103 protein-coding genes, 1 other RNA gene and 1 pseudogene (2 of these 105 running past the window's edge) are annotated in these 115343 nt (G+C 43.4%); 71 read left to right on the top strand and 34 right to left on the bottom strand.

Translation table 11 applies throughout. From position 1 onward, the window contains the following. The 28 genes from DRB05_RS16415 to DRB05_RS16280 form a co-directional block, all read left to right on the top strand. Positions 1-67 carry the 3' end of a sigma-54 dependent transcriptional regulator gene (locus DRB05_RS16415; protein WP_128727881.1) on the top strand. The gene continues 1313 nt to the left of window position 1, outside the view, so 67 of the gene's 1380 nt are visible here — the last part of the coding sequence; its start codon lies beyond the left edge, outside the window; it ends in the stop codon at positions 65-67. A 257-nt stretch (positions 68-324) separates the two neighbouring features. Then, on the top strand, positions 325-657 hold the full coding sequence (gene fliE, locus DRB05_RS16410; protein ID WP_128727880.1) for a flagellar hook-basal body complex protein FliE: 333 nt from the start codon (positions 325-327) through the stop codon (positions 655-657). A 20-nt stretch (positions 658-677) separates the two neighbouring features. After that, positions 678-2396, top strand: a complete 1719-nt coding sequence (gene fliF, locus DRB05_RS16405) for a flagellar basal-body MS-ring/collar protein FliF (protein ID WP_128727879.1) — start codon at positions 678-680, stop codon at positions 2394-2396. Beyond that, a complete protein-coding gene (gene fliG / locus DRB05_RS16400; protein WP_128727878.1) occupies positions 2389-3429 on the top strand; it encodes a flagellar motor switch protein FliG in 1041 nt (346 codons plus the stop codon). Before fliF ends, fliG begins: the two co-directional genes overlap by 8 nt. Positions 3430-3432: 3 nt before the next feature. Then, positions 3433-4248: a flagellar assembly protein FliH gene (gene fliH, locus DRB05_RS16395; RefSeq protein ID WP_128727877.1), complete on the top strand. Its 816-nt coding sequence runs from the start codon at positions 3433-3435 to the stop codon at positions 4246-4248. A 67-nt stretch (positions 4249-4315) separates the two neighbouring features. Continuing rightward, positions 4316-5647 carry a flagellar protein export ATPase FliI gene (gene fliI / locus DRB05_RS16390; protein ID WP_128727876.1) on the top strand — a complete coding sequence of 444 codons (1332 nt, stop codon included), beginning with the start codon at positions 4316-4318 and terminating at the stop codon, positions 5645-5647. Beyond that, positions 5647-6093, top strand: coding sequence for a flagellar export protein FliJ (gene fliJ, locus DRB05_RS16385; RefSeq protein ID WP_010369144.1), 447 nt, complete (start codon positions 5647-5649; stop codon positions 6091-6093). Before fliI ends, fliJ begins: the two co-directional genes overlap by 1 nt. Positions 6094-6235: 142 nt before the next feature. Further along, a complete protein-coding gene (locus tag DRB05_RS16380; RefSeq protein WP_128727875.1) occupies positions 6236-8320 on the top strand; it encodes a flagellar hook-length control protein FliK in 2085 nt (694 codons plus the stop codon). 43 nt (positions 8321-8363) lie between these two features. Continuing rightward, positions 8364-8888: a flagellar basal body-associated protein FliL gene (gene fliL / locus DRB05_RS16375; protein WP_128727874.1), complete on the top strand. Its 525-nt coding sequence runs from the start codon at positions 8364-8366 to the stop codon at positions 8886-8888. A 10-nt stretch (positions 8889-8898) separates the two neighbouring features. Next, on the top strand, positions 8899-9993 hold the full coding sequence (fliM, locus tag DRB05_RS16370) for a flagellar motor switch protein FliM (protein WP_128727873.1): 1095 nt from the start codon (positions 8899-8901) through the stop codon (positions 9991-9993). 72 nt (positions 9994-10065) lie between these two features. Further along, a complete protein-coding gene (gene fliN / locus DRB05_RS16365) occupies positions 10066-10464 on the top strand; it encodes a flagellar motor switch protein FliN (RefSeq protein WP_128727872.1) in 399 nt (132 codons plus the stop codon). Further along, positions 10464-10922: a flagellar biosynthetic protein FliO gene (fliO, locus tag DRB05_RS16360; RefSeq protein ID WP_128727871.1), complete on the top strand. Its 459-nt coding sequence runs from the start codon at positions 10464-10466 to the stop codon at positions 10920-10922. Before fliN ends, fliO begins: the two co-directional genes overlap by 1 nt. Then, positions 10915-11652 (top strand): flagellar type III secretion system pore protein FliP, encoded by a 738-nt coding sequence (gene fliP, locus DRB05_RS16355; RefSeq protein ID WP_128727870.1) that lies wholly within the window; start codon positions 10915-10917, stop codon positions 11650-11652. The genes fliO and fliP overlap by 8 nt, the downstream gene beginning before the upstream one ends. Before the next feature lies 1 nt (position 11653). Then, positions 11654-11923 (top strand): flagellar biosynthesis protein FliQ, encoded by a 270-nt coding sequence (fliQ, locus tag DRB05_RS16350; RefSeq protein ID WP_128727869.1) that lies wholly within the window; start codon positions 11654-11656, stop codon positions 11921-11923. A gap of 2 nt (positions 11924-11925) precedes the next feature. Continuing rightward, complete coding sequence (gene fliR, locus DRB05_RS16345; RefSeq protein ID WP_128727868.1) at positions 11926-12705, top strand: flagellar biosynthetic protein FliR; 780 nt, start codon at positions 11926-11928, stop codon at positions 12703-12705. 9 nt (positions 12706-12714) lie between these two features. Then, on the top strand, positions 12715-13845 hold the full coding sequence (gene flhB, locus DRB05_RS16340; RefSeq protein WP_128727867.1) for a flagellar biosynthesis protein FlhB: 1131 nt from the start codon (positions 12715-12717) through the stop codon (positions 13843-13845). A gap of 83 nt (positions 13846-13928) precedes the next feature. Further along, the gene (flhA, locus tag DRB05_RS16335) at positions 13929-16031 is read left to right on the top strand and encodes a flagellar biosynthesis protein FlhA (RefSeq protein WP_128727866.1); all 2103 of its coding nucleotides are present in this window, start codon (positions 13929-13931) and stop codon (positions 16029-16031) included. A gap of 19 nt (positions 16032-16050) precedes the next feature. Next, on the top strand, positions 16051-17526 hold the full coding sequence (flhF, locus tag DRB05_RS16330; RefSeq protein ID WP_128727865.1) for a flagellar biosynthesis protein FlhF: 1476 nt from the start codon (positions 16051-16053) through the stop codon (positions 17524-17526). Next, the gene (locus DRB05_RS16325) at positions 17519-18379 is read left to right on the top strand and encodes a MinD/ParA family protein (protein ID WP_088531010.1); all 861 of its coding nucleotides are present in this window, start codon (positions 17519-17521) and stop codon (positions 18377-18379) included. The genes flhF and DRB05_RS16325 overlap by 8 nt, the downstream gene beginning before the upstream one ends. Positions 18380-18381: 2 nt before the next feature. After that, positions 18382-19116, top strand: a complete 735-nt coding sequence (locus DRB05_RS16320) for an RNA polymerase sigma factor FliA (protein WP_128727864.1) — start codon at positions 18382-18384, stop codon at positions 19114-19116. A gap of 42 nt (positions 19117-19158) precedes the next feature. Then, positions 19159-19542, top strand: a complete 384-nt coding sequence (gene cheY, locus DRB05_RS16315; RefSeq protein ID WP_010369104.1) for a chemotaxis response regulator CheY — start codon at positions 19159-19161, stop codon at positions 19540-19542. A 19-nt stretch (positions 19543-19561) separates the two neighbouring features. Further along, entirely contained in the window at positions 19562-20338 is a 777-nt protein-coding gene (locus tag DRB05_RS16310; RefSeq protein ID WP_128727863.1) for a protein phosphatase CheZ, read from the top strand. A 13-nt stretch (positions 20339-20351) separates the two neighbouring features. Continuing rightward, positions 20352-22577, top strand: coding sequence for a chemotaxis protein CheA (locus DRB05_RS16305; protein ID WP_128727862.1), 2226 nt, complete (start codon positions 20352-20354; stop codon positions 22575-22577). A gap of 75 nt (positions 22578-22652) precedes the next feature. Continuing rightward, on the top strand, positions 22653-23798 hold the full coding sequence (locus DRB05_RS16300) for a chemotaxis response regulator protein-glutamate methylesterase (protein WP_128727861.1): 1146 nt from the start codon (positions 22653-22655) through the stop codon (positions 23796-23798). 127 nt (positions 23799-23925) lie between these two features. Then, on the top strand, positions 23926-24696 hold the full coding sequence (locus DRB05_RS16295) for a ParA family protein (protein WP_010369100.1): 771 nt from the start codon (positions 23926-23928) through the stop codon (positions 24694-24696). Positions 24697-24704: 8 nt separating this feature from the next. Next, positions 24705-25466 (top strand): chemotaxis protein CheW, encoded by a 762-nt coding sequence (locus DRB05_RS16290; RefSeq protein ID WP_128727860.1) that lies wholly within the window; start codon positions 24705-24707, stop codon positions 25464-25466. A 24-nt stretch (positions 25467-25490) separates the two neighbouring features. Next, positions 25491-25988 (top strand): chemotaxis protein CheW, encoded by a 498-nt coding sequence (locus tag DRB05_RS16285; protein WP_102056492.1) that lies wholly within the window; start codon positions 25491-25493, stop codon positions 25986-25988. After that, complete coding sequence (locus tag DRB05_RS16280) at positions 25989-26420, top strand: DUF2802 domain-containing protein (RefSeq protein WP_128727859.1); 432 nt, start codon at positions 25989-25991, stop codon at positions 26418-26420. A gap of 33 nt (positions 26421-26453) precedes the next feature. Here DRB05_RS16280 and DRB05_RS16275 read toward each other — a convergent pair whose 3' ends face one another. Together DRB05_RS16275 and DRB05_RS16270 are read right to left on the bottom strand one after the other, a co-directional pair. After that, positions 26454-26750, bottom strand: coding sequence for an EscU/YscU/HrcU family type III secretion system export apparatus switch protein (locus DRB05_RS16275; protein ID WP_010369096.1), 297 nt, complete (start codon positions 26748-26750; stop codon positions 26454-26456). A gap of 5 nt (positions 26751-26755) precedes the next feature. Then, a complete protein-coding gene (locus DRB05_RS16270; RefSeq protein ID WP_128727858.1) occupies positions 26756-29209 on the bottom strand; it encodes a flagellar hook-length control protein FliK in 2454 nt (817 codons plus the stop codon). Between the two features lie 103 nt (positions 29210-29312). On the opposite strand from DRB05_RS16270, the gene ccmA reads away from it, so the two are divergent. From ccmA to DRB05_RS16220, 10 genes are read left to right on the top strand one after another with little or no spacing between them, the layout of a single operon-like run. Continuing rightward, the gene (ccmA, locus tag DRB05_RS16265) at positions 29313-29936 is read left to right on the top strand and encodes a cytochrome c biogenesis heme-transporting ATPase CcmA (RefSeq protein ID WP_081489968.1); all 624 of its coding nucleotides are present in this window, start codon (positions 29313-29315) and stop codon (positions 29934-29936) included. After that, positions 29936-30622 (top strand): heme exporter protein CcmB, encoded by a 687-nt coding sequence (gene ccmB, locus DRB05_RS16260; protein WP_010606377.1) that lies wholly within the window; start codon positions 29936-29938, stop codon positions 30620-30622. The genes ccmA and ccmB overlap by 1 nt, the downstream gene beginning before the upstream one ends. 1 nt (position 30623) lies before the next feature. Then, on the top strand, positions 30624-31361 hold the full coding sequence (locus DRB05_RS16255) for a heme ABC transporter permease (RefSeq protein WP_010369087.1): 738 nt from the start codon (positions 30624-30626) through the stop codon (positions 31359-31361). 2 nt (positions 31362-31363) lie between these two features. Further along, positions 31364-31567, top strand: coding sequence for a heme exporter protein CcmD (ccmD, locus tag DRB05_RS16250; protein ID WP_099030292.1), 204 nt, complete (start codon positions 31364-31366; stop codon positions 31565-31567). Continuing rightward, a complete protein-coding gene (gene ccmE / locus DRB05_RS16245; protein WP_128727857.1) occupies positions 31564-32043 on the top strand; it encodes a cytochrome c maturation protein CcmE in 480 nt (159 codons plus the stop codon). The genes ccmD and ccmE overlap by 4 nt, the downstream gene beginning before the upstream one ends. A gap of 1 nt (position 32044) precedes the next feature. Next, complete coding sequence (locus DRB05_RS16240; protein ID WP_128727856.1) at positions 32045-34003, top strand: heme lyase CcmF/NrfE family subunit; 1959 nt, start codon at positions 32045-32047, stop codon at positions 34001-34003. A 1-nt stretch (position 34004) separates the two neighbouring features. Beyond that, positions 34005-34577: a redoxin family protein gene (locus DRB05_RS16235; RefSeq protein WP_128727855.1), complete on the top strand. Its 573-nt coding sequence runs from the start codon at positions 34005-34007 to the stop codon at positions 34575-34577. Beyond that, on the top strand, positions 34574-35038 hold the full coding sequence (locus tag DRB05_RS16230) for a cytochrome c-type biogenesis protein (protein WP_128727854.1): 465 nt from the start codon (positions 34574-34576) through the stop codon (positions 35036-35038). Before DRB05_RS16235 ends, DRB05_RS16230 begins: the two co-directional genes overlap by 4 nt. After that, positions 35035-36318: a c-type cytochrome biogenesis protein CcmI gene (gene ccmI, locus DRB05_RS16225; RefSeq protein ID WP_128727853.1), complete on the top strand. Its 1284-nt coding sequence runs from the start codon at positions 35035-35037 to the stop codon at positions 36316-36318. The genes DRB05_RS16230 and ccmI overlap by 4 nt, the downstream gene beginning before the upstream one ends. Continuing rightward, positions 36319-37050, top strand: a complete 732-nt coding sequence (locus DRB05_RS16220) for a VacJ family lipoprotein (protein ID WP_010369071.1) — start codon at positions 36319-36321, stop codon at positions 37048-37050. Between the two features lie 46 nt (positions 37051-37096). On the opposite strand, the gene DRB05_RS16215 is transcribed toward DRB05_RS16220, so the two are convergent. Beyond that, positions 37097-39115, bottom strand: a complete 2019-nt coding sequence (locus tag DRB05_RS16215) for a TonB-dependent copper receptor (RefSeq protein ID WP_128727852.1) — start codon at positions 39113-39115, stop codon at positions 37097-37099. An 89-nt stretch (positions 39116-39204) separates the two neighbouring features. After that, complete coding sequence (locus DRB05_RS16210) at positions 39205-40425, bottom strand: HDOD domain-containing protein (protein ID WP_128727851.1); 1221 nt, start codon at positions 40423-40425, stop codon at positions 39205-39207. Positions 40426-40743: 318 nt separating this feature from the next. Here DRB05_RS16210 and putP point away from each other — a divergent pair, with 318 nt between their 5' ends. Continuing rightward, positions 40744-42225, top strand: coding sequence for a sodium/proline symporter PutP (putP, locus tag DRB05_RS16205; RefSeq protein ID WP_128727850.1), 1482 nt, complete (start codon positions 40744-40746; stop codon positions 42223-42225). A gap of 79 nt (positions 42226-42304) precedes the next feature. Here the strand turns inward: putP and bcp are convergent, their stop codons facing one another. After that, positions 42305-42778 carry a thioredoxin-dependent thiol peroxidase gene (gene bcp / locus DRB05_RS16200; protein WP_128727849.1) on the bottom strand — a complete coding sequence of 158 codons (474 nt, stop codon included), beginning with the start codon at positions 42776-42778 and terminating at the stop codon, positions 42305-42307. 9 nt (positions 42779-42787) lie between these two features. After that, positions 42788-43321 carry an ACT domain-containing protein gene (locus tag DRB05_RS16195; RefSeq protein ID WP_128727848.1) on the bottom strand — a complete coding sequence of 178 codons (534 nt, stop codon included), beginning with the start codon at positions 43319-43321 and terminating at the stop codon, positions 42788-42790. Positions 43322-43653: 332 nt separating this feature from the next. On the opposite strand from DRB05_RS16195, the gene bamC reads away from it, so the two are divergent. Continuing rightward, entirely contained in the window at positions 43654-44712 is a 1059-nt protein-coding gene (bamC, locus tag DRB05_RS16190; RefSeq protein ID WP_128727847.1) for an outer membrane protein assembly factor BamC, read from the top strand. Between the two features lie 65 nt (positions 44713-44777). Next, positions 44778-46148, top strand: coding sequence for a YjiH family protein (locus tag DRB05_RS16185; RefSeq protein WP_128727846.1), 1371 nt, complete (start codon positions 44778-44780; stop codon positions 46146-46148). 85 nt (positions 46149-46233) lie between these two features. On the opposite strand, the gene DRB05_RS16180 is transcribed toward DRB05_RS16185, so the two are convergent. From DRB05_RS16180 to pabB, 4 genes are all read right to left on the bottom strand, one after another. Further along, on the bottom strand, positions 46234-46464 hold the full coding sequence (locus DRB05_RS16180) for a hypothetical protein (RefSeq protein WP_128727845.1): 231 nt from the start codon (positions 46462-46464) through the stop codon (positions 46234-46236). 141 nt (positions 46465-46605) lie between these two features. Then, positions 46606-47982 (bottom strand): L-serine ammonia-lyase, encoded by a 1377-nt coding sequence (locus tag DRB05_RS16175; RefSeq protein ID WP_128727844.1) that lies wholly within the window; start codon positions 47980-47982, stop codon positions 46606-46608. A gap of 169 nt (positions 47983-48151) precedes the next feature. Further along, positions 48152-48712, bottom strand: a complete 561-nt coding sequence (locus DRB05_RS16170; RefSeq protein WP_128727843.1) for a CoA pyrophosphatase — start codon at positions 48710-48712, stop codon at positions 48152-48154. Then, positions 48702-50051: an aminodeoxychorismate synthase component I gene (gene pabB, locus DRB05_RS16165; RefSeq protein WP_128727842.1), complete on the bottom strand. Its 1350-nt coding sequence runs from the start codon at positions 50049-50051 to the stop codon at positions 48702-48704. Before pabB ends, DRB05_RS16170 begins: the two co-directional genes overlap by 11 nt. A gap of 165 nt (positions 50052-50216) precedes the next feature. Here pabB and DRB05_RS16160 point away from each other — a divergent pair, with 165 nt between their 5' ends. The 10 genes from DRB05_RS16160 to DRB05_RS16115 all read left to right on the top strand — a co-directional run bounded on the left by DRB05_RS16160 (position 50217) and on the right by DRB05_RS16115 (position 60335). Beyond that, a complete protein-coding gene (locus DRB05_RS16160) occupies positions 50217-51743 on the top strand; it encodes a fumarate hydratase (protein WP_128727841.1) in 1527 nt (508 codons plus the stop codon). A 427-nt stretch (positions 51744-52170) separates the two neighbouring features. Further along, on the top strand, positions 52171-53211 hold the full coding sequence (locus tag DRB05_RS16155) for a Glu/Leu/Phe/Val dehydrogenase (protein ID WP_128727840.1): 1041 nt from the start codon (positions 52171-52173) through the stop codon (positions 53209-53211). Between the two features lie 49 nt (positions 53212-53260). Then, positions 53261-53905, top strand: a complete 645-nt coding sequence (locus DRB05_RS16150; protein WP_128727839.1) for a CatA-like O-acetyltransferase — start codon at positions 53261-53263, stop codon at positions 53903-53905. A 404-nt stretch (positions 53906-54309) separates the two neighbouring features. Beyond that, complete coding sequence (locus DRB05_RS16145; RefSeq protein ID WP_128727838.1) at positions 54310-55080, top strand: DUF3450 domain-containing protein; 771 nt, start codon at positions 54310-54312, stop codon at positions 55078-55080. Positions 55081-55086: 6 nt separating this feature from the next. Continuing rightward, entirely contained in the window at positions 55087-56448 is a 1362-nt protein-coding gene (locus DRB05_RS16140) for a MotA/TolQ/ExbB proton channel family protein (protein ID WP_128728052.1), read from the top strand. Beyond that, positions 56448-56972: a MotA/TolQ/ExbB proton channel family protein gene (locus DRB05_RS16135; RefSeq protein ID WP_017218012.1), complete on the top strand. Its 525-nt coding sequence runs from the start codon at positions 56448-56450 to the stop codon at positions 56970-56972. The genes DRB05_RS16140 and DRB05_RS16135 overlap by 1 nt, the downstream gene beginning before the upstream one ends. Before the next feature lie 14 nt (positions 56973-56986). Beyond that, the gene (locus DRB05_RS16130; protein WP_099642010.1) at positions 56987-57391 is read left to right on the top strand and encodes a biopolymer transporter ExbD; all 405 of its coding nucleotides are present in this window, start codon (positions 56987-56989) and stop codon (positions 57389-57391) included. After that, entirely contained in the window at positions 57391-58008 is a 618-nt protein-coding gene (locus DRB05_RS16125) for an energy transducer TonB (protein WP_128727837.1), read from the top strand. Before DRB05_RS16130 ends, DRB05_RS16125 begins: the two co-directional genes overlap by 1 nt. Before the next feature lie 11 nt (positions 58009-58019). Then, positions 58020-59279, top strand: coding sequence for a hypothetical protein (locus DRB05_RS16120; protein ID WP_128727836.1), 1260 nt, complete (start codon positions 58020-58022; stop codon positions 59277-59279). 51 nt (positions 59280-59330) lie between these two features. After that, positions 59331-60335: a hypothetical protein gene (locus DRB05_RS16115; protein ID WP_240036261.1), complete on the top strand. Its 1005-nt coding sequence runs from the start codon at positions 59331-59333 to the stop codon at positions 60333-60335. Here DRB05_RS16115 and DRB05_RS16110 read toward each other — a convergent pair. Together DRB05_RS16110 and DRB05_RS16105 are read right to left on the bottom strand one after the other, a co-directional pair. Beyond that, positions 60298-60672 carry a TraR/DksA C4-type zinc finger protein gene (locus DRB05_RS16110; RefSeq protein WP_128727835.1) on the bottom strand — a complete coding sequence of 125 codons (375 nt, stop codon included), beginning with the start codon at positions 60670-60672 and terminating at the stop codon, positions 60298-60300. The genes DRB05_RS16115 and DRB05_RS16110 overlap by 38 nt on opposite strands. Before the next feature lie 37 nt (positions 60673-60709). After that, positions 60710-61696, bottom strand: coding sequence for a tRNA-dihydrouridine synthase (locus DRB05_RS16105; RefSeq protein WP_128727834.1), 987 nt, complete (start codon positions 61694-61696; stop codon positions 60710-60712). 259 nt (positions 61697-61955) lie between these two features. Between DRB05_RS16105 and DRB05_RS16100 the strand changes: the two genes are divergently transcribed. The 7 genes and pseudogenes from DRB05_RS16100 to DRB05_RS16070 form a co-directional block, all read left to right on the top strand. Next, complete coding sequence (locus DRB05_RS16100) at positions 61956-62393, top strand: hypothetical protein (RefSeq protein WP_128727833.1); 438 nt, start codon at positions 61956-61958, stop codon at positions 62391-62393. Positions 62394-62550: 157 nt separating this feature from the next. Further along, entirely contained in the window at positions 62551-63387 is an 837-nt protein-coding gene (locus DRB05_RS16095) for a DUF692 domain-containing protein (RefSeq protein ID WP_128727832.1), read from the top strand. Positions 63388-63389: 2 nt separating this feature from the next. After that, a complete protein-coding gene (locus tag DRB05_RS16090; protein ID WP_128727831.1) occupies positions 63390-64139 on the top strand; it encodes a putative DNA-binding domain-containing protein in 750 nt (249 codons plus the stop codon). Positions 64140-64569: 430 nt separating this feature from the next. Further along, the gene (apt, locus tag DRB05_RS16085) at positions 64570-65115 is read left to right on the top strand and encodes an adenine phosphoribosyltransferase (RefSeq protein ID WP_010368992.1); all 546 of its coding nucleotides are present in this window, start codon (positions 64570-64572) and stop codon (positions 65113-65115) included. Positions 65116-65117: 2 nt separating this feature from the next. Next, the gene (gene dnaX, locus DRB05_RS16080; RefSeq protein ID WP_128727830.1) at positions 65118-67442 is read left to right on the top strand and encodes a DNA polymerase III subunit gamma/tau; all 2325 of its coding nucleotides are present in this window, start codon (positions 65118-65120) and stop codon (positions 67440-67442) included. Between the two features lie 63 nt (positions 67443-67505). Continuing rightward, the gene (locus tag DRB05_RS16075) at positions 67506-67832 is read left to right on the top strand and encodes a YbaB/EbfC family nucleoid-associated protein (RefSeq protein ID WP_010368987.1); all 327 of its coding nucleotides are present in this window, start codon (positions 67506-67508) and stop codon (positions 67830-67832) included. Between the two features lie 249 nt (positions 67833-68081). Beyond that, positions 68082-68273: pseudogene (locus DRB05_RS16070) on the top strand (DUF4870 domain-containing protein); the annotation flags it as partial. Positions 68274-68465: 192 nt separating this feature from the next. On the opposite strand, the gene DRB05_RS16065 reads toward DRB05_RS16070, so the two are convergent. From DRB05_RS16065 to DRB05_RS16050, 4 genes are all read right to left on the bottom strand, one after another. Further along, positions 68466-69971 carry a SpoVR family protein gene (locus tag DRB05_RS16065; RefSeq protein WP_128727829.1) on the bottom strand — a complete coding sequence of 502 codons (1506 nt, stop codon included), beginning with the start codon at positions 69969-69971 and terminating at the stop codon, positions 68466-68468. A gap of 18 nt (positions 69972-69989) precedes the next feature. Further along, positions 69990-71273: a YeaH/YhbH family protein gene (locus DRB05_RS16060; RefSeq protein ID WP_128727828.1), complete on the bottom strand. Its 1284-nt coding sequence runs from the start codon at positions 71271-71273 to the stop codon at positions 69990-69992. 25 nt (positions 71274-71298) lie between these two features. Beyond that, entirely contained in the window at positions 71299-73221 is a 1923-nt protein-coding gene (locus tag DRB05_RS16055; RefSeq protein ID WP_128727827.1) for a PrkA family serine protein kinase, read from the bottom strand. A gap of 185 nt (positions 73222-73406) precedes the next feature. Next, positions 73407-73988: a Fe-Mn family superoxide dismutase gene (locus DRB05_RS16050; protein WP_010375405.1), complete on the bottom strand. Its 582-nt coding sequence runs from the start codon at positions 73986-73988 to the stop codon at positions 73407-73409. Between the two features lie 386 nt (positions 73989-74374). Here DRB05_RS16050 and DRB05_RS16045 point away from each other — a divergent pair, with 386 nt between their 5' ends. From DRB05_RS16045 to DRB05_RS16030, 4 genes are all read left to right on the top strand, one after another. Beyond that, entirely contained in the window at positions 74375-74719 is a 345-nt protein-coding gene (locus DRB05_RS16045) for a Grx4 family monothiol glutaredoxin (protein ID WP_010375406.1), read from the top strand. Between the two features lie 610 nt (positions 74720-75329). Next, on the top strand, positions 75330-79787 hold the full coding sequence (gltB, locus tag DRB05_RS16040; protein ID WP_128727826.1) for a glutamate synthase large subunit: 4458 nt from the start codon (positions 75330-75332) through the stop codon (positions 79785-79787). 9 nt (positions 79788-79796) lie between these two features. Beyond that, positions 79797-81212 (top strand): FAD-dependent oxidoreductase, encoded by a 1416-nt coding sequence (locus tag DRB05_RS16035; protein WP_128727825.1) that lies wholly within the window; start codon positions 79797-79799, stop codon positions 81210-81212. A 350-nt stretch (positions 81213-81562) separates the two neighbouring features. Continuing rightward, complete coding sequence (locus tag DRB05_RS16030; RefSeq protein ID WP_128727824.1) at positions 81563-81958, top strand: DUF1801 domain-containing protein; 396 nt, start codon at positions 81563-81565, stop codon at positions 81956-81958. A gap of 28 nt (positions 81959-81986) precedes the next feature. Here DRB05_RS16030 and recN read toward each other — a convergent pair whose 3' ends face one another. The 3 genes from recN to nadK form a co-directional block, all read right to left on the bottom strand. Next, positions 81987-83663 (bottom strand): DNA repair protein RecN, encoded by a 1677-nt coding sequence (gene recN / locus DRB05_RS16025; RefSeq protein ID WP_128727823.1) that lies wholly within the window; start codon positions 83661-83663, stop codon positions 81987-81989. Positions 83664-83758: 95 nt separating this feature from the next. After that, a complete protein-coding gene (locus DRB05_RS16020) occupies positions 83759-84340 on the bottom strand; it encodes a hypothetical protein (protein WP_128727822.1) in 582 nt (193 codons plus the stop codon). A gap of 62 nt (positions 84341-84402) precedes the next feature. After that, on the bottom strand, positions 84403-85287 hold the full coding sequence (nadK, locus tag DRB05_RS16015; protein ID WP_017217984.1) for an NAD(+) kinase: 885 nt from the start codon (positions 85285-85287) through the stop codon (positions 84403-84405). Positions 85288-85377: 90 nt separating this feature from the next. Between nadK and DRB05_RS16010 the strand changes: the two genes are divergently transcribed. Beyond that, a complete protein-coding gene (locus tag DRB05_RS16010) occupies positions 85378-86310 on the top strand; it encodes an HrcA family transcriptional regulator (protein ID WP_171040295.1) in 933 nt (310 codons plus the stop codon). A gap of 68 nt (positions 86311-86378) precedes the next feature. Beyond that, a complete protein-coding gene (gene grpE, locus DRB05_RS16005) occupies positions 86379-86996 on the top strand; it encodes a nucleotide exchange factor GrpE (RefSeq protein WP_128727820.1) in 618 nt (205 codons plus the stop codon). Between the two features lie 71 nt (positions 86997-87067). Here grpE and DRB05_RS16000 read toward each other — a convergent pair whose 3' ends face one another. The 6 genes from DRB05_RS16000 to DRB05_RS15975 form a co-directional block, all read right to left on the bottom strand. After that, the gene (locus DRB05_RS16000; protein WP_128727819.1) at positions 87068-88108 is read right to left on the bottom strand and encodes a tetratricopeptide repeat protein; all 1041 of its coding nucleotides are present in this window, start codon (positions 88106-88108) and stop codon (positions 87068-87070) included. A 97-nt stretch (positions 88109-88205) separates the two neighbouring features. Beyond that, positions 88206-88979 carry a transporter substrate-binding domain-containing protein gene (locus tag DRB05_RS15995; RefSeq protein ID WP_128727818.1) on the bottom strand — a complete coding sequence of 258 codons (774 nt, stop codon included), beginning with the start codon at positions 88977-88979 and terminating at the stop codon, positions 88206-88208. Between the two features lie 124 nt (positions 88980-89103). Next, the gene (locus tag DRB05_RS15990) at positions 89104-91812 is read right to left on the bottom strand and encodes a CHASE domain-containing protein (RefSeq protein ID WP_128727817.1); all 2709 of its coding nucleotides are present in this window, start codon (positions 91810-91812) and stop codon (positions 89104-89106) included. Positions 91813-92303: 491 nt separating this feature from the next. Continuing rightward, positions 92304-92660, bottom strand: a transfer-messenger RNA (tmRNA) gene (gene ssrA, locus DRB05_RS15985). A 211-nt stretch (positions 92661-92871) separates the two neighbouring features. Beyond that, positions 92872-93339 carry a hypothetical protein gene (locus DRB05_RS15980; RefSeq protein ID WP_128727816.1) on the bottom strand — a complete coding sequence of 156 codons (468 nt, stop codon included), beginning with the start codon at positions 93337-93339 and terminating at the stop codon, positions 92872-92874. Positions 93340-93662: 323 nt separating this feature from the next. Next, positions 93663-94814 carry a DUF1887 family CARF protein gene (locus tag DRB05_RS15975; protein WP_128727815.1) on the bottom strand — a complete coding sequence of 384 codons (1152 nt, stop codon included), beginning with the start codon at positions 94812-94814 and terminating at the stop codon, positions 93663-93665. A 331-nt stretch (positions 94815-95145) separates the two neighbouring features. Here DRB05_RS15975 and DRB05_RS15970 point away from each other — a divergent pair, with 331 nt between their 5' ends. Then, positions 95146-96798: a FapA family protein gene (locus DRB05_RS15970; protein WP_128727814.1), complete on the top strand. Its 1653-nt coding sequence runs from the start codon at positions 95146-95148 to the stop codon at positions 96796-96798. Between the two features lie 45 nt (positions 96799-96843). Here DRB05_RS15970 and rnt read toward each other — a convergent pair whose 3' ends face one another. Next, a complete protein-coding gene (rnt, locus tag DRB05_RS15965) occupies positions 96844-97512 on the bottom strand; it encodes a ribonuclease T (protein ID WP_128727813.1) in 669 nt (222 codons plus the stop codon). Positions 97513-97676: 164 nt separating this feature from the next. Here rnt and DRB05_RS15960 point away from each other — a divergent pair, with 164 nt between their 5' ends. Next, on the top strand, positions 97677-98582 hold the full coding sequence (locus DRB05_RS15960) for an OmpA family protein (protein WP_128727812.1): 906 nt from the start codon (positions 97677-97679) through the stop codon (positions 98580-98582). A 98-nt stretch (positions 98583-98680) separates the two neighbouring features. On the opposite strand, the gene DRB05_RS15955 is transcribed toward DRB05_RS15960, so the two are convergent. Then, positions 98681-99154, bottom strand: coding sequence for a protease (locus tag DRB05_RS15955; RefSeq protein ID WP_128727811.1), 474 nt, complete (start codon positions 99152-99154; stop codon positions 98681-98683). Positions 99155-99257: 103 nt separating this feature from the next. On the opposite strand from DRB05_RS15955, the gene DRB05_RS15950 reads away from it, so the two are divergent. Then, entirely contained in the window at positions 99258-99575 is a 318-nt protein-coding gene (locus DRB05_RS15950) for a DUF962 domain-containing protein (RefSeq protein ID WP_128727810.1), read from the top strand. A gap of 23 nt (positions 99576-99598) precedes the next feature. Then, positions 99599-100705, top strand: a complete 1107-nt coding sequence (locus DRB05_RS15945) for an amidohydrolase family protein (RefSeq protein ID WP_128727809.1) — start codon at positions 99599-99601, stop codon at positions 100703-100705. Here DRB05_RS15945 and DRB05_RS15940 read toward each other — a convergent pair. Together DRB05_RS15940 and DRB05_RS15935 are read right to left on the bottom strand one after the other, a co-directional pair. Beyond that, positions 100689-104894, bottom strand: a complete 4206-nt coding sequence (locus DRB05_RS15940; RefSeq protein ID WP_128727808.1) for a DEAD/DEAH box helicase — start codon at positions 104892-104894, stop codon at positions 100689-100691. The genes DRB05_RS15945 and DRB05_RS15940 overlap by 17 nt on opposite strands. Before the next feature lie 205 nt (positions 104895-105099). Next, positions 105100-106356 (bottom strand): aromatic amino acid transport family protein, encoded by a 1257-nt coding sequence (locus tag DRB05_RS15935; protein WP_128727807.1) that lies wholly within the window; start codon positions 106354-106356, stop codon positions 105100-105102. A 278-nt stretch (positions 106357-106634) separates the two neighbouring features. On the opposite strand from DRB05_RS15935, the gene DRB05_RS15930 reads away from it, so the two are divergent. Next, positions 106635-107396, top strand: a complete 762-nt coding sequence (locus tag DRB05_RS15930; protein WP_128727806.1) for a peptidylprolyl isomerase — start codon at positions 106635-106637, stop codon at positions 107394-107396. Positions 107397-107509: 113 nt separating this feature from the next. On the opposite strand, the gene DRB05_RS15925 is transcribed toward DRB05_RS15930, so the two are convergent. The 3 genes from DRB05_RS15925 to DRB05_RS15915 form a co-directional block, all read right to left on the bottom strand. Next, complete coding sequence (locus tag DRB05_RS15925; protein WP_128727805.1) at positions 107510-107740, bottom strand: hypothetical protein; 231 nt, start codon at positions 107738-107740, stop codon at positions 107510-107512. Between the two features lie 218 nt (positions 107741-107958). Next, complete coding sequence (locus DRB05_RS15920) at positions 107959-109743, bottom strand: hypothetical protein (protein WP_128727804.1); 1785 nt, start codon at positions 109741-109743, stop codon at positions 107959-107961. A 197-nt stretch (positions 109744-109940) separates the two neighbouring features. After that, positions 109941-111536 (bottom strand): ABC-F family ATPase, encoded by a 1596-nt coding sequence (locus DRB05_RS15915; protein WP_095727709.1) that lies wholly within the window; start codon positions 111534-111536, stop codon positions 109941-109943. A gap of 247 nt (positions 111537-111783) precedes the next feature. Between DRB05_RS15915 and DRB05_RS15910 the strand changes: the two genes are divergently transcribed. Further along, a complete protein-coding gene (locus tag DRB05_RS15910) occupies positions 111784-113850 on the top strand; it encodes a DUF2235 domain-containing protein (protein WP_128727803.1) in 2067 nt (688 codons plus the stop codon). Continuing rightward, positions 113847-114374, top strand: a complete 528-nt coding sequence (locus tag DRB05_RS15905) for a hypothetical protein (RefSeq protein WP_128727802.1) — start codon at positions 113847-113849, stop codon at positions 114372-114374. The genes DRB05_RS15910 and DRB05_RS15905 overlap by 4 nt, the downstream gene beginning before the upstream one ends. Positions 114375-114473: 99 nt before the next feature. Here the strand turns inward: DRB05_RS15905 and DRB05_RS15900 are convergent, their stop codons facing one another. Both DRB05_RS15900 and DRB05_RS15895 read right to left on the bottom strand, forming a co-directional pair. Continuing rightward, entirely contained in the window at positions 114474-115088 is a 615-nt protein-coding gene (locus DRB05_RS15900; RefSeq protein ID WP_205125738.1) for a lysophospholipid acyltransferase family protein, read from the bottom strand. 39 nt (positions 115089-115127) lie between these two features. Next, a protein-coding gene (locus tag DRB05_RS15895; RefSeq protein ID WP_128727800.1) for a phosphatidate cytidylyltransferase crosses the window boundary here: on the bottom strand, positions 115128-115343 show its final stretch. The gene runs 717 nt beyond the window's last position; only the last 216 of its 933 coding nucleotides appear in the window; the start codon falls outside the window, past its right edge; it ends in the stop codon at positions 115128-115130.

Genomic DNA, 115343 nt, shown 5'->3' with positions numbered 1-115343 from the left:
GAGCCCTCGCACACTTCGCTATAAGCTGGCGAAAATGCGAGATTTAGGGATTGCGCTACCCGCTTAACCTAAATTACCTGAGCTTAAAAGGAATGAGTTAACTCATTCCTTATCCAAACCTCAAGTTAAATTTTATCTGTTAATTCAAGTTTAATAAGGTGCCTATAAAGATCAGCAGATCTTAGGCTCCTAATTTTCACTTCTATGTACTGCCAATTTTTCGACATGCAAAAAACAATGTAACATACTGAAAAATAAAGGTTTTAAGTTGGCACGTTTTCTGCTTTATTAATGGTAACTAAGAGTTATTTTGAGTAAAGCATCATGAAAGTACAATCATCAGCGCTATTTCAAGAAATGCAGGCTATGGCTGCAGAAGCGACGAGAAACACACAGCCATCAGTGCAGCCAGTAAAGACGGCAGCATCTTCGTCGGCTCAGTTTGGCGATTTACTCTCAGACGCACTTAATACAGTTCATGGCTTACAACAAGAAGCAAAACAAAAAGTCACCGCAGTTGAAATGGGTGACAGAAGCATTTCTCTTGCAGAAGCCATGATAGCGAAACAAAAATCGTCGGTCGCTTTTGAGGCTACAGTGCAAGTTCGTAATAAACTTGTTGAGGCCTATAAAGAAATCATGAGCATGCCAGTTTAATTGAGTGACTGTGGAGAGTAATCGTGGCTACTAATCAATCAACAGATCTTACGCTTTCCGACGCAGCGCTGAATAATGACAGCGGTTCGGATGAGCAACAAGAGCAAAAATCAGGCTACTTCAGTGCGCTAAGCGGTGTTGATATGTTGCGCCAGGTTACTCTGGTTATTGCCCTTGCTATTTGTTTAGCAATCGCAATCTTTATTATCATTTGGGCGCGCCAACCAGATATGCGCCCACTTGGTAAATACCCAACAGAAGAACTCGTCGAAACGTTAGACTTTTTAGATCAACAGAAAATTGAATACCAACTCGATGGTAATACCATTTTAGTTGCTGAGTCGGACTATCAGGACATCAAACTACGGATGGCGCGTGACGGTTTTACCCAATCTCCGAGTTCTGGCACTGATATTCTGATGCAGGATATGGGTTTTGGTGTTAGCCAACGTCTTGAAAGAGAGCGCTTAAAGCATAGTCGTGAGCAACAACTTGCGAGAACAATTGAAGAGTTACAAGACGTAAACCGTGCAAAAGTGTTACTCGCAATCCCAAAAGAAAACGTCTTTGCACGTCGTGAGAAAAAGCCCTCGGCAACCGTAGTTATTACCCTTAAACGTGGTAAAACGCTTGGCGGCGAAGAGGTCGATTCAATCGTAGACATTGTGGCATCAGCGGTACAGGGCTTAGAGCCTTCACGCGTGACAGTGACTGATCAAAACGGTCGTCTACTCAACTCAGGTTCTCAAGACTCTTTGGCTGCGCGCTCGAGAAAAGAGTATGAAATTGAACGTAAACGTGAACAAGAGTATCTAGAGAAAATTGATAGCATACTGATCCCAACAGTGGGCCTTGGTAACTTTACCGCGCAGGTTGACTTAACGATGGACTTCAGCGCAGTTGAAGAAACACAAAAACGTTATAACCCTGATTTACCTGCGGTTCGCAGCGAAACAACGTATGAAGAAAATAATATTGGTGGCTTAGCTGTGGGCATCCCTGGAGCGTTGACTAATCAACCTCCTGTAAACTCAAATATCCCAGAGATTGCTGGGCAAGGCAGCAATGGTCAAAGTGCAACACCAAGCAGTAATCAAAAAGAAGCAACCCGTAACTATGAATTAGATACTACTATCAGCCATAAGCGGCAGCAAACAGGTGTTATTCGCCGGATCAGCGTGAGTGTAGCCGTTGACTATCTCGCCAAGCCTGATGCTGAAGGTAACATGGCAATGGCTCCGCGTACGCAAGAAGAGTTAAACAACATTCGTCGTTTGCTACAAGGTGGTGTGGGCTTTGATATGCAGCGAGGTGATGCATTAGAAGTGGTAACGGTACCATTTGTGCGTGAAGATCTCACTGAAATACAAGAGATACCACTTTGGGAGCAGGACTGGTTCCAAAAGACCATCCGTCTTGTTGCAGGTACCTTAGTGATCATTGTGCTAATCTTAGCGGTAGTAAGACCTATGCTTAAACGTCTAATTTACCCAGATGACACGCTTGAAGATTTTGATGAAGATGCGTTGACCAGTGGTGTAGATTTAGGCGACAGTACACTAGATATGCTAAATAACGATTTCGATGAGTCTGCGGTTGGCTTCTCTTCTGACGGTAGATTACAATTGCCAGACTTACATGGCGACGAGGACTTACTTAAAGCAGTACGTGCCTTAGTTGCTAACGAACCAGAACTCTCATCACAAGTTGTGAAAGCGTGGTTGACAGAAGATGACTGATCAAGAACAAAAACAATTGCCCGCAGCCTTTGACGTTGACAAGCTAGACGGCGTCGACAAGGCTGCCATCTTACTGCTCAGTTTAACTGAAGAAGATGCGGCTCAGATTTTAAAACACCTAGAGCCTAAGCAAGTGCAAAAGGTTGGTATGGCGATGGCCTCCATGGACGACCTATCCCAGGCTAAAATTGCAGCTGTACACAATTTGTTTATTGAACAGATTCAAAGCTTTAGTACGATTGGTTTCCAATCTGAAGACTTTATTAAGAAAGCACTAACCGCAGCGCTTGGTGAAGACAAAGCAGCGAGCCTTATTGATCAAATCGTTATGGGTTCTGGTGCAAAAGGCTTGGACTCGTTGAAATGGATGGATTCAAAGCAAGTTGCCAATATTATTCGTAACGAGCACCCACAGATCCAAACGATTGTATTGTCTTATCTTGAGCCAGAGCAATCCGCCGAGATTTTGTCACAATTTCCTGAGAAAGTGCGCTTAGACTTAACAATGCGTATTGCAAACTTAGAAGAAGTACAACCGGCGGCACTACAAGAACTAAACGAGATAATGGAGAAACAGTTTGCAGGTCAAGCTGGCGCACAAGCTGCGAAAATGGGTGGCTTAAAAGCTGCAGCGGATATCATGAACTACTTAGACACCAATGTCGAAGGGCAGTTGATGGACTCAATTCGAGAGCACGATGAAGAAATGTCGCAGCAAATTCAAGATCTCATGTTCGTGTTTGAGAACTTAATGGATGTTGAAGATCGAGGCATTCAGGCAATTCTGCGTGAAGTGCAACAAGACGTACTAATGAAAGCAATAAAAGGCGCTGACGAATCCTTAAAAGATAAGATCATGAAAAATATGTCCAAGCGGGCAGCTGAGATGATGCAAGACGACCTTGAGGCTATGCCACCTGTGCGGATAAGTGAAGTGGAAGCTGCACAAAAAGAAATTCTGGCAACGGCTAGACGCTTGGCTGATTCGGGTGAAATTATGCTTGGCGGCGGCGGTGGTGAGGAGTTCCTATAAGCCATGGTCGATAAAAAGTTGTATAAAGGCCGCCCGGTGAGCACTGAAGCTTTAGATGAGTTACTAGAAAATTGGCCCATTCCGGATGTTACCGATAAGCCCGAGAAATACCGTGGCCGTTCTACAGCCTTCGGCACGCCGTTGGAAGAGTTATATACTAAGAGAGAGGTAAGCGCTGAACCAGAGCCACAAGAGCCTGAGTTTCCAACGCTTACGCTTGAAGAGTTAGAGCAGATCCGTCAAGACGCCTATGACGAAGGGATCAAACAAGGCCATGAGCAGGGCTACATTGAAGGCTTTGATAAGGGCGTCTCTGAAGGTAAGGAAGCAGGTTATAAAGAAGGCCTTGAAATAGGAAAAGAAAAGGGCCTTGAAGAAGCCCAACCCCTTATTGAAGAGAGGATGAAAGCTCTATCGAGTATTTTAGATGGCATGCAAACACCGCTTAAAAAAGTAGATGATGAGTGTGAGAAGCAGCTTATTTTACTCGTCAATTTATTGGCAGAGCAGGTTATTTTTAAAGAGCTCAAGACAACGCCCGAACTTATTTTAAACGCGTTGAAAAAAGCGATGGATGCGTTGCCTGTCAAAGAGCAAACAGTACGCATCCATCTTCACCCCGAAGATTTAGCCTTAGTGCAAGCCATGTACGGCGAAGAACATATACAATCTCAGCATTGGCAGTTACTTCCGGAACCTACCTTAGACAGAGGTGGGTGTGAGGTGAAAACGCCGCAGTCATCTATTGATATGACGCTTAAAAACCGCATTAGTGAAGTATTGGAATCATTTTTGCAAGACAGTGGTATAAACCATTAATACTGCACTGCTATCCAGATAAGCTATCAAACTAGGATAGCGATGCCTTCCTAAGGTAATTGCGAAAATGTCGACATCTGCAGCTATGAGTGAGCGCATCAATAAGTATCATAAATTTATCAAACCATACGGGGTTGCGGTCGCAGGCAGCCTCACCCGTGTGGTTGGCCTCACTCTTGAAGCTAGGGGTCTTAGTGCACCCGTCGGTAGCCAATGTAAAATCGAGACGTTGGGCGGCTTTATTGATGCAGAAGTCATCGGTTTCAACCAAGAAACGCTTTACCTCATGCCAAATGATCATATCACTGGTGTTCTTCCTGGAGCGCGCGTGATCCCAAAAGTAAAAGATGCAGGATTACCTGTTGGGATGGGTTTACTTGGCCGTGTAGTTGATGGACTTGGTAGACCACTAGATGGTCTTGGTGCCATTGATGCTGAGAAACACCTAAAATTTGCCGCAGCGCAAATCAACCCACTTGCAAGACGTCCAATCGACTCACCAATGGATGTAGGTGTGCGTGCGATAAATTCGATCGTAACAGTGGGTCAAGGTCAACGGATGGGTCTATTTGCAGGGAGTGGTGTGGGTAAATCGGTACTGCTTGGCATGATGACACGAGGCAGTGAAGCGGATGTTATCGTCGTTGGCTTGGTCGGTGAACGTGGTCGTGAGGTGAAAGAATTTATCGACGAGATTTTGGGCGTCGAGGGCAGACGTCGCTCCGTTGTGGTTGCTGCTCCTGCCGATGCCTCACCGTTGATGCGCTTAAAAGGCTGTGAAAGTGCAGTGACCATTGCGGAGTATTTTCGAGACCAAGGATTAAATGTACTGTTGTTACTGGATTCAGTGACGCGTTATGCCATGGCGCAGCGTGAGATTGCGCTTGCGGTAGGCGAGCCGCCAGCTACAAAAGGGTATCCGCCTTCCGTGTTTGCAAAGCTCCCAGCTCTGGTTGAGCGTGCAGGTAATGGCGGTGAAGGGCAAGGCTCAATTACCGCATTCTTTACGGTGCTGAGTGAAGGTGATGATATGCAAGACCCCATTGCAGATGCCGCTCGGGCTATTTTGGATGGTCATATTGTATTATCACGAGAGCTTGCTGATAGTGGTCATTATCCAGCGATAGATATTGAAAAGTCCATCAGTCGAGTCATGCCTCAAGTGGTATCAGAGGCACACATGCAGCAAGCCAGAGTGCTCAAGCAAGTCTATTCAATGTACCAGCAGAATAAAGACATGATCACCTTAGGTGCTTATCAACGTGGCAGTGACCAGATGTTAGATCAGGCGATAAATATGATGCCTGCAGTGAATAACTTCCTTCAGCAAGGCATGAAAGACGTGATCAATTACGACGAGTGTTTACAAGGCCTCGCTAAGCTACTAGGACAAGCATAATGGCAAATAACAAACTGACTTTATTGCTTAAGCTAGAAAAAGACAAAGAAGATAACCTTCGAGCGAATTTTGTTCAAGCGCAGCAGCACTTAGCAACAAACCAACAACGGCTATCTGGGCTAAACGATTTCCGTCTTGAATACAGCATGCAGCTTCATAGTAAAGCACAAGTAGGTTTGTCTAGTGGTGGTTTCAATCAATACCATAACTTTATTAATAAGATTGAGCAGGCCATTGATCAGCAAGCAAAAACGGTCAACACAGCCAAGCAGGTGGTTGAACAACGCCGCAAGCTATGGCTAGCACAGCAGGCTAAAACGAAGGCAATTGAAAAGCTTATCGAGAAGCAAGCCCTCGCAAAGCAAACTCGCCTTGCCAAAGCAGAACAAAAGATGCTCGATGAGTTTGCAACGAATCAGTTTGTACGAAGAGAGCGTGCTTGGTAAGTTGGCTCGAAATATGCTTCTTAATGATTAGCGTTTTATTATTTAAGTAGTCCACTCGTAAAAGTCACTAATATTCATAGTGTTGGTTTTTAACGGTGTATTGCAACGGCAGGACATTGCCACTTTATGAGGTAGCTCTAAGATGAATCTAATGCTTGCATCCATGCTGCAACGAGGCAGTAACGAGGTTGATATTAAAGAAAAATCCCAAGAGACGGACGCCGAGGGTTCTGAAGGCGGCTCTGGGTTTAGTGCTTTAATGGTTGAGTTAGCCGAGCAAGAGAGTGTAAGCAAGCAGGTAAAAGAGTCTGTAGATCCTGTAACCTCAGATCTGGATGCGCCAATAGATAGCGAGGTAGCATCAGATGATGCTCCGCAGTCAGATAGTAAAGCACAAGCCTCTTCTTCTAAGCAGCAAGGCGAAGTACCCACTTCTACTGTAAGCTACACTGAAAAAGGTCAGGTAGTTGTGGACAAACCGCTTCCTGACTCACCAGACAATGATTTATATGCTCAGATCAACGCTGCAAAACAGCAAAGCACTTCATTAAGCCAAAACCCAACAGCAATTGCGCAATCAGTCAAAGAGGCATTGGGCAAAGCTTCTTCGGCTGATGAAGAGGTTGAAGCGAGCGATAATGCATCATCTCAAGAGCAGCTACAAGACGAAGCAAGTCCACTCACTCGAGGGGAAAAAGGTCAAGCTGAAAACGCCAGCACTAAAACAAGTACTTTGCTACAACAAACTGCTGCTTTGGATAGTAAAGACGCAGACGGTGAGATTGCCAAACCTTCCTTAAGGGAGAACAGCGCAGAAGCCGAAGAGCAAACGTTACAGCCTAAGCTGCAAAAGGATACTAGTACTCAAGCTATGGTTAGCAATTCAAACGAAAGACGGGAGCCAGATACTGATAAGTCAGTAGGATCTCAAGTTGAAGGTGAATCTAAAACAGTGCAATATAAAACGCCTATAACCGCGGAGAAGTTGGAGTCTGCTCAACCTGTTTCTTCATCTGAAACTAAGCAATCAGAGCAAAAGCAAATCATCTCTGAGGCTAGTGCACAAACTACGAAAGACAACAATTCAGTAGGTACAAAAAGCACTACTGATGTGCAAACCATTGTAGAAAAGTTGACCACGCAGCAACAGCAAGAATTAAAAGCTGTGATGGCTGGTAAGCTTGATATTTATGATGCATCGCCAGCTGTACAAAAAGCCGTAACTCAGTTAATTGGTAAGGGTATTGATCTCGCAAATGTACAGCCGTTTAAAGCATTTGTGTCATCCTCTGTCGTAACACAAACCCCAACAAACATGCCGCAAGAAGCTGCTACAGATGTTAAAAATACTACCCAAGCGTCTTTTAATGTAAATGCCACGCAAGAAAAGTCTAACAATAGTGAGCAGCAGGCTGTGGTAGTTAAAGAGGGTGAGCGTGCTGAAAAAAATATAGCAGTAAATAAATTGGCTAGCGATGAAAAGTTAGCAGCAGAAAAGCAAAATTCAGAAAAACAGGGCTCGGAAAAACAAATAAGTGAAAAGTTAATTGATAAAGAGAATAGTAAGCTGATGCAAGCGGAAGCAAGCATCGCGAAAGAGGCTGGTAAAAATGAGCGTCAACCGGCCAATGTTGCAACATCGACACCTACTCCTGTTAAGCCTGAAGTCGGCAATACAAGTGCACCGCAAGACACGAACTCACTAAACCAAACGCTAAAAGAAGTTCAGCAAATTCAGCAATCTCAGCCTGCAAACCAAAGTACAGCGCAGACAAAACAAACAACAGATGCTAATCTTCAACAGGCAATTAATATTGCGCGTCAAGATGCTGCAAAAGAATTGCATCAACGAGTTGGAATGATGCTAAACCTTAACAATAAAGAAGCTGAAATTCGACTAGATCCACCTGAACTTGGCGCAATGCAAATTCGGATAAAATCCGATGCAGAGCAGGCCCAGGTGAATATTGTGGTGCAAAATCAGCAAGCTAAAGAATTGTTAGAGCAATCTATGCCGAGGTTAAGAGAAATGTTGGCTGAGCAGGGAATTGAACTTGGCGATAGCCATATATCGCACCAGCAAGGTGGAAATACTGACTCCGAGTCACAAACTGCTGGTGGCAATGCGAGTGGGCAGCAAACTTTAAGTGATGAACAGGGGGTTTCTGATACCCCACAACCATCGCAAAAGAGAAATACCGATTCTGCAATAGATTACTATGCCTAACACCTGCTATTATTGTAGTTAATAAAGATCATAAGGGCTTGCTATGGCTGAAGAAACCGACTTAGAAATAGAAGAAACGGGTGGCTCTAAGAAAAAGCTAATCATTATTATTGCCGCTGCGGTGTTGGTATTAGGTGGTGTTGCGGGGTTTTTCTTGTTTTCGGGCTCAGATGCGCCGGAAGAAACCCTAGCAGAAGAAACGACTGCAAGTGAAGTGAAAGCTGAGCAAGGTAGTGCTGCTGAGATGGGGAGTGCACTGTATGTTGCTATGCCTCGCCCCTTTGTTTTCAATGTACCTGGCGCAAGTCGTGATAGAATTGTGCAGATTAAAGTACAGCTGCTGGTCCGTGGCGACGTGAATGAAGAAGTAGCAAAGAAGCACATTCCCTTAATTGAAGGTACGCTACTTGGTGTGTTTTCAACGACTACTGCTGACGAGTTAAGCACGAGTGCTGGTAAAGAAACATTGCGACTAACAGCACTCGATAAAGTCCAAGCGGCAATGGAAGAGGTTGAAGGTAGTAAAGTAATCGAGCGTGTGTTGTTTACTGGCTTTGTAATGCAATAAGGTAGTATTTGTGAGCGATTTATTATCCCAAGACGAAATTGATGCGCTACTCCATGGTGTAGATGAAGTCGAAGAAGACGAAATCGGCGATGGTGATGACGGTGACGGTGCTGGTGCCTTACAATACGATTTTTCGTCTCAAGATAGGATTGTGCGTGGGCGGATGCCGACGCTTGAAATCGTTAATGAACGATTTGCTCGGCATATGCGGATAAGCCTTTTCAATATGATGCGCCGCACTGCTGAGGTATCCATCAACGGCGTACAGATGCTTAAGTTTGGCGAGTATATTCATACTTTGTTTGTTCCTACCAGTTTGAATATGGTGCGCTTTAGACCTTTAAAAGGTACTGGTCTTATAACCATGGAAGCCCGGTTGGTTTTTATCCTCGTAGACAACTTTTTTGGTGGAGATGGTCGCTATCACGCTAAGATTGAGGGGCGGGAGTTTACGCCAACGGAACGCCGTATCGTACAGATGTTACTGAAAATCATCTTTGAAGATTACAAAGAAGCTTGGGCGCCGGTGATGGATGTATCTTTTGAATACCTCGACTCCGAGGTTAACCCCGCTATGGCTAATATTGTATCGCCAACAGAAGTGGTGGTGATTAGCTCTTTTCATATTGAGCTAGATGGTGGCGGAGGTGATTTCCATATTTCGTTACCTTATTCGATGTTGGAACCTATCCGAGAGCTACTTGATGCTGGTGTGCAATCAGATACGGAAGATACAGATCTGCGTTGGAGTAAGGCGCTTCGCGATGAAATTATGGATGTGGAAGTCGAGATTTCTTCTCAACTATTAGAGGTGGACCTATCGCTTGAGCAAATAATGAAGCTTCAAGCAGGTGATGTTATTCCAGTGGAAATGCCTGAGCATGTCACCGTTTTCGTAGAAGAATTACCAACCTTTAGAGCTAAAATGGGCCGTTCTCGCGATAATGTAGCTTTACAGATCAGTGAAAAAATTAAACGTCCAGAATCAGTGAAATCTGAGCTGCATGTGTTTACCAAAGGTGGTAAAAAGCTCGATTCGGATGCTGAGCTGGCAGAATTAGAAGAAGATCTACACCTTTCCGAAGGTGTGGATTTAGATTGGTAGTCGCGAGGTTGAAAAAGCCATATCGCGAAACTAATTATGGAAAACAAATTAACTTAATCAGGTAGTAATCCAATGAGCGATGATCAAGATACTATGGACGAATGGGCAGCAGCACTAGCTGAAGCCGAGGGTGCCGAAGGTGACAGTGAGCCAGCAGTTGCAGAGTTAGATGAACTCAAAGATTCAGCGCCTGCATTATCGTCAGATGAAAAACGTAAACTAGATACAATTTTAGACATCCCGGTGACTATTTCTATGGAAGTAGGCCGTTCTAAAATTAATATTCGTAACTTATTGCAGCTAAATCAAGGCTCTGTTGTTGAGCTTGACCGTGTAGCCGGTGAACCGTTAGATGTGCTGGTTAATGGCACACTGATAGCGCACGGTGAAGTGGTAGTAGTAAACGATAAGTTTGGTATTCGCTTAACAGACGTTATTAGTCAGGTTGAGCGTATTAAAAAGCTACGTTAATGCGTTGGGGTTGGCATATAGCTGTGTACGGTATTGCTGTTCATGCAAGCACTGCCACTGCAACAATTTCAGAGGCAGTTTCAAAACCTTCTGTGGGGGCTGGTAGCTCGGGGTTGAGTGCCGAGTTACTGTCCATGGGATTGTCTTTGATGTTGGTTATCCTACTCATTTTGGGTTTAGCGTTCGTTTTAAAGCGCTTAAACCCTAACATAGTAAACCAAAAAGACTTTAAAGTTATCCGTAGTATATCGCTCGGTACGAAAGAACGTTTACTGGTAATAGAGTTGGATGATAAACAGCATTTACTCGGCGTAACACCTAATAATATCAACTACCTATATCAGTTAGAAACACCACTAGATGATGTTGGCAGAACGCCATTTGCAAATGAGTTACAAAAGTTTTTAGCGGGCAAAGGGAAAGTTGCCAATAACCATAATAAGAAAAATCATGATTAGATTACTGATACTCTGTTTATTACTGTTTTCTGGGGTAGCTTCTGCGGAAGGGATAGAAGCAATAAACGTAACAACAAACCCTGATGGTTCTCAAGAGTACTCAGTAACACTCCAAGTGCTCGCCATTATGACAGCGCTGAGTTTCATTCCTGCAGCTGTTATCATGATGACTTCGTTTACACGCATTATTGTTGTGTTGGCAATTTTAAGGCAAGCAATTGGCCTTCAGCAGTCTCCGTCAAATCAGATCTTACTCGGCCTAACGCTATTTCTAACATTATTTATTATGGCGCCTATCTTTTCACAAATAAATGATCAGGCGGTACAGCCGTATATAAAGGAAGAGATCACTTCAATACAGGCACTTGAGCGCGCTAAAGAACCTATGAAAGCTTTCATGCTGTCACAAACTCGGATTAAGGATCTTGAAACCTTTGCCAAAATAGCAGGATATGACAAGCTTGATAGCCCTGAAGACACGCCATTTATCGTGATTATACCGGCATTCGTTACATCGGAGCTGCAAACTGCTTTTATTATTGGCTTTATGTTCTTTATTCCATTTTTGATAGTTGACTTAGTTGTCGCCAGTGTCTTGATGGCAATGGGTATGATGATGTTATCCCCAATGATAGTGTCCTTACCGTTTAAGATCATGCTCTTTGTGCTTGTCGATGGCTGGAGTCTTGTAATGGGAACGCTCGCAAGAAGCTTTGGACTGGGGGTGTGATGTGGAACCAGAAGTCTTTGTCGATATCTTAAGCGATGCGTTGTTCTTAGTTATTAAATTGGTGTCTGCGATAGTTGTCCCAGGGCTTTTAATTGGCTTAGTTGTTGCTGTGTTTCAAGCTGCGACGTCAATTAACGAACAAACATTAAGCTTTTTACCTCGCCTAATTATCACTATTTTTGCGTTGATCGTTGGTGGCCATTGGCTTACTCAGGAGCTCATGGACTATTTTACCTCCTTGATAATGCGTATTCCTGAAATTGCAGGCTAACCATGGAGTTCACCTTTGCGGTAATCATGCAATGGCTGAGTGATTTCTTACTGCCATTGGTGAGAATAAGTTCAATGATCATGGTAATGGCTGGTCTTGGGGCTCAGAGCGTCCCTGCTAGAATTAAGTTTGCGCTTGCTGTTGTTGTGACCTTTGCCGTAGTGCCTGTTTTGCCCAAATCAGAGTTTACTGATTTGTTCTCCTTTTCGATGATTTTAGTTGTTATTCAGGAGCTTATTACAGGGGTTGCTATTGGCTTTGGTTCATTGCTACTGCTGAATACTTTTATTATTGCCGGGCAAATACTTGCGATGCAAACAGGTCTTGGCTTTGCCTCGGTTGTAGATCCTGCAAACGGATTAAGTGTACCTGCTGTTGGTCAATTTTATTTGATTTTGGCGACATTACTGTTTTTTGTTTATAACGGTCATCTAATGATGATACAAATGGTGGTGTATAGTTTTGAGAGCTTTCCCATCGCCGGTAACTGGTGGGCGGTGGACAACTTCTGGCGAATAGTTAATTGGGGGGGGTGGATGTTCTCTACGGCTCTTGCCCTTGCATTGGCTCCGCTAACTGCAATGTTGATTATCAATATTTCATTTGGGATCATGACTCGAGCCGCGCCTCAGATGAACATTTTCTCTGTTGGGTTTGCATTTACCTTAGTTGCAGGGCTTACCATTATTTGGGCGACGCTAGGAAATTTCTTAGCACAGTTTGAGTTTCAATGGCTTAAAATGATAGAGCTGATGTGCGACCTAATTGGGTGCACGGTATAGGAGTCTGAGATGGCAGAAGATTCCGGTCAAGAGCGCACCGAAGAACCGACCTCGAAGAAAATAGATGACGCTCGGAAAAAAGGTCAAGTAGCCCGTTCAAAGGAACTAGGAACGACCTTTGTTCTACTATTTTCCGCCATCGCCTTATTGATGTATGGCCCAGGAATAGGTAAGGGGTTATATAATGTCATGGGGCGAATGCTTACACTGAACCGCAACGAAACCTACGACACAACAAAAATGTTCGCAGTATGGGCAGAGATTGCTTCAGAATTAATATTTCCGATGGCGATGTTTGTTTTAATAATTGCAATAGCAGGTGTCGTTGGAAACACTTTACTTGGAGGCTTTAACTTTTCTTGGCAAGCGGCTGCCCCAAAAGCGAGTAAAATGTCGCCAATGAAAGGGATTAAACGAATGTTGGGCCCACAAGCTGCGATTGAACTATTAAAGTCAATTCTCAAATTTGTGTTAGTTGCAGGCTTTGCCATTTTGCTTATCAATATGTATTTTGAAGAAATATTGCATTTGAGTATCGAGCAAATCCCATCAAGTATAGAGCATGCGCTAGAAATTATCGCTTGGATGTTCTTAGCGCTTAGTTGCACCATGATTATTATTTCAGCGATTGATGCCCCTTATCAAAGTTATAATCACCATAAGCAGCTCAAAATGACGCTGCAAGAAGTCAAAGATGAATATAAAAACTCAGAAGGTGATCCGCAAATAAAAGCACGGATCCGTCGTACGCAAAGAGAAATGTCACAGCGGCGTATGATGCAAGATGTGCCAGATGCAGATGTTGTCGTTACTAACCCTACTCATTATTCCGTTGCCTTAAAATACGATACCGAACGAGCGGGGGCGCCTATTGTTATTGCTAAGGGTGTTGATGAGCTCGCGATGCAGATTCGAAAAATAGCGAAAGGTAGAGATGTGCCCATTGTTGAGTCGCCAGTGTTAACTCGTTCGCTTTATCACACGACCGAGGTGGGAGATCAAATTCCTGAGAAGTTATTCACAGCGGTCGCTCAGGTGCTTGCTTACGTATTTCAGCTCAATCGTTTCAAAAAGGGTAAGGGAAAAAGGCCTACGGCACTTAGCAGTAATTTACCTATCCCTGATGATTTAAAACATTAAAGGTCGCTTCTATAGAATCAGTAATTTATTGGAATACATATTGCAGTAGTTGCTGTGTGTCAATTTTTTGCTTGTGTTAAGTTATGGAATTTAAAGCGGTTTTACAACAACTCAATCGAGATAAAAAAGAATATGCTAAGGGTGTTGGTACTCCTTTGTTGGTACTTGCAGCACTCGGTATGGTTATTTTGCCATTGCCGCCTTTTTTGCTCGATATTCTATTTTCCTTCAACATTGCACTAGCGCTTGTGGTGCTATTGGTGACCGTTTATACGTTAAAGCCACTTGAATTTGGCATGTTTCCAGCGGTGCTACTGATCGCCACAATCATGCGATTGGCACTCAATGTCGCAAGTACCCGAGTCGTGTTACTTGAAGGTCATAATGGTGGCGATGCTGCCGGTAAAGTGATTGAGGCCTTTGGTAGTGTCGTGATTGGTGGTAACTATGCTGTTGGTTTAGTTGTATTCCTGATCCTTATAATTATTAACTTTGTTGTAATTACCAAAGGTGCGGGCCGTATTTCTGAGGTATCCGCACGTTTTACCCTTGATGCTATGCCTGGTAAACAAATGGCTATCGACGCGGACTTAAATGCTGGATTTATCTCTGCGGATGACGCTAGAGCTCGTCGTGAAGAAGTGACTAGAGAAGCCGATTTTTACGGTTCAATGGATGGTGCAAGCAAATTCGTTAAGGGTGATGCTATTGCAGGTATCGTGATCCTTGCCATCAATATAATAGGTGGCCTGTTCGTTGGGATGATCCAGCATGATTTAAGCTTTGGTCACGCGATGGAAGTATATACCATGTTGACTATCGGTGATGGTCTGGTCGCGCAAATTCCTTCTCTCTTACTTTCAATAGGTACTGCAATTGTCGTAACGCGTCAAAATGAATCGCACAACATGGGTGATCAGTTTAAGAACCAACTGGGTAATGAAAAGTCGCTGGCTATTGCTTCAGGTATTTTGATCACTATGGGACTCGTGCCGGGCATGCCACATGTTGCCTTTTTAGGCTTGGGTGTTTTACTTGGTTATATTGCCTATTACACGAATCAACAAAAGAAAAAAGCTGAGATTGAAAAAGCGGAGCAAGCTGCGAAAGGACCTTCCGCAAAAGGTGGTCAACAGCAGGAACAAAAAGAACTTGGTTGGGACGATGTACAACCAGTTGATGTGATAGGATTAGAGGTCGGTTATCGCCTCATTCCTCTGGTTGACCAAGCTCAAGGCGGTGAGCTTCTCAGTCGCATTAAAGGGGTGCGTAAAAAGCTTTCTCAGGAACTTGGCTTTTTGGTACCACCTGTGCATATTCGCGATAATTTAGAGCTGGATCCGAATGCCTACAACATTACTTTAATGGGAGTTGGCTCGGGGACTGGCGAACTAAAGCATGGAGACGAACTTGCAATTAATCCAGGTCAAGTGTTTGGACCGATTAAAGGCATTGAGACGAAAGATCCTGCATTTGGCTTAGATGCGGTTTGGATCAAGCCAGACCAAAAGGATGAAGCGCATTCACTTGGCTACACAGTAGTAGACGCTGCAACTGTGGTGGCAACACATATTAGCCAATTATTAACGAATAACGCGTCACTACTTCTTGGGCATGAAGAAGTACAAAATTTATTAGACATGCTAGCGAAAAGTCACCCACGATTGGTTGAAGGCTTAGTGCCAGATATTTTACCGCTTACTACCGTAGTAAAAGTATTACAAAACCTCCTTAACGAAGGCGTTGCGATTCGAGATATGCGTTCGATTGTGCAAACCTTAGTTGAGTATGGCCCACGTAGCCAAGACCCAGATGTACTAACTGCTGCAGTGAGAATTTCACTGCGTCGATTAATAGTCCAAGATGCAGTTGGGAGCGAAGAAGAAATCCCTGTCATAACATTGGCGCCTGAGTTGGAACAGATGTTGCATCAGTCACTTCAGAACGCAGGTGATGAGGGGGCAGGTATTGAACCTGGCTTGGCTGAGAGGCTTCAAGAATCATTAAGAGAAGCACATCACAACCAAGAAATGCTAGGGGAGCCGTCCATCTTATTAACCTCAGGTATGTTGAGAAGTGTGCTGTCTCGATTTGTTAAGCATACAATTCCAGGGCTTCGAGTGATGTCATATCAAGAAGTACCAGAAGAAAGACAAATCAAGATAGTGAGCTCGGTTGGACAATAGAGGATAAAGGGGCTGTAACATGAAAATTAAACGTTTCTTCGCAAAAGATATGCGTACGGCTTTAAATGAAGTGAAAGAAGAGCTTGGTGCTGATGCTGTCATCATGTCAAATAAAAAGTTAGCGGATGGTGTTGAAATCGTCGCAGCAATTGATAATGACCGTGCCGCTGCACCGGTTAAGCAAGCGCCAGCAACCCGTACAGCAACTCCTAGTGAAGCTCAGACTCGCTTTGTCCGTCCTGAGCCTCGCCAAGCTCAGCCTGTAAAACAAGCACAAGTAGCTGATAGCTTAGAAGCATTGCTTGAGCGCCAAGCACCACGCCCCCGTTCACCAGAACTTGCTTCTATGTTCTCACAGTCGGGTATTGATACTGAGCAAATGTTAAGCAGTCAACGCAAGGCACAGACTGAAGCTCCGGCATACCAAGCGAAGCCACAGCAATCTCGCCGCCAATCTTTTGACTTCGAGGATGATGCTTTTGAGCAACCACAGCAGTGGGGAGAGTCTGATGAATTGGACAATGGTTTTGGTGATGATTTACCCGAGCTAAATGCCAAGCCTGACGAAATGAGTGCAATGCGTGAAGAGATGAACGCAATTCGTCAATTACTTGAGCATCAAGTATCAGGACTAATGAAGCAAGAAATGGCTCGTCGTGATCCAACCCGCGCCTGTCTTGTAGACCGTCTTGAAGGAATGGGCATAGACAAAGATGTTGCTGAACAAATGGCATGCTTTATCCCTGATGATGTTTCTCGTAAAGAAGCTTGGAATGCCTTGTTAAACATGGTGATAAACCAAATGCACACCACTAACAATGATATTCTCCGCCAAGGTGGCGTATTCGCTATGGTGGGTCCAACTGGTGTTGGTAAAACCACAACGGTCGCAAAATTAGCGGCGCTAGGCGCACAAAAATACGGTGCAGATAAAGTGGCGTTGATAACTACTGATACCTATAGAATTGGTGCTTACGAGCAATTAGCGACCTATGGTAGAATCATTGGTTGTCCAGTTAAACAAGTTAAAGATGCAAATGAACTTGCAGAAGTGCTTTATCATTTACGAAATAAACGTCTAGTATTAATAGATACGGCGGGAATGAGTCAAAGAGATTTGCGCTTAACTGAACAGTTAAATACACTTATGCGTAGCGCAAGAGTGGATATTCGTAGTTACTTAGTGCTGAGTGCAACAGCACAAATGAATGTGTTACAAGAAACCGTACGGCACTTCAAAAAAGTAAATTTAAGCGGTTGTATTTTCACAAAACTTGATGAAAGTCTAAGTTTAGGTGAGATAATTAGCATAGCGATTCAAAATCGCTTGCCAATAGGGTATCTTACCAACGGTCAGCGAGTGCCAGAAGACATTCGCGTAGCAAATGCTCAAAAGCTAGTAAAAAAGGCTGAGCAATTGTATTTAAAAAGAATAAAAGCACAGCACTCTCGACGTGTACCAGTAGCGTCAGAGTCAGTAGGAATGTATGATTAACACAGTTTTAGATCAAGCAAGTGGCCTGCGTAGAATGAGTCAAAATAGCAACCAGGGTGTAAAAGTAATAGCCGTGACCGGTGGTAAAGGTGGGGTGGGTAAAACCAATGTCTCACTCAATACTGCTATCGCTATGGGTCAACAAGGACAAAGAGTCCTAGTTCTGGATGCGGACTTGGGCTTGGCAAACTGTGATGTAATGTTAGGTCTTCGAGTAGAAAAAAATCTGTCGCACGTGTTGTCGGGAGAGTGTGAACTGGATGAAATTCTTGTAGAGGGGCCCGCAGGTATCAAAATTGTACCGGCGACCTCTGGCTCTCAAAATATGGTAGAGTTGACTCCAGCAGAACACGCCGGGCTTATTCGCGCTTTTAGCGAACTTAACACTCAATTTGATGTATTAATTGTTGATACCGCAGCAGGTATCTCTGATATGGTCCTGAGTTTTTCTCGGGCTGCACAGGATGTGATGGTCGTCGTGTGTGATGAACCAACCTCTATTACCGATGCTTATGCATTGATCAAAGTGTTAAGCAGAGAGCATGGTGTCTATCGTTTTAAAATTGTTGCCAATATGGTCCGCAGCATGCGTGAAGGGCAAGAATTATTTGCTAAACTTTCAAAAGTTACAGATCGTTTTCTAGATGTAGCACTGGAGTTAGTGGCCACCGTACCGTTTGACGAAAACATGCGTAAATCCTCTCGTAGACAAAGAGCTATCGTAGATTTATTTCCGAGCTCCCCAGCCGCGATTGCGATTAAGGGGCTTGCCGCTAAAGCAGTTAAATGGCCAATTCCTCATCAACCTTCCGGTCATCTAGAATTTTTCATTGAACAACTTGTAAACGGGTGATTATGGCTTCTCCGGTCAACAGAGCTGCGGGATATCAAACTTCAGAGCATCTTCACAAGGTGGTCGAACGGCATGCTCCACTGGTGAAAAAAGTGGCGTGTCACCTGATAGCTCGACTTCCGGCAAGTGTGCAACTCGACGATCTCATCCAATCGGGGATGATTGGGTTGATTGAAGCATCTAAAAATTTCGATGCTACTAAAGGAGCTAGTTTTGAGACCTTTGCGGGGATCCGTATTCGAGGCGCGATGTTGGATGAAATTCGCCGTGGCGATTGGGCTCCGCGTTCCGTACATAAAAATAGCCGAATGGTGGCTGAAGCTATCTCCGAGCTAGAATCTCTCCTTGGTCGAGAACCAAAAGACACTGAAATCGCTGAAAAACTTGATATATCTCTAGATGAGTACCATCATATTTTACATGATGTAAATGCAAGCAAAGTCATCGGGATTGAGGATCTTGGGGTTGATGAAGATGTGATAACCCCTGCAAACAGCGATTTTGCGCTAGACAAACCGTTTAATAACGTTAAAAATGAGCGTTTTAACGAGTCTTTAGTAAATGCGATCAAAGCGTTACCCGAAAGAGACGCTTTAGTTTTGTCACTTTACTATAACGACGAAATGAATTTAAAAGAGATTGGCGCCATTCTTGATGTTAGTGAATCTCGAGTAAGTCAAATTCACGGTCAGGCAATGATAAAGCTTAAAGCTAAAATCAATGACTGGATAAATTAGAGTACATAAAATAGTTGGGTTCGAACCTCACTGGAGGAAGTTTTGGATAAGAACATGAAAATTCTCGTGGTTGATGATTTCTCTACTATGAGAAGAATAATCAAAAACCTATTAAGAGATTTAGGCTTTACCAATGTTCAAGAAGCTGATGATGGTAGTACAGCACTTCCGATGCTACAAAATCAGGAGTTTGACTTTGTAGTAACTGATTGGAATATGCCGGGCATGCAAGGTATTGATCTGCTTCGTGCAATACGAGCGGATGAAAAACTTAAGCACATTCCAGTGTTGATGGTTACCGCAGAAGCGAAAAAGGAACAAATAGTTGCAGCAGCGCAAGCTGGAGTTAACGGATATATTGTCAAACCGTTTACAGCTGGCACGCTTAAAACTAAGCTTGAAAAAGTATTTGAGCGACTAGGCTAACAGCAAGGGGATATGGCCTATGTCTGTAAATGCTGCGCCTCAAATTACACTTGAACAAGCAAAACAACTTGTCGAGCTTTTAGAGCAGGGTGAACAAGAAAAAGCTGACCAGCTGATTTTAGAAGCTGCTAACAAAGAGCAATCGGAGCTATTTGCAGAAGTTGGAAAGCTAACTCGTCAGTTGCACGAATCTTTAAAGAACTTTGAACTAGATACTCGGCTTGCAGATCTCACAACAGAGGCTATTCCTGATGCAAAGCAGCGCCTTAATTATGTTATGGAAATGACGGAAAGCGCTGCAAACAAAACGATGGACGCAGTCGAAGAAAGCTTACCTCTTGCGCAGAATCTTGCGGATGAGTTAGCGCAAATAAAGCCCACTTGGGATAGGTTGATGAGTAGGGATATTCAACTCGGTGAGTTTAAATCTCTGTGTCATGATCTCGACAGCTTTATGCAGACTTCAAAGACACGGACAGACGAATTACAAGGTTTAATGACCAACGTTCTGATGGCACAAGACTATCAGGATTTGACAGGACAGGTTATCCGTCGTGTTATTGAGCTTGTGAGGGAAGTAGAAGATAGTCTCATTCACCTTCTAACTGTGTTTGGCACTTCAGATGAAGCACCTGCCGTTGCAGAAAAAACGAATGAAAATGAAATAAAAACAACTGAGACTATCAGTAATGAATTGTCTGGACCTGAAGGTCCAATTATTGACGCTGAATCGCGAGATGACGTGGTTTCTGGTCAAGACGAAGTCGATGACTTGCTATCTAGTTTAGGCTTCTAGTTGGAGAGTGTGTATGAGCTTTGAAGTCGATGAAGATATCTTGCAGGACTTTCTAGTTGAAGCAGGTGAAATATTAGAACTGTTATCTGAACAGCTTGTTGAACTAGAAAATAATCCTGAAGATAAAGAACTTCTTAACGCGATTTTCCGTGGCTTCCATACCGTAAAAGGTGGGGCTGGTTTTCTCGGTATGACTGAACTGGTTGATGCCTGTCACGGTGCGGAGAACGTGTTTGATGTATTACGACAAGGACAGCGAAAAGTAACTTCGGAATTGATGGATGTTATTTTGCAATCTTTGGATACTATCAACGAAATGTTCGCTTGTATTCAAAACCGGGAGGAGCCAGAAGCTGCTGATCCTGTGTTGCTTGAAACACTCCACAAACTTAGCCAGCCCGCTTCTGAAGACGAAGTCAATGAGGTGATTGACGAACCTGTTTCTGAGCCAGAACCTTTGGTGCCGGATTTAAATGCAGATGATATTTTATTCGATGCAGATGTTGGCTCAGATACTGATAGTAGTTCAGGCATTGATGAGATAACGGAAGAAGAGTTTGAAAATCTGCTAGATGAATTACATGGCGCTGGTAATGGTCCCGCTGTAGTTCCAGCGACTAAAACTGAAACTGTGTCAACCTCGGATGATGGTGACATCACTGATGATGAATTCGATAACCTTTTAGATGAACTCCATGGTGTTGGTAAATTTGGTAGTGCACCAAATACAGAAGACCCGGTGACTTCGCAAGCCAGTGAATCTGAAGCTAAGCAAACTTCAACCGACGGGGGGAATGCGCCTGCTGGTGATGAAGAAATCACTGATGATGAATTTGAAGCTTTGCTTGACGAGCTGCACGGTAAAGGGAGTGCACCTAAAGCAGTGGATGAGTCGCCCGCAAAAGCGTCAGAGAGTAAACCTGTTCAACCTGAGCCAGTTAAAGCTGCGCCAGCGCCGAAACCAGCCCCGAAGCCTGCGCCTAAAGCGGAAATTAAGCCTGCAGCTCCTACACCACAAAAAGAGCCTGACGCTGCAAAAGCCTCAGCACCTGCAGCTGCAAAGAAACCTGCTGCGCAAGCTGAGACTACAGTTCGAGTTGATACTAAACGTCTTGATGAAATCATGAATATGGTTGGTGAATTGGTGTTGGTTCGTAATCGATTGGTTAGCTTAGCCAATAACACCAATAGCGAAACCATGGGGAAAGCCATTTCAAACTTAGATGTAGTGACCGCAGACTTACAGGGCGCCGTGATGAAAACGCGGATGCAGCCAATCAAAAAGGTTTTTGGCCGTTTCCCTCGAGTTGTACGAGATCTTGCACGAAGCTTGAAAAAAGAGATCAACTTAGTTTTACAAGGTGAAGAGACAGATTTAGATAAGAATCTTGTTGAAGCGCTTGCAGATCCATTAGTTCACTTGGTTAGAAACTCAGTGGATCATGGTATTGAAATGCCTGATGTACGTGAAGCTTCGGGCAAAGCAAGAATGGGAACCGTTACCTTATCTGCATCACAAGAAGGAGATCATATACTTCTTACCATTCGTGATGATGGTGCCGGTATGGATCCTGAAAAGCTCAAGAAAATAGCTATCAATAAGGGAGTTATTGATTCTGACCAAGCGAGCAGATTGTCTGATACTGAAGCCTATAATCTGATCTTTGCACCAGGTTTTTCAACGAAAGAACAAATTTCAGACATTTCAGGCCGTGGTGTCGGGATGGACGTTGTTAAAACGAAGATCACGCAATTGAATGGCTCGGTAAATATCCAATCAGAACTGGGTGTTGGTACCGTATTAGAGATAAAAGTACCGCTTACATTGGCTATCTTGCCTACCTTGATGGTGGTAGTGGGTGAGCAAACATTTGCGTTACCACTTGCTGGTGTGAACGAGATATTCCATTTAGATTTGACTAAAACGAATGTGGTTGATGGTCAACTGACTATCATCGTGAGAGAAAAAGCGATCCCGCTGTTTTATCTTGAGCATTGGTTAGTGAAAGGTGCCAACAGGAGCATGAGAAAGGCGGAAGGCCATGTCGTCATTGCGCAAATTGGTACCAAGCAAGTCGGTTTTGTGGTCGATTCTCTGATAGGTCAAGAGGAAGTTGTAATAAAACCATTAGATGCATTGTTACAAGGTACACCAGGTATGGCCGGTGCTACTATCACATCCGATGGTGGCATTGCGCTAATCCTTGATGTTCCCAACTTATTAAAACACTACGCCTAATTTTATTAGGCGTAGTTCGAATTCTAGAGCAGCATTTGCTGTTCTGCTGTAGAGCAAAATAAAAGAGCGTTGCCAATGGCAGTTAAAGTGTTAGTCGTAGACGACTCAAGTTTTTTTCGTCGTCGAGTCAGTGAAATTTTAGAAAAAGACAATGAAATCAAGGTTATAGATTTCGCTGTTAATGGCAAGGAAGCGGTTGAAAAAGCCGCTTCATTGCGTCCAGACGTAATTACTATGGACGTAGAAATGCCTGTGCTTGATGGGATCAGTGCGGTGAAGCAGATCATGCAGGCTACACCGACCCCAATCTTAATGTTTTCTTCGCTTACTCGTGAGGGCGCGAGTGCTACGTTAGATGCACTGGATGCTGGCGCCGTTGATTTCTTACCGAAAAAGTTTGAAGACATCGCTCGTAATAGCGAAGAGGCAATTAAATCATTACAAAATAAAGTTAAGGAAATAGGCCGTCGCCGTGTTAGCCGCTTTACTCGCCCTAGTATCACGACTCCACCTAAGCGAGTCGAACCTAGAGCAACTCGCACTGACACAGGAAGAGCAACGATCCCTCAACCGGATAGAAGTTTTCAGAGACCGGTATCTGGTGGCACGTCGAATACCGCAAGTGTTAGAGCGTCGGGTAAAAGATATGGATTGGTTGCAATTGGCACGTCAACAGGTGGACCCGTTGCGCTGCAAACGATATTGACGCAGTTGCCTGCGAACTTCCCTCATCCAATTTTACTTATCCAGCATATGCCTGCCGCGTTTACGCCTGCGTTTGCAGCAAGATTAAATAGCTTATGCCAGATTAAAGTTAAAGAGGCGGAACAAGGGGATAGATTAATGCCTGGCGTGGCCTATTTAGCCCCAGGTGGTAAGCAAATGCTGGTTGAAAGTCGCGGTGGTAGTAAGACACTTAAAGTGTTTGAGGATGATAGCCCACGGATCACCTACAAACCTAGCGTTGATGTGACATTTGCGAGTGTTGCAAAAGCTTATGGCAGCGACACGTTAGCAATTGTCTTAACGGGAATGGGCGCAGATGGCCGAGATGGCGCTCGTATGCTAAAGCAGGTGGGGGCCACTATTTGGGCGCAAGATGAAGCGACTTGTGTTGTGTACGGCATGCCTCAAGCAGTCGCCGGCGCTGGACTTTCTTCGGATAGTATCGCCCTACAAGACTTTGCTGCGAGAATTAATAAAGAAGCAGGTAACCAATAGACTAAGCTATTACTTGGTTGCTTTGCTTGAAGCTTGTAAATATCAAACGTCTAAAAAGAATAAATAACACTGAGTTGGTATAGTATCTATTGAACGAAATCAATAGTGATAAGCGAAGGAATATAGAGTGAAAATTTGGACAGTAGCAAATCAAAAAGGTGGCGTGGGTAAAACCACGACGACGGTAAGCTTAGGAGGCATTCTTGCTGAACAAGGTCACCGAGTTTTGCTTATTGATACCGATCCTCATGCTTCACTGACATATTACTTTGGTATTGATTCTGAAGAGCTAGAAGTCAGTGTGTATGATATTTTTGCACGCGGCAGCAGTATGACGAGTGAAGAAATTTTACAGTCTCTTTGCCCATCAACTATTGAAAATCTTGATATTTTGCCTGCCACTATGGCCATTGCTACGCTCGATCGTAGTATGGGTAATAAAACGGGTATGGGGCTTATCTTAAAGAAATCGCTCGAAAAAATAGCGGATCAATATGATTATGCTATTTTAGACTGTCCACCCGTACTTGGTGTGTTGATGGTCAATGCGCTAGCAGCGAGTGAGCGAATTTTAGTACCGGTTCAAACTGAATTTTTGGCGTTGAAGGGACTAGATAGAATGATGCGCACGATGGAGCTAATGCAGTCTTCACAGCAGAAGCAGTATCAATACACCATTATTCCAACAATGTATGATAAACGGACCAAAGCGTCGTTGGAGGCGTATAAAACGTTGCTGGCAACATACAAAGAGGCCGTTTGGCCAGGCGTGGTGCCCGTAGATACCAAGTTTAGGGATGCGAGCCTTGCACAGCAGGTCCCAGTACAGTTTTGTCCTAAATCGCGAGGCGTATTTGCGTATCGTGCACTATTGGACTACCTAAAGCAGTTAAGCTAGAGAACATAATGAGTAAGCATTTATTTGCAAATGAAAAGGTGATGAAGCAGTATCTTGGCGCCCTGTTACAAGAGGAACCAGAGATTGAACAATGCGAATTATCGCCGGTTGCAAAGCTGCTTGAGCAAGTAAAAGAGCCAGAACCAGAGCTAGAAACGACAGAACCCCCAGCTGTGGTGGCAATCGAGCCTCAGGAACAGGTAAGTGATGTTATTGAAGAACAATCGAGTAAATTAGCTCAAGATCTTGAAGTCACTGAAAATACATCTATTATCAAAGAACAGGCAACGATAGAATCCGTCTCGGCAAGGGATGCCTATCAAGAAGGTGAATTCCAAGCATTGTTTTTTGAAGTGGCAGGCTTGACACTGGCGGTTCCGCTGAAATCACTCGGGGGAATACACCAACTGGGCGAAGTCAATCAACTCTTTGGTAAACCTAAATGGTTCAAAGGCGTCATGCTAAATCGTGAAGAAAAGCTCAATGTTGTTGATACTGCGCGATGGGTAATGCCTGAAAAATTAACACCAGAATTAGAAGATGCTCTGGATTACCAGTATTTGATTACGCTTGGGGATAGTAACTGGGGACTGTTAGCTGAAAAACTAGTCAACAACCTAACACTCAAGCCTGAAGACATAAAGTGGCGCACAGCAGATGGTAAACGTCCTTGGTTGGCTGGGGTGATTAAAGAAAAAATGTGCGCACTGATTGATGTAGAGAATTTAAACCGTTTGCTAGAACAAGGCCTCGATAGTCGAGAGCAGTAACTAGTATATTGATGGAGTGAAACCATGAGCCAAGATAGACTACTTTCTGCAGACAAAAATGCTGATAGTAATGATGAAGTATTGCAATGGGTTACTTACAAGCTTGAAGAGGAAACTTACGGTATCAATGTAATGCAAGTGCAAGAAGTATTGCGTTATACCGAAATTGCACCAGTCCCAGGTGCACCAAGCTACGTGCTGGGGATCATTAATCTGCGTGGTAACGTTGTAACGGTTATAGACACGCGAGCTAGGTTTGGCCTGCAAAGTGCAGAAGTCACGGATAATTCAAGAATTGTGATTATCGAAGCCGAGAAACAAGTTATTGGTATATTAGTCGATAGCGTTGCTGAGGTGGTTTACTTACGTAGCTCGGAAATTGACAGCGCGCCAAACATTGGCACAGAAGAAAGCGCTAAGTTTATCCAAGGCGTATCAAATCGAGAAGGCGAGCTATTGATCTTAGTCGATCTTAATAAGCTATTAAACGATGATGAATGGGATGAGCTGAGTCATATCTAGATGTCTGAAGTAGTAAACGCACAAACCGTTTTACTCGTCATATCAATAACCTCAAGCATACTTGCATTAGTATGCTTGAGGTTTGTTTTTGTGATGGGTAAAAAACTACAGAATGCGCAGGGCCAAACAGCGCAACTTTCGAGCTCACTAAAAGGGGCTGAGCAACAAATAGCAATATTACGTAGCGAAGTTGCAGAGTTACGCGCCAGTATCATGAGTATTGGTAAGCGGGTGGTCGCAACCGAGCAAGAATTAAATGATGTTGCGAATCAGCAAGCAGCACAAAAATATGATGACCCCGACGCAAAAATGTATTCTCGCGCCGTGAAAATGGTGGAACTTGGCGCTGATATTGAAGAGGTGATGCGCGAGTGTGAGTTGCCAAGAGCAGAAGCAGAGCTGCTCATGTCTTTACATAACAAATCAAAATAATCGTCTAGAAAGTAGCAAGCTAGAAAATTTTGGCTATGCCTTTATATCTAGCTTGCCACGAAAACCTTCCCAGCCAGGTGGAAATTTACCACGCATAATGTAAGAAAAGGCGATGAGTTCAGCAATCACATAGTAGAGCTCCCTTGGGATTTCTTGGTGTAACTCAAGCGCACTAAGTGTTTGTGCTAATGATTCATCTTCATGGATCATGATGTTTTTCTCTTTTGCCAGCGCAATAATTTCCTCTGCCAGCTCGCCATATCCTTTAAAGGTAACCTGAGGTGCGCTTCCAGCTTCATATAACAGTCCAATAGCAGATTTTTGTGTCATCTCTTTTACACCTTAATGTTGATAATTGCGTGTTCATTAAAGAACTTATCTTGAAAGCTGGCTTCTTCCCTAAGGCCTATCTCAGCGACTTGCAGCCCATGTGATGCTAACTTATGCCTGAGCGTTGCCAAATGTGGTTCTGCGAGCTTCTTGACCTGATTAGAAGTGGCTACCAACGCGCATTCTAGGGCTTTATCCATCAGCTCTGCTTGGGCATGGATCTGACCTTTTTCTGCAAAATCAAAACAAAGACGAATAAACCACACAGATTTCTCTGGCATGCCAGGTTTTGGCGACTTTTTATATTCACCTATTTGTAATTGTGTTTGCTGTTGCTCTTGTCCTACTTTAGTGGGGAAGAGCAGGTTAACAATCAACTGCGCTTCGCTGTCTTGTTTGGTAGAGTTGGTCGCTGTAGTGTGTGATTGTTGCGGTTGTAATTGGTTATGTAATTGCCCCAATTCGTTTAACAGCTCTTTTGCTTGTGGCTGTTGTAACGCGTCTGCTGTTTGCTTGGGAGAGAGCAACTTCAGCTGCGGTAGCAGTGCATCCAGCAAAGCTTGTATTTTTTGTGTTGCTTGATCATTACTCTGAGCTAGGTTTGCCACCTGACTACCTAATAGTGACACAATTAAACGGTCTAACATTTGTGTAAAGCTCGATTGAGTTAAACTTGTTGGCGTGTTGGCAAAGGTTGCCATGCCCAGTTGGCTTTCTAACTGGTTTTTAATGGTAATCGCGTTGACCGAGCGCTCATCAAGCAAACGCGTAAATGCTTGGTTGACTAATTTCTGTAACTCAGGCGTCTGTTTGAATGTTTCTGCTTTTGCGAGCCTTTCAATAGTTGCAGAAGCTTGGTGTAGTATATTTTGTGTGTTTTCTTTTTTTTGTTCGGCCTTAGCCATGGGCAGTGCAAGCAGGGCTTCAATAATCCCTTTAATTTGATTGCTGGTAGGCTGTGGTACTGGGGAAGGTGTAGCGGTTATTTGCTTGCCTTGTGATTGTGTAGATTGCAATTGGAATATTTTAGCAGAATCTACAGGTGTAGAGCTCGCTTTACGATAAAGCGGCCGCTCTAAGACTTGTGTCAGCTGTTCAGTTTGCTTATTGTTAAGCGATTGTTTACCTGTGAGGGTGTCCAATAATAAGGACAGAGCCTTTTGTTTCACCTCAAAATCGACTGGTGGCGCTTGATATTTTGGTGTCGCTGCGAGCTGGTGTTGTAAATAGTGAGCAATAGAGTTGGCTAACTTTTCGCTTTGCAAAGGTACGTGACTTTTTTGCAGTGGTAACGGTTGCTTTGCCATCAGCTCTGTAAGATTCAGTTTTATTTGGTTTGTGAGTTGTTGTAGTGGCGTGCTTGGTTTATTCTCGTTGTGAGCACTCACTATCTCACTTTGCGCAAATAATCTTGAGGCCGAACGCTTCGATATATCACTTTGGTCGTTTTTTAGCGGAGAGTTCGCGGATTGATTGAGCTGATTTGTGAGTGGCTTCCCAAAAGGTCTTCCGATCAGGACTTGCAACGCTTTTACTACCGTTGACTTAATTTGTTGCAGATTGACTTCTATTAACGGTTTGTCATACGCCAGCGTATGTACTGATGCTAAGCGTGACTCAAGCTGTGATGGGGCTTCCTTACTAACCGCGCTTACCTGTTGCAGCAAAGTGCTAAGCGGCTTTATGGTTTCTACTTTTACTTGCTGCGCAGGTTTAGTGATATCAATTCCATTGAAAGCCGCTTTTACTTCGCCCTTTTGCCATGTGGTGGCAGCCGGCCAGTTACTGCTAATTGGCGATAAGATTACAGGACGGTCATTAATTTTAAGTGTTAATCCACTTGGCTGCGGTTTTATCTCAACGCTGCTAAGTTGACTAGAGATAAGTTTTGCAATCATTGACTTAGGTAAAGCTGTACTAAACAGCAAGTCTTTAAATTGATTGACGACTTGCAAGGAAACATTACTTTGTTGAGCACTAAGATGCGCAATGAGTTTGTTTTCACTTGCGAGCAATTGTGCCACGGCTTGTGGAAGCGGTACTTTTAAATCAAGCGCCTTGATGTGTAATGTGGTGTCTGGCAACGTGGTTGCTGAAGACTGTACTACTGGGCTTGGCGTATGCGTCTTTAGCGTCGTTAAAATATCAAAAAGCTGTTTTGTCAGCATTACTTGCGCTTGTAATTTGGGCGTTTGAAAGGTGACCACCTTGCCAGTTTCATCGATACTAACCTGTGCTTCTGGAAGCTGATTGGGCTGAGTTGGAGGCTTAAGCGCAAGTTGGATAGTTTGCCAGCGGCCATCAATTGCCACATCCATTTTTAGTTTATCGTTACTAATTTGGATATTCTTTGCTGCAAACGGTTGGTTTTTGGCTAAGTCTAATCTCGATACTTCGCTATTATCTGTGCTTATCACAGATGCTGTCGTCGTATTTGTCGTAATTGGCAGCTTATTCATTATTTTAAATCAAATTTTCGCTAATCGGTCGCATCGGATTATTCGTATTACCATACCATTATGTTAGACTAACGCCCAATTTTAGGTAAAGAGAAGCCCAAGTTTGCTAGAGATAGACGCCGTCACTTGTACCAAACAAGATAGATGCTTGTTTGACTCATTAAGTTTCACTCTCCATGCGGGGCAGATCATGCAAATTGAAGGCCCAAATGGTGCCGGAAAAACCTCTTTGTTGAGGATCATTGCTGGATTCGCTAGAGCGGACGAAGGGCAGATCCGCTACAACAGCACTGATATCCGTGATGATTATGATTCATTCGCAGCCGATTTATTATTTATTGGTCATAAGACAGGTGTCAATCAACAACTTAGTGCCTACGAAAATGTCCAACATTGGCTTATGGTTCACGGCGCTCAGGCAGATGAAGAAGAAGTTTATACACTGCTTGCTAAGCTCGGCTTAATCGGACTTGAAGATGTACCTGTGCGAACGTTATCTGCGGGTCAGCAGCGCCGTGTAGCGTTAGTACGTTTGTGGCTAAATCAAGCCAAGCTTTGGGTGCTAGATGAACCATTTACTGCGCTGGACAAAAAAGGGGTCGCCATGTTGCAAACCCAATTTCAGTCTCATCTCGACAAGGGGGGCGCCATTTTATTGACGACCCACCAAGATCTCACCGCACACTTTGCACAGTTACAAACTTTGGCGTTGGAGTACCGTTTGTAATGCAGACTCAACATTCTTATTGGTTAGCTTTTAAATCGGTTTATGCCAAAGATGTGACCTTGGCTTTTAGACAACGCGCTGAGATAGTCAATCCGCTGTTGTTTTTCTTAATCGTGATCACCTTATTTCCGTTAGCAATTGGACCCGAACCTGCGCTGCTTACCAGAATGGCACCGGGTATTATTTGGGTAGCGGCGCTTTTATCGACTATGTTAGGTCTAGATAAATTATTTAGGGACGATTACAACGACGGCTCATTAGAGCAATTGATTGCTTCACCTTATCCTTTATCGCTATCAGTATTAGCAAAAGTAGCAGCGCATTGGACAGTCAGTGGTTTGCCAATGGTGGTGCTTGCGCCCTTGTTCGCGCTGTTAATGAATCTCGAGTCGCAGTCTCTTAATGCGACTGTATTGACCTTACTGATAGGTACACCGTTATTAAGTTTTATTGGGGCTATTGGCGCAGGACTCACCGTTGCATTGCAAAAGGGTGGCATTTTAATGAGTTTACTCGTCCTTCCGCTTTATATCCCCGTATTGATTTTTGCAACGTCCGCCATAGATACCAGTAGCATGTCTTTAGCGTATGGTGGTCAACTTGCAATCCTTGGTGCGATGCTTGCCGTCGCAATTGTCGCCGCACCAATTGCCATATCGTCAGCTTTAAGAGTGAGTGTAAGTTAAAATGTGGAAGTGGTTACATCCTTATGCCAAAGCGGAGCGTGCTTACCAACTGTGTAACACCTTGCTTCCTTACTTTGCCGTGATTGCGGTAGTGGGCTTAATTGTTGGATGGGTTTGGGGGTTAGCCTATGCGCCAGCCGACTACCAACAAAAAGATAGCTATCGTATTATCTTTATTCATGTGCCATCGGCTATTTGGTCGATGGGTGCATACTCTTCTATGGCTATTGCAGCTATTGTTGCCTTGGTATGGCAAATTCGAAATGCTGAACTGGCGGTAATCGCCATTGCGCCAATTGGTGCGGCAATGACCGCGATTGCGTTAATCACTGGTGCTGCTTGGGGTAAACCTATGTGGGGCGCTTGGTGGGTCTGGGATGCAAGATTGACTTCAGAGCTTATCCTATTGTTTTTGTACTTTGGTGTTTTATCTCTATATCACGCTTTTGAAGATAAAAAATCAGGTGGTCGAGCTGCCTGTATCCTTGCCATTGTCGGGGTTGTTAATCTGCCTATTATTCATTTCTCAGTAGAATGGTGGAATACGCTGCATCAGGGGTCAACTATCACCAAATTTGATACTTCAGCGATTGATCCTTCCATGTTGTGGCCTTTGCTTATCAACATAGTGGCGTTTGCAGGTGTGCTTGGCGTGGTTACGCTAATTCGTTTGAAAAATGAAATTTTACGAAGCGAGCAACACCGTCCTTGGGTCCGCGAATTAGTGAATAGGGGTTAATCATGCAGTTTGAATCCTTCAGTGAATTTTTAGCCATGGGTGGCTATGGCTTTTATGTTTGGCTCTCATTTGGCTCATGTGCGTTAATACTTGCTGGTATTTTAGTCGGCTCTATCTTGGATGGTAAGAAGCTAAAGCAAGCAGTTAAAGCGCAAATGGCAAGAGAAGCACGCATTAAAAAAGCAAAAGAGGAGTCGCAAGCATGAATCCTAGACGCAAAAAAAGATTATTCACAGTTATAGCCGTTATCTTTGGTATTGGCGCGGCGGTTGGGCTTACGCTTTACGCACTACAAGAAAATATTAATCTGTTTTACACGCCGAGCGAGCTTGTTGAAGGTAAAGGTGAGTTAAAAGAAATACCGCAGATAGGCCAGAAATTGCGTATTGGTGGTATGGTTGTGCCAGGTTCCGTGGTGCGTGATGAAACGTCTTTAGATGTGTCATTTAAACTTATCGACACCGGTCCTATGGTTACTATTCGTTATAAAGGCATTCTTCCTGATCTGTTCCGTGAAGGCCAAGGTATCGTAGCACAAGGGACGTTAGTTGAGTCTAATGTAGTTGAAGCGTTTGAAGTGCTAGCCAAACACGATGAAGAGTATATGCCATCAGAAGTGGCAGAAGCCGTGAAAGGCATTAAGCACGAAAAGCCAAAATATAATTTAAACAGCGAGAACTAAGATGGTCCCAGAAATAGGTTACTTCGCCTTAGTTCTGGCGATGGCATTGAGCTTATTATTGTGTATTTTCCCATTGTGGGGTGCTTACACTGGTAATTTAAGGCTGATGAAAGCCGCCCCTTCACTGGCTGTGGGTCAGTGTATTCTCGTGGTGTTTTCATTTTTGGTGCTGATCTACATCACATTAATGGATGACTTCACAGTTGAATATGTGGCACATCATTCGAGTAGTACCTTGCCTTGGTATTATAAAATCACTTCAACTTGGGGAGGGCATGAAGGTGCAATCTTACTATGGTTGGTGATGCAATCCATGTGGACCATGTTGGTTGCGGTGATGTCAAAATCGTTACCATGGGTATTGCGAGCGCGTGTGCTAGGTGTACTCGGCTTTTTAGGTGTGGGCTTTATGCTTTATACCCTTTGGATGTCGAGCCCGTTTGAACGTTTGCTTCCTTACTTTCCTGTTGAAGGGCGTGATTTAAACCCATTGCTGCAAGACCCTGGCATGATCATTCATCCGCCACTCCTTTACATGGGTTATGTGGGCTTATCCGTGTCTTTCTCTTTTGCAATTGCTGCGCTTTTAACCGGTAAACTTGATAACACTTGGGCTAAATGGTCACGTCCTTGGACAATGGCTGCATGGGGCTTTCTTACGCTAGGCATTACCATTGGCAGTTGGTGGGCGTACTCAGAGCTAGGCTGGGGCGGTTGGTGGTTCTGGGATCCAGTAGAGAACGCTTCACTGATGCCTTGGCTTGTTGCAACCGCTTTATTGCATTCACTCGCAGTAACAGAAAAGCGTGGTGTGTTTAAGTCTTGGACAGTGCTACTTGCTATCACTGCATTTAGTTTATGCTTACTTGGCACCTTTATCGTTCGCTCAGGCATTATCGTTTCGGTGCATGCGTTTGCAACCGATCCTGACCGTGGTTTATATATCCTCTCCTTCTTGGCAGTGGTTGTAGGTGGTAGTTTAGCACTATACGCAATGCGCGTAGCTCAAGTGTATAGCGAAGGGCGTTATCAATTCATTTCGCGTGAAGTGGCGCTGTGGATCAACAATATCTTCTTAGTGGTTGCGACCTTGATTGTATTATTGGGCACGTTATTGCCTATGATCCACAAAGAGCTGGGTTTAGGCTCTATTTCTATTGGCGTACCTTTCTTTAATCAAATGTTTGCGATATTAATCGTTCCGTTCGCGATTCTGCTGGGTTTAGCGCCTATGTTGCGTTGGAAACAAAATAAGATGCCGCCGCTGGTGAAAAAGTGGGCTGTGTTGATTGCGGTTAGTTTAGTGCTCACAGCGACCTGGTTGTACTCAAGCTATGAAGTGGTGGCACCACTGACATTTGTTGCGACCGCTTTAGCTGTGTGGATAAGTGTGGCTACTGCCGCTGACTTATTTAATAAAGTGACCGTTCACCCAAGTGTAGCAATCGGTTTTAAAAAGCTAGGGCTGAGCTATTGGGCAATGGTGCTCGGGCACGTAGGTATTGCCTTTGTTATCGCGTCGGTGACGTTAACTTCCGCATACTCTGTTGAACGCTCTGTAAGCATGAAACCCGGTGAAACGGCGAAGCTAAACGAGTACGAATATCGCTTTGATGGCGTAAAAGAAATTCGAGGCCCGAATTATGGTGGGCATGCAGGCGTAGTGACGGTATTCAAAAATGGTAACAAGGTTGTCGAGTTATACGCGGAAAAACGCCGCTATGATATAGGGATGCAGTTTATGACCGAAGCCGCGATTGATGATGGCTTCTTCCGTGACTTATATCTTGCTCTAGGCGAGCCGCTTTCTGCGGGTGCTTGGTCACTGAGGATTTATCACAAACCCTACGTGCGTTGGATGTGGCTTGGTGGGCTACTCATCTCTTTTGCCGGCTTCATTGTGCTTGCGGATAAACGCTACCGCAGCCGCGTGAAAAAATCATCTCAAGTGGAGGCTTAACATGAACCGTAAGTTATTAGGTTTAGTGCCTTTTTTGATATTTATTTTTCTTTGTGTGTTTCTATATCAAGGACTATTCGGTAATCCAAGAGAACTTCAGACAGGCCGTTTAGGGCATACTATGCCTGAGTTTTCATTACCCGATCTAATGGATAGTGATAAAATCTGGACGGCCGACTCGCTCAAGGGTGAAGTCTACTTAATGAACGTATGGGGCACTTGGTGCCCAACGTGCATCGCTGAGCTGGGTTATTTAACTGAGCTTAGAGAGCGCGGAGTGAAAATAATTGGTCTGTATTACGAGCAGGCTTATGACCCAGATTTTGGCGACCAGTTTGATATCAATGCACTAAGACAAGATGTCAATAATATGCTGAGTCGTGCAGGTAACCCATACCAGTTTAATATTCTCGACTTGGAGCGTACATTAGCGCTGGATTTAGGGGTTTCAGGCGCGCCAGAGACTTTTTTGGTAGATAAGCAAGGTAAGATTTTGTTGCATCATACTGGCGATATCAATGAACGCGTGTGGCGCACTAAGTTTGCGGCAATCTATCAGGAGTTAACGCAATGAAATATGTAATTGTTTTGCTTTTAATGATGATTACCGCAGCAGCACAAGCAACGGAAGACAAATATAACTTTGCTACAGCGGAACGTGAGCAGACTTTCCGAGAGCTGACACATGAGCTACGTTGCCCGAAATGCCAGAACCAAAACATTGCAGATTCAGATGCTGTCGTTGCCAAAGATCTGCGTGATAAAGTCATTGCATTGGTTAATGAAGGTCAGTCTAAGCAAGAGGTTATTGATTATATGATCGACCGCTATGGCTATTTCGTTCATTATCAACCACCTGTTACGCCTGCAACAATCGTGCTTTGGGTACTGCCAGTGGCAATCATTATTTTAGGCTTCGGCTTTATTGTATTTCGTCAAAAACGTGCTGCGAAAAAGCAAGATTGGAATGCAGCGGACGAACAAAAGCTGGCTGAGCTCATTAACCAATATCAACGTCAGGAGCGTGAGCAGTGAGCGAATTCTCGACAGATTTAACCCAAATGTGGTTTTTGTTTCTTCTGCTGGGCATATTTGCCGGTCTCTTTGTGGTTTTTCCGTTTATAAAAAAGGAAAAACGTATCACGGTTGATCACGACGCAAATGCCGAGCGTATCGATATTTATCATCAGCGTTTGGAAGAGTTAGCAGAAGAGCTTGCTAATCAGCGTATCGAAAAAGACAGTTATAATGAATCTTTGATTGAGTTAAAGCGTCGCTTATTGAATGAGTTATCGCCTGAACAATCATTGACGAGTCGCGGAGACAACCGTGTTTTGGCGTTGACGGGTATTGCCTTTATGGTGCTAGTAACCGGGGTTTTTTACTACTACACGGGGAACCATAGGCAAATTGCGAGTTGGAATGAAGCCATTGAAAAGTTACCTGAGTATGGTGAGCGCGCAGTAATGCAAACGGGTGAGCCGCTGAGCGCTAATGAATTACAAGCATTTGCACTGGGACTAAGAACCAAACTAGCAACTGCTGGCGATGATGCAGTGGCATGGATGTTACTTGGTCGTGTTGCAATGTCACTCAATGATTTTGAGATGGCAATGCAGGCTTTTGATAAAGCCCTTGTGATGCAGCCTAATAACAATAATGTCTTAGTGAACTATAGCCAAGTGTTATTGATAGAGGGTTCAGAGCCTAGTATGAATCGCGCGGCAAAAATGTTATCAAAAGTGCTTAAGAATGATCCGACTAATGTTGATGCGATAAGTTTGTTAGCGCTAATTGCTTATGAACGCCAAGATTGGAAAGAATCGAAAGCCGCATTTGAAGTCTTGTTGTCGCAATTGGCTCAAGACGATCCGCGTTATGAAATGATCGCAGGACGGATTGCGGAAATCGACCAACAGCTAGGTCAATATTCTGAAGAGACTGTGGCTGCTAACGCCAGTATTGTCGCTACGGTAACTATTTCAGCAGAGCTACAGAATAATATTCCTAAAAACAGTACATTGTTCGTTTTTGCAAAAGCTGCTGAAGGACCCGCAATGCCATTGGCGGTAGCTAAAATTACAAACTTTAACTTGCCAATGACAGTAAATCTAGATGATAGTATGGCAATGATGCCTGAATTAACCTTGTCGAAATTTTCTCAAATTACGGTCACTGCTCGTATTTCTAATGATGGTTCAGTAATGCCTTCAGATGGAGAACTTGAGGGTGTTTCAAGCGTAATTGAGCTTCAACAGGGCGAAAATCAGCTCACTGTCGAGATTAGTCGTGTCTTAACAAATACAGGGAATTAAATGCTTAAAGCCGTGCTTACGGGCTTACTTGCGCTGACCATTGTCGGTTGTGCGCAAGTACCCGAAGAGAAAAAGGATCCACGAGATCCATTTCAATCACTTAACCGCCCACTCTATGATTTCAACATGGATGTGCTGGATGCCTATATTTTACGCCCTGTTGCTAAAGGGTATGTTGCGGTGACTCCCGCTCCGGTACGCAGTAGTGTTGTTAATTTCACCACCAATATCGCCGCGCCAACCGATGCGGTAAACGCGGCGCTGCAGGGCAAGCCTGACCATATGGCAATCAATGTTGCTCGCTTCTTAGTCAACTCTACCGTTGGTATTTTTGGTCTATTTGATGTCGCGAAAACCCTAGGTCTTGAGCTAAAAGATGAAGACTTTGGCCAAACTTTGGGGGTATGGGGCGTTGGTGATGGTGCGTATATTATGATCCCTGGTATGGGGCCGACAACAGCGAGGAATTTAACGGGTGATGTGGTCGATAACTTTGTGTTACCAGAAATCGCACTCACAACGCCTCAGACTGTATTAGTATTTGCACTTCGCGCAGTTGAGGCAAGAGCGGCTTTGATGTCACAGGAAAAGCTGCTAAATGAGTCGCTTGATCCGTACACTTTTTTAAAGGATGTCTATTATCAACGTCAGTTGTATGAGCTATTCGATGGTAACCCGCCAATAGAAGAAGAGCCTGATGATTTTGATGAGAACTTTTTAGAGAACTTGTAAAAATAAGGTCGGCCATCGCCGACCTTTTGGTTATCTTAGTATACGGTTAAAAGCGCCAGTTGAGATTTGCCCAGAGTGTTCGCCCAGGTTCATTGACTCGGTCAATTTGGTCAAAGCCACTTACCGCGGCGCCGGAACGGCTTAAATGTTCGGCATAGGTTTTATCGAGCACATTGTCTACACCAGCGCTGAGCTGTATTGCATCGCTATATTGATAATTGGTATTGAGTGAAAGCGTGCCAAAGCCTGCCGTAGCAGCGATATCCTGCCCCGCAATATTCCCTTGCCCAATCGCAACTCTGTGCTGGTGTCGTACTAATCGTAGCAATCCGCCTAATTGCCACTTATCACTTAATTGGTAATTACTTGCAATACGTAGTTGTAGAGGCGGTTGCTGAGCTAATGCGAGATTGTCAGTAAGGTTGTTACCCTTTACGTAGTTGATACTACCGGTGAGTTGTAGCGCTTTGCTCGCTTGCCACATTACTTCCCCTTCAAAGCCGAAGGTTTCCGCGTCAATATTTCTGGTCACTTTTGACATCATATTCATCTTTTTAAACATATTGTCTATCAGTAAATAGTCGTCAATTTGGTTATAGAACACCGAGAAATTGAAGTTAACGTCTGTGAACTGCTTTATCAATCCTGCATCTAATTGCATGGTCTTTTCGGTATCGACATTAAAGGCGGAAATAGATGTTTCACTTCCTCGGCTGCCACCAACCACTTCCCAATAATCGGGAAGGCGCTCTGTAACGCCGAAGCCGACAAAATAGCTGCTGTTTTCAGTTTGCGCTTGATAACGGCTAAATCCGCTTAATAACGTATCGTCTCTTGTTTGTAGGGCGGTTGGATTTGGTTTCATTGACATCATTGCGTTTAACATGGTGCGATGATCTTCACTTTGCCAATCATCAATGCGCAAACCGCTAACCCATTGGCTGGAGCGACTCAATTGATATTCGAACTCGGCAAATACACCGAGTTGTCTAAATTCAGCATCTATTTGGCGAGGCATCGTTTCTACCGGGTTGTTGAATTGATTTCGGCTGACTCGATTACGATGCTCGTTTGCTTGATAATCGACACCGTAGACAAAAGTATGCTGGGTATTGATCTCTGAAGTTAATGTGAGGTTCGCGCCATATGTTTTACGGTCAGGATTGGAGGAGGTTGGGGCTTTCATCATCATGTTAGCAACAAAAGGACGCAAGCTATGATTGTCCATAATATGGTCAACATAATTATAATAAGCGTTAAACTTTAATTCTTCAATCAGTGATGAAAAGGAAGATAGCTTGATATTCAGGCCAATATTTTCACGGTCAAAGAGACTGCCATCCATCATACGATCGGCATAGGCAACTTCTCCATCACTGACCCCGTAAGTCATGGAGTAGAAGGCGTCATCGGTAGGAGTGTAGGCAAACTCTGTGTCTATATTCCAGCGCTCATATGCGGAATGAACTTCGGTGCCATTGCCATCTTCATAATCATCGGCATCACTGTAATTTGCGGCGATACGGGCGTAGCCGTGTTCATTACCAGCTTTGATATCGCTATTAATACTATGGCGACCTTGGCTTGAAAGCACTGCATTGGTGAAGCCGATTATTTCAGACTTAGCAAGACGTTCATTCTCACGCTCAAACACGACAGTCGCAGCGCTGTTGCCAGGACCATATAGCACAGTTTGTGGGCCTTTGATGACCTTTAAGGTGTCATAGGATTGTGGCGTGATATAAGCCGTTGGTGGATCCATGCGGCTACCACAACCACCAAGCGTTTGACCATTATTGGCGATGATGGCAATTCTTGAGCCAGCCATACCACGAAACACAGGGTCTGCGCTTGCCCCCCCTTTTTTAATTAATGAGAATCCAGCAATAGAAGAAAGTAAGTCTGCACCATCTTGTGCGGGTAGAGGTTGGCGTACTGCTTTCGCGTCCGTTGTAAGCGTGATTGGTGTTTGCATCGGTGCGATAACAACGATTTTTTCAATTTCATCAGCATGCGTTATGGATGATAAGGAAGCAATAGCAAGAGAGAGTAGAGTGCGTTTCATATGTTCACTTTGACGTTGTTTTAGTGAACTTATTTTATCGCTATCAGGCGCTTAGCGGGATGCGACAGATTGTCGCATCCTTTAATAGGTTACTCTATCGCTTTTATTTGAGTGTCACTCCAAACTTGTGACTTTTGATATAACTCTGCGATATTTTGACTGCTTAGGCCAAGAGATTTTGACATGGTTTCAACGCTGCCCCAGTCACCTTTTTCCATCGATTCTGCAAGATCCAGATAGATACCAAAAGCGCTTGGCTTTTTCAGGAGAGTTGATTTTATTTCTTGAGATAAGGGTAATTTCGTCAATAAGTTTGCCATATCGTCATCAAGAATGGCGTCCATTAGTGACATCATGCCAACCAAAAATGTGCTTCCGGTATCGGAGATCTTCTTGGCCTTGGTTGCTACAGCTTCCATAAAATGTGCGCGCAATAAGGACAGTGAAAGCAGCTCCTTGGGTTTTTCAGTATTGAGCTGTGAAGCAAACAATAATGAGATCAGGCGCTTAAGCTCATCATTGCCGAGTACAACCAAGGCTTGCTTAATTGTCGATATCTCTGCTCTGCGCTTAAACACGGCACTATTGGCATATCGGAGTAGTTTATAACTAAGGTTTACATCCCGCTCAAAAACCTGAGTGATCCTAGCAAGATCAGGCTCAACGCTTGATGTTTCGTAAAGTAACTCTGCCATGGCCAATTCAGAAGGCGCCAGTGATTTGGTTTTGACCATTTCGGGTTTGGCAAAAAAGAAGCCTTGGAAATATTTGAAACCAAGCGACTTGGCAAGCTCAAACTGCTCGTAACTTTCTACTTTTTCTGCTACTAAATCAATTTGAGGAAAATCCTGTATTGCGGCCTTAATAATATTGATCTGTTCAAGATTTGAGGCCAAAAAATCGACCTTTATTTGGTCAATATAGGGAAAAAAATGACGCCACACATTTTGATGCTGATAATCGTCAAGTGCGAGCGTATAGCCTTGCTCTTTTAACTCTTTAACACAAGCTAAGAGTCGTTTTCCCGGTTGTACCGTTTCTAATATTTCTACTACTACTTGTTCTGGCGCTAGCATTTGTACATAGCCTTTTGCCAGTGTCTCTAGAGTGAAGTTAATGTAAGCAGGGTGTTGGTTCGTTAGGTCATCTAGACCAAAGGTAAATTGACTTCCTTCCACCAAACGACTCGTTGCTTCATCGCCGTCAATCTCGGGAAACACATTATTTAAGCTATCACGAAATAAAAGTTCGTAGCCAATCAACTCCCTTTGCACATTAAAAATTGGCTGACGAGCTGCATAAAAATACATAGATACTACCATCCGAACAAAATGCTATTGGCTTTAATATAAGGTAAAAGCGCAGTTAGGTCACGTTGGGAAATTGAGTGTACTTAATATAGGTAATTATCAATCGCATAGCGAGTAATAACTAACCTGTTCACTGAGTTAAAAATAAAATACAGTTTTGGTCAACGGTCTCAGGTGGTTGGGTGTATGGTTTGTGCGTGTTATAGTGAAGTCTTTATGTTTTTGGCTTTTATTCAAAGTGAGTTAGAAATCGAATAATTAAGTGATAGAAAAAGCTCACATTTGGAGAAGAGCCCAACGAACAATTAGGAGGCTAATTTGGAGATAGGTACGATAATCTCTCTCGCACTGTATTTTATTGCGATGTTGGGAATTGGGTTATACGCATATAAAAAGTCGACCAGTGATGTGTCAGGCTACATGTTGGGCGGTCGTAGCTTACCACCAAGTGTAGCGGCACTTTCAGCTGGTGCATCGGACATGAGTGGTTGGATCTTGATGGGTCTACCTGGCGCCATGTTCTTGTATGGGTTTAGCAGTACATGGATTGCAATTGGCCTTGTGATCGGTGCTTGGCTTAACTATTTATTGGTTGCACCACGCCTACGTGTTTACACTGAGTATGCAAATGATGCGATCACCATTCCTGACTATTTTGCAAATCGCTTCGAAGATAAAGGAAACGCGTTGAGAATAGTGTCGGCATTAGTGATCATTGTTTTCTTCACGCTATATACCTCTTCTGGTGTTGTTGCTGGTGGTAAACTATTTGAGAGCTCTTTTGGCCTAAGTTATGAGAGCGGCTTATATATCACAACTAGTGTTGTTGTACTTTATACTCTATTTGGTGGTTTTTTAGCAGTAAGTCTGACTGATTTTGTCCAAGGCTGCATTATGTTTATCGCTTTGATTCTAGTGCCTTTAGTTACCTTCTCACTGCTCGATAATCCGCTATCTCAAACACTAAATGAGTTAAATCCAACGATGTTAACTTGGGTTGGCTCGGCGGGTGCAATTGGCATTATTTCAGCCATGTCCTGGGGTCTTGGCTACTTTGGTCAACCTCACATTATTGTGCGCTTTATGTCAGTCCGTAGTGTGAAAGACATGCCAACGGCACGACGCATAGGTATGAGCTGGATGATAGTTGCTGCGCTTGGTGCTGTGGGTACTGGTTTGTTTGGTGCCGCTTATGCTCATGAATATGGGATTGTTGTGGATGATTCTGAAACCATTTTCTTGATTTTATCTCAGCTGTTGTTCCACCCACTAATTGCGGGATTCTTACTTGCAGCTATTCTTGCAGCAATTATGAGTACCATTTCTTCACAGCTGTTGGTGAGTTCGAGCTCGTTAACGGAAGACTTTTATAAGATTTTCTTGAATAAGCATGCTTCGGATAAAGAGCTGGTGCTTGTTGGCCGTACTAGCGTGTTAGTTGTAGCGCTTGCTGCAATTTATCTTGCGTATGACAGAGACAGCTCGATTCTAGATCTTGTAAGTAATGCTTGGGCTGGTTTTGGTGCGGCATTTGGCCCACTGGTGCTGATAAGTTTATTCTGGTCTCGCATGAACTTTGCTGGAGCACTTGCTGGTATGGTATCTGGTGCGTTGACTGTGTTGGTATGGATCTATGGTCCATTTACCTATAATGGTGAGCCGCTTAGCGCGACATTATATGAAATTGTTCCTGGATTCATTGTTGCGACAATCGCTATCTTTGTTGTTAGCTTGATGACTAAAGCGCCGAGTAAAGAGATCACGACCCTATTTGATAAAGTAGAAAAAGCGCTTGATTAAAGTCAGTTGACGCGAATAAAAAAACGGAGCGACAAGCTCCGTTTTTTTATTCCAAATATATACAGCTCAACTTGCTACATTAAGCGTGTTCTTTTAAGTGATTAATCACAACCTCGTGATGATCTTTGGTTTTAAACTTATTGAACACGTGCTTGATGGTACCGTCTTGACCAACTAAGAAAGATAGGCGATGAATACCATCATATTCTTTACCCATAAATTTCTTTAGTCCCCATACACCGAACTCGTCAGCAATAGCGTGGTCTTCATCCGAAAGTAAGTCAAAATTCAGTTCTTTTTTGTTTTCAAAGTTCTTTAACTTTTTCACAGGATCTGGACTAATGCCGACGGCGATCGTGTTTAAGTCAGCCAGTTCAGCTTTATGGTCACGCAGATTTTCAGCTTGTACAGTACATCCTGGAGTCGACGCTTTGGGATAAAAATAGACTAACACTTGGTGAGACTTTAGCAGGGTAGCAAGCTCTACAGTCTCGTCATTTTGATTTTGCAGTGAAAATAGTGGCGCTTTATCACCAGCTTTTAAAGTATTCATAGTAAATCCTTAGCGAATGCGTCTAAATATATAGTCTACGTTTAAGGAGTGAGAAAGATCTTCGAACTGAACTTTAAAGTTGTCAATATCCACATCCACAGGGATATTAAACTCAAGCTCGCAGCGCATGTGTAGTTCGTCATCTTGTTCAAAGGTATCGGACTTCAGTGAACAAATATTCACTCCTTGAGCTGCGAAATAGCGCGTTACTTTACTTAACGTACCAGGAGTATCTAGTCCTTCATATTCCAAAGTATAACCTGCACTGTACTCGCCTTGTTGATGGCTTGCGGTGCGTTTCATCATAGTTAAGAGGCCAAGCTCCATCCCTTTGGCAGGTAAGGTGTGCTCGACACGACTAATAGACGCCATATCACCGGCAAGTAGCATGATAAAGGTAAATTCATTTCCCAATATCGCAATTCTACTGTCAATAATATTACAATTGCAGTCACTTACAAGCTGTGTCAATTCGCCAACAATACCAGATCTGTCTTCTCCAATGGCGGTTAAGACAAGTTGATGGTTTGCATGCATGGTCATTTTGGAACCTCTGATTTCACGTAATGCGCCCAAGGTTAATAATTAACGCGAAATACTACCATATCTGAGTTTTAGCGCTAGCGCGTTGTAATAAAAAATAGAATTGTGCCTGCAAGGCATGGTTGCTTGTTTTTCTAATGTATGACAAGTAACATAGGGCAAAATTTTGGCTATGAAATACGTGTTCCCAATATATTTGGTGGAATATTCGATGTCATAGCACTAACAATTCAGAGATTGTCAATTTTTGGCAACTTTGTGTGAACCAATTCGGCAATCCTAAATCATAACTTTGATTCGAATAACAATAGGGTTTGCTAAGGAGTAAATGAGTGCAGTATTGGATCCCAAAATCACTGGTTCTTGGAATTGCCGTGAGCCTAAGCGGCTGTAGTATTTTCACAAATGATGCACATCATGAAAGAAATTATCGTGCAAATGCTCCGGTGAAAGCCCCTGAAGGCTTGGCTCAACCTTACCGAGATCCTGAGTTTGCAATGCCAGTTGGTCAATATGAAAACACGGCCGAGCCTATAAGCTACCGTGCACCGCAGCAAGTTTTGACAGTTGCGCAAGGCAGTTGGGTCGAGCAGGGTGAAGACGTCGCAAGGATCTTTTTTGATAAGAATGACGGTATAGAAGATTTACCGGCATTTATTTGGCGCGCTGTGGATGGCGTTGTAGCAATGCACAACGCAGGGCTTGAAAGTGATAACAAAGCACAAGGGACAGTGACGACAACTTGGTATTCTCTGATCAAACCAAAAGAAGGCTGGTTTTGGGAAGAAAGTGTAGAGCCATCCAAGCAAAAGTTTAAATTTACCTTGGAGCAAAAAGAGCACCAGCGCACCGCATCACTTCGTGCGGAGTTGGTCGATTATCAAGGTGATGACGAGTTAACTGCGCTTCTAAAGAACCATTTAGAAGTACGAGCACTTAATGAAGTTGTAACCGAGTTTGACTATCAATATCGTCTACTACAAGTTGAAATGCGTAAGCGCCAAGGGGTACTGGCACTTGAACTTGGTTTTGACAAAAATGGTGATTCGGCGCTATTGACTGAAAAAGGTCAAGAAGCGGTGCTTGATCGTTTCTCTAACTTCCTCGAAAGAAGTAACTTTACGGTTGTCCGTGTTGATAGGGAAAAGCAGGAAGTCTTGGTACGTTACGAAGCGCCTGAAAGCAGCGTTTGGGACTCTATCTGGGGTGATGAAGCAGTTGTATTGCCAATAGACAATGGTGATTACACGATAAAGATCGCGCAAGCGCAGGATACGCGTACGTCAATTACTTGGAGGGATAGCGAAGGTAACGTACTTGATGCAAACACTATGAATAATCTGCATCAAGCCTTAATCACTTTGCTTAGGCAAAAAGGTCTAACGATTTAATAAATATAATAATTTAAAAACGAAAAGAGCTTCGGCTCTTTTCTTTGTTTTTGTGGAAGTAAAAAATGACTGAGAGCACTATGACACCACGCTCCACTTTACAAACGTGGTTTGCGTTTATCGTACCGTCATTGATTGGTATTTTTTTGTTTATGACGCCGGTGGCGGTTGGGGAGGCAATGACTATCCCGATTGCAGTGATGGCAAAATGGTTGCAAGCGCAACTAGCCCATTTTATGAAAGATATGATCGTTGCAATAGTATGTATTACAGGGATCATGAGTCTGGTGGTTAAACTTCTAAGACCCCAAGCGCTATTAAAAATAACCATAATAAAACACCTGTTCGATGTAAGCTGGATTTGGTTAATAACCCGACTAGTTGGTATGGTGTTTATTGTGCTTACCTTCAATGGTGTTGGTCCAGAAGCGATCCATTCGGAAAATACAGGGGCGTTAGTGCTCAATGACCTTTTGCCCGTGCTATTTTGTGTATTCATTTTAGCCGGACTATTGCTGCCACTCTTGCTTAACTTTGGCTTGCTTGAGATGGTTGGTACGCTTTTGACTAAAGTGATGCGACCATTATTCGGCGTGCCCGGACGTAGTGCCGTAAACTGTGTTGCATCTTGGCTTGGTGATGGTAGCGTCGGTATTCTGATGACCGCTCGCCAATACGAAGATAAGCATTACACACAACGAGAAGCAGCGATCATTGGTACTACATTCTCTGCGGTTTCCATCACCTTTTGTTTAGTCGTTATTGGTCAAGTCAAACTGGAACACTTGTTTGCACCATTTTATTTGACCGTATGTGCAGCTGGTTTTGTTGCAGCGATTATCGTGCCGCGCTTACCACCGCTCAGATTTAAAAAAGATATTTATGTTGATGGTAGCGATCATAATGAAGATTCGGAAGCAGTGCCTAAAGGGAAGGGGTTGTTGAGTCACTCTCTAGATATAGCACTTACTAAGGCAAAAACAGCACCAAGTATTAAAGGAACGGTAAAAGAAGGCTTATATAACGCATTGGATATGGTTTTTGCTGTATTACCAGTAGTAATGGCTGTTGGTACATTTGCGTTGATCATTGCTGAGCATACGCCAGTATTTCAATATTTAGGTACGCCTTTCGTTCCTTACCTCGAGTTACTCAATGTGGCAGAGGCAGAAAAGGCGGCCCAGACAATCGTTGTTGGCTTTGCGGATATGTTTATTCCGTCAATTCTTGCCGCAGGCTCCATTGAAAGCGATACCACTCGATTTATCGTCGCTGCCATGAGCGTAACTCAGCTTATCTATATGTCAGAAGTGGGTGCGTTACTGTTGGGCAGTAAAATTCCGGTGAACTTATGGGAGCTATTCTTAATCTTCATTTTAAGAACGCTTGTGACTTTGCCTGTCATTGTCTTCATGGCTAAGTGGCTGGTTGGTTGATCCTATTAGAGATGAGCAATTTATGCTGATTGCTCATCTCTAGCTTCATTTGGGTTATGACACGAAATAACCTGAACATGAGGCATCATAACCTGTTGATATCTTTTTTCACTTGATAACCCTCGTCCGTTACAATTTGTTCCAAAGTAGCAATTCTAGATTTTAACGCGTTTATTTCCGATTGCAGCTGTTCTCGTTCTTCTTTACTGTGAGAATCCATTTTTTTAAATTCTAAGCGGCGTTTATAAATCTCACTGATTATTCCGCTACCAACACAGATAAGCACAATGAGAAAAACCATCGTAGTGCCAGACATAATGCATTTACTCCTTTGTTGTTAATAAGTGATACCAAGATAAGTTTATTGTAGTGTAGACAAGTGACAATAAAAAATGGCACCACGATTTATCATCATGATGCCATTTAGTGTTTTATAAAGTGAACTGACAATTGTCAGTTAACACTCAATAATATTTACTGCCAATCCACCGCGCGCGGTTTCTTTATACTTGGTTTTCATGTCGTTACCAGTATCAAGCATCGTTTTAATCACTTTATCTAGTGACACTTTTTGATCGCCCGTACCGCGCAAAGCAAGACGAGATGCGTTAATGGCTTTAATAGAACCCATTGCATTACGCTCAATACACGGAACTTGCACAAGCCCACCGACAGGGTCGCAGGTTAGGCCCAGATTATGCTCCATGCCAATCTCGGCGGCGTTTTCAACGTGTACGACGTTACCACCCATGATTTCGGTTAGAGCACCAGCAGCCATTGAACATGCAACTCCTACTTCACCTTGGCATCCAACTTCAGCACCAGAAATAGAAGCATTCTTCTTATATAAGATCCCAATTGCCGCAGCAGTAAGAAGGTAACGTGTGGCAATCTCTATATCCACTTCTTTGATAAAAGTGTGATAGTACATTAACACCGCTGGAAGAATACCGGCTGCGCCATTAGTTGGTGCGGTCACTACGCGGCCGCCTGCTGCATTTTCTTCGTTAACTGCTAGTGCAAACAAATCCACCCAATCCATTGCGCGTAGCGGATCTTGGTGCGTTTCTACACTGAGTTTTAAATACAGGCTAGGTGCACGACGACGAACCTTTAAACCGCCCGGTAAAATACCTTCGGTTTTCATACCACGTTCAATACAAGCTTTCATCACCTGCCAGATATGGAATAGCGTATCTTTGATTTCAGATTCTTTACGTAGCGTTTTCTCGTTGGCCATCATTAACGAAGACACACTGAGCCCAGACTCTTTACACATTTCCAGTAGCTCGGCGGCTGAATTGAATGGGTAAGGTGCGGGGTTTTCTGTTCTGATATCTAGCGCTGCTTGCTTTTCAGCTTCAAAATTCTGGTCGGTAACGATAAAGCCGCCACCAATCGAGTAGTAAATTTGGCTATGAGCAAGCTCTTCGCCTTTGTATGCTTTAATTTCCATTGCATTGGAGTGCTTAGGCAGCGTTTTTCGACGGTGAAAAACAATCGCGCCTTGCTTAGGAAATTTTACTTTATGTTGCTTGTCGAGATAGATAACCTGTTCATTTTCTATGGTTTCTAAGATCTCTGGTACCAGATCTGCATCTATGGTCTCAGGGTCGTAACCCGCAAGTCCCAAAATAACAGCTTTGCCAGAGCCGTGGCCAATTCCTGTTTGGCCTAAAGAACCGAACAGTTCCACTTTCACCGAAGTGATATCATCAACGATGCCTTGTGCCTGAAGGTCTTGTACGAATAACCTAGAAGCACGCATTGGTCCCACTGTATGAGAGGAAGAAGGGCCAATACCGATACTAAACATATCGAATGCACTGATCATAAATTTTACTCACATTGCCTTTAAAACGGACGCCATCATAACGTGTCTAATTAGGGAAGTAACCCATAATCGGCAAAAGTATATGCCAGTTTTGCAGTAAGCATGATAGAAAGGTCTCTAATCTGCAAGGTGGAGGTGGATTTTAAAAAAAGGTCTTACCAGTTAAGGGCTAAAATAGGGCGGTGAACTGTTTGACGATTTTTGCCGTTGCGCCCCACAGTAAACCGTGCGCTGTCATAAACCCGTCGAGTGAAACGGGTTTGCCTTTATTGGTAAAACGGAAGGTTCGCCAATTCTTGGCCGTGCTTAATTGGTTTAATGGCACTGTAAAGGTTTGTTGCACTTCGTCGCTTTGATTTACCCAAGTCGCATCTTGTTGTACAGAAGCTACAACGGGAGTGATTTGGTAACCGGTGAGTGTTTGCATAAACGGTAATATGCCCAGAACTTGAGACTCAGAGATTGTCAGGCCTATCTCTTCTTCGGTCTCGCGCAGTGCAGTGTTGATGATATTACTATCTTGTTGTTCGACTTTGCCGCCAGGAAAGCAAATTTGACTTGGATGGCTTGGTAATTCGCTGCTGCGTTTGCAAAACAACAGGTGGGCACTAGCATTTACATCAACAATAGGAATAAGCACCGCACTTTGCTTGAGAGGATGCAGCGTGGTTGGTGTTTGCGCCATGATGGGGGCTAACATAAATTGCGATATAACCTGATCAATCTTCATTCAATACCGGGAGAATTTTATTCACTTTGTGGTAAGTCTCTTCAAACTCTAACTGAACTTGAGAGTCTTTGACTATACCACCACCTGCCCAGCAATGTATCCTATTTTGATGACAAACTAGGGTTCTGATAGTGATAGAGGTATCCATATTACCACAGGCGCTAAGGTAGCCGATTGAGCCACAGTAAACGCTTCGTCTGTGAGGCTCTAGTTCTTCGATGATTTCCATGGCGCGGATCTTAGGGGCACCTGTTATAGAGCCACCGGGGAAGGCGGCTTCGAGTTGATCAACAGCGCATTTACCCTCGGCTAGTTTAGACGTTACTGTGCTGACTAGATGGTGGACCGCAGGAAAACTCTCGATTGCAAAGAGTGATGGAACCGCAACAGAACCCGGCTTGGCCACTTTACCTAAGTCGTTACGTAGTAGGTCAACTATCATGACGTTCTCGGCTCGGTCTTTGCTGCTGTTTCTCAGTTTTTCAGCTTGCGCTTTGTCGGCGTCAGTATTTGGTAACCTTGGCAAGGTGCCTTTAATCGGTTTAGTTTCTACAATGTTGTCTTTAACTTGAATAAAGCGCTCCGGCGACACCGAAACTATAGCACTGTCTCCCAAGTTAAAAAATGCAGAGAAAGGCGCTTGGTTGTGGTTTCGAAGCTTTTTATACGCGAGCCACGGAGTTCCCTCAAAGTGAGCAGTGAAGCGCTGTGCTAGATTTATTTGATAACAGTCGCCACTTAACAAATAAGATTGAATGCGCTCAAAGTTTTGCTCGTATTTTGCTCTAGTCATGTTTGACTGCCACTGTGATGTCAGTCTAAATGGCTCGAACGCTGAGGTGTCTTCGAGCCGCTGTAAATACATTTCCAACCTTTGCGTATCAGGTTGAGACACATAAAACCAAGCTTTGACTACTTTGTCATAAATTAGCGCGTCTGGATACAAGCCAACACAGGCGTCGGGAAGCTTAATATCATGTTCCGCACAATGAGATATGTGTTCAATATAACGGCCGAGATCATAGCCAAAATAACCAAGCCAACCGCCATTAAAAGGTAAATCATGGGGAGCACTGCAATTACTAAACTGGGCAAGCTTATCCTTCATCACAGTGAAAATAGATTCAATCTGCAGCTTGCCGTCTAAAAATACATTTCCGTTTTTAGCTTCAAGTAAATTAGTTGGTGCAATCGCAATGATATCGTAGCGGCTATTGATGTGATCAGAATCGCTGGAATCTAACAGGATAGCCTGAGATTCGTTTGCAAAGTGTTCAAATAATTCTAGTGCATTATGCCTAATGTCTAATTTTGTACAGTTTATTCGCTCGTTTATCATTTACTTGACCTGCAAAGCTAGCCCCAAACGGGCGGGGAGGTTATCATAGTTACCTGCTATTCCATAGTTTAAGGTATTGAAATTGACTTTCTGATGCTGAATAACAACAATTGCCAGCAAAAGTTTCAATACCAAAAAAATACCGTCGAAAATTGAGGAACCGTCATGAGTACAATCCGTCAGCAAGACTTTATTGATAGCATTGAAGATGCGCTTCAATATATCTCATTTTACCACCCACTTGATTTTGTCCAAGCATTAGAAAAAGCCTACGAAAAAGAAGAAAGTAAGGCTGCGAAAGATGCAATTGCACAGATCTTAATTAACTCACGCATGTCAGCAGAAGGGAAGCGTCCGTTGTGTCAAGACACGGGTATAGTAACCTGCTTCGTTAAAGTCGGTATGGACGTTAAGTGGGATAAAACTGACTTGACGGTACAACAAATGGTAGATGAGGGAACTCGTCGTGCCTACATGAACCCAGATAATCCGCTACGTGCATCAATCGTTGCTGATCCGGCAGGTAGTCGTAAAAACACTAAAGACAATACGCCTTCGGTAGTACACATTGACTTAGTACCTGGTGCTGAGGTTGAAGTGATGATTGCAGCGAAGGGTGGCGGCTCTGAAAACAAAACAAAAATGGTGATGCTAAATCCATCAGATGATGTTGCAGAATGGGTAGAAAAAACATTACCGACAATGGGCGCAGGTTGGTGTCCTCCGGGTATGCTAGGTATAGGTATCGGTGGCACAGCGGAAAAAGCGGCTGTGTTGGCAAAAGAGTCTTTAATGGATCCGGTTGATATCCATGAGTTGATGGAACGTGGTGCCGAAACCGCAGAAGAAAAACTGCGTCTAGAAATTTTTGAACGTGCAAACAAGCTTGGTATTGGGGCACAAGGTCTTGGTGGTTTAACAACCGTTGTTGATGTAAAAATCAAAACGGCACCAACACACGCAGCGTCTAAGCCTGTGGTGATGATCCCTAACTGTGCCGCTACACGTCACGTACATTTCACATTAGATGGTTCTGGCCCTGCAGATCTAAAAGCGCCAAAGCTTGAAGATTGGCCAGAAGTGACTTGGGAAGTGGGTGAAGATACGCGTCGTGTCAATCTAGATACTTTGACCAAAGCAGATATCCAAGAATGGAAAATGGGTGAAACTGTGCTGCTTTCAGGCAAAATATTAACTGGTCGAGATGCAGCGCATAAGCGTTTACAAGAAATGATGAATTCTGGGCAAGGTTTGCCAGATGGTGTCGATTTCACTAATAAGTTTATCTATTACGTGGGTCCGGTGGATGCTGTGGGAGATGAAGTAGTGGGTCCAGCAGGTCCTACCACATCTACACGTATGGATAAGTTTACTGATTTGATGCTAGAGAAAACCGGTCTTATCGGTATGATCGGTAAAGCCGAGCGCGGTCCAGCAACCGTCGAGTCAATCAAACAAAATAAAGCTGTGTATCTTATGGCTGTTGGTGGTGCAGCATACCTGGTGGCTAAAGCTATTAAGAAATCGCGTGTTGTGGCATTTGAAGACTTAGGTATGGAAGCTATCTACGAATTTGAAGTAGAAGACATGCCGGTGACGGTAGCCGTTGACAGCAACGGTGAGAATGCGCATACCCAAGGCCCTGCAATTTGGAAAGCACGAATTGAAGAGCTAGATAGCAAACTTAGCTAATCAAGTCGCATTGATGGAAAATGTATAGGTACTTTCCATTTCTACATTTGGCTCCGTTGTTAAATTAACGATCTGGAGTATTATTGAGGAGGCTATTAGCCTCCTTTTTTGTACTGATATGTTTACACCACTAATTTACCTTCCGTTTACGTAAACAGTAACTTCGAAAAAGTTAAATAAGTTAAATTGAAATTCTCTTATTTTGTTTTTATATGGCTAGTTATTTCTTTATCTTTCTTGTATGTGAATTGAATATTCATATTTATTTTGAATTAGGTTTATATCATCTCAATTTGTGGAATGGTGCTAGAGTTAGTGATAGAGTCTTGCCAATTTCAGCGCTATTTGCCCTTAGTGTGGTACTGAACGCAAAGTCACACGTAAGAGCTTACCCGTATGGGATAGATAATTTTTGGAGAAGAAGAAAGTGGCTGTATTTAACCAAGTTGAATTTGATAACCATGAGCAAGTCGTATTTTGTTCTGATGAAGCATCGGGTCTTAAAGCGATCATCGCAGTGCATAACACTAAGCTAGGTCCTGCAGTAGGTGGCTGTCGCCTATGGAATTACGCCTCCGACGAAGACGCAGTATATGATGTACTGCGTTTATCTAAAGGAATGACCTACAAGAATGCGGTTGCACGGTTGCCATTTGGTGGTGGCAAATCTGTGATCATTGGCGACGCAAAGACAATTAAGTCAGAAGCATTGTTTAGAGCATTTGGTAAGCAGCTAGAGCGTTTAGGTGGCAGTTACTACTCAGCAGAAGATGTAAACATCACAACAGGTGATGTGATGGTAATGCACAAAGAAACAAACTACGTAATGGGCCTTGAAGGTAAAAGTGGTAATCCCTCTCCGTTTACTGCGTTAGGTACATTCCTTGGAATTAAGGCAGCGTACCAGCACAAATATGGTCACCAAGACTTGGCTGGTATCAAAGTTGCCGTACAAGGGCTTGGTGCAGTAGCTTACACTCTATGTAAACATCTTCATAACGCGGGTGCTGAGCTATTTGTTACTGATATCAACGAAGAGTCAGTACAAAGAGTGGTCAATGACTTTAATGCTACCGCTGTAGGCATCGACGAAATTTATGATTTAGATGTTGATGTGTATGCGCCGTGTGCACTAGGTGCTACAGTAAACGACGATACTATTCCACGTATTAAAGCGACGATTATTGCAGGATGTGCAAACAATCAGCTGGCAGAGTCTCGTCATGGTGAGATCATTCGTGAAAAAGGCATTTTGTATGCACCAGACTATGTCATTAATGCTGGTGGAATCATCAATGTTTACTATGAAACAAAACCTGAAGGTTATGATGAAGCTGCAGCGACAAAACACGTTGAAGGTATCTATGATACACTAACCGAAATCTTTAAGCGCTCTGAAGATGAGAAAGTTTCAACACATATAATTGCTGACAAATTAGCACAAGAGATTATTGAAAACGGTCTATAATAACAGCGCCGTTTAATTACCAGAGAGGGGCAAATGCCCCTTTTTTTGTATGAAAAAGAAAATATCGCTAGATACTTGGCCTCGCCAAGAACACTTCTCCTTCTTCAATGATTTTGCCCAACCTTATTTCACCGTTACCGTCAGCTTGCAAATGGAAAGGGTGTACGAAATGAGCAAACGTAATACCGTTCCATTTTCGCTTAGTTGTCTATACGCACTACAGCTGGCATTACAAAGCTATACCCCTATTCGTTACCGTATAGAGGCAGGAGAGGTGGTTGAATATGATGCTGTAGAAATTAGCAGTGTTTTTCTGCGAGGGGATGAAACCTTTAGATTTGTAAGGCTTTCACCTGAAAGTGATTTCAACCGCTTTATTAGCGCCAATATTCATAGCAAAGCCGAGCAACTAAATGGACCGCTTATCAGTGAGCAATTCTTGATGGAAAGTCAGGTGCCAAATTGTGTTCATGTATCTATACTTCCATGGTTATCTTTTTCCAGTTTTGGTCATGCGAGACACAGTAGAGATGACTTCGGCATACCAAAATTTGTGTTCGGAAAATACAATAAAGCCGATGGTACGATGCCATTTTGTATTGAAGTCCATCATGCGCTAATGGACGGGCTACATGTCGCTGAGTTCGTAAAGATTCTTCAGGAAAAAATAGATCAAGCTATTTGGGATAGATAAACAAATTTTGCGTTAGTTGGTAGAAAGTGAAATAATTTGCGCGCTACGCAATAAAGAAAACCCTTCTATATGTTTGTTTTTAATGTTTATTCATTATTTTTATTTGGAATATCTATTCAGTTTATTGGAATAAATTTGATGTAAAATATTGTAAATAGCGTATGCAAAAGGTTGGTTTTACGAGGGTTGTGTATCTTTTGCTGTGTTTTTGATGTTAATTTTTTGTTTTGTATATAATTATTACTTATTTATTGACAAAAAATGTTTTCACAGTGAAGTTGACACATCGTGTTGCATTTAGCATTATTGGACAGTTGATATCTGTCGAATGATATCAGGGTTGCTCTTAGTACGCTAAGAGCGCGAAAATTATAAAAGTAACATTACTTAATTGGTTGGGAACTATGTCTGTTAAAATCAGAAAGAGCCTTGTAGCTACGGCGCTTTTAGGCGCGACAGCTTTTGCAAGCAGCAATGTGATTGCAGATCCTTTGAATGACATACAAAAAGTAGGTCAGCAAACTCAAACGGCTGCTAAAAAGTCTCAAGAAAAGATTGACAACCTATATGGTCAGTCTCAAGAAATGATCGCGGAATACCGCGGCATTATCGACGAAACAGAACTGCTAAAAGTGTATAACGATCACGTTGCACGCCTTGTAGCAGACCAGAATGCTGGTATCGAGTCTTTTGATCGTCAAATTGGTACTATTGATAAGACAAAACAGGACGTTGTGCCTTTGATGTATCGCATGATCGATACGCTTGAGCAATTCATCAAAGCGGACGTTCCGTTTAATCAGGAAACGCGTCTAGAACGTGTTGAAAGACTTCGTAGCATCATGACGAATTCGTCAGTGACTACATCTGAGAAGTTCCGTCAAGTGCTTGAAGCTTATACGCTTGAAACTGGTTACAGTACAACAATGGTAGCGAGCCAAGGTTCACTTGAACAAAATGGTAAAAATATCAATGTTGACTTCGCACGCCTTGGCCGCATCGCATATGTTGCTCAGTCGTTCGACCAAAAACACGCTTGGGTGTGGAACAACGACACTAAGCAGTGGGATCAACTGGGTGAAGAGTATCTTAAGCCAGTTAAGAGCATGATCCGTATTGCACGTAAGCAAGCGGCTCCTGAACTTGTAAACCTACCTATCTTTGGCGCGGAGTAATTAATGATGAAGAAACTATTTAAAGGTTTTGCAGTTGCTGCAGCGTTAACAGTTTCTGCTGGTGCCGCGCTAAATGCACACGCAAATACTGAAGCCTTAGACAAAATCCTAGAGCAGGTTAAACAAAACCGTATCTCTGAAGGCAAGATCAACAAGCAGCGTGAACAAGAGTTCTTAAGTGACCGTGCTGATAAGCAAGCGCTTCTAAACAAAGCAAAGCGTGACCTAGCTGCTGAGAAAGCACGTGGTGAGCGTTTAAATGAGCAGTTCAAGCAAAATGAAATCACGCTTGCTGAAAAAGAAGTTGAGCTAGAAAATGCTAAAGGTACGCTAGGTGAGATGTTCGGTGTTGTACGTCGTTCAGCTGCTGACGCGATCGGTTCAATCGAAGCATCACTTGTAAGTGCTGAAAAGCCTGGACGTGCAGAAGTACTTCGTTCATTAGCTGAAGCGAAAGAGCTTCCGACTACTCGTGAACTTGAAGAGCTTTGGATTGCTTTCCAAACTGAAATGACAGAGTCTGCTAAAGTTTCTAAGTTTGAAGCAGAAGTTGCTGAGTTAAGCGGTGACGTGAACGTTAAAGAAGTTACACGTGTTGGTAACTTTAACCTTGTAACTAAAGACGGTTACGTAATTTACGACGCTGAGAACAAGCAAATTGTTCCTCTTGGTAAGCAGCCAAGTGGCGAGCTAGGTGGTGTTGAGCGTCTAATCGGTGCAGCTGCTAATGAATATGCGATGTTTGCTGTTGACCCGACACGTGGTTCACTTCTACAACTAAATACGCAACGAGCAACGATGGAAGAGCGCTGGCACCAAGGTGACACAGTAGGTTACATCATCACTGCATTACTTATCTTAGGTGCGTTAATTGCAGTTGTTCGTATGCTTGACCTATTCATCGTTAGTGGCAAAATTAAAGCGCAAATCAAAAACGCGAATAACCCTAACACAAACAACCCTCTTGGCCGTATCCTGAAAGTATATCACGATAACAAAGACCAAGATGTTGAAAACCTAGAACTTAAACTTGATGAAGCTATCCTACGTGAAACTCCACGTATTGAGATGGGTGTAAACATCATCAAGATCCTAGCGGCTATCGCGCCACTACTAGGTCTACTAGGTACGGTTGTTGGTATGATCATGACGTTCGAATCAATCACGCTATACGGTACTGGTGATCCGAAAATCATGGCAGGTAACATCTCTCTAGCGCTAGTAACTACAGCTCTAGGTCTAATTGCAGCTCTACCTCTAATTCTACTTCACGCTGTTGTACATGGTCGTAGTAAAGCGGTTCTACATATCCTAGATGAGCAAAGCGCAGGTATTGTTGCTGCTCACGCGGAGAAGGAGAAAGCCTAATGTTAGTCCTGATGGAGATATGGGAATCTATCAGGGATTTTGTTGCTACAGGCGGCGATGTATTGTACGTGGTCGCGATAGCACTCTTTCTAATGTGGGTTTTAATGATTGAGCGCTATTGGTTCCTACTCGGCGAATTTCCTAAGTTACACAAGGATATCGTTGCTAAGTGGGACGCCCGCCAAGATACTACGTCTTGGTACGCACACAGAATCCGCGATGCTTGGATTTCTGAAGCGTCTGAAAAATTAGATGAGCGCATGTTGATTATCAAAACATTGGTTGCGATGTGTCCATTAATCGGTCTTTTAGGTACAGTGACAGGTATGATCACAGTATTTGAGACAATGGCTACTCAAGGTACGGGTAACGCACGATTAATGGCTTCAGGCATTTCAATGGCTACGGTACCAACAATGGCTGGAATGGTTGCGGCACTATCAGGTGTTTTCTTTAGCACGCGTCTAGAAGCACGTGCAAAAATGGCTAAAGAGAAGCTAGTTGATAGCTTGCCTCATCACTAGAGAGAGATTGAACTATGGCACGTAAACAACGTTTTCGTGAAGAGGAAGATGCAGCAGTAGATATGACGCCGATGCTAGACATCGTATTCATCATGCTTATCTTCTTCATCGTAACCACTTCTTTTGTTAAAGAAGCTGGTATTGAGGTTAACAAGCCAAAAGCGGCACAAGCACAAAAGACAAAGAATGCGAACATCTTTATCGCAATCCGTGAAAACGGTGAGATTTGGATGGATAAGCGTCAAGTTGATGTTGAGCGTGTAAGTGCTAACCTTGAAAGTCTAATGGCTGAGCAGCCTACTGACGTGGTAATTATTCAAGCCGATAAAGGTGCGAAGCACGGCGTAGTTGTTAAGGTTATGGACCAAATTAAAGCGACTGGCGACAACTTGAAGATTTCAATAGCTGGAGATCAGTAATGATTCGACTTCTGTTTTCACTTCTAGCAGGTGGGGCAGTAACTCTCGGCTTGTTCTTTTTCATGTCATATCTTATCTCCGGAGGAGCGGATAGGGCAGATGTTCAAAAGGAACAGATAGTCGTCGAGATTATGTCGAATCCACCTGAATCAAAGGTGCAGCAGCGGAAGCGTGTCCCGCCTCCGCCGCCGCCACCGCCAAAGCAGCCGCCTAAACCGCAGCCGCCTCAGCCAGACACGGCTGATCCGTCTGCTGGTAATATCGGCTTTAACATGCCTAGTATTGATCTAGGTGGTACAGCAGGTGGTTTATCTGGACCTGGTGAATTCGGTCGTGATGGTGATGCAACACCAATCGTTCGAATCGAGCCTAAATATCCGCCGCAAGCTGCACGTGATGGCAAAGAAGGTTGGGTACGTTTATCTTTCACTATCAATGAGCTTGGTGGTGTAGAAGACATCGATGTTATCGATGCTGAACCAAAACGTATCTTTGACCGTGAAGCAAAGCGTGCACTTCGTAAGTGGAAATACCGCCCTAAAGTTGTTGATGGTAAACCCCAGAAACAACCAGGCATCACTGTTCAGCTTGACTTTAAGTTGAATCAAGGTAATTAAGGAGGCAAGACATGAAAAGTTTACCTAAGTTTACAGCTCTTGCTCTTCTTGTTGCTTTGACTGGCGGTATGTACTCAAACTCAGTTTTTGCAGCGCCAAACTATGAAGAGATAGAAAAGCGTAAAGCCGCAAAAACTAAGATCATGGGTGAGCGGGTAGGTAAGAAGGTTGCTAAAGCGTTCGATCTTTATAATGAAGAAAAAGTTGACGAAGCGATTGAAATGCTTCGTGAGCTTGACCCTTCAGATGATTTCGATAAAGCGACAGTAAATCGTTACCTAGGTCAGCTGTATGCTCAAAAAGAGAACTACAGCGAAGCGATAAAATATACTCGTCAAGCCATTGCGCCTGATGCGCTTAACTTTAAAGATCAAGGCGATCTGATGAAGTTATTGGGTGACCTTCTAATGGGTACTGAAAAGTACGCAGAAGGTATCAAAGCCTATGAAGCGTGGATGGATTTTACTGGTGAGAAAGATCCAGCAGTATATGGCCGTATCGCTCAGGGTTATTATGAGCTTAAGCAATTTGCTAATGTAATTGAGCCAGCAGACAAAGCGATAGCAGCGTCTGAAGAGCCAAACAAGCAATACTACCTGATGAAGATTGGTGCATACTTTGACCTTAAACAGTTTAAAAAGGCTGTTGAAGTAGGTGAAGTAATGGTTAAAATCTTCCCAGAGGATCCGCAATCATGGACTCGTTTAGGTGGCTTTTATTTGCAAACTGAAGATTACGGTAAAGGTTTAACCGTAATGGAGATTGCATACGATAAAGGTTACTTTGAAAAAGAGAACCATTATAAGATCCTTGGTAGCTTGTACTCACTGGTTGAAGTACCTTGGAAGGCTGCTGTTACGTACGAAAAAGCTATTAAAGATGGCAAAATTGAACGTACAAAAGCGAATGTAACCGCGCTTGCGAGCTATTACCACCAAGCTAAACACATCAGCGATGCTGCTAAATACTATGAAGAAGCTGCAAAGTTTGATGATGATGCAGAGCTTTATGGTAGAGCAGGTGGTTTGTTGCTACAGAACCAGCAATACAGTGCCGCAGTTGTGAGACTGAACAAAGCACTTGAGCTTGGAACTGAAAAGAAAGGCAGTGCATATGCCGATTTAGCAGAAGCTTACTACTATCAGGATAAGTTTAAACAGGCTTACTCAGCAATTGTGAAGGCACAGGATGATCCTCGTACTCGAAAATTTGCTAAAAGCTGGGCAAACTTTATCAAAGATAAAGCACAGCGTAGGGGCGTAAGTCTCTAATGAAAAAGCCCCGAAAGGGGCTTTTTTGATTTCAAAATCTAATGTGGAATTATGAAAAAGCATTTATTGTTCAGCCTGACTTTGGTCGCGTTTATATTCCTACCTGCTTGTAGTGAGCAAAAGCAAGTCGTAAATTATCAAGAGCTCAGAACTTCTTTAATTTCTCTTAATAGCAGTTTAAGTCACTCATCTACTGATAATATTAGTGTGTTGCCATTTACGGAGGGCTACTTACAGCTTAGACACGCGTTATTGGCTAGTGACTTGGATGACTCAGATGTTATGGCGCACAAAGAGTTAGACTACTTAAGAATTCAAGAGCGCTACCCAGAGCGTTACTTACCTTGGCCGGGTAATATTACGGTGCTTAAGAACGTAGAGAATAGGGTGAGTGGCGAAGAGCTTGAACAGTGGCTTGCATTTGTAACAACAAAGCTAAAAGAGGCCGACGAAAGTAATATTCGTCTAAACCGGTTTGAGCGAGAAGCGATAATAAAGCAGCTTGAAAATTCAGCTATTGATGCACCATCACGCTCAACGCTGCTGAGTTATTTGGGTGATTATAAACCAAGAGCGATGCTTGGGTTGCATCAGTTACCTAATGGGAAAGAGTGGTATCAATCAAAACTAAATTTTTACGGGGCTATCCAAGAATCACCTAATAAAGTTTTGGCAATATTATCAAAAATTGATGAGAAAAATAGTAAGTCAATTGTGCTCAATACAACGCTTAATACCCAACAGCCTTATATACTAGAGCTATTGCCAGCTAACTGCCAGAGAATTAGCGGGCTCAACTGGCGTGATGGATTTATTAATGTGCCTTCGACAGTAGCGAAGTGTACAAAGGCAATCGAGCAGCATAAAGCGCTGATCGTAACCTTAATGGCAGTGGATCTGGGAATTCATTATCAAGGGTGGTCCCAAAAGCAAGCATTTGTTGCGCTCAACTCAAAACTAGCGCTGAATGAACAACAAGCACAACAATTGATTGCTAATATAGTCTATTTTCCAGCGACTATTTTTGCTGCATATCCTCATTTTTTAAAGCCTTAGTCTTACAACTGCGACAGCGCTGGGTTGCTGGATCTTGCTCTAGCAACTCAAGCTCTATTATTTGCTCGCAATCGCAGCAATACCCAAACTGACCAATTTCCATTTGGCATAACGCTGCTTCTACTTTCATTAACCTGTCATAAAGTGGAAATTGTTCCGGATTTATTTTTTCCATTACAATATCTAGCCACTTATTAGGTGGATTAAGCTCTAAGGTATTGGCAAGGTTGTGTGTAAACTCGTTGGGTGAAGCTTTTAGCTCTCCCAAAAAGTCACTTCTGAGTGTGGCAAGTTCAGCTTGTAAGCTTTGCTCATAATTATGTGTGTTTTCATTCATGGGCGCTCTCCTATCCGACGTCCCATTATCATTTCAGTCAAACTTTACTGTTATGATTTGAATCAATGTCTGGAGACATTGCGTATTTCTGCAACACCTTCATGACGTCATCTTTGCTTTTAAGCGTTTTGATTTCATCAAAAAGAACATGCGCTCCGCTATACTGACGTTTCAGATAACTTAACCACTGTTTTGTTCTAGCCGAAAAGTACTTTTCACTCATATTCTCATCCTGATGCATAGACGAATGAAGAATATGGTAGACGACATTTTCCCATGAGAGCGGAGTATAATGAGTACCGTTAACATGCGCTTTAATTTTTGCTGCCAAATCGGGGGTGGCTAGCGCACCGCGACCAAGCATCAAATCTTGGCAGTGGCTACGTGTTTGGCAGAGTAGTGCATCTTCAACTTGCCAAATTTCACCGTTAGCAACGACAGGAATGGTTAATCTTGATAATAAAGGCGGGATCTTTTCCCAGTACGCTGGCGGTTTGTAGCCATCTCGCTTGGTTCGAGCATGTATCGCCAAACTCGACGCACCTCCTTGCTGAACTGCATCGACAATTTCAGTGCTATTGGCGTCATCATCAAAGCCAAGGCGTATTTTGGCGCTTACTTGATGTTCGTCTGGTACTGCATCTCTAACCGCCTTAATGATTTGATAGATTTGCTCTGGCTCTTTCAGTAAAACCGCACCGCCACGGCTTTTATTCACGGTTTTTGCAGGACAACCAAAGTTCAAGTCAACACCATGTGAGCCAAGCTTTACGGCCTTTCGTGCATTCGCAGCAAGCGCGTGGGGTACTTGGCCTAGAAGCTGCACTCTTACCGGTGTTCCCGCTCTGGTGTAGCCACCATTTAATAGCTCAGGACAGTATCGTGTAAATACTCGACGCGGAAAGGTGAGATCAACTACACGGATAAACTCAGTCACACAAAGGTCAAAGCCACCGAGATCTGTAAGTAATTCGCGCATTTTAAAATCAACTACACCTTCCATCGGCGCCAGAACTAGCTTCATGTGTTAACCCTTTAGATACAACAAAAATAAAATGGGTCATTGATGACTCATTGAAAAGCGCGACATTCTAGCTAATTGTTTGCTGCAAGTCATCAACAGGCCCAATATCCACAAATGGCAAAAAGAGAACTGATGGACTATAACTGGATGTAAGTCGTAGTGTAGTGAGTGAAACTAAAATTTCTAAAGTTTTGCGAAATAAATGTCTAGGCGTTTGGGTCTACTAATTGAATCAACTATTTTTGAGAGAGCAAATATTATGAATACCGTTAAAAAGAACTCTATTGCCCTTACTTTAAGTGCTGTTGTTGCAGGCACAGCAGGATTAACCGCGACGGACGCGAATGCAAATCCATTCAGTTTTGAAACAATGACTTCAGGCTATCAACTTGACGCAGGTGAAGGTAAGTGCGGCGAAGGCAAATGTGGTGGCGACGCTAAAGGTAAAAAAGAAGGTAAATGCGGCGAAGGTAAATGTGGCGGTGACGCTAAAGGCAAAAAAGAAGGTAAGTGCGGCGAAGGCAAATGCGGTGGCGATGCCAAAGGTAAAAAAGAAGGTAAGTGCGGCGAAGGCAAATGTGGTGGCGACGCTAAAGGTAAAAAAGAAGGCAAATGCGGCGAAGGTAAATGTGGCGGCGACGCTAAAGGCAAAAAAGAAGGCAAGTGTGGTGAAGGTAAATGTGGTGGCAACCACTAAATAAAGGCACCATTATGGTCAACCCAATGACACAATTATTTATGGTAAGGTAGATAACGTCATTGGGTAATTTCAAAATGAAACTATGCAGGCAGAGAAACCTGTGTTTGTGTAGTTCCGAACCGGTTTAAAATAATGTCTAAAGTGAGAGAGAAGTATGGCAGTGCAGTTAGGCAACTTAGGACTTGGCTTGCGCCGTGAAATGGTCGATGACGTGCTCAATGCACCGCCAAAGCAAGTCGACTTTTATGAAGTTGCACCAGAAAACTGGCTCAAATTTGGTGGCAAGCTTGCAAAACAATTTCAAGCATTGACGCAACAGCATACCTTTATCTGTCATGGCTTGTCGTTGTCGCTGGGTTCGCCCGCACCGCTTGATCGTGAATTTTTATCACAACTAAAAACATTTTTTAAACAGCATAATATCGCTACCTATAGTGAACATCTGAGTTATTGTTCGGGAGAGGGTCATATGTACGATCTGATGCCAATCCCTTTTACGGAAGAAGCAATCCATCATACCGCTAAGCGGATCCGAGCAGTCCAAGAGCATCTAGAACGCCGAATTGCGGTAGAAAATGTTTCTTATTATGCCGCTCCTGGACAAGAAATGTCGGAGTTGGAATTTACCCTCGGGGTATTAGCCGAAGCTGATTGCGATTTGCTACTCGATGTTAACAACATCTATGTCAACGCTATTAACCATGGCTACGATGCTGAACAATTCCTAGCGGCTATGCCAAGCGAGCGTATTGCATACGGCCATATAGCAGGCCATTATGTGGAAGCCGAAGACTTACTTGTTGATACACACGGCGCTGAGGTGTCTTCGCCAGTATGGAGCTTGTTAGAGAAAGCCTATGAGCTACATGGCGTATTCCCAACTTTGTTAGAGCGTGATTTTAATATTCCTCCCATGGCAGAATTATTGGCAGAAGCGGGGCAAATTTCAGCAGTACAGGCCAAATACACCAAGCGCTTGGAGCAGGTATAGCTATGTCTTTTGTAGAAACTCAGCAGCAGTTTATGGCATATATTAGAGATCCAGACAACCAACCTGCACCTGAAGGCATAGAAGCTCGGCGCTTAAAAATCTATCAAGAGCTGTTTTTTAATAATGTCGAAGGCTTCGTGAGCAGTGCGTTTCCTGTACTTAAAAGCTTGTATACCAATAAAGATTGGTTGACGTTAATTCGGCTATTTTTTGTGAAGCACGATTGTCATTCGCCATACTTTTTAGAGATTAGCAAAGAGTTCTTGCAGTTTTTACAAACAGAATACGAGCCCTCAGAAGCCGATCCTGAGTTTTTGTTAGAGTTGGCTCACTATGAATGGCTAGAGCTAGATGTGGCAACGACCGTTGAAGCAGAGCATGAGCTTTCGATTGAAGTCCAAGCGCTTACAGAGGTCGAAATGAGCTTGGCAAGTACAACCCGAATTGCACATTATCAATATCCAGTTCATCAGATCAGTAAAACCTTTCGCCCGACTAAAACAGCAGGGCAAACGTTTAGCTTCGCACTGTATAGAGACGAAGAGGACGATGTTCAGTTTGTCGCACTAAACCCGATGACGGCCTTAATGTTGTCAGTGATTGAAGCCAATGATGGTATGCAACTCACTGATATTATAAATATTATCGCGCAGCAAGTGCCTCAGTTTACTGTTGAGCAGCTACAGCAAGGAGCACAGCATACACTTGCTGAATTCGCGGATCTTGGCATTATCAAAACAAAAAACCTTTAAGCCATTGGCAACATCGACTATTATACGGCCTGTTTTTGTCGTGCTTAAACTCGGACTAGGGCGCTAGTCAATGCTTTCTGCAGCTATGCAGTTGGTGCGAGTTGTAAAATTAAAGGTAGTATCTATGTCTAAAGGTGACTTTAAAGATCCGTTCAATGCAAAGTATTTCCTTGCATTTGTTGCTGTGTTTGCTGGAGTTGGTTGTTTAAACGCGATTCTAGGCTGGGCAACAGCGCTTGCATAAGTCAAGCTGAACGTATTTACCTAGAGGCTGCTTTTTGCAGCCTTTTTCGATTTTATACTCGTATACTGCTCACTAAATTGTTCGCTTTTCCTTCATCCTGACACACAAAGTCACTCAGTCGGTTTCAACCGGATAGAAAATTGTTATAATCTCACTCTTTTGTAATAAACTTAAAGCAAAGCAATTATGACGACAGAGAATATGTCATTGATCAAAAATAGTATCGCGACGGTTCCTAATTACCCAAAACCTGGGATTATGTTCCGTGACGTGACTTCACTTCTAGCAAACCCTGCCGCGTTTAAGGCAACAATTGATGCGTTCGTTGCGGCTTATAAAGATGGCGGCTTTACTAAAATCATCGGTACTGAATCGCGTGGTTTTATCTTCGGTGCGCCATTGGCATATGAGTTAGGCATTCCTTTTATTCCAGTAAGAAAGCCGGGTAAATTGCCACGTGAGGTGATCAGCCAGTCTTACCAGCTTGAATATGGTGAAGATACACTTGAATTACACTCAGATGCGATTGAAGCAGGTGATAAAGTGCTACTTGTTGATGATTTACTTGCAACAGGTGGTACTATTGAAGCAACAGCAAAACTGGTTAAACGCTTAGGCGGTGAAGCCACTGATGCTGCGTTTGTTATTTCATTACCTGAGCTTGGTGGTGAAAAGAAAATCAATGATCTTGGGATCAAAATCCTTTCACTTGTAGAGTTCGAAGGCGAATAAGCATGAGCTATCAGGTTCTGGCGCGAAAATGGCGTCCGCAAAACTTCCATGAATTAATGGGGCAAGAGCATGTTAAACAAGCTCTGGTCAACGCACTCAATGAAAAGCGTTTGCATCATGCCTATTTATTCACCGGAACACGTGGTGTGGGCAAAACAACCATTGCTAGGATCTTTGCTAAAAGCCTTAACTGCGAACAAGGCGTTACTTCAACGCCTTGTGGCCAGTGTAGTGCCTGTACTGAGATTGAAACCGGTAAGTTTATCGATTTAATCGAAATTGATGCGGCTTCTCGTACAAAAGTTGAAGACACACGAGAAATATTAGACAACGTACAATATGCACCAACTCGTGGTCGCTACAAGGTTTATCTCATTGATGAAGTGCATATGCTGTCGAAGCACAGTTTTAATGCGCTCCTTAAAACCTTAGAAGAGCCGCCAGAGCATGTAAAATTCTTGCTCGCTACAACCGATCCACAAAAATTGCCTGTGACTATTTTGTCCCGTTGTTTACAGTTCAATCTGAACGCAATGACACAAGGGCAAATAGTTGAACAACTAGAAAAAATCCTGCCGTTAGAGCAAGTTGCCTTTGATCCGGTAGCACTACAAACGTTAGCGAAAGCCGCTGATGGTAGTATGCGTGACGCACTAAGTTTGACCGATCAGGCTATTGCACAAACAAATGGCAATTTAACGGTGCCTGCAGTGCAATCTATGCTGGGACTGATGGATAGTGCTCATGCGATCATTTTGCTGTCTGCAATTTTGTGCCACGACGGTGAAGCTTTACTCAATGCGATTGAAAAAATAGCACTACAAAACGGTAATTTTGTCAGTGTGCTGGACGATTTAATTGCGTTATTGCATGTTATTCAGCTCACTCAACTCGTGCCTAGTGCTGCGCGGTTATCAAATTTTGATAATAACGACATTAAACTATTTGCCGAGCAAGTAGCACCGCAACAGGGGCAGTTGTTGTATCAACTGCTGTTAAATGGCAAAAAAGACCTAAAATGGGCACCTGAGCCTAAACTTGGGTTTGAGATGGTCATGCTGCGATTAATGGCGTTTGAAAAAGAAAGCCATAGCGTAGTGCCTTCCGCTCCTGTGAGCCAAGAAACTTCTGAAAAGCAAAGCAAAGTAGGGGATTTACGAGCGCTGCTAAAAAAGCCAACGGAAGATCACGCTACGGTAGCGTCATCACCTCAGGTGCAGCCGGCAACAGCACCAACATATGCACCAGAAGCAACGACACCAGCCGCGCAACAAACAACACAGTATGAGCCGCTTTCGCAAACACCTGCTGCGCAAAGCCAAGCACCAGTCGCCTCTGTGCCATCTGAGGCGGAGATGGCCAACCAATACGACAGCATTATGTCGCAGGCGGTAGAGCAGGGGTTCCAAGAGCAGGCTCCTGCACATCATCATGAAAGTGCGCCAGTTGATGATGCATACGCGCAAATAGCATCGCAAAATCAAGAGGACTGGCCTAGACCTGAGATGCAAAACCAAAGCGCTTCAGAACCTACTGCTGCGGCCAGCGTTACCGAGCAGCAAAACCAAGCCCAGTCAGCGATAGCACGAATTTTAAAAAATCGTAATATCTCTGGGGCGGGTCGATTGGTGGGAGCCAATGGTGAGGTAAAAAAGTCTGAGGCGCCTAGTGCGCCAATGCCAATAGAGCAAGCGCCAGCCACGATGGTAACCACACCTGAGTATCGGCCTGAGCCGCAACTGTCACAGCCCGCTGCACCTCGCTTAGCACCAAAAAAGCAAAAGAAAGAAGCGTTTCAAGAGCGCCATAAACCCATTACGGAAAATTTAGCGCCTGAATTGCTAGAGCAGTTATCACCAGTAAAACAAGATGATAACGAACAAAGTATTCAAGTGGAGATCCCTGCACCGGAAAACTTTGTTAGTCCTATCAGTGACATTAAGTTTGCTCACCAAAGCGACGATTGGGCAAACATGATTGAAAAGATGCAATTAGGCGGTCGAATTCGCCAGTATGCATTACACAGTGTGATAACACAGCAAGGCGGGCAGGTACAATTGCAAGTAGATGCGAGTCAACAGCACTTAGACTCCGCAGTGCTTAGAGAGAAACTGACAGAAAGCCTAAGCGCATTACTCCAGCAGCCAATCGAGCTTGAGATTAACTATATCGACACGGTAAATAACACGCCGTTTTTGGTACAGCAACAATTAGATGAGCATAGGCTTGTCCAAGCTAAAGCGGCGATGCGTGACGATCCACTCGTCAGCGCGTTTGTCCAAGAATTTGACGCAATGCTTGACGAAAATAGCGTTCAGGCATTGTAATTAAGGGCGTTAGCCCTTATCTTTTATCACAGTAAACCAAATTGAAGTATAAGAGAGCAGAATATGTTTAAAGGCGGAATGGGCAACATCATGAAGCAGGCGCAGCAAATGCAAGAGCGCATGGAAAAAGCCCAAGAAGAGATCAAGAGCCTAGAAGTAACAGGTGAAGCAGGCGCAGGTTTAGTTAAAGTAACTATGCTTGGTAGCCACAACGTACGTCGCGTAGAAATTGACGAAAGCCTAATGGAAGACGACAAAGACATGATCGAAGACCTATTAGCCGCTGCGGTAAACGACGCAGTTCGCCGCGTAGGTGAAGAAACGCAAAAGCGTATGTCAGAAGTCACCGGCGGCATGCAAATGCCTCCAGGCTTCAAAATGCCGTTTTAATAAGCACCAACGGAATAGTTAATTTTTATTTTTCGCGAAGAGAAATAAAAACAACATTTATAGAAAGCTTCGATACTCAAATATCGGAGCTTTTTTATAGCTACAATAAAATTCACGGGCTTTCTTGCTCTGGACTAGATTTTAGATACATGCTAAATGGCCTTGCGTTATCTGTTTCGGTATCGCTTTTCCTATATTCAAATGTCTAGGCTTTGGATAATATGAAGTGGGAATTTTCAGCATAGGAAAGCCACAATTAATTGGTTAATTAGCCTAATCATCTATTCCATAATTTGCACTATTTTAGTGTTTGTCGCGGTTGGTCTGTTGGGATTCGTTGTTTTAGCTGCTCTTAATGTTATATTTGCCATTATTGCCTCGATAAAGGCCAATAATGGTGAAGTGTGGACTTATCCACTCAGTTTCACTTTTAATAAGTAATCAACACTTTGAATAGCAGAGAACCTGCTGTTTGCATTGTTCTGGTTTGCTGTATTGAGTTTAACAATACACCTCACAGCTGCATGATAAATAGAGGCAGGAGCTAATTTAAGGCTTCTGAGCATAAAAAAGGAGCTTCGGCAAACATAGCAGCCCAAGCTGTTTGCCTGCTCCTAATTTACACTTACAGGGCTACGATTCACTTTCCTCTTCAGGGCATTGAGCTATTTGCTCGATATTGCCATTTTCATCTACTTGCTCAAGTCTCACTTTAAATCCCCATAAGCGATAAAGGTGCTTTATCACTTCTTGCTTTGAAGCGGCAAGCGGGATCCCGCCTTGCGGTACATATCTTAGTGTAAGTGAACGATCTCCCCGAACATCGACGTCATAAACTTGAATATTCGGCTCATGGTTACTTAGGTTGTACTGCGCTGAAAGGGCGCTGCGAAGTTGTTGATAACCCATTTCGTCGTGAATAGGCCCAACTTCCAAATGCGGAGATTTTTGTTTATCGACAATCGTAAAAAGCTTAAAGTCGCGCATGAGTTTTGGAGATAAAAATTGGCTGATGAAGCTCTCGTCTTTAAAATTTTGCATCGCAAAATGCAGTGTATCTAACCAGTTGCTTCCCGCAAATTCCGGGAACCACTGTTTGTCTTCTTCCGTTGGGTTTTCGCATATACGGCGAATATCGACCATCATGTTAAAGCCGAGTGCATAGGGGTTTATCCCTGAATAAAATTTACTATTATATGGCGGTTGATACACAACATTGGTATGGCTTTGCAAAAACTCCAACATAAAGGAGTCGCTTAGTTTTCCCTCGTCATATAAGTGATTCAAAATGGTATAATGCCAAAATGTAGCCCAGCCTTCGTTCATAACTTGAGTTTGTCTTTGCGGGTAGAAGTACTGTGATACTTTACGCACAATACGAATAATCTCGCGTTGCCAAGACTCCAACAATGGCGCGTTTTTCTCGATAAAATACAGTATGTTTTCCTGAGGTTCTGACGGGAAATGGGAACGGTTGTCGGTTTCTTCATCTTCACCTTTAGGAATAGTTCGCCATAATTCATTAACTTGGGACTGCAAATAATCTTCCCGTTCTTTTTGCCGCTTTTGTTCCTCAAACATAGAGATCCGTTGCGGCCTTTTATATCGATCAACCCCGTAATTCATCAACGCATGACAAGAGTCAATCAAGTTTTCTACCTCATCAATACCATACTTTTCTTCACATTTGGCGACATAATTTTTAGCGAAGACCAAGTAGTCAATAATGGAAGATGCGTCCGTCCAAGTTTTAAATAGATAGTTACCTTTAAAGAAAGAGTTATGACCGTAGCACGCATGCGCCATCACCAATGCCTGCATAGGCATAGTATTTTCTTCCATTAAATAGGCAATACAAGGGTTAGAATTAATCACAATCTCGTAGGCAAGACCCATTTGTCCACGTTTGTAGGTTTGCTCAGTCTGGATAAACTTTTTACCGTACGACCAATGTGCATAACCAATTGGCATGCCTACACTGGAGTAGGCATCCATCATCTGCTCTGCTGTGATCACCTCAATTTGATTTGGGTAAGTGTCAAGTCTGTAATGCTCGGCTACACGAGCAATTTCTTGATGATAGGTATCAAGTAAATCAAAGGTCCAATCTGGACCATCGTCAATTGGCTGATATGTCATCGCGCAACCTCCCAAAAATTATGCCGCACTTTGCTTATTTTTGTTCTTCTTGAACAGTTCTCTAAAGATAGGGTAAATATCTTCTACACCTCGAATGTGCTGCATAGCAAAGTTGTCAAATGAGTTGGCTATTCCTTGATATTCCCGCCATAGGCTTTGGTGTGCACGGGTCGTAATCTCTATATACGCGTAGTAGCGGACAATCTTAAGTAGTTTGTTAGAGAGTATCTGGGTGCATTGTGGAGAATCATCTGCCCAGTTATCACCGTCAGAAGCCTGTGCGGCGTAAATATTCCAATCGCCTTGGGCATAGCGTTCTTGAATGATTTCGTCCATTAATTTCAGGGCACTTGAGACAATTGTGCCACCCGTCTCTTGCGAGTAGAAAAACTCCTGCTCGTCTACCTCTTTTGCTTGGGTATGGTGGCGGATATAAACTACCTCAATATCTTTATAAGTACGGGTTAAGAACTGATAGAGCAAAATATAAAAACGCTTTGCCATGTCTTTGGTGGCTTGATCCATTGAGCCTGACACATCCATTAAGCAAAACATGACAGCTTTGCTGGTGGGGTGGGGACGCCTTTCGTAATTACGAAAGCGTAAATCGTAATTGTCGATGAAAGGCACCGCGGCGATTTGCTCTTTTAGCACTTGGATCCGTAGTTCAATATCATTGATTTTCTGTTGAGGAGGAACAGGTTCAGCGAGCATGTTTGCCAGTTCTTCCTCTAATTCCCTTAACTCTCGGCGTTTACTTGAAGTCATCGCAATACGGCGTGCCATTGAGCCTTTTAAACTGCGTACAATATCTAGGTTACTTGGCATACCATCATTACAAAAGCCAGCTCGATGCGTTTTCATTTGCATTAATTTATCTAACTGGCTTTGTTGTAAGTTGGGTAACTCCAAGTCTTCAAATAATAGGTCTAAGTATTCATCTTTAGAAATAGAGAATACAAAGTCGTCTTGTCCTTCGCCTTGATTACTTGCTTCACCATCGCCTGAACCACCCCCTTGCCCAGAAGGTGGGCGTTGGATCCGATCGCCCGTTGAAAATTGATCGTTACCTGGGTGAATGAGCTCTCTATCACCCCCTTTACCCTGATGGAAAGTGGGCTCGCTGATATCTCGTTGTGGGATAGAAATACTCTCGCCACTGGAGATATCAGTCACACTGCGTTTGTTGATGGCCTCTGAAACCGCTTTCTTTATCTGCTTTTTGTAACGGCGGATAAAGCGTTGGCGGTTCAGAGTGCTCTTATTTTTGCCGTTAAGACGGCGGTCAATAAAATGCGCCATATAACACCCTCTTCATACTAACAAGTTACTGTGACTTTCTAACTCTTAAATACCACTCTGAAAGTAGGCGAACTTGTTTTTGGGTATAGCCTTTATCAACCATACGATTGACAAAGTCTTCATGCTTCTTCTGATCTTCAGCAGAGGTTTTTGCATTGAATGAAATTACAGGGAGTAAGTCTTCGGTATTTGAGAACATTTTTTTCTCGATAACCGTTCTTAGTTTTTCATAGCTAGTCCACACTGGGTTGTCACCATTGTGATGGGCTCTTGCTCTTAAAACAAAGTTGACTATCTCGTTACGAAAATCTTTTGGATTGGAAATACCTGCTGGCTTTTCAATCTTTTCCAGCTCGCCGTTAAGCGCGGCTCTATCAAATAGCTGGCCAGTATCTGGGTCACGATATTCCTGATCTTGGATCCAAAAATCTGCATAGGTAACATAGCGGTCAAAAATATTTTGGCCATACTCAGAGTACGACTCAAGGTAAGCTGTTTGTAGCTCTTTACCAATAAACTCGACATATTGTGGGATTAGGTATCCTTTAAGGTGGCTTAGGTAGCGCTCTTGTACTTCGGCATTAAATTGTTCACGCTCAATTTGCTGCTCAAGTACATAGAATAAGTGCACAGGGTTTGCTGCGACTTCGCTATGGTCAAAGTTAAACACACGAGAAAGGATCTTAAAGGCAAAGCGAGTTGATAAGCCGTTCATGCCTTCGTCAACGCCGGCGTAGTCTCTGTATTCTTGATAGGACTTGGCTTTCGGATCTGTGTCTTTTAAGCTTTCACCATCGTAAACCCGCATTTTCGAATAGATACTGGAGTTCTCAGGCTCTTTAATCCGAGACAGGGCTGAAAACTTCGCTAAAGTTTCTAAAGTGCCAGGCGCACAGGGAGCTTCCCTGAGCTCACTATTTTCAATAAGTTTCTCGTATATTTTGACCTCTTCAGACACGCGTAAACAATAAGGTACTTTGACGATGTAAACACGGTCTAAAAAAGCCTCGTTGTTTTTGTTGTTCTTAAAGGTCTGCCATTCAGATTCGTTAGAGTGAGCAAGTATGAGCCCGCTAAATGGTAGGGCCGAAATACCCTCTGTACCATTGTAGTTGCCTTCTTGGGTTGCAGTTAGCAGCGGGTGTAGCACCTTAATGGGTGCTTTAAACATTTCGACAAATTCCATCAATCCTTGGTTTGCAAGGCATAGTGCGCCAGAGTATGCGTAAGCATCAGGGTCATTTTGAGCGAAATGCTCCAGTTTACGGATATCGACTTTGCCCACCAGCGCTGAGATATCTTGATTGTTCTCATCCCCAGGCTCTGTTTTCGCGATAGCTATTTGATCAAGAATCGAAGGGTAACGTTTTACGACTTTAAATTGGGTAATGTCTCCGTTGTACTCATGCAAGCGTTTGGTCGCCCATGGAGACATTATTGTCTTAATATAACGCCCAGGAATACCGAACTCTTTTTCAAGCAGTTCTGCATCTTCTTGTGGGCTAAACAAGCAAAGTGGGTGGTCATTAACGGGTGAGCCTTTTAAAGAATAGACCGGCACCTTTTGCATCAAGTACTTGAGCTTTTCAGCGATAGACGATTTACCACCACCTACCGGGCCGAGTAAATAAAGTACTTGTTTGCACTCTTCAAGTCCCTGTGCTGCATGCTTGAGATACGATACGATTTGTTCAATGGCATCCTCCATACCGTAAAACTCGCTGAAAGCAGGGTATCGAGCTATTACTCTATTCGAAAACAGCCGGCTGAGTCTGGCATCTTTCGACGTATCGATCATTTCTGGTTCGCCTATTGCCATCAGAAGTCGCTCAGGTGCGCTGGCATAGGCAGATTTATCATTTTTACAAATTTCAAGAAATTCCGCGATGGTGTACTCTTCTTCTTGCGCGGCTTCATATCTGGCCTGATAATGTTCAAATATTGTCATAACGACCTCCAATAAGCTACTTGATGTGGTTTGCGGATCACAGATTTAGAAAGGTTACTTAAAGCTTAGTCGTGATATGGAGAATACCCAAAAAAAACTAGATTTTTTATGTATTAATGTTGAGTTACAGGCATAAAAAAGGGCGCTTTTGCGCCCCATTATTGCATCAATACTGATAGTTGATGTTACGCTAGGTTGCTGTTAGCAAAGTCCCAGTTAACAAGTGCCCAGAAGCCTTTAAGGTAATCAGGACGAACATTACGGTAATCAATGTAGTAAGCGTGTTCCCACAGGTCAACTGTGATGATAGGGGTAACACCTTCTTCAGTCAGCGGAGTCGCTGCATTTGAAGTGTTAACGATATCTAGAGAGCCGTCAGCTAGTTGTACTAACCAAGTCCAGCTTGAACCAAAGTTGTTAACTGCTTTGTCGTTGAAAGCTTCTTGGAATGCTGCGAATGAGCCCCATTTTGCATTAATTAGTTCAGCAACTTTACCTGTTGGTTCGCCACCTGCATTTGGCGCAAGGCTGTGCCAGTAGAAGGTGTGGTTCCAGATTTGAGCAGCATTGTTGAAAACACCACCTTCAGAGCTACATACGATCTCTTCTAGTGATTTACCTTCAAAGTCAGTACCTTCGATAAGACCGTTAAGCTTTACAACGTAAGTGTTGTGGTGCTTACCGTGGTGGAATTCTAGCGTCTCTTGAGAAACGTGCGGCTCAAGAGCATTTAGTGCATAAGGTAGTGACGGTAGTTCAAATGCCATATTAATCTCCATTTTTTGGTTGATTTGCCAATAATGCATACGAAAGGTGGCTAACATCAGCCCACTTTTCTATACCATTGGCCTATATAGTGATACTATAATTCCTGACTATTTTACTCAAGTTTTGGCAAACAGCAATGCGTGCCAGTGACTTAATGACTTATAATACACATTCTTTGTGAACATATGCCGAATAGCTGTCAAAGTGTAGAACATCATGACAGACGGTCATGCTAATTTTAGCCATGGCAGCTAATGTTCTATCGTTGCTAAAAGCTAGGCATAATGAATGCAACAGGTGTTGTTATAGTGAGTAGCAAGCTAAAACGCCGATGCTAAACTAAATATTGATAAGTATTGGACGAAACGTCATTTTGAGGTAACTAATGGAAACTATTGACAAGATTAAACAGCAGATCGAAGAAAATCCAATCATTCTATATATGAAAGGGTCGCCAAAACTCCCTAACTGTGGGTTCTCTTCGCAGGCGTCTCAGGCTTTGATGGCGTGTGGTGAGCAGTTTGCTTATGTTGACATTTTATTGAATCCAGACATTCGTGCTGAACTACCACATTATGCAAACTGGCCAACTTTCCCGCAGCTTTGGGTAGAAGGTGAGTTAATCGGTGGTTGTGACATCATTATTGAGATGTTCCAAAAAGGTGAGCTCCAACCTCTTATTGCTGAAACAGCAGCTAAATATAAGAAAGACGAAGCAGCAGCGGAATAAGCTAACCGCTTATGGCAGAGTAGATACTCTGCCATGCTTTATTTTCTAATTAACTTTCTAATCTTATCCAGTCTACTTTTCGTTATAAGCCCTATTTTAGATGTTTGGTTGAAAACCATTTCACTCATACAGTGTGGGGTATCTAGATTTTCATTAACGCCATTGGTATTAATCCAACCTAAAGCAACTCACTTCTCCTATCCAACCAGGTTGACGTTAACGTCAAGCTAAAACGAACTCTATTTTGCATAGCTATGTAAACAGTCTAATAGAGCCTGCTTCGATATTGAGTTTGTAAAATACAATAAATGAATAATTATTCATTTTTACCGATCTTTACGTTTACGTAAACGTTTATTTGTGACTGTGTGTTGCTGTATTTTTATTGTTGTGATACCGGTGTCATTTTACAAATTTATATTCAATATTTTCAAAATGGCAAATTTATTACGGTTTTGGGTAACTTGTCTTACCAATGAGAAATATTCAAGTTTATGAATATGTATTCATATTTGTATTGACTCTACTTTCAATCAAGGCTAATTTTGAATATCTGCCAGCATTTCGTCGTACCGTCATGGGCTGGTCGTTGTAGCAAGGGGAGGAGTCTATGTTATACGACTCAAAATTAGAAAAAGATAACTGTGGATTTGGCTTGATTGCGCATGTGAGTGGTCAGCCAAGTCACAAACTGATCCGTACAGCAATCACAGGTTTGGACCGTATGCAGCACCGAGGTGGTATTTCTGCGGATGGCAAAACCGGTGATGGTTGCGGACTGTTATTACAAAAACCGGATAGTTTTTTTCGCGCCGTCGCAGCTGAAAACGATTGGCATGTGGGTAAAAACTATGCGGTAGGTATGATATTTTTAAATCAGGATCATGAGCTTGCAGCTGCGGCTGAAAAAGTGATCAGTGAAGAATTAGAAAAAGAAACACTGACACTCATAGGTTGGCGTGAAGTTCCCACCGATCCATCTATGCTAGGTCCTATCGCGAAAGCACAATTACCACAGTTTAAACAGGTTTTCGTTGGTGCTCCAGAAGGCTGGCGTCCTAAAGATTTAGAGCGTCGTCTATATATAGCAAGGCGACGCATTGAAAAGCGTTTAGAGCAAGATGAGCAGTTTTATATTTGTAGTTTGTCTGGTTTAGTGACTATCTACAAAGGCTTAATGATGCCGGCTGATCTACCGAATTTTTATACGGATCTTGCTGATATGCGGATGACCAGTGCGATTTGTGTATTCCACCAGCGCTTTTCAACCAATACACAGCCTCGATGGCCGTTGGCGCAGCCATTCCGCTATTTAGCTCACAATGGTGAGATCAATACCATTGAAGGAAACCGTCAATGGGCGAGAGCACGTGCTTATAAGTTCGCGTCACCGTTGTTACCGGATTTGCAAAATGCGGCGCCGTTTGTCAATGAAACAGGTTCTGACTCATCTAGTTTAGATAACATGCTAGAGCTATTTTTAGCCGGTGGTATGGACTTATTCCGCGCTATGCGTATGTTAGTGCCACCCGCATGGCAAAAAAACCGTGCCATGGATGAAGACTTACGCGCATTCTATGACTTTAACTCCATGCATATGGAGCCGTGGGATGGCCCTGCAGGCATCGTGATGTCTGATGGGCGTTTTGCTGCCTGTAATTTGGACCGAAACGGTCTTCGTCCAGCTCGCTATGTGATCACGCAAGACGGCTTTATTACACTTGCCTCAGAAGTAGGCATTTGGGATTACGCGCCAGATGAAGTTATCGAAAAAGGCCGTGTAGGTCCGGGTGAGTTACTGGTGGTTGATACTTTACATGGCAAGATTTGGCAGTCCGATGAAATCGACCAAGATTTGAAATCTAGGCATCCATACAAAACTTGGCTTGAGCAAAACGTTAAGCGTTTAACGCCATTTGAAACACTAGATGAGAAAGCGGCTGGTAAGCGCGATCTTGACGATGAAACCTTGCTGACCTATCAGAAGCAATTTGGATATACCAACGAAGAGCTCGACCAAGTGATCCGCGTAATGGGCGAGAACGGCCAAGAAGCAACTGGTTCAATGGGTGATGATACGCCATTTGCAGTGCTATCCGAAGGACACCGTTCAATATTTGACTACTTCCGCCAGAAATTTGCTCAGGTAACGAACCCGCCAATCGATCCATTACGGGAAAATCACGTAATGTCACTGGCGACTTGTATTGGTCGTGAGCAGAACGTTTTCAACGAAACCACAGGTCATGCTAAACGTTTGCAGTTTGCCTCGCCAGTACTAACTTATTCTGATATGCAGCAGCTATTAACCGCCGATGATGACCATTACTGTGCGTGTAAAATTTCATTGATTTACGAGATTGAAGAGTCTTTGCAAGATGCAATCAAGCGTATTTGTGATGAAGCCGTTGCAAAAGCGGGCTCCGGGTGCGTGATGTTAGTGCTCAGTGACCGAGAAATAGCAGCGGGTAAGCAAGTTATCCCAGCGGCGATGGCCGTGGGGGCAGTACAAAGGCGACTAGTGGATGGCAACTTGCGTTGTGATACCAATATTTTGGTTGAAACAGGTAGTGTGAGAGATCCGCACCAGTTTGCTGTTTTGTTAGGTTTTGGCGCAACAGCAATTTATCCTTATCTAGCCTACGAAACCCTTGTTGCAATGTGTGATAAGAAGATCATTAAAAAGTCTTACCGCGAGGTGACTCTGTCTTATCGCGGCGCGATTAACAAAGGTTTATACAAAATCATGTCGAAGATGGGGATCAGCACCATTGCTTCCTATCGTTGTTCGATGTTGTTTGAAGCCGTCGGTTTATCCGATGAGGTGGTTGAATTGTGCTTCAAAGGCGTTGCAAACCGTATTAAAGGTGCGTGTTTTGACGATTTTGCCTTGGAGCAACAACAGCTCAATAAATTGGCATTTAGCAAGCGTAAACTACTATCACACGGTGGATTATTAAAGTATGTGCATGGTGGTGAATACCATGCGTATAACCCAGATGTTGTGCAAACTTTGCAGACCGCAGTTCGTTCGGGTAACTATCAAGACTACGTTAAATATGCGGAGCTGGTAAATAACCGTCCAATTACTAATCTGCGAGACATGCTTAAGCTTAATACGGCGCAACAAGCAATCGACATCAACGACGTTGAGCCTGCGACTGAGCTATACAAACGTTTTGACTCAGCCGCGATGAGTATCGGGGCTTTATCACCGGAGGCACATGAAGCGTTGGCGATTGCGATGAATCGCCTCGGCGGTTGCTCTAACTCTGGTGAGGGTGGCGAGGATAAGCTACGTTTTGGCACAGAAAAGAATTCGCGTATTAAGCAAGTTGCTTCTGGGCGATTCGGTGTGACACCACACTATTTACGTTCAGCTGACGTTATTCAAATCAAAGTTGCGCAAGGGGCAAAGCCGGGCGAGGGCGGTCAGCTTCCAGGTGAGAAAGTCACCCCTTATATCGCGAAACTACGCTATTCAGTTCCTGGTGTTACTTTGATTTCGCCACCACCGCATCACGATATTTATTCGATTGAAGACTTAGCTCAGCTTATTTTTGACCTCAAACAGGTTAACCCTGAAGCGATGATCTCGGTCAAATTGGTTTCAGAACCAGGTGTCGGCACTATTGCGACTGGTGTTGCTAAAGCGTATGCCGATCTCATTACCATTGCCGGTTATGACGGTGGTACTGGGGCGAGTCCGCTGACATCGGTAAAGTATGCAGGTAGCCCGTGGGAGCTTGGCCTCGCTGAAACGCAACAGGCGCTGGTTGAAAATGGTCTACGCCACCGCATTAGGTTGCAAACAGATGGTGGCTTAAAGACCGGATTAGATATTATTAAAGCTGCAATTTTGGGGGCTGAGAGCTTTGGTTTTGGTACCGGCCCTATGGTTGCGCTTGGCTGTAAATACCTGCGGATCTGTCACCTTAATAACTGTGCAACCGGTGTTGCGACGCAAGATGATACGTTGCGTCAAAAGCATTATCACGGATTGCCAGAGATGGCGATGAACTACTTTAAGTTTATTGCGCAAGAGGCCCGAGAGCTGATGGCCGCTCTGGGAGTCACAAAACTCACCGATTTGATTGGTAGAACGGACTTACTTGAAGCCATTGAAGGTAATACTGCGAAGCAGAAAAAGCTAGATTTAAGTCCGCTCTTAGCGAAACCAAACAATCCGTCAAATGAAGCGCTGTATTGCACCCATACTAATCCATCACATTACAGTGGCGCGTTGAACGAAAGCTTACTTGCGAAAGCGAAGACAGCAATCGACGAAATGACGGGTATTTCGTTGGTGAATCGTATTTCTAATACGGATCGCTCAATAGGTGCAATGTTGTCTGGGTATATCGCGAGCAAGCATGGTAACCAGGGTATGGCAGCAGATCCAATTGCACTTGAGTTACATGGTACTGCAGGGCAATCGTTTGGGGTGTGGAACGCCGGTGGCCTTGAAATGACATTAGTCGGTGATGCTAACGACTACGTTGGTAAAGGGATGGCTGGTGGAAAGCTAGTCGTGCGTCCTCCTGTCGGCTCAAGCTTTGCCTCTCATCAAGCGGCTATTATTGGTAACACCTGTTTATATGGCGCGACCGGCGGTAAGTTGTTTGCAGCAGGTCGAGCTGGCGAGCGTTTTGCCGTGCGTAACTCGGGTGTACAAGCGGTTGTTGAAGGGCTTGGTGATAATGGCTGCGAATACATGACAGGAGGCGTGGTGTGTGTGCTTGGTCAAGTTGGCGTTAACTTTGGCGCAGGTATGACCGGTGGTTTTGCCTATGTACTTGATGAAGAGAGTGATTTTGATAAGCGGATCAACCCTGAGTTGGTCGAGCTGGTAGACCTCAAAACGCTGGCATCGCACCAAGAGCATCTACGTGGTTTGATTGCAGAGCATCTAGATTTGACGAGCTCAACTCGAGCTGAGCAGATCTTAGCTAACTTTGAGTTGTATTTGCCAATGTTTAAATTGGTAAAGCCAAAGTCGAGCGATTTAAACAGTTTACTTGGCCACCGAGCGCGTAGTAGCGCTGAGCTAAGAATTCAGGCGCAGTAGGAGAGAGCAATGAGCGAGAACGTTTACCAATTTATCGATGTACAACGTGTAGATCCGCGCAAAAAGCCTATTTCTACGCGTAAGCAATCTTTTGTTGAAATTTATGAGCCATTTTCTGAGCAGCAAGTTCATTCGCAGTCTGATCGTTGTTTAGATTGTGGTAACCCGTATTGTGAATGGAAGTGTCCAGTTCACAACTATATTCCGCAATGGCTCAAACTTATTCGTACGGGCAGAATCATTGAGGCAGCAGAGCTATCTCACCGTACCAATAGTTTGCCTGAAGTGTGTGGTCGAGTATGTCCGCAAGATAGGCTTTGTGAGGGGTCGTGTACGCTGAACGAAGAGTTTGGTGCCGTGACCATAGGAAATATTGAAAAATATATTACCGATACGGCGTTTGCACAGGGCTGGAAGCCTGATCTTTCTTACGTTACTTGGACCGATAAGAAAGTCGCAATCATAGGTGCGGGTCCGGCAGGACTTGGCTGTGCGGATATTCTAGTGCGAAACGGCGTGCGCCCAGTGGTGTATGATCGCAACCCTGAGATTGGCGGTTTGCTGACTTTTGGGATCCCGTCATTTAAGTTAGAAAAGTCAGTAATGGAAAATCGTCGTGAGATTTTTACCGAAATGGGCGTTGAGTTTAAACTCAATACCGAGGTTGGCCGTGATGTCTCTATGGACGAGTTATTGTCGCAATACGACGCCGTATTCTTAGGTGTGGGGACGTACCAAAGCATGAAAGGCAATCTTGAAAATGAAGATGCCGACGGTGTTTATGATGCGCTACCATTTTTGATTGGTAACACCAACCGAGTCATGGGTTATGACGAGAGTCAGCATAGCTACGTGAACATGGCGGGTAAGCGCGTGGTGGTACTAGGTGGTGGGGACACAGCGATGGACTGTGTTAGAACGTCAGTTAGACAAAATGCGCAATCCGTGATCTGTGCTTATCGTCGTGATGAAGAAAACATGCCCGGCTCAGTTCGAGAAGTTAAAAATGCCAAAGAAGAAGGGGTTGAATTTAGATTCAATCTACAGCCAGTTGGTATTGAAATTGACAGCTCAGGCAAAGTCACGGGCGTTAAAATGGTGAAAACACAATTAGGTGAACCTGACAAAAATGGTCGCCGTAGTGCTGAAACTGTGGAAGGTTCTGAGCATACACTAGAAGCTGACGCGGTGATCATGGCATTTGGTTTTAAGCCTCACAACCTTGATTGGTTAGCACAATACGATGTGGCAATAAATCACTGGGGCGGTATTGTTGCACCAGAAAAAGGCGCATTTACACATCAAACAAGTAATCCAAAGATCTTTGCCGGTGGTGATGCTGTACGAGGTTCTGATTTAGTGGTGACTGCGATTTTTGAAGGCCGCAACGCCGCTGAAGGCATTTTGGACTATTTAGAAGTTTAAAACTTAAACAACAGCTTTTGTCGTTCACAAACCCCAACTACACTCGTTGTAGCTGGGGTTTTTTATTTGAATTTTGCTTAGTTAGCCGCTAACTTATACCAATTGAATTAATTCTCTAATCAATTTGAAGGGTGAAATAGCATATTAGCTTCGTTAAAAATTTCTCATTTAGAACAACTAAATAGCAAAATTTTTGCCTTGCCTATATGGATATAGGTACCTTAGCGGTAGCAGGACGCGAGAGCGGTGCTACTAAAGCTATTTCCCCGCTTCAAGATAGATCATTTAATTAATACAACTGGTATTAATTTCACTCTACATGCATTTATCAATAGTGTTAAGGAAAGATCATGAATGAAACAATAAACTCAGGTGCTGATGCGGTCACTGCAAAGATAGCGAGTGTAAACGATTGGCGTGCTGTGGTATTGCAGCAGATCAGAAGTCTGATCCTAAGTGTTGATAAAGATATAGAGGAAGATATCAAATGGCGTAAGCCAAGCAACCCAACAGGAGTGCCCGTATGGTCAAAAGCTGGCATGATCTGCACTGGCGAAGTATACAAAGATAAGGTCAAACTTACCTTTGCATACGGTGCAAAATTTGAAGATGAGCATCAGTTATTCAATACAGGGTTTGCCGGTAACACTCGACGGGCGATTGATATAAAACAGCAGGACACCATCAATGAAGCCCATTTTTGTACATTGATCCGCGCAGCAATTCGGTATAACGCTGCGCGTTAATCAACAGGTGCAATCAGCCTGATAACAGTTAAGCACTTTGTACTTGTAATAACTCCTTGGCACTCGCTCTTGTTGTGTCACTTATTTTATCTCCACCAATTAACCTTGCTATTTCGTCAATGCGTTGGCTTTCTGCCATTGGGGTCATTTTGGTAAAGGTTTCGCCATTTTCTACTCGTTTTGCGACAAAAAACTGGTTGTGACCACTGCATGCTACTTGCGGTAAATGGGTAACACAAATAACCTGCGTAGACTGGCCAAGCTGGCGCAGCAATTTACCTACGGTTGCAGCTGTTGGACCTGAGATCCCAACATCAACTTCATCGAAAATCAAAGTGGGTGTCGTCACGCGTGTTGCGATAATCACTTGAATGGCTAAGCTTATCCGAGATAGCTCACCACCTGAGGCAACTTTGCCCATAGGTTGCAAAGGTTGGCCTGGGTTAGTTGAGACGTAAAACTCAATGTGATCATACCCAAGAGGGCTCGGTTTAGCGCCAAGATTAGGTGTTAACTGGATTTCAAATTGACCATCACCCATCGCAAGCTCTTTCATACTTGCAGAAATACGTTCGTTAAGAGACGTACAGGCTTGCTGGCGGCTTTGACTTAATCCAAGTGCAGCTTGGTTATAGGCGTTGATGGCTTCGGCAATTTCTTCCTCTAACGCATCCAGTCTGGCAGAATCTGAGCTAATAGACTCAAGCTCATGTTGCAGCGCTTGATGGTGCTGATATAGCAATTCAGGCTGAACTTGATGCTTTCTAGCTAAATCTAGAGCTTGAGAGAGTCTATCTTCTAGCTCTTGTAGTCGCATCGGATCTTGTTCTACTGAATCAGAATAACTGCGGATCTCTCTACTTGCTTCTTCCACTTGTACTGCTGCTTCTTCAAGCACTTGTGCAATATTTTCAAGGGTTTTGTCAAAACTGGTGAGTTCAGAGAACACTTGCGCACTTTGTTGTAGTTGCGATAGTACAGTCTGCTCGTCATTTTCATAAAGGCGAGAAAGCTCACGGTGGCATTGTTCTAAAATGGTTTGACTATGGCTTAGGCGCGAATGTTCGGTCTCAATATCTTCATATTCGCCTTCTTGTAGAGCAAACTCGTCAAGCTCTGCTACTTGGTACTCAAGCAGTTGTTTTTTTGCGGCTTGTGCCTGTTGTGACTTTTGTAGTTCAGCATATTCTTTTTGCAGTTTATGGTAGTGATTATATTGGCCCTTAACTGCTTGTAACAATGTGGTATGGTTAGCATAGGCATCTAGCAAGTGCAGTTGATACTCTGGCTTTAACAGTAGCTGATGGGCATGTTGCCCATGGATCGCAATAAGGTGTTGACCTAATTCCTTTTGTTGGCCTGCAGTAACAGGGGAGCCATTGATGTAGCTTTTACTACGCCCACTTTTGCTAATAACACGTCGAAGAATACATTCATTTTCTTCGTTATCTAGCATATGCTCCGTTAGAAAGCGTTTGGCAGCAGGGAGGTCTGAAACATCAAATTGAGCAGAAATATCCGCCTTGTCGGTACCTGGACGAATAGCAGAAGGATCAGCACGCTCACCGAGACATAAAGAGAGCGCATCGATCGCAATAGACTTACCCGCGCCTGTTTCACCTGTAATTGCGGTCATGCCACAATGCCAGTCAATATTTAGCGCACTAACAATAGCAAAATTTTGAACATTTAAAGCTAAAAGCATACTGTACACCCTAACAGAGAATTACTGTTAATTTATACAGTATTTTATTGTTTAGCAACTCAAATTAAAAAATTCTGCTAAAAATAATAGCGAGATTATCCAACAGCATGCTCTTTTACTAAGGCCGCTGCATGCATTTGTTGGTTAGTTGACTCCTTGCCGCTTAATTCTGATGAGTCTATATTCTCTTCATCTTGCTGTTGCGCTGGCATATCAGGTGTTTGAATGCGCGCAATGAGGGCTGGAAGCATCTCGTGATAGAAATCACGGTTATAAGCAATGCCCGCCGTAGGTAATTCAGCGACAAAATATTGTAGTTGCTCAGCAAGCAAATCGATATTGCCGTTTGAGCGACACTTATTGAGCTCGCTTGTCACTGAATAGATAAATAACTCAGATACTTTTTCCAGTTGCGCTAAATTTTCTTCCGAGTGCGCTTGCACGACAAAAAAGTTGCTAACGATTGCATTGATCTGCGGTGCGTATTTAGGCCTTAAAATCTTTGCTTCGACGAATTCAGTAACTTTAAGTTTGAAGTTGCTGCTAATTACTTTTAAACGATCGTTAAAGGCTTTTTTTTCCGCTTCACGGGCTTTTCTTCTATTATTTTCAATCACTAAATACACTGAAAGTATAGTGATAAGCAGCGCCAATGTGAAAAATACAACGTAAGCCATTTTATTGTTATTTACCCAAATTAGAAAATTTAACCAAGGTTATTTTGCGTAACTTTGCGTGCTTAGTAAAGCCTACTGCCCCAATTTAATTTCTGTCTAAGAACATTGTAGTAGGAGTAGCATTTAGGGTGGATCAATCTTAGTCTTTTCTCTGCTTTTTTGATGATAACTTCGTCACCAGGTAGCACAGCCAGCACAACATGACTGTCACAACTCACTTGTAAGCTGTCGGTGTTTTCTAGACTTAACTTAAGCTTGACTTCTTTTTCTGCATCCACCACTAAAGGCCTGCTGGATAAGGTATGCGGAAACATAGGCACCAAAGAAATAGCGTCGAGTTCGGGGGTTAAAATAGGACCGCCACCTGAAAGCGAGTAAGCGGTTGACCCCGTTGGTGTCGAGACAATTAAACCGTCTGAGCGCTGAGAAAATACAAAATCGTCGTCGATAAAAGCCTCAAATTCAATCATATGCGCAACTTTATCAGCGTGTAATACGGCTTCGTTCATTGCTAAATTTGCGCTTTTAAGCTGGTGATGTCGGTATACTGCCACCTCTAACAGAAATCTCGATTCTTCAATAAATTGGCCGCTTAACACCGCTTCTAGCTGCGCTTCAAAGCCTTCTGGGTTCAAATCTGTCAAAAAGCCTAAGTTACCGCGGTTAACTCCGATCACGGCGACATCAAAACGAGCCAGTACTCTTGCTGCGCCAAGCATGTTACCGTCACCACCAACAACAATAGCAAGGTCGCAACGTTTACCTAGTTCAACTAACTCGACTACTGCGTCCTCGTCTAACGACTTTATTTGCTCTGCAACGCGATCTTCTACGAGTACTTCATATCCTAATGCTTGCAAAAATGTGTAGAGTCGTTGTAAGGTCGTCCCGGCGCCCTCGTGGTTGGGCTTGCCAATTAAGCCGATGGTGTTAAACGTAGTCGTCATTCAGTCATTTGTCCTTGGTATCTTTGCTGCAAGATTATAATAAAAGCGTAGTGCTTGAAACTGGCAATTGACACCCATATTAAAATAATTATGAAACTAAATCCCAGAGATGAACAAATTCTGTGTGCGGTCATGCGCCATTATTGTAATGGTGAAGGGCAGCCTGTTGCATCCAGCAAAATAGCAAAGCAGGACGGCCTTGCTATTTGTTCTGCAACCGTACGTAATGCAATGGCAAGACTTGAAAATCAAGGCTTATTGTATTCGCCGCATACCTCAGCTGGCCGTGTACCCACAGACCAAGGTGTAAAATTCTGGCTACAGGAGTTTTTTCCTCTGGCTGATGTTGCCGTTCATTGGCAACCTGATCAATCCGCAATAGTCTCTTTTGCACATTTATTGAGCCAAAACTTTCAGGTTTGTTGCTGCGTGGGGTTACCACAAGTTAGCAGCAAACAAATGTTCCGGGTGGAAGTACTCGACTTTGACCGTAAAAACTGGCTGGTCCTGCTGTTAGACAGAGCGGGGCAATCACACAATATTTGTATTGATAAACCCGTTGATGACTCAGACGCGTTGCGTTATCAGTTTGCGGCTTGGATGAATACCGTATTCAGTCAACAAACTTTAGTCGAAGGTTTGCACCGAATGCGCGCTATGGCACATAGTGCACCGCCGAGTTGTCACCATATTTTGGCCCAGTGGACTAAGCAGTTAAGCCAGCAGTTAGGCTCAGATAACGCAATTGTTGTCGGCGAGCGTTACTTATATAACCGCTTAGAGTTGGATAGAGAGATTAATCTTGGGGTTGGATTTTTGGACCAAGTCGAAGACCGCTTGGCATTTAAAGACGGCGTATCCGTGTTACTTGGTGAAGAGCTAAGTATGCTGGGTTTACATCGCGTAGTGGTGCTCAGTGTGCCGTATTTCTCCAAAGGGGAATACCAAAGTCGCTTTTGCGTGATTTGTCCAGCGGACTCTAAGATCGAAGCCATCTTGTCAGAATTCAAAAAATTGCCGTAATAAAGGGTTGAAACTCTCATTTCAATCCCCATAATTACCGCAGTTGTAAAGAATCGGAGAATCACCACATGTCTGAGCAGACAAAAGCCCCAGAGCAAGAGCTTGAACAAGAACAAACACAAGCCGAAGCGGAAGTTGTAGAAGGACAAGCAGAACAACAAACTCAGGAAGAGCAGGCAGAAAGTGCGGGTGAGTTAAGCCCAGAAGAAGAAATCGCAGGTCTGTACGCTGAGCTAGAAACCGCTAAGCAAACTATCGACTCACAAAAAGATAGCGTTGTTCGCGCTGCTGCTGAGCTTGAAAATGTTCGTCGCCGTGCAGCGCAGGATGTTGAAAAAGCACACAAATTTGCGCTAGAAAAGTTCTCAAACGAATTGCTACCTGTAATCGATAACCTAGAGCGTGCGATTGAGTTTTCTGACAAAGAAAACGAGACGCTAAAGCCTGTGCTTGAAGGTATCGATATGACTATCAAGACATTTACTGATGCCCTAGCTAAATTTGGTGTTGAAGCGGTAAACCCACAGGGTGAAGCATTTAACCCAGAGCTACACCAGGCAATGTCAATTCAGCCAAGCAATGATGTATCACCAAATACTGTGCTTGCTGTAATGCAAAAAGGGTATACCTTAAACGGCCGTCTATTACGCCCTGCAATGGTGATGGTGTCAAAGGCTGCTGAATAAGCAAATTCAATTTGAAATGAAAAAGCCGCGCATTGAGCGGCTTTTTTGCGTTTAGTAACGAGTGTATTCGCTCACCAACTACACAGCTTCACTTTCTCAAACCAAGGACTGGAAAAAGACTTGGCTGTGATGGGGAGGGGGGCGGTGACTTCGACACCTAACTCCTTTGCTAAATATCTATGTACTAGCAATTTCACTTTATCACTTTCTAACTGAGTATATGCCAGTTGTAATGCTTGTTTAGTGCTTTGGTTGGGCATGTCCCCTGCAAGTTGTTTGTATCGAGCTTCAAGCCATTGTAACCAAGCTTGTTTTGATTCATTTGGGAAGGCTGTAGTTAGGGTAGAAGTAGGGCCTTGTAGACGCTCGTAGTTAACGATTTGCTTTTGAATAAGAAAGACAAACATCAAGTTAATTCCTGCTGATATTTGACCTGAGCGTTTATCAATGGCTTGATAACCTAACAGGGCATGACGAAAATACTGTTCAGCTTCAAATATTCGACCTTGATCGAGCGCAAGACTTCCCAAGTTGCTTTCAATCATCGCAAGCACCGGAGTTTGCTTTAATTCCTCAGCCAATTTGCGTGCTTTAGCATACAATGTTCTCGCTTTTTGATAATCATCTTGGTTGCGGGCAACTAGCGCCATACTGTTAGTCAGTGTAAGCCGTTGGCGATCATTCTTTGCATATTTGTAGGCACATTTGAGGCTAGTATCAGCATCATCAAGATACTCCTGACGGCGCAGCCAAATCCCAAGTGCACTCAAAATAGTGGGAAGATTTGCTTTGAAATACATATCATCTGGATATAAAAAGACTGCGTTGATTGACGTGTAGAGCCTATCTATTTTATTTGTAGGTACAGATGCACGAGCGCTCAGCAAATGCCATTGAATAAATAAAGGCACAGGCACATCATGCTGTTGCTCTAAACTGTCTAGAATAATCAATGATTGTGCAGGGTTAACCGTTAAATAGTCGGTGGCCTCGTCTAGCTTACTTTCAAAATATGAAAAGTCCTTTGCCAACGCTTGTTGGCAAAAATAAAATGCACAAGTTACAAAGAGTAAAAGCCGAACCAAGTAAACCCCGACCACATTTTGGCACATCTATTAACTGTAGTCGGCAGTACCGAATAGTTCCAAATCAATTACGATAAACAGCATTATACAAAGATTAGAAACAATGTAGAGATCGCCTCTTCAGTTATAAATGGGGATCGGAAACTTGATGAAAAGAAAATAAATTGCTGAGTTCGTTTTGGTGCACTTTGATTAGTTGATTGATATTTTCGAGGTCGACAGTGGTTAAACTGGCTTTGCTAAGCATATAGCTAACTGGTGTTTTATTCGCATCGGTACCAGAATAGATAATATCTGTATACTCTTTGATTTTAATAATGTGGTCGCCCGCGAGTTTATCTTCAACAACATAGTCTACTCGCTGCTTACTCAACATTTTAAAGCGGCGAGTGGCATTGGGTAGGTGCACCAGCTGATCGTTATAAAAATCTTGGATCAGCTTTTCAAATGCCATGCCGTAGTAACTGCCAGCATTCAGTGCAAATGTGTTTCCTGCAAGGATCAATGACTCGACTTCCCCGCCAATTTTTGGCTTTTCCTTATGTTGGAATAATGCCATGACTTCCTGGCGATAAGGTGTAGTGAAGTAGGCAAACTTATCTCTCGTCGTCGTTTTTGTTGCTGCGATCAGTACGTCTACATTACCTACCTTTAGCTCCGCTAGCATCCTTGTTGAGGTGGGATAGAAGACGTATTCAAGACAATAAATAGAATCTATAAAAAGAATATTTAGTGCGTTAATCTCTAAACCGAAGGCTTTACCTTCCTTGCGAGAAATATAGGGAGGCCACAGTGTTTCGTTTATTCCTATACGCAAAGTTTTATTGCATTTAGCTGAGGCTTCGAGTGCTAAAAGCGCGATGAGTATACCGAGTAGAGGCAATCTTGCGTATTTCATAGCGGCCAATCCTTGCATATTAGAGTCTAATTATTCTATCAACAAATTAAAAGAGGTACATGCACTTTGTTAAATGACTAAGTTTGTAACTACTAACCGCAGAGTGTTCTCATAGCTGAAAAAGTTACTGCATATCTCGGCTATGGGCGAGTACGGTCGCGATGGTATTGATAAGCTCAAGCTCCTCTATGGGTTTGGCAACATAGCCATCAAATCCAACGCGCTCATATAAAGCTTTGTCTTCCGGAAAAGCATTTGCAGTTAATGCGATAATTGGGATGTTGGGGTCTTTACTCTTCAGAAGTTTACAAGCCTCAACGCCATCCATTTCAGGCATTTGAATGTCCATAAGTATTAGCTCTGGTTTGCTTCGCTCGAATTGATCTATCGACTCTTTACCATTATTTGCAATTGTAATATTACCGTTGGCTTTACTGACCATAGAACGAACTACCAGCTGGTTTATTGGGTTATCTTCAGCCAGCAATATAGATACGCCGTTTAAGTCTGCTGCGGTCAGCTGGTCGGTTGTTGGTTGCTCTGACGTAACCTCAGACTTTTGCATTGGCAACTCGATGCTAAATAGACTGCCTTCTCCAACGGTACTTTCTACTTTAATCGTACCGCCCATCAGGTCAATTAGAGAGCGAGTGATAGAAAGACCAAGCCCCGTACCACCAAATTTTCTAGTGGTGGACTTATCTGCTTGCTCAAATCGTGAAAAGAGCTTGTTGATTGTGGCTTCTGTCATCCCGATGCCGGTGTCGGCAACGGTAATAAGCATACCTGAATCATTTTGAAGCGGTTTTATATGGGTAATAATACTGCCAGTTTCAGTAAACTTAATGGAGTTTGACAAGAGGTTAAGCAACACTTGTCTGACTCTGACTTCATCTCCGAGCCAAAACTTATGCTCAAGCTCAACGTGGATCTTAAGTTTTAGCCCCTTGTTTTTTGCCAATACCAAAAAATCTGAGCGTAGATGTTCAACCAACACCTCAATATTAAATGGCCGCTCTTCAAGCTCAATTCTACCGGCTTCAATTTTAGAGAAATCCAAAATATCGTTAATGATGGTGTTAAGTGCCTTAATTGAGTAGGTCGCTTTTTCGAGTAGATTGGTGGCAGTGCTATTGAGCGGCTCCGATTTTAAGAGTTGCAGGGTACCGTATAAGCCATTCATAGGGGTTCGTATTTCATGGCTCATATTTGCCAAAAAGACGGCTTTGGCCTTGGCTGCTTGCTCCGCTGCTTCTTTGGCGTGCGAGAGCTCTCGTTCATATTTGAGTTGCTCTGTGAGATCTAATGCAATACCCAAAAAACCGTCTATATTACCATGCTCATCGGTTAATGTTGTGACGCTTAGCTTGATTTGAACATACCGGTTTTGCTTAGTGACATAGGTCCATCGGTTAGTATCGACCACACCTTGTATAGCTTTGGCGACAAAGACCTCAAACCCAGGGTCAATGACTCTACCAAGCTCTTTCGTCAGTGCTTCTGCTCTTGTTACTACTTCTTCTTTAAGGTGAAAAATGGCGGGGGAAGATTTACCAATGAGCTCATCTTTTTTATATCCTAATAAACGCTCGGCCGCTGGGTTAAACTGGGTAATGATACCGTCTGGATCGGTGGCAATAATGGCATAACCCGAACCTTCCACAATACTGGTATGCAGCTGGCTGTATTTAATGATTTCTTTAGTACGCGCTTTCACCTCTTGTTCTAAAGACGAGTTCAGTTTCGCCAGGGATTGTGCTTTTTCTTCCTCAGCCGCCAATTTTTCTCTTTCTGCTAAGCGCTGACGTGTAAAGCTTAAAAGTAAAATATAAGTGATGACTGCCAATAGCAAAGAAACTAGTAGTGCTACTTGCAAAATAGTATTCGGCGACACTAAGTTGAGTGAACGGATAAACTTTGGAGTTGGCCAAATCTTTACTTCCCAAGTGCGACCAAATAACGCGACTTGCTTAGCGAGTGGGCTATTTTTCTCTCTAACATCTTCTTCTAGTGCCTGATAAAATGGAGTGTTTTCATCATTATTGGTTACATCAGAGATTTGAATTGAAACATCTTGTCGAAAAGAAAGTAAAGTCGACAGGATTTCATCGATAAGTAAAGGAGAGTAAGTCCAACCAATCAAATTATGTAAACGATTTTCTTCATCTTTTGCAATACTAATTGAGGTGTAAATTGGTGCGAGAATTAAAAATCCGTATTTAACCTTATTGTCGGCTTGCACTAAGGTGATTGGGGCGGTAAGCCTTGGTTCATTGGTGGTTGCAGCCTCTATTGCTGCAGTTCTGCGACTAGCTTCGGAGCCTATATCCAACCCGACAGCTTTATCATTGTTTATTTCTGGCTCAATATACTGAATAACAAATTTGCTGGTGTTATGTGGATTTAGCGTTTTGATGAAGAATGTTCTGTCCGTGCGCTCAGCTTGTGCTTGTTGCACAAAGCTACTCACGTTATCGATGGGGACATACTTAATAATTCCAACGCCTCGTGCGCCTGGATACTCCGCTTGGAAATCAAACGAGTCGATATATCGCCGCATTGCCTGATAGTCAAAGCTATGTTGTTGGTTCGCATAAATTGCATTGCGAAGCCCTAAAATACCATACCAGTACAATGTAACGCGTTCGTTCACTCCCTCAGTCACATGATCAAGGCGCAAAGCAAGTGCCGAGGCGACTTTTTCAGCATGATGCTCTTTTTCTTGCTCATATAACACCAGCCCGTAAAGCATACTACCAACTAACACAAGTAGTGCAGCAACCAGTGGCACAAATCGGCTTTGCCGAACTGTGCGAGCATTCGCTAACGACACGCTATATTCCTTACGCTCTAAATCTAACCAATATGTTAGTCCAGATAGCATTGAATTGATAGTGATTACAGCAAAGTAACAACGCTCAATTTACGCCTCAATTGGCTCACTAAAGCATATTTTGAATTGTTATTTGAATAAATTGTAGATTGGGGCTAGCTCAGTCCCGTAGCCTTAAAAGCTAAAATAATACCAATTGTATTAAGTAAATGATCTATCTTGAAGCGGGGAAATTGCTTTAGTAGCAAGGCAAAAATTTTGCTATTTAGTTGTTCTAAATGAGAAATTTTTAACGAAGCTAATATGCTATTTCACCCTTCAAATTGATTAGAGAATTAATTCAATTGGTATAAATATGCGGATTTTGGGCTTTATATAAATGTGGTCACGATGTGGACACTTTTTAGGATGAAATGTGGATGTTTGCCCCGAAAACAAAAAAGCCAGTCAGAGCTTGTTGCTCTAACTGGCTGTTTTAAAACGCTAAAATTTGGTGGAGCTGGGGGGATTTGAACCCCCGTCCGGAAAGCGTCGACCTTCGGTCCTACATGTTTAGTATCGTCTTTTGGTTAACCTTTAAATCTCGGACGAACACGATAAGTAAAGGCGAGGCCGCTTAGTTTTAGCCCTTCAACCCCGGCCAGGGTTTCCGTAGCGATCTTGTGTAGGGTGACACTCCAGAACCAGATCCACAAGAATATCATGGAGGAGTGCTAGCGGGCTATTATGCCGCTAGAGCGTAGTTATCGTCGTTTGCGATTACTTTAAATACGGCTTTTTTACGAGGCCAGCCGCACCTCGACATGCACCTTAGGCTTCTTGAATCCCGTCGAATCCTAATCAGCCCCTGAATAAATTCAGTACTGTTAGTGTCTATACATCTAACATCTAACTATGTCTCGCATTATACATAGGATTAATGTCATTACAATGGCTTATCATGCCATTTGCTGATGATTTCACGAAGCAGAGGCGTGTTTGATTAATTACTCGCCGATTGCTGAACAAGGCCGTAAGCGTTGATTATATGTATAACGGGTTGGCTTTTTATTTGTGCGACTAGGCACTTGCGAAGAATCTTTCCTTACCACCATATTGATAGTTCTCTAAAGTCTTGAGCAGCTTTTCAGAAAATTGAATTTCTGTTTCTGATCGGCCACTCCGACGGGCCTCTCTTAACTTGGCCTTTTGCATAGCGATAACGTCGATTTTTTCATTCTCGGCTCGTGAAGTATCGGCAGGAGAGGGAATTCCACTCCCCCGATTTAGGCCTTGCTCAACAACAAAATAATGTAAAGAAAGCGAAGCATGTTGCCCTAAATCCAATATTCCTTCGTCATACAGTGCTTTAGATGCCACAGCCAGTTCTTTCTTGGTCATATGGGTAAAGTCGAATTGTGCCTCTTTGATGTGGCTAGTTGTTGCCTCTGATGCTGGCAAAACGCTTCCCTTCGCTTCATTTTCGATTGATTGCGCGCGTCGCACCTGAGCCTGATTGTATAGCACTGCTTGGTGTTGAACTTTCATTTAGCAAATCCTTCTGAAATACGTATAACAACTTCAGCAAGGTGTATGCCCAAAAGTGGCTCAATAAACTTAAACCCTCTAACCAAGGAGTGCTTTGTCACTTATCCCGATATGAACCATAAAGGTTGAAGCGCTATTTCGTTGTTTAAGGAGTTGGAGGCATTGATATCTGACGAACTCAGCTCTAAAGTCTATAGGATTGTGCTAAAAGAAAAGTGGATTATTGTACGGCGACAGAAAGCGGAGCACTCGCTACCGCTTTGTGGGTTTGTAGGGGTGATAAACGCAGCGCCAACAAACGCTGGGTATGTTGCTTTTTGTGTTTACGCTCCGCGCAACCAGTTGCGTAGTCTATCTTTTAGTTGGCCAAGGTCATCTTCGCAGATCAGGCCAATTTCTAGCGCTTTGGCGCGTAGTCTTTCCGAAGTTCTAATACCTTGATAGCTCACTAGTAGACCCCTTGCTTGTACGCCACCAAATAGCTCGCTGAGTGAGTCGAGTTTATAAATCACTTGATTGCCTTCCCCTTTACTAAACTTTTTGGTTTTGCATTCAATGAGGTGAAGCTTATTGTTGGCGAGCGCTACAATATCTAGCTCGTTATTGACATAGCCTTGTCCCACGCGACGTTTAATCGCAACGCCTTGGGCGACATCTTGTAAAATGGTGAGTTCTTTTTTTAGGCTGAGGAGGGTGGCGTAAACATATTCTTCTAGCCAGCCACCGTTGGCAAAAAAGCGGGCGCCTTCATTAGCAAACTTTAATTTGTCGTCTTGCCTTATAGCGATGTTAGCATCTTCTAAATCGTCAATGAGTGTTTGTAAACTTGGGCTATTTATTTGGCTGCGACTCAAAGGCTCACTAATAAGTCCATTATCTTCACTGCTAGCAGCGAGATAGTTGAGCTGGGCTAGGGCATGGCTAAAATCCGTTTGACTGGTTGCCCATTTGGCACCGAGCTGGCGATAGCGAATATCAACAACCCCCTCATTTGCAATTTCAGTAATATCGCCATCGATGAGGTTAAAAAAATCGCGTATCTTTAATTTATCGGCAAGGATGGTGTTAGTTCGCTCTGTTGGTACAAGCCAGTGAAGTTCGTCGCGTTCGGGTTCAATGATAAAACATTCAATTGGATAGGCGCGGATCACCTCATACATCGAGAGCAAGTGTTGGCGGTCGCCGCAACTGGCATTAAACACAAATTGGGTTTCTGGCTGCTCGCTAATGAGGGTGTCAATGAGTTGGTGGAAGCTGTCGATTAAGGTGTCGCTATCTCGGCTGGTAGGAATAAGGGCATGATGTACTTTCACCCCTCTTGGCCCCAACACTCTTTTAATATCTTCAAGATTTTGTTGTTGTTGAGATTCTATTAAATAGAGTATTTCATCTGAGTCAATATTGTGGTCGAGTACAGGCGTAAGTGAGTTGATAAAGTTGGTGTCGATAAAACTAAGGTGTACGTGTTTTGTCATGGCTGTCCCTAAAATTTATGTCCGTCGTAAAAGATGAAACTACCCTATAAAGCGGCAAGTGTAAAACGGAGTAATACTTAGTTATGAATTTGACGCTACTAAGCGCGAAACCCTAAAGTTTGTCTAAAGCTTTGCACTGTAAAGCCGATAAATCTAAGGAAAATAATAAGTTGTACTTTTAATGCACAGAACGATTTACATTCATTTAAAATTTGTAGTGGTTCAGGTAATGTTAAGCTTAACAATTTGACTAAGTTATGCTCAAATGATCCCGCTGCATTAAAAATAACAACATAACAATAAGATCGTGCATATATTTCAGGGTTGATGAATGTCATTATTTCGTTTTGATGAGGATGAGGGCTATGTCTACTTGCTCTCTCATCCAGTGGAATCCGGATTTCCGGCGAGCTCGTCTCAATTGATTGAGATGATTGAGGAGTCGCCATATGCGGATTTTGAGATCATTCATGCCAATATAGGCCAATTATTTTCCGCTAGTGAGGCACCTGAGCAGGACTCGTTAATTGTGGCTCGCGCTATCGATGCATCTATTTCTGTGCGTATTGAAGAAGGTAATATGCTTGCCGAGGCGAGAGTAACCACAGCCCGAGGCGGTAAGTTGGTTTGTATGAACAAAGCCAAACAAGCATTAAAACAAGCTGGCATTAAAAAGGGTGTCAGTGGTAAAGCTCTCGATAATCTGCTTGGTCAGCAGTTAGAACTCCCTTCTGGACACACCTACAGCGGTATTGTCGCACATGGACAACGTGCCAAAGATGGTAGCGACGCGCGTTTTGTGCGTTTGTGTATGACAGCACAAGATAGAGTGCTTAGCCCACAAGAGTCGAGTGGTGGCAAAGTCGATATGCGTAATTTAGGCGCTATCATCACCGTAAAACCGGGTAGCCCATTGATGAAAAAAGTCCCGCCAACTGAAGGTGAGCCAGGTTATACCGTGTTTGGCGATGTGATTGAGCCAAAACCGGGTAAAGATGCGCCACTTGAGGTGTCAGAAGGCACCAAGCTTGACCCTAATGACAAAAACTTACTTATTGCCGATTCAAAAGGTGTGCCGGTAGCCGTTCCTCGTGGTATGCGCGTTGATGATGTACTGTGCTACGAAAACATTGATGTGACGACTGGGCATGTTGAGTTTGATGGTAGTGTGATTGTAAGTGGTGATATCAAAGATGGAATGCGCGTTAAGGCTTCAGGAGATATTACCGTTATTGGTTTTGTGGAGTCGGCTATTCTTGAAAGCGGCAGTGCGGTTACGGTTATGCTTGGTACGATTGGCCGTAAACGCATCGAAGGTGAACCTTTTTCGTGCTCAATTACAGCAAAGCGCAGTGTTTCTTTAGGTTATGCGCAGTACTGTCACATTGAGAGTGAGCAAGACATTTTGATTGAACGTCAAGCTCTGCATTGTGATTTAGCCTCCAAACGTTTAATAAAAGTAGGCAAAGGTGAGACCCCAAGAGGTAAATTGGTTGGCGGTAATGTTTTGGACGCCATGCGTATAGAAACGGGTGAGCTTGGGGCGCCATCTGGCACAAGAACACGTATTTCATTAGCCCAAGACTGGGACAGTTTGCACGAGAAGCACCGCGAGCTGGTAGAGCTAGAAAAGATGCTAGCCTCCAAGATCATTGATATTAAGCGTGCGATGAATAAAGCGCAGGCGTCACCGCTATCTCAAAAGCGAGAAGCCTATCTTGCCAAGTTGCAGCATAGCGAAGCGCAGATCAACAAACATTATGGCCGTAATCAGCGTAATATCCGGTTAATACAGCAAAAAATACATCGCTTAGCACGCTTGAGTCGAGTCACTGTCAATGAGTTGATGCATCCTGGGACTGAAGTGAAAATAGCGAAAGATACTAAACTGTTTTCGCGAATTTACCCGCCTAATTTCGTTAAACTACATGAAGGTAAAATCATGCAACAGTTTACGACTGCCAAAACCGCAGAAATAGCGTAAAACGAACACTTACAAAAATGCCAGCTGAATTTGCTGGCATTTTTATTATTCGGTGTCGGTTGTTGACTCGACTTCAGGCTCTGGTTCAGGTAAAGGCCAGCCACCTAATGCTTGCCACCTGTTGACTATGTAGCAAAAGAGCTCTGCGGTGCGCTCTGTGTCGTAAAGTGCGCTGTGTGCTTGACTGTTATCGAACTCTATACCCGCTGCACGACATGCTTTTGCAAGCACCGTTTGGCCTAGAGCAAGCCCTGCAAGTGATGTGGTATCAAAGCTGACAAATGGGTGAAAAGGTGTGCGCTTTATCTTATTACGCTCAATAGCTGCATTTAAAAAACCGTGATCAAAAGCGGCATTATGGGCAACGACAACGGAGCGCTGGCAGCCTGCGGCTTTTTGAGCTTTACGCACAGCTTTGCAAATTTCTTTCAGCACTTCATCTTCTGCAACTGCGCCTCTGAGTGGTGAAAATGGATCAATGCCATTAAATTCAATCGCAGCTTGCTCAATATTTGCACCTTCAAAAGGCGCAACATGAAAGTGTACTGTCTGATCTAAGCTTAATACCCCGTCATCGTCCATTTTTAACATACTAACGGCAATTTCTAGTAGGGCGTCAGTATCTTTATTAAAGCCAGCGGTTTCCACGTCGATAACTACAGGAAAGAAGCCGCGAAAGCGTTTTGAAAATAGCGTTTGCTCGGTATCAGACATAATCTTCTTGGTTTGTGAAATTTAGCGGCCTATTATACTGATACCTCGACAAGAAGCGAGCAGCTTGAGAGCGCTTAGTATGGTACATTTATTGCTTAACTCTAAATAGCGCGAATTGGTAGAGACAAACTCTAGTTTTTAGCATGTTGAGTGCGTGTAGATTAATGGTTGATGTTGTGAGGTGTGGGGTGATCAAGTTATATAAATCAGTAGGTTGGGTTGGTATATCGTTATGCGCCATTGCCTTTAATAGCGAGGCTGCAATGCGGCAATACGCTGCCGAAGCTGATTCATCACATTGGAATGTTGACCAAAACAATCGTTTGAGCTGTGCGCTTAACCATGAAGTTCCGTATTACGGTGAAGCTATATTTTCAAGTAACGCCAGTAAAAATAAAGATTTAACCTTTAACCTCGATATGATGGTACGTCCTGAAAGTTACGATTTTGCAGGGCTTGAATCGGTGCCTCCGCTTTGGCGAGCCGGCAAACCGGCAAGAAGTATCGGCCAAATGAAATTGCTGAAAAAATTTGACGGTGAACTTGAAAATGACGTCGCGTGGCAGTTGCTGACTGAGCTTGAAAAGGGCTACTTTCCCACTTTTTATTATAAAGATTGGCACAACGACGTAGATAAAATCTCAGTTTCTTTGTCGTCAGTGAACTTTAAACAGGCATATTGGGCGTTCTTACAGTGTCGCGATAATTTGCTACCATACAGCTTTGAAGACATTGCTTTTACAGTGATGAACTACAAGAAAAACTCCAGTGAACTGACAAAGTCGTCACGCAAACGTTTAGATATGATCGGCGAATATCTTAAAAATGATCCGAAAATTGAGCAAATTTATATTTCGGCTTATAGCGATAGTTACGGTGGCCGTGATACCAACCTGAGATTGTCAAAGAGACGGGCCGAGGCGATTAAATCCTATATGGCGAACTTAGGGGTTGAAGAGAGTAAAATTATGACTGATGGCTTTGGCGAAAAGCGCCATATTGATACCAACGACAATGCCATTGGTCGTGGTAAGAACCGTCGAGTCGTGATCCAAATTTCAAGACCTTGATGTTGGGGTTTTTTGTAGTTGGTTATGGGTTAGTTGGGTTGTCGGTTATTGGGTTAAGTTGTCGGCTTAAAAGCCGACCTACGGTGCTGATATCGGTTTTATTCTAATACCGCACTACATGATGCTTTTAATGCATTGGCATGGCTTAGCTGATTGTGATAAGCGATGGTAATAGGCTGCGCGGTGTTTATCTCATAAGCCAGTGCTAAATCTAACTCTACGCTTTTACTTTGCCCGGCATTTAGGGTCATAAATTCATTGGCTGAGGGGGCGAGTCGTTTCGCCATGGGTCCTTGATAATTAAGCTGCTTACCATTTTGTGTCACCTCTAAAAATTGGCTCCACCAGCCTTCAAAAGGGGTATGCCAAATTAGAAACTTTTCATCATTATGGCCTGCGTTGGTAAAAGTGAAATTAACGGGGTAGGTCATACCTGAGTCAGAGCCCTTACTTACACTGCATTGGATGTTACTCTGTGCATTCATCGTTTCCTCTGATTTGGTGGTTGGGGCGGTGTCGTTGCAAGCTTGGAGCAGCATAGCAGCGGTGATCATCATTAGGGGTTTCAACATACTGTTTTTGAGCCTGTTGCCACGCTCATTCCTTTTTTATTTTCAACGTAAATACTTTGCACTATGCTGAGTATTACAGCCGAATAACGAATCGCATACTCTCATGACTAAAAATAATAACAAAGAGTTCAATTCTTTTGCATCGTTTTACCCTTATTACCTTGCGGAGCACAAAAACAAAACTTGCCGTCGTTTGCACTTTATCGGCTCAACCTTAGTGCTTTTGATTTTGCTCTTTGCGCTGATTTTTACACATTGGTCTTTATTATGGTTAATGCCAATCGCGGGTTATGGTTTTGCTTGGGTGGGACATTTCTTTTTTGAGAAAAATAAGCCAGCGACATTTCAATATCCGCTGTATAGCTTGATGGGTGACTGGGTCATGTACAAGGATATTATCCGTGGTAAAGTACCTTGGTAAAGGAGACTCGGTAGATAATAAAAATGAGTGTAAAACAAAGTATTATTGCCTTTAGCTGTGCAGTTTTACTGGCTGGCTGTCAAAGTGTGTCGGCCACTGGCACACGCACGTTGGCAACTTTTAGTGTAGATAATACCCAGTGTTACGACCGCAAGACGCAGCCTAGTTCTTTTGCCGTTGATTCCCACCACCATTTTCAACCATTTCGCGGAGATGCAGTCCCGTTTGATAAGCTCGTTACTTGGGCGGAGCGTGCGGGAGTGGTGTTTATCAACGTTTATGGCATTGGTCAAACCTACGAGCGAAAGGCTGATTGCTTTGGTGAGCGTGGGTGCTACAGCCAGTTGATTTCTCCCAGCATTCAAAATGACTTTAAAAATGCGAGCAATTATCTTAAATATGGCGCAGATAACGTGCATATTACCTTGTCTATGACCTTTGCTGACTTACACAAACCAGAGACTATTTTGCCAAAAATGACACTACTTGAAGATGAGTTTGGTGACTTATTTCGTTGGATGGGAGAAGTGAATTTAGTCAAAGCGGCGCATTTTGGTAACGGCCATCAAGCGGTAGATAAAGAGACTATCGCCAAGTGGCAGCCGTTTATGGCAGTGTTAAAAGCAAAGCGTATTCCGCTTGCACTGCACGCTGATTTAGGCGAAAACAGCGCGCCACTTAAATACTTACCGTTGCTTGAGGAAGTGCTAAAGCGCTATCCAGAAAACGATATTATTTGGATGCACATGGGGGTCTCAAAAGAGTTAAGCCGAATTGATCCTGAGCTACACATAAGCACCATGGAGCGGTTATTCTCCCAATATAAAAACCTAAAGGCCGATCTGTCATGGCGAATTTTGTATGACTATTATTTTAGCGACCCGAAAATTCAGGGGCAGTATGTTGAATTTATTAATGCCCATGCTGAGCGCTTTTTACCGGGCAGTGACTTCGTCGCCAGTAAAAATAAACGCTTTTTCGATTATTTAGAAGAAGTCGATATCAATAGTCGAATTCTCGCCGAACTTGACGACAACGCCTTTCGCCGGATCGCCTTAGGTCAAAACTATTTTTCGCTGTTAGATTTACCTTATCGTGCGCCAGAGATTTGTGTTATAGCGTCTCCTTGAGCATGGATAGTACATCGTTTACGTCTAGTTTCATCACTTTATCGGTGTTCGCGAGCAATTGATCCGCAAGGTCTTTTTTATGGTGATGAAGCTCGACAATTTGTTCTTCAATCGTGCCTTTGGCAATTAAGCGATAAATAGTAACGGGGCGTGTTTGTCCCATTCTATGTGCGCGGTCTGACGCTTGCTCTTCAACCGCAGGATTCCACCAAGGATCCATGTGAATAACGTAATCTGCTGCGGTAAGGTTCAAACCAGAGCCTCCGGCTTTGAGGCTAATTAAAAATACCTCGCCTTCACCTTTTTGAAAGGCATTCACGGCCTGCTGACGAGCTTTGCTTGGCGTGCTGCCATCTAAATACTGAAACCGGATCCCGCGTTTTTCCAAGCGAGCTTTGATAAGTTGCAAGTGGCCTACAAACTGACTGAATATAAGTGCCTTGTGATTGTTCTCTTGCAGCTCGGTCAGAAGCTCATCCAATGCTGCTAATTTCGAGCTGGTTATCTGACTTTCTGCCATTAACAGTTTTGGATGACAACAGGCTTGGCGCAAGCGGGTTAGTGCTGCCAGCATTTTAAAGCGTTGTTCATTGGCACTGTCTTGTTGTGTTGACTGCGAAATTTCATCAATGGCGTTTTGGCGCAGCGCTTCGTAAAAAGTTTGTTCTTCTTGGCTCAATTGAATTGGTACATTGATCTCAGTGCGAGGTGGCAATTCGGTTAATACCTGATGCTTCATACGGCGCAAAATAAAAGGCTGGATCAGGTGTTTGAGTCCTTTACGGGCACGGTGTGCCGCTAGTTTATCTTCATTGGCGTTTTCAATGGGAGCGGAAAACTTTTCGCTAAAGCGTTTGAGATTACCGAGCAACCCTGGGTTTACAAAACGAAAGAGTGACCAAAGCTCGGTGAGGTTATTTTCTATTGGGGTCCCTGTGGTGATCAGCTTAAACTTGCCTTTGAGCGCGCATGCGGCTTGAGTACGCTTTGCTAAAGGGTTTTTTAGCGCTTGGGCTTCATCGGCGACAATGGTTTCAAAAGCGATAGGTTTTAATATATCAACTTCGCGCTGTAGCAGGCCATAACTTAATATCACACAGTCCAATGGTTGCAAGTTGCCCAGCATCTCAGCTCTGGCATCAGAATGTGGATAGTCAGAAAAGAGTTTCACCGACAAGGTTGGAGCGAATTTTTGGATTTCTTGTTGCCAGTTGAAGCAGACCGACGTCGGCGCGATGACAAGCGTCGGGCCGACATTGGCTCGGGCCAATATTATCGCCAGCGCTTGGATGGTTTTACCCAACCCCATATCATCGGCAAGACACGCACCTGCACCCCAATGGGCCAGTCGCATTGCCCAGTCAAATCCCGCCTGCTGGTAGTCGCGCAGCTCGGCTTGTAATGTTGAAGGAAGCGTTGGAGTCAATGCGACGGCTTGCTGCATTTTTTCGTTTTGCTCTTCCCAAGCCGGCAAGGTTTTCATCCGCATTCCAGTGGTGGCTTCAGCAATTAAAGGCGCGGCTAGCGGGTGAAACTTTCCGCCTTCGGTCGCGTTATTGAGCTGTTCAAGTTGCGCTTTTAACTCACTTGAAAGGGCGAGTACTTGCTCACCGTCCAGCGCAATAAAGCGGCCATTGCTAGTGGCAACCATTTTCAGAAGCTGTTTAAGTTCAATAACTTGGTCATTACTTACTTGTAGCTCGCCGGTCATGTCGAACCATTCATTTTTCTTGCTCATGGCAAGTTGCAAATGTTGGCTTTCGAGCTTGCTACTGAGCTTAACCTTTTTGCCTTTAGGCCATCTGAGTTTTAGCGCCATAGGGCAAGGCTCTTGATTAATCACCAGCTCAAGTTCTTGCAGTACCTCTAGCGCTTCATCCATTTCGGCTAAACTTAAACGATTATCCGTCATCTCCAAAAATAGCGGGCAGTGCGTATCTAACTCATCCAATCTTTGCTGCTCAAGTAACAAGTTTCGGGTGGTGGATAAGCGTTTACCATCAATTTCGGCGCTGACAGTGGCAATACCGTGCCCGGGATGAAAAATAGGCCCCTTTTCGCCAAAGGGCATAGCCACGCAGTGAAAATCGAGGCCTTGATGATAAGGTTGAATGTTAATAACAAGCGCTGATTGTGCCTCGATACTATCCAGCCCAGTATCTATATCAGCTAAATCAGACTGTACGTTAAGGTAAGGTGCGATGGCTTTAATACTCGACAGCACCTTTTGTTTTGCACTGGCTGGGACGGTTAATCCGGATTCACCAATAACCTCGGCGACCTGTATATGTGATTGGTTAAACACAATAAACTCGTAGTGATGTTCAGCTTGCTGAATAAATGAGTAGGTTTGCGGTTGACCAAAATAGCTAGGTAAATTAGGAATAGAGAGTAGCAGGTCGTCGCCATGTTGACGGATGTGTAATTCGGGAGATTTCTCGGCAATGGTAATGGCTTGTTTTAAGTCGTCTTCATGGTATAGGTTGGTGGCGCCGACTGCGGCTTTTAACGCGGGAATTCCCGCAAGGGCATAGTCCGCACGACTATTGTAGCCATAACCTGACTGTGGTGCGATGGCATCGATCAGCTTTTTATCAGACTGGCTGATATAATTAAATTTCTCGGGGTGCTGTTTTAGTTGTTTGCAGGAAATTGGCTTACCTTTTCCCCAGCCTGTTTTACCTCGTTTTTGCTCGCGAGCTAAAAACTCAATATCAAAGCGACCTTGCCTAATTTGCCAAATCAGGCGAAATTGCTCGTCAACTTCTTGGCTGGTATTTACGTTCGGGTTTAGCGCAATAAGCTTATCCAGTGCCAAATCCCATGCCGTCTTTTTGGCAACGAGATGGCTAATATTAAGCTCGGGATTAAACGCAAGTGGGTATTGCTCACCGTGCTGCGCTAGCATCAACTGCTTTGCAAGCCCAGCAAAAAGAGGTAAAGAGAGACACTCAAACGTTGCGATGCAGTCGTCGAGACTGGCAAGCGCTTTGGCATCTAAACTTTGATTACACCAAAAGTGTGCAAAGCAATCGAGCAAGCGACCTAGGTAATAGTCAAAAACATGGGATTTCTTCAGGCTTGAATAATTTAAATGGGCGCTGCTGTAGGTACTGTTTTGCGACAAGCTTTCTGCGCAGTATAACAGCACATTATTGGCAAAGAAGTTGTTATAAGGTGCTTTGCTGTCTTGGCTTTCAAACTCAAGCTGTTGAGAGAGGGTGTCAAATAATGCGGCATCATGGCTATTGGCTTGCTGCAATAACGCCAATTTATGAAACAAACCTAGTGTTCTACCTAGGTACTGTTTTTTACGTTTGGTGATTTTGTCTTTGGCTTTTAGTGCTTGTTCAAAACAAACGATAAGGTCGTCGTGTTGTTGTAAAAAAGCAATGCTCGCCATGATTTGTGCACTATAAGCGGTTTGGATATTGGCTACCAACGCCTGAGCCTTATCCAATTGCAGGGTATAGATTTGATATTCTGCTAATAAACAGGTCAGTAGCGGGCTTTGTGTCTTTGCTTGAACCTGTGCGAGTATTTCAAGTGCATAACTGATGCTGTGACCACCCTGTAGTAAGGTATATAGCAAGGTTGCAAAAGCCTGATATTGCAAGTCATCAGCAAGCGCCGAAAATCCTTCAACTGAAAAAGGATAAAAATATAGTGGTAATAGCACTTGATTGGTCTTATGACACACCGCCTGTGGGTCTTTCGCCAGTCCTAAATGGTTGCGGGCTTTTGGCAGTTGATTAATAAATAAAAAATCTCGAATGAGTCGTTGTTCATCAGCAAATTGGCGTTCCCATTCATAAGCATTCAGTACAGGGATAAACTCTTCTGCGGTGTTAAGGATTGCTAAAAACTGGCCGTCAGCCATGACTCGATGGCTTAAACTGGTCGCGAGCTTTAGGTTTATTTGCACTCCATCTTCGTTGAAAGTCACTAACCCGTCTGAGCGCCACTTCATAATTTGGCTATGACTTACACCTTGTTCAAAGTCATTTTCAGGGATGATCTCTTTTGCCACGAGCGTTTGAACTAGGCGTTTGAGCTTGATTGCTGAAACTGGTTTATAGACGACCGCCAGCACACTCAACAGCGTTTGCTCGTGAACAGGCAGGTTATGCACTTGATTGATTAGCGCTGTGATTTCTTCGTTAATTGCTGGTGGAAAGTCTAAATTCATCGTTTGGTCGTAGTGTTCAATTTAAGACACTGAAAATTACCATAATTTAGTCTGAACTGCCACGAAGACAAGCAAAGTCAAAGTCCGTCTTTGGGCTGTGGTGGCTCATTCAATGCACTGAAAACTAGTACTATACAGGTGAACTATCATGAGGGTAAGTAACAAGAAAGATAGAGAGGTGAGGGAGGCGATGCCTCCCTTTTTGTTAGCCTAGCATGTTATACAGTAATGCAGAAACCGCCAGCAAGCCGACGAATAGCACAAAATAAGTGCCAACGTGGCTTTTGTATTTTTGTAGTGCTGGTACTTTAAACACGGCAATGGTTGGCATGATAAACAAGATCATCGCAATGATTGGGCCTGAGATAGCTCCCATCATGTCCAAAATACTTGGGTTTAATACGGCGCATACCCAAATAGCAACAAACATAAATACCACGCCTAGCTTGTCAGCAAGTTTGTAGCTCATGCTCGTTTGCTTGGTTGCAAGGCCGTTAAAGCTTTCACGTGCACCAAGGAAGTGGCCTAGGAAAGATGAAGTAATCGCGATAAATGCCACAAGCGGGCCAAGCATTTCAATAAACGGATTGTTATACACGTTAGCTAAATAGGATAAAACAGACACATTCGCTGATTTTGCTTCTTCCATTTGCTCTGGTGTTAAAGAGAATACACAGGAGAATACGAATAGCAAAACAAACACTATCAACATAATAGAGGTCGTACGAAGGATCGCTTCTGATTTTTGAACTGCCTCACTTTTGTAGTGACGACGCTGCACGTTGGCAAAGCTAGAAATGGCGGCTGCATGGCTAAATGAAAATACTACGATAGGTACGGATAGCCAAAGCAGTTCGGTTAAGCTCGCAACATCAGGCGTGCTTACCACTGGCATTTGCCAGTTAGGCACTAAATAGAGTGACAAAAACAGTAGTACCCCAACCAACGGGTAAACTAAAATAGCAAAAGCGCGCAGGAGCAGCTTTTCGCCACCGAGCATGATGGCAATCATCCCGGCAACGAGCAAACCAGAGAGTAAAATGCGAGATGGCGACTCAAAGCCAAGCTGATTGACGATAAAGCTGTCAACCGTATTGGTTAAACCAACACCATAGATAAGCAAAATAGGGAAAATAGAGAAAAAGTAAAGTAAGGAAATTAAACGGCCAGCACCTGCGCCGAAATGCTCTTCTACTACATCCGTAAAATCAGCGTTTTTTTGCTTTGATGAAAGGACGAACCGGGCTAATCCTCGGTGTGCTAAATAGGTCATAGGGAAGGCAAGCACGGTCATGATAACGAGTGGCCAAAAGCCGCCAATACCAATGTTAATTGGCAAGAATAAAATACCTGCTCCGACCGCAGTGCCAAATAAGCTTAATACCCAATGTGTGTCGTGTTGTGTCCAGCGCCCATTGTCGACGGTATTCATCTCCATCGCTGCTTCAGAGGAATTACTCATATACTTGTTGTCCTGGATTTAGAATTATAATCGAGCGCATCATATAAAAAATGACGAAGTGTTGCATGTATAAACCGTCTACTCCGAGGAGTTATGCGGTGAATAACGCTTGTTTGGCTAAAACTTGCACAAGGTGTGGCGGGTTCTTAATCGGTTTTTGTAAATCTAAGTCTGCAAATGTTCTTAATTGTTACCACTGACAATGAATTGCTAGCCGACTTATAAATAAATTTTTATTCTAGTTTGCAAAGAGAATTAAAATAACCAAGTGGAAAAGTATGTTCAAGCTAAACTCTCTATTGCTCGCTTCAACTTTGTTGGGGAGCTTTGCTGCTAATGCAACGATTGTTGAATTTCAAACATCTCATGGTAGCTTTCAGGTCAATCTATTTGATGAAAGTACTCCGAAAACCGTGGAAAATTTTTTGAAATACGTAGATAACGGACGCTATTCTGATACAGTAATTCACCGCGTTATTCCCGACTTTGTTGTACAAGGTGGCGGATTTAAGTATGAAGGTAATATCCCTCTCGACGGTATCAATACTTACGATGCCGTAAAAAATGAGCCCGAGTGGTCAAACGTAAAGGGCACGATTGCCATGGCAAAGTTGGAAAACAAGCCAGACAGTGCGACTAGTCAATGGTTTTTTAACTTGGTCGACAACAGCAAAACTTTAGATGCCAAAAATGGTGGCTACACGGTGTTTGGAGAGGTTACCGGTAATGGTATGGAAATATTAGAGGCGATAGAAAAAATTCCTCGCTGCGGTAATGTGCCATTAGTTAACTTTACTGATGAACAATGCAAGGATAATAATAGTGAACCAGGTGCCGCTAACTTTGTGACGATAAACGCAATTACGGTTCTAGATGATGACCCTAAATCAGCACAGGGTCTTAGCCCTAAAGCAAATACCTTGATTGATCAAGTGCCTGATAAGCCTTCAACTGACTCTGATTCATCTGGCGGTTCAATGTTTGCCAGCCTTATGTTGCTGGCTGGTATTTTCGGTCTCAGACGTAGATTTCATAGGTAACCAAGTCACTTTGGTTGCAGATGCTAACAATAGCATCACAGTCCCTAGTTAACCTGATCTCAGGTTAATAACTTGGAAGCGCACTTCGGTGCGCTTATTTCTTTATTATTAAGTTATTCATCTTCGCCAAACAGAGCAATTGCTTTTGTCGTCAAACTATACTGATCACGGCCATCCGTTTGGATAAGCCCTTCATTGAGGTGAGTGGTTACAACATCTTCGAGTAGGTGTTGATCCGCATGTGGGAGTGAAAAAGTGTGATGATTGATATCACAAGATTCTGGAAAGCTTGCTTTCAGCTTAGACAGCAACATTATCGAATACATATTCTGTAAACGTTCCATAGCCGACCCTTTTATTATTCCAATTTTTGCGAGAACAATCCTAACAGTAAAATTGTAATTCTGTCTATTTTTTGTTCTTTTTTATATGGTGATGAGTTGCACTATTTTTGGTTTTCTGCAGGTGGGATATGCTTTCGTAGACTAAACGAGCCAACATACGGTTTGTAAGTTGGCTCGTTTAGTGTTTAAAGTTTGTGAGCTACTTTTGGTTACTTACTTCAGTCACACTCTTCGCCACTTTCAGAGGTGCATAGAGGACTTGCAAACAAAAACCCCCAAATAAAATCCGTTTGCAATACGTCTAGCGTCGCTTTGTCGTTGTTATTATAGAACCACTCTGATTTAGGCACATTGTGAACGCTTTGCTGGTAGCCAAAGTCACTTAGCTGGCGCTCGAACACACTAAGTTTGAAAAAGTCAGCGGTCTTGACTTGCTTTGTTTCGCCATCTGCGGTGATCTCTTTCATAACCTTGTGAACCCCAGCTCTAGAATGGCAGCTTATACAACTAGACTGCTGCATAAAACCACCTTCTGTAATAGAGTTGCCAAGTAAGGTTGAATGTCCCATGTGATCTGTAAAGTTGACCTGAGAACCTTTGAGCCTAAAGTGACTCCAAGCGCTATCTTCAGGATCCGGTTCATGTTCACTCGTACTTTGACCTTGGGCGATACCGGTATTCTTCAAAAGCGCTCTTAAAGAAGCGCTCATTTCTTCTGCTTCGTATTTTAAATCTCTGTTGTAAACAATACTTGGAGAGTTTAATTCATCGCTTCGTTGTTTTGGACTGACGTAATTGAGTCCTACATCATCTTTTGATTCTACTTTTCGATTAAAACCGAAGGCATCATTACACCCTGTGAAATCACACCGACCAAAATTGTCGACATGTTCAAAGGTGGTCCAAACCCATTGCGGGATGTCTTTTGATGAAATATGAAATGCTAAAAGATAGTGTTTACCAACGATATCACAGAAATTTTCTGGTTTTTCTTTGGCATTACATGAAGTTGGGTCTTTATCTTCGGCTAGGCAAACGGATGTTTTCAGTGTTTTGGATATATAACGATTAGTATCTTGTGGGTAGCCCAGCTCGGTAGCAAATTCATGATATAACCAGTTGCTCTTTATCATGATGGCATCAGGGGGAAGATCGATAGTCGATAGCTTTGCTTTAGTCGCTGTAGTATCTTGCATGACGGATTGATTACGGCTATGAAATGGCGCATTTTTCTGCTGATTCTTGTTATTATTTTCGAATACATCAAGCACACCATCAGCGTTATATAAGTTGTTTCTGAATAAATAATCGTGGAAAGGTAAGTTGCGTACAGTCACCTCAGAGTTTATCTGCCGAATAATCCTGCCTTTACTTTCATAACCCGACTTGGGGATCAGCACCCGTTTGACATGTTCAACTTGTGCAGGTGTACAGATGTTTGTACCTGTGATTTCACCATGCGCTTTTAGGTTTTTGTTTCTCATTGCTGACAGCACTGAGGGTCGGCCTGTTGGTATTAACTCTGAGTGTTCACTAAGAAGTGATTGCGCTTTTTTATCCGAAAAGTGATTTAGCTTTTTGAGAGTTCGAGCATATTGTTTTGCAGGGAAGGTTGGGCAGTGTTCTTTGTTGTTACTTGCACTGCCAGGTGTGCAGCATTTATTTTTTGCCGGAGATTCACTCTCGCTACACAGCGGGTAGGGGTATTCGGGCCAATTAGCTCTTTCTTCTGCCCAGTTTGACCAAAATCTATCATTAACAACTTGGGTGAATAACTGCCAAGAAAATGCATCGGGGCAGGTCATTGCAGGGTTTGTAACATTTTTTCCATATTGATATTTTTTATTTGTTTTGCTGTACGTGAGCTCGCAAAATTCAGCATCGCGAATATCAGCATTAAAGTACATAGAGTAGTCTATATCGTTGGGAGTTCTGGTGTCTTCACTTTGTGCTGCAAAGCAGGACAATAAGCAAACGGCGACGACGGGAATAGTATATTTCATGACGGCTTCCTTACAGGGTTTTATCACCATAAGGTTAGAACGAAATGCCGAACTTACTAATTACATAAGATTACACCGCTTAGGTGCCTTTATGATCGGGTAATTTCTACTATTTATTTGGGTACTAAAGGACAATATTTTGCCATTGACTTGATATGCCTACTCAGTGGTTAAGCAGGCATATGATTGGCGATAAATTAAACCGCTTCGGCTGCTTTTTTCGCAAGGTATTCGTCATAGGTACCTTGGAAGTCAATGATTTGTCCGTCTTTGATTTCCCAAATACGCGTAGCAAGAGAAGATACAAACTGACGATCATGCGAGACGAAAAATAGGGTGCCTTCGTACTGCTCTAAAGCCAAGTTTAGAGACTCGATAGACTCCATATCCATGTGGTTAGTTGGTTCATCCATCAGCAGAATATTGGGCTTGTGCATCATGATCTTGCCAAATAGCATACGGCCTTGTTCACCACCTGAGATGACCTTAACTGACTTTTTGATGTCGTTTTGAGAGAACAGCATACGGCCTAGGAAGCCGCGCACAACTTGCTCATCATCGCCTGGTTGCTGCCACTGCTCCATCCATTGGAAAAGGTCGAGGTCTTTTTCAAATTCGTCAGCATGATCTTGCGCGTAGTAACCAATGTTGGCGTTTTCTGACCATTTATATGCACCTGACAGTGGTGTTTGGCGGCCTGCTAGGGTGTTGAGGAGGGTGGTTTTACCCACGCCGTTTTCACCGATAATCGCGACCTTTTCACCAACTTCAACCAGTGCGTTTAAGTTTGAGAATAACGTCTCTTCGTAACCTTGTGATAAAGATTCAAGCTCTAGGGCATTACGGAATAGTGGTTTTTCCTGCTCAAAGCGAATAAATGGATTTTGACGACTTGACGCTTTAACTTCTTCCAGCTGAATTTTGTCAATTTGCTTAGCACGAGATGTGGCTTGTTTTGCTTTTGATGCGTTTGCAGAGAAACGCGAAACAAACTGTTGTAGCTCGGCAATTTGCGCCTTTTTCTTCGCGTTATCTGAAAGCAGGCGCTCGCGAGCTTGTGTTGCCGCAAACATGTACTCATCGTAATTACCAGAGTAGATTCGCAGTTCACCATAGTCGATGTCCGCCATGTGTGTACACACTGAGTTTAGGAAGTGACGGTCGTGAGAGATGATGATCATAGTACAATCACGTTGATTCAATACGTCTTCCAACCACTTGATAGTGTAGATATCCAAGTTGTTAGTTGGTTCGTCTAGGAGCATGATATCTGGCTCTGCAAATAATACCTGTGCTAGCAGCACACGTAGTTTCCAGCCTGGAGCAACCTCAGACATTAGGCCATAATGCTGCTCGGTTGGAATACCAACACCGAGGAGTAATTCACCGGCTTTTGCTTCAGCGGAATAGCCATCCATTTCAGCAAATTGCGTTTCAAGATCGGCAACACGCATGCCGTCTTCTTCGCTCATTTCAGGTAATGAGTATATGCGATCGCGTTCTTGCTTGATTTCCCACAGCTCTTTATGACCCATGATCACCGTGTCTACAACCGTATATTGCTCGTAGGCAAATTGATCCTGATTTAGCTTAGCGATGCGCTCGTTTGGATCGTAGTTTACGTTACCTGCACTTGGCTCAAGCTCTTTGCTTAGGATTTTCATAAAGGTGGATTTACCACAGCCGTTAGCACCTATTAGGCCGTAGCGGTTGCCGTCACCAAACTTAACGGAAATATTCTCAAACAGTGGTTTTGCACCAAACTGCATAGTGATGTTGTTACACGAAAGCATAAATTTGACTCATTACTTACAATTGCGGCGATCCTAACATTTATGGGTGACAAATGATGTAAAAAGTTTGGCTAACTCACAGATTACTTTTGTAGTCGAAATAGCAAAGGTCTGGCCGTTAAAAATGCACCGTCAAGAGACTTTTTATTTACGATATTGTTAAGCTTTATTTACTAATTTGATGGTTAAATGTTAGTCTATTCTAATTCAAAAGGATGATTTGCAAAACTAACTTTGGTGAACAAGGATGAGAATAGTTGAAGAGAAACATAATTGGTTGATTGACCAACAAATCGATGAGCTGGAAGTTTTACCACCCCATACCACAACAGCTCATTTACCGTCAGAAATTAGAACGCAGCTAAAGCCTCATGCCAGTGATTGGATAGTATTGCGACAAAGACATAATTGGCGCCATGTTAAGCGTGACGAGTTTACTCGCGTTTTTATAAAGACTAAAAAGGGCTTACAAAGTGTAAAGTCTGGTAGCGTTGCCGATTCTAGAGAGCAACTCATCATCGTCAAGCGCAGGTCCTATTTCAAAGCCGAGAATAGAAACAACGCCTTTGCAAGCAATGGTGGGGTTGATCCTAATCAGCCCATTGGCGGATATCAATCAGACCAATTAACATCTTTCGATCAGGTATTGGCCTCTATTAACGTTGATAAATCACCTGAGGTGGCTGAAAAGCGCATATTAGTGTCGCTGGAGGGGGAGTTGGCGGTGAGTTTTGTGATCCAAGGCGCTGATACCCCCACGTTGTCGAGAGCCTCTGAAGGGGCAACGCAAACGCCTCTCGTATTCGGAAAGTTGAGTGAAGATGGCAGCTATAGCCTAAAAGCAAAAATCCTGGGGGTGCCGGAGCAGGTGCTTTTTAATAATGTGCCATATGCTGACTTACTTGATATAGAAAAAGTAAAAGCACTTAAGATTGGCGCTGAGGGCGGAGTGCAGCTGATTAAACACAATGTTTCAGGCGAGGGCAATGTACACCTACATTTTATTAGCGAGCCTCCGAGCATCGGGATCTTCTTTGATGGTACAGGCAACAATAAATACAACGATATTTTGGACCCCTTTGATGATAAAGAGCCGACGAATATCGCTAAGCTCCATGAGTTGTATAAAATGGATGATAAATTTCATTTTAAACACTATGTCGAAGGCGTAGGCACTAAGGCAGGAGAAGATAATAGTACAATTGATTTAGCCGTTGCCTACTCATTTGATGAAAGGTTGATAGAGGCGATTGATTTAATCGAAACTTTCGTTAAGAGTAAAAGCTCCATTAGCTTATGCAACACGATTTTACTTGATTGCTTTGGATTCAGCCGTGGCGCAGCGGCAGCAAGAGCGTTTGTTAATCTGATCAATGAAATGAGAGAAAAGCAAGATACTAAGTTAGCGAATAAAGAGGTGGTATTTCGCTTTGTTGGAATTTTCGATACTGTCGCTTCGATAGGAGGGGATGGGGATAATTATCATGGTGAACTGTATGCTAAAGATGAGTTAGAGAAGGCAGCTAGACTCGATCTTAATCAAGCCAGTGCAGGGGCTGTGTATCACTTAACGGCTTGGGACGAGCGGCGTGATAAATTCCCACTAAGCTCATTAAAAAATAAAGATGGTAGCTTGTTTTCTAACCATAAAGAAGATTATCTGCCAGGCGTTCATTCTGATATTGGAGGCGGGTATGCCCCTATCAGTATTGATATTGAATATCCTTTAAAGCGCATTCGTGGCATTCCAGGTGAGCCACAGCATGAAGCAAAAGTACAACAGGCAAAATTAGCAATTGAACAGAGATATCAGTGGCCAGGTATTGACGTAGATATGGTCTATCGCTTTAAAAGACTAAGATATGGCGCTAGTCGCTCGGGAAGGGACAAGGATATTTACACCACATATCGGCCCGTTTGGAGGCGTAAAATAGATAATACCCTTGCCCATTATGGACTTCACCAAATGTATAACGAGGCGGTGCAACATGGCGTTCCGCTAAAAGAAATGGCGCGTCTTCAAAGTATCTACCCCTATGAACTTAGCAACGAGGTCGCAACTTTGGTACCAAAAGCGCTTAAAGCTGGGCCAACAAGCCAAGCTTGGCAGAAGTTATACGAGCATTATATTCATATTAGTTCTCGGTTTACGGGATTTACGGATAAACTGGCTCACGGTGAGGAAACAAAAGCAAAGTACGTGACTGAAAATGGACAAAGGGAAATGTTTTACAATAATGCAAAAGCGCTACCGCAGGTGCAAGTGTGGAAAGCGTATAAAAATGGAAATAAATCAATTTGGAGAAAAGGATGATCAATAAGCTCTATACCGTTTTAATGGCAGTAATGCTGCTTTGTAGCTGCTCTTCAAGTACAGAATTGGTTAAGTTGCGGATAGGTGTATCTGCCTATGAAAATAGTGACCTAATGGTTAAGCTAGTGTTTGACGACAAGTTTTCTCCACCAGCAGGCTCAATAGGTTGTTGTTGGGGTAATGCTAATGCAAATAGTACGTTTTGGGGAGCTGAAATCCCGCATAAAGTGAAAGCACAATGGTGGGATTATAAACAAGGAAGGCATTACAACGCTGAGTTCAGTGTACAACGTGATAAAGCATACAAAATCGCAAAAAACCTGCCTAGTATTACCTTCCACACGGGAGAGGTAAAGGAAGATCTTGTCCCTCAGATTATCTTTGGGTTTGGTGAAAAGGGTGAAGTAAAAATGTGGATTTCTAATGCCCCGTTTGATGGCGTGGAGGGGCGCATTTTAGAAGAAATTGGTTCAGCGCAAGCGACTTGGGAGCCTTTTGAATTAACCGATGAGATGTTTAATTAGCTAAGAAAAATGTCCACTATTTATGCGGATAACAGTAAAGTAGGAAAGTACGGCAGCGAACTGTTTTTTGGATATTAGGCTTACAAGAGGAGGTTTTTATCACTCTTCGTCTACCCGATATGTTAAACAAAGTGATCGCATCGAGTTAAATTGTAGTTCGATTTCTTGCACTAGTGCGCTCGCGTGGCTTGTGCAAGAAAGTGGCTCGCCGACAATGACGTCGCAATTAAATGGCACAAATAAAGCTTCTCCTTTGGGTAAAGAGCGGCCAAGTCCATGCATCATAATGGGGTAAACGAGCACCGGCTTACAATCGCGAGTGAGATGAAAAATACCTTTCTTTAACTGCGTCATTTTTTCAGGTTCACCCCGAGACCCTTCAGGAAAAAAAATCAAGATTTCACCTTGCTTTAACGCTTTATGGCATTGTTCAAAGAGCTGTGTTTTGCGTGTAACTTGCTTGCGATTTAGAGGAATGATCCCAATAACATTGAGTGCAAACCAAGCGATATATCTGTTGGCGAGAAAATAATCTGCAGCGGCTACGGGGCGTATCTTATGTATCATCCTTAATGGAAACAAGCTCATTAATACTAGGGTATCCAAATGGCTATTATGGTTTGGCGCGAGGATAGCAGGCCCATGTGTTGGTAGCTTATTGCGATTAACAACGTTGAGCCCTAGTAAAATTAAAACCACTGGCTTAATAATCATCCCAAAAAACAGTATCTTTAAAACGCGTGCAAGCATAGTTTAATAGTGCAGATAGTAAAGGTAATGGAAGAATAGTGGTGAAGTGTAGAGTAGGCTGTCCATCCTATCTAAAATGCCACCATGGCCGGGGATCATGACCCCTGTGTCTTTAATTTGTAAATCCCGTTTAACACTTGAAATAACTAAATCACCAAAAAAACCAGTAACAGCTATTAGGAGCCCTGCGCCTGCGCCTTGTAAGGTCGATAGTGGCGT

Origin of the sequence: Pseudoalteromonas sp. A757 (assembly GCF_004103285.1) — a bacterium.
GTDB classification, from domain to species: Bacteria; Pseudomonadota; Gammaproteobacteria; order Enterobacterales; family Alteromonadaceae; genus Pseudoalteromonas; species Pseudoalteromonas galatheae.
This window is presented reverse-complemented; position numbering and strand designations above follow the sequence as displayed.

Coding starts and splice junctions, on each gene's coding strand:
- gltB (WP_128727826.1), top strand. CDS start 75,330: ATGTTATACGACTCAAAATTAGAAAAAGATAACTGTGGATTTGGCTTG.
- fliI (WP_128727876.1), top strand. CDS start 4,316: ATGTCGACATCTGCAGCTATGAGTGAGCGCATCAATAAGTATCATAAA.
- DRB05_RS16240 (WP_128727856.1), top strand. CDS start 32,045: ATGGTCCCAGAAATAGGTTACTTCGCCTTAGTTCTGGCGATGGCATTG.
- DRB05_RS16000 (WP_128727819.1), bottom strand. CDS start 88,108: ATGTGCCAAAATGTGGTCGGGGTTTACTTGGTTCGGCTTTTACTCTTT.
- DRB05_RS15920 (WP_128727804.1), bottom strand. CDS start 109,743: ATGAAATATACTATTCCCGTCGTCGCCGTTTGCTTATTGTCCTGCTTT.
- DRB05_RS15960 (WP_128727812.1), top strand. CDS start 97,677: ATGGTTGATGTTGTGAGGTGTGGGGTGATCAAGTTATATAAATCAGTA.
- DRB05_RS16065 (WP_128727829.1), bottom strand. CDS start 69,971: ATGACATATCAGCCAATTGACGATGGTCCAGATTGGACCTTTGATTTA.
- DRB05_RS16170 (WP_128727843.1), bottom strand. CDS start 48,712: ATGAAGATTGATCAGGTTATATCGCAATTTATGTTAGCCCCCATCATG.
- DRB05_RS16235 (WP_128727855.1), top strand. CDS start 34,005: ATGAACCGTAAGTTATTAGGTTTAGTGCCTTTTTTGATATTTATTTTT.
- DRB05_RS16075 (WP_010368987.1), top strand. CDS start 67,506: ATGTTTAAAGGCGGAATGGGCAACATCATGAAGCAGGCGCAGCAAATG.
- apt (WP_010368992.1), top strand. CDS start 64,570: ATGACGACAGAGAATATGTCATTGATCAAAAATAGTATCGCGACGGTT.
- dnaX (WP_128727830.1), top strand. CDS start 65,118: ATGAGCTATCAGGTTCTGGCGCGAAAATGGCGTCCGCAAAACTTCCAT.
- DRB05_RS16210 (WP_128727851.1), bottom strand. CDS start 40,425: ATGTATTTTTATGCAGCTCGTCAGCCAATTTTTAATGTGCAAAGGGAG.
- fliG (WP_128727878.1), top strand. CDS start 2,389: ATGACTGATCAAGAACAAAAACAATTGCCCGCAGCCTTTGACGTTGAC.
- ccmB (WP_010606377.1), top strand. CDS start 29,936: ATGCAGACTCAACATTCTTATTGGTTAGCTTTTAAATCGGTTTATGCC.
- DRB05_RS15910 (WP_128727803.1), top strand. CDS start 111,784: ATGAGAATAGTTGAAGAGAAACATAATTGGTTGATTGACCAACAAATC.
- DRB05_RS16215 (WP_128727852.1), bottom strand. CDS start 39,115: ATGAAACGCACTCTACTCTCTCTTGCTATTGCTTCCTTATCATCCATA.
- DRB05_RS16150 (WP_128727839.1), top strand. CDS start 53,261: ATGAAAAAGAAAATATCGCTAGATACTTGGCCTCGCCAAGAACACTTC.
- DRB05_RS15980 (WP_128727816.1), bottom strand. CDS start 93,339: ATGAAAGTTCAACACCAAGCAGTGCTATACAATCAGGCTCAGGTGCGA.
- DRB05_RS16310 (WP_128727863.1), top strand. CDS start 19,562: ATGTCTGTAAATGCTGCGCCTCAAATTACACTTGAACAAGCAAAACAA.
- DRB05_RS16115 (WP_240036261.1), top strand. CDS start 59,331: ATGAAAAAGCATTTATTGTTCAGCCTGACTTTGGTCGCGTTTATATTC.
- DRB05_RS15940 (WP_128727808.1), bottom strand. CDS start 104,894: ATGAATTTAGACTTTCCACCAGCAATTAACGAAGAAATCACAGCGCTA.
- DRB05_RS16290 (WP_128727860.1), top strand. CDS start 24,705: ATGAGTAAGCATTTATTTGCAAATGAAAAGGTGATGAAGCAGTATCTT.
- DRB05_RS16380 (WP_128727875.1), top strand. CDS start 6,236: ATGAATCTAATGCTTGCATCCATGCTGCAACGAGGCAGTAACGAGGTT.
- fliE (WP_128727880.1), top strand. CDS start 325: ATGAAAGTACAATCATCAGCGCTATTTCAAGAAATGCAGGCTATGGCT.
- DRB05_RS16270 (WP_128727858.1), bottom strand. CDS start 29,209: ATGAATAAGCTGCCAATTACGACAAATACGACGACAGCATCTGTGATA.
- DRB05_RS15905 (WP_128727802.1), top strand. CDS start 113,847: ATGATCAATAAGCTCTATACCGTTTTAATGGCAGTAATGCTGCTTTGT.
- fliP (WP_128727870.1), top strand. CDS start 10,915: ATGATTAGATTACTGATACTCTGTTTATTACTGTTTTCTGGGGTAGCT.
- fliR (WP_128727868.1), top strand. CDS start 11,926: ATGGAGTTCACCTTTGCGGTAATCATGCAATGGCTGAGTGATTTCTTA.
- recN (WP_128727823.1), bottom strand. CDS start 83,663: ATGCTTTTAGCTTTAAATGTTCAAAATTTTGCTATTGTTAGTGCGCTA.
- fliN (WP_128727872.1), top strand. CDS start 10,066: ATGAGCGATGATCAAGATACTATGGACGAATGGGCAGCAGCACTAGCT.
- DRB05_RS16130 (WP_099642010.1), top strand. CDS start 56,987: ATGGCACGTAAACAACGTTTTCGTGAAGAGGAAGATGCAGCAGTAGAT.
- DRB05_RS16325 (WP_088531010.1), top strand. CDS start 17,519: ATGATTAACACAGTTTTAGATCAAGCAAGTGGCCTGCGTAGAATGAGT.
- DRB05_RS15900 (WP_205125738.1), bottom strand. CDS start 115,088: ATGATTATTAAGCCAGTGGTTTTAATTTTACTAGGGCTCAACGTTGTT.
- DRB05_RS16110 (WP_128727835.1), bottom strand. CDS start 60,672: ATGAATGAAAACACACATAATTATGAGCAAAGCTTACAAGCTGAACTT.
- DRB05_RS16010 (WP_171040295.1), top strand. CDS start 85,378: ATGAAACTAAATCCCAGAGATGAACAAATTCTGTGTGCGGTCATGCGC.
- DRB05_RS16185 (WP_128727846.1), top strand. CDS start 44,778: ATGACTGAGAGCACTATGACACCACGCTCCACTTTACAAACGTGGTTT.
- DRB05_RS16280 (WP_128727859.1), top strand. CDS start 25,989: ATGTCTGAAGTAGTAAACGCACAAACCGTTTTACTCGTCATATCAATA.
- rnt (WP_128727813.1), bottom strand. CDS start 97,512: ATGTCTGATACCGAGCAAACGCTATTTTCAAAACGCTTTCGCGGCTTC.
- DRB05_RS16030 (WP_128727824.1), top strand. CDS start 81,563: ATGAATGAAACAATAAACTCAGGTGCTGATGCGGTCACTGCAAAGATA.
- DRB05_RS15925 (WP_128727805.1), bottom strand. CDS start 107,740: ATGGAACGTTTACAGAATATGTATTCGATAATGTTGCTGTCTAAGCTG.
- DRB05_RS16100 (WP_128727833.1), top strand. CDS start 61,956: ATGAATACCGTTAAAAAGAACTCTATTGCCCTTACTTTAAGTGCTGTT.
- DRB05_RS16255 (WP_010369087.1), top strand. CDS start 30,624: ATGTGGAAGTGGTTACATCCTTATGCCAAAGCGGAGCGTGCTTACCAA.
- DRB05_RS16090 (WP_128727831.1), top strand. CDS start 63,390: ATGTCTTTTGTAGAAACTCAGCAGCAGTTTATGGCATATATTAGAGAT.
- DRB05_RS16195 (WP_128727848.1), bottom strand. CDS start 43,321: ATGACCATGCATGCAAACCATCAACTTGTCTTAACCGCCATTGGAGAA.
- flhF (WP_128727865.1), top strand. CDS start 16,051: ATGAAAATTAAACGTTTCTTCGCAAAAGATATGCGTACGGCTTTAAAT.
- DRB05_RS15930 (WP_128727806.1), top strand. CDS start 106,635: ATGTTCAAGCTAAACTCTCTATTGCTCGCTTCAACTTTGTTGGGGAGC.
- flhA (WP_128727866.1), top strand. CDS start 13,929: ATGGAATTTAAAGCGGTTTTACAACAACTCAATCGAGATAAAAAAGAA.
- DRB05_RS16275 (WP_010369096.1), bottom strand. CDS start 26,750: ATGACACAAAAATCTGCTATTGGACTGTTATATGAAGCTGGAAGCGCA.
- DRB05_RS16160 (WP_128727841.1), top strand. CDS start 50,217: ATGAGTACAATCCGTCAGCAAGACTTTATTGATAGCATTGAAGATGCG.
- DRB05_RS16105 (WP_128727834.1), bottom strand. CDS start 61,696: ATGAAGCTAGTTCTGGCGCCGATGGAAGGTGTAGTTGATTTTAAAATG.
- DRB05_RS16305 (WP_128727862.1), top strand. CDS start 20,352: ATGAGCTTTGAAGTCGATGAAGATATCTTGCAGGACTTTCTAGTTGAA.
- fliJ (WP_010369144.1), top strand. CDS start 5,647: ATGGCAAATAACAAACTGACTTTATTGCTTAAGCTAGAAAAAGACAAA.
- DRB05_RS16230 (WP_128727854.1), top strand. CDS start 34,574: ATGAAATATGTAATTGTTTTGCTTTTAATGATGATTACCGCAGCAGCA.
- DRB05_RS16035 (WP_128727825.1), top strand. CDS start 79,797: ATGAGCGAGAACGTTTACCAATTTATCGATGTACAACGTGTAGATCCG.
- bcp (WP_128727849.1), bottom strand. CDS start 42,778: ATGAATACTTTAAAAGCTGGTGATAAAGCGCCACTATTTTCACTGCAA.
- DRB05_RS16180 (WP_128727845.1), bottom strand. CDS start 46,464: ATGTCTGGCACTACGATGGTTTTTCTCATTGTGCTTATCTGTGTTGGT.
- DRB05_RS15975 (WP_128727815.1), bottom strand. CDS start 94,814: ATGACAAAACACGTACACCTTAGTTTTATCGACACCAACTTTATCAAC.
- DRB05_RS15935 (WP_128727807.1), bottom strand. CDS start 106,356: ATGAGTAATTCCTCTGAAGCAGCGATGGAGATGAATACCGTCGACAAT.
- nadK (WP_017217984.1), bottom strand. CDS start 85,287: ATGACGACTACGTTTAACACCATCGGCTTAATTGGCAAGCCCAACCAC.
- DRB05_RS15950 (WP_128727810.1), top strand. CDS start 99,258: ATGACTAAAAATAATAACAAAGAGTTCAATTCTTTTGCATCGTTTTAC.
- ccmE (WP_128727857.1), top strand. CDS start 31,564: ATGAATCCTAGACGCAAAAAAAGATTATTCACAGTTATAGCCGTTATC.
- ccmD (WP_099030292.1), top strand. CDS start 31,364: ATGCAGTTTGAATCCTTCAGTGAATTTTTAGCCATGGGTGGCTATGGC.
- fliO (WP_128727871.1), top strand. CDS start 10,464: ATGCGTTGGGGTTGGCATATAGCTGTGTACGGTATTGCTGTTCATGCA.
- DRB05_RS16095 (WP_128727832.1), top strand. CDS start 62,551: ATGGCAGTGCAGTTAGGCAACTTAGGACTTGGCTTGCGCCGTGAAATG.
- DRB05_RS16145 (WP_128727838.1), top strand. CDS start 54,310: ATGTCTGTTAAAATCAGAAAGAGCCTTGTAGCTACGGCGCTTTTAGGC.
- flhB (WP_128727867.1), top strand. CDS start 12,715: ATGGCAGAAGATTCCGGTCAAGAGCGCACCGAAGAACCGACCTCGAAG.
- DRB05_RS16045 (WP_010375406.1), top strand. CDS start 74,375: ATGGAAACTATTGACAAGATTAAACAGCAGATCGAAGAAAATCCAATC.
- DRB05_RS15955 (WP_128727811.1), bottom strand. CDS start 99,154: ATGTTGAAACCCCTAATGATGATCACCGCTGCTATGCTGCTCCAAGCT.
- DRB05_RS16300 (WP_128727861.1), top strand. CDS start 22,653: ATGGCAGTTAAAGTGTTAGTCGTAGACGACTCAAGTTTTTTTCGTCGT.
- DRB05_RS16140 (WP_128728052.1), top strand. CDS start 55,087: ATGAAGAAACTATTTAAAGGTTTTGCAGTTGCTGCAGCGTTAACAGTT.
- DRB05_RS16320 (WP_128727864.1), top strand. CDS start 18,382: ATGGCTTCTCCGGTCAACAGAGCTGCGGGATATCAAACTTCAGAGCAT.
- fliH (WP_128727877.1), top strand. CDS start 3,433: ATGGTCGATAAAAAGTTGTATAAAGGCCGCCCGGTGAGCACTGAAGCT.
- DRB05_RS16285 (WP_102056492.1), top strand. CDS start 25,491: ATGAGCCAAGATAGACTACTTTCTGCAGACAAAAATGCTGATAGTAAT.
- DRB05_RS16220 (WP_010369071.1), top strand. CDS start 36,319: ATGCTTAAAGCCGTGCTTACGGGCTTACTTGCGCTGACCATTGTCGGT.
- DRB05_RS15945 (WP_128727809.1), top strand. CDS start 99,599: ATGAGTGTAAAACAAAGTATTATTGCCTTTAGCTGTGCAGTTTTACTG.
- DRB05_RS16060 (WP_128727828.1), bottom strand. CDS start 71,273: ATGGCGCATTTTATTGACCGCCGTCTTAACGGCAAAAATAAGAGCACT.
- grpE (WP_128727820.1), top strand. CDS start 86,379: ATGTCTGAGCAGACAAAAGCCCCAGAGCAAGAGCTTGAACAAGAACAA.
- DRB05_RS16020 (WP_128727822.1), bottom strand. CDS start 84,340: ATGGCTTACGTTGTATTTTTCACATTGGCGCTGCTTATCACTATACTT.
- DRB05_RS16135 (WP_017218012.1), top strand. CDS start 56,448: ATGTTAGTCCTGATGGAGATATGGGAATCTATCAGGGATTTTGTTGCT.
- DRB05_RS16055 (WP_128727827.1), bottom strand. CDS start 73,221: ATGACAATATTTGAACATTATCAGGCCAGATATGAAGCCGCGCAAGAA.
- DRB05_RS16175 (WP_128727844.1), bottom strand. CDS start 47,982: ATGATCAGTGCATTCGATATGTTTAGTATCGGTATTGGCCCTTCTTCC.
- DRB05_RS15970 (WP_128727814.1), top strand. CDS start 95,146: ATGTCATTATTTCGTTTTGATGAGGATGAGGGCTATGTCTACTTGCTC.
- DRB05_RS16125 (WP_128727837.1), top strand. CDS start 57,391: ATGATTCGACTTCTGTTTTCACTTCTAGCAGGTGGGGCAGTAACTCTC.
- DRB05_RS15995 (WP_128727818.1), bottom strand. CDS start 88,979: ATGAAATACGCAAGATTGCCTCTACTCGGTATACTCATCGCGCTTTTA.
- DRB05_RS16120 (WP_128727836.1), top strand. CDS start 58,020: ATGAAAAGTTTACCTAAGTTTACAGCTCTTGCTCTTCTTGTTGCTTTG.
- fliL (WP_128727874.1), top strand. CDS start 8,364: ATGGCTGAAGAAACCGACTTAGAAATAGAAGAAACGGGTGGCTCTAAG.
- pabB (WP_128727842.1), bottom strand. CDS start 50,051: ATGATAAACGAGCGAATAAACTGTACAAAATTAGACATTAGGCATAAT.
- DRB05_RS15915 (WP_095727709.1), bottom strand. CDS start 111,536: ATGCTTTCGTGTAACAACATCACTATGCAGTTTGGTGCAAAACCACTG.
- DRB05_RS16050 (WP_010375405.1), bottom strand. CDS start 73,988: ATGGCATTTGAACTACCGTCACTACCTTATGCACTAAATGCTCTTGAG.